This is a genomic window from Lactobacillus helveticus (assembly GCF_046109915.1).
Taxonomy (GTDB): domain Bacteria; phylum Bacillota; class Bacilli; order Lactobacillales; family Lactobacillaceae; genus Lactobacillus; species Lactobacillus helveticus.
In genome coordinates this window covers 402611-517953 of sequence record NZ_CP151471.1, presented here as the reverse complement: position 1 = coordinate 517953, position 115343 = coordinate 402611, and the positions used below count along the sequence as shown (strand labels likewise).

Annotated in this window: 99 protein-coding genes, 1 other RNA gene and 9 pseudogenes (2 of these 109 running past the window's edge); 35 read left to right on the top strand and 74 right to left on the bottom strand. The window is 34.3% G+C overall.

Translation table 11 applies throughout. The features are described from left to right. The 4 genes from AADV52_RS02645 to AADV52_RS02630 all read right to left on the bottom strand — a co-directional run. Positions 1-156, bottom strand: the start of a protein-coding gene (locus tag AADV52_RS02645) for a cupin domain-containing protein (RefSeq protein ID WP_014918731.1). It extends 522 nt beyond the left edge of the window; the window shows 156 of its 678 coding nt (coding positions 1-156); its start codon is at positions 154-156; the stop codon falls past the left edge of the window. Between the two features lie 384 nt (positions 157-540). Further along, positions 541-1770, bottom strand: a complete 1230-nt coding sequence (locus AADV52_RS02640) for an IS110-like element ISLhe4 family transposase (RefSeq protein ID WP_126096183.1) — start codon at positions 1768-1770, stop codon at positions 541-543. A 262-nt stretch (positions 1771-2032) separates the two neighbouring features. Beyond that, positions 2033-3292: an ISL3 family transposase gene (locus AADV52_RS02635; protein WP_126096179.1), complete on the bottom strand. Its 1260-nt coding sequence runs from the start codon at positions 3290-3292 to the stop codon at positions 2033-2035. Between the two features lie 114 nt (positions 3293-3406). After that, positions 3407-4057, bottom strand: a complete 651-nt coding sequence (locus tag AADV52_RS02630; RefSeq protein WP_014918726.1) for a Sir2 silent information regulator family NAD-dependent deacetylase — start codon at positions 4055-4057, stop codon at positions 3407-3409. Between the two features lie 215 nt (positions 4058-4272). Here AADV52_RS02630 and AADV52_RS02625 point away from each other — a divergent pair, with 215 nt between their 5' ends. Next, on the top strand, positions 4273-5130 hold the full coding sequence (locus tag AADV52_RS02625; protein ID WP_014918709.1) for an IS982 family transposase: 858 nt from the start codon (positions 4273-4275) through the stop codon (positions 5128-5130). On the opposite strand, the gene AADV52_RS02620 is transcribed toward AADV52_RS02625, so the two are convergent. Both AADV52_RS02620 and AADV52_RS02615 read right to left on the bottom strand, forming a co-directional pair. Further along, positions 5113-5658, bottom strand: coding sequence for a hypothetical protein (locus tag AADV52_RS02620; protein ID WP_227028474.1), 546 nt, complete (start codon positions 5656-5658; stop codon positions 5113-5115). The genes AADV52_RS02625 and AADV52_RS02620 overlap by 18 nt on opposite strands. Positions 5659-5664: 6 nt before the next feature. Next, a complete protein-coding gene (locus AADV52_RS02615) occupies positions 5665-5880 on the bottom strand; it encodes a hypothetical protein (RefSeq protein ID WP_227028473.1) in 216 nt (71 codons plus the stop codon). Between the two features lie 214 nt (positions 5881-6094). On the opposite strand from AADV52_RS02615, the gene AADV52_RS02610 reads away from it, so the two are divergent. The 3 genes and pseudogenes from AADV52_RS02610 to AADV52_RS02600 form a co-directional block, all read left to right on the top strand. Then, the gene (locus AADV52_RS02610; RefSeq protein WP_003628775.1) at positions 6095-6613 is read left to right on the top strand and encodes an N-acetyltransferase GCN5; all 519 of its coding nucleotides are present in this window, start codon (positions 6095-6097) and stop codon (positions 6611-6613) included. A gap of 88 nt (positions 6614-6701) precedes the next feature. Then, positions 6702-7169, top strand: coding sequence for a Dps family protein (locus AADV52_RS02605; RefSeq protein WP_014563522.1), 468 nt, complete (start codon positions 6702-6704; stop codon positions 7167-7169). Positions 7170-7221: 52 nt separating this feature from the next. Further along, a pseudogene (locus AADV52_RS02600) lies at positions 7222-8723 on the top strand (DEAD/DEAH box helicase); the annotation flags it as partial. A 96-nt stretch (positions 8724-8819) separates the two neighbouring features. Here the strand turns inward: AADV52_RS02600 and plsY are convergent. Then, entirely contained in the window at positions 8820-9449 is a 630-nt protein-coding gene (gene plsY / locus AADV52_RS02595; RefSeq protein ID WP_014918723.1) for a glycerol-3-phosphate 1-O-acyltransferase PlsY, read from the bottom strand. Positions 9450-9545: 96 nt separating this feature from the next. On the opposite strand from plsY, the gene parE reads away from it, so the two are divergent. The 5 genes from parE to AADV52_RS02570 all read left to right on the top strand — a co-directional run bounded on the left by parE (position 9546) and on the right by AADV52_RS02570 (position 16716). Beyond that, the gene (parE, locus tag AADV52_RS02590; RefSeq protein WP_014918722.1) at positions 9546-11492 is read left to right on the top strand and encodes a DNA topoisomerase IV subunit B; all 1947 of its coding nucleotides are present in this window, start codon (positions 9546-9548) and stop codon (positions 11490-11492) included. A 16-nt stretch (positions 11493-11508) separates the two neighbouring features. Further along, positions 11509-13965: a DNA topoisomerase IV subunit A gene (gene parC, locus AADV52_RS02585; RefSeq protein ID WP_014918721.1), complete on the top strand. Its 2457-nt coding sequence runs from the start codon at positions 11509-11511 to the stop codon at positions 13963-13965. A 150-nt stretch (positions 13966-14115) separates the two neighbouring features. Further along, on the top strand, positions 14116-15090 hold the full coding sequence (locus tag AADV52_RS02580; RefSeq protein ID WP_014918720.1) for a LysR family transcriptional regulator: 975 nt from the start codon (positions 14116-14118) through the stop codon (positions 15088-15090). A gap of 20 nt (positions 15091-15110) precedes the next feature. Continuing rightward, positions 15111-16046, top strand: coding sequence for a manganese-dependent inorganic pyrophosphatase (locus AADV52_RS02575; protein ID WP_014918719.1), 936 nt, complete (start codon positions 15111-15113; stop codon positions 16044-16046). A gap of 85 nt (positions 16047-16131) precedes the next feature. Then, positions 16132-16716: a peptidylprolyl isomerase gene (locus tag AADV52_RS02570; protein WP_012211926.1), complete on the top strand. Its 585-nt coding sequence runs from the start codon at positions 16132-16134 to the stop codon at positions 16714-16716. Positions 16717-16746: 30 nt separating this feature from the next. On the opposite strand, the gene AADV52_RS02565 is transcribed toward AADV52_RS02570, so the two are convergent. Then, a complete protein-coding gene (locus AADV52_RS02565; RefSeq protein WP_014918718.1) occupies positions 16747-17100 on the bottom strand; it encodes a helix-turn-helix domain-containing protein in 354 nt (117 codons plus the stop codon). A 315-nt stretch (positions 17101-17415) separates the two neighbouring features. Here AADV52_RS02565 and AADV52_RS02560 point away from each other — a divergent pair. After that, positions 17416-18150, top strand: a pseudogene (locus AADV52_RS02560) (YoaK family protein). Positions 18151-18624: 474 nt separating this feature from the next. On the opposite strand, the gene AADV52_RS02555 reads toward AADV52_RS02560, so the two are convergent. Further along, a complete protein-coding gene (locus tag AADV52_RS02555; RefSeq protein ID WP_126096178.1) occupies positions 18625-19803 on the bottom strand; it encodes an IS256 family transposase in 1179 nt (392 codons plus the stop codon). 1044 nt (positions 19804-20847) lie between these two features. Continuing rightward, the gene (locus tag AADV52_RS02550) at positions 20848-21102 is read right to left on the bottom strand and encodes a GlsB/YeaQ/YmgE family stress response membrane protein (protein ID WP_023061618.1); all 255 of its coding nucleotides are present in this window, start codon (positions 21100-21102) and stop codon (positions 20848-20850) included. A 628-nt stretch (positions 21103-21730) separates the two neighbouring features. On the opposite strand from AADV52_RS02550, the pseudogene AADV52_RS02545 reads away from it, so the two are divergent. The 3 genes and pseudogenes from AADV52_RS02545 to AADV52_RS02535 all read left to right on the top strand — a co-directional run bounded on the left by AADV52_RS02545 (position 21731) and on the right by AADV52_RS02535 (position 24162). Next, positions 21731-22877: pseudogene (locus AADV52_RS02545) on the top strand (GH25 family lysozyme). Between the two features lie 130 nt (positions 22878-23007). After that, positions 23008-23352 (top strand): annotated as a pseudogene (locus tag AADV52_RS02540) (hypothetical protein). A gap of 201 nt (positions 23353-23553) precedes the next feature. Then, on the top strand, positions 23554-24162 hold the full coding sequence (locus AADV52_RS02535) for a DUF5052 family protein (RefSeq protein ID WP_012211932.1): 609 nt from the start codon (positions 23554-23556) through the stop codon (positions 24160-24162). 45 nt (positions 24163-24207) lie between these two features. Here the strand turns inward: AADV52_RS02535 and AADV52_RS02530 are convergent, their stop codons facing one another. From AADV52_RS02530 to AADV52_RS02520, 3 genes are all read right to left on the bottom strand, one after another. Then, the gene (locus AADV52_RS02530; RefSeq protein ID WP_230856759.1) at positions 24208-24402 is read right to left on the bottom strand and encodes a hypothetical protein; all 195 of its coding nucleotides are present in this window, start codon (positions 24400-24402) and stop codon (positions 24208-24210) included. 305 nt (positions 24403-24707) lie between these two features. Continuing rightward, positions 24708-25163 (bottom strand): hypothetical protein, encoded by a 456-nt coding sequence (locus AADV52_RS02525; RefSeq protein WP_014918714.1) that lies wholly within the window; start codon positions 25161-25163, stop codon positions 24708-24710. A gap of 192 nt (positions 25164-25355) precedes the next feature. Continuing rightward, positions 25356-26534, bottom strand: a complete 1179-nt coding sequence (locus AADV52_RS02520) for an IS256 family transposase (RefSeq protein ID WP_126096178.1) — start codon at positions 26532-26534, stop codon at positions 25356-25358. Between the two features lie 520 nt (positions 26535-27054). On the opposite strand from AADV52_RS02520, the gene xerS reads away from it, so the two are divergent. Next, positions 27055-28137 (top strand): tyrosine recombinase XerS, encoded by a 1083-nt coding sequence (xerS, locus tag AADV52_RS02515; protein WP_014563506.1) that lies wholly within the window; start codon positions 27055-27057, stop codon positions 28135-28137. Positions 28138-28339: 202 nt separating this feature from the next. Here xerS and AADV52_RS02510 read toward each other — a convergent pair whose 3' ends face one another. From AADV52_RS02510 to AADV52_RS02500, 3 genes are all read right to left on the bottom strand, one after another. Further along, complete coding sequence (locus AADV52_RS02510; RefSeq protein ID WP_014918711.1) at positions 28340-29221, bottom strand: DegV family protein; 882 nt, start codon at positions 29219-29221, stop codon at positions 28340-28342. 73 nt (positions 29222-29294) lie between these two features. After that, positions 29295-29711 carry a MarR family winged helix-turn-helix transcriptional regulator gene (locus tag AADV52_RS02505; protein ID WP_014918710.1) on the bottom strand — a complete coding sequence of 139 codons (417 nt, stop codon included), beginning with the start codon at positions 29709-29711 and terminating at the stop codon, positions 29295-29297. A gap of 10 nt (positions 29712-29721) precedes the next feature. Beyond that, positions 29722-30579 (bottom strand): IS982 family transposase, encoded by an 858-nt coding sequence (locus tag AADV52_RS02500; RefSeq protein WP_014918709.1) that lies wholly within the window; start codon positions 30577-30579, stop codon positions 29722-29724. A 250-nt stretch (positions 30580-30829) separates the two neighbouring features. Between AADV52_RS02500 and AADV52_RS02495 the strand changes: the two genes are divergently transcribed. Then, entirely contained in the window at positions 30830-32524 is a 1695-nt protein-coding gene (locus AADV52_RS02495; RefSeq protein WP_014918708.1) for an Rqc2 family fibronectin-binding protein, read from the top strand. 67 nt (positions 32525-32591) lie between these two features. On the opposite strand, the gene AADV52_RS02490 is transcribed toward AADV52_RS02495, so the two are convergent. The 12 genes from AADV52_RS02490 to AADV52_RS02435 form a co-directional block, all read right to left on the bottom strand. Beyond that, positions 32592-35783: a carbamoyl phosphate synthase large subunit gene (locus AADV52_RS02490; protein ID WP_107775392.1), complete on the bottom strand. Its 3192-nt coding sequence runs from the start codon at positions 35781-35783 to the stop codon at positions 32592-32594. Between the two features lie 3 nt (positions 35784-35786). Continuing rightward, positions 35787-36842 (bottom strand): carbamoyl phosphate synthase small subunit, encoded by a 1056-nt coding sequence (locus AADV52_RS02485; protein ID WP_014918707.1) that lies wholly within the window; start codon positions 36840-36842, stop codon positions 35787-35789. A gap of 2 nt (positions 36843-36844) precedes the next feature. Beyond that, the gene (locus AADV52_RS02480) at positions 36845-37756 is read right to left on the bottom strand and encodes an RluA family pseudouridine synthase (RefSeq protein ID WP_014918706.1); all 912 of its coding nucleotides are present in this window, start codon (positions 37754-37756) and stop codon (positions 36845-36847) included. Then, positions 37749-38213: a signal peptidase II gene (gene lspA / locus AADV52_RS02475; protein ID WP_014918705.1), complete on the bottom strand. Its 465-nt coding sequence runs from the start codon at positions 38211-38213 to the stop codon at positions 37749-37751. The genes AADV52_RS02480 and lspA overlap by 8 nt, the downstream gene beginning before the upstream one ends. Before the next feature lie 6 nt (positions 38214-38219). Then, a complete protein-coding gene (locus AADV52_RS02470; protein WP_014918704.1) occupies positions 38220-39896 on the bottom strand; it encodes a formate--tetrahydrofolate ligase in 1677 nt (558 codons plus the stop codon). Further along, on the bottom strand, positions 39893-40162 hold the full coding sequence (locus AADV52_RS02465; RefSeq protein WP_014918703.1) for a hypothetical protein: 270 nt from the start codon (positions 40160-40162) through the stop codon (positions 39893-39895). Before AADV52_RS02465 ends, AADV52_RS02470 begins: the two co-directional genes overlap by 4 nt. 230 nt (positions 40163-40392) lie before the next feature. Continuing rightward, on the bottom strand, positions 40393-41799 hold the full coding sequence (locus AADV52_RS02460) for an ISLre2 family transposase (RefSeq protein ID WP_126096177.1): 1407 nt from the start codon (positions 41797-41799) through the stop codon (positions 40393-40395). Positions 41800-41957: 158 nt separating this feature from the next. Further along, the gene (locus AADV52_RS02455) at positions 41958-43220 is read right to left on the bottom strand and encodes a metallophosphoesterase (protein ID WP_014918700.1); all 1263 of its coding nucleotides are present in this window, start codon (positions 43218-43220) and stop codon (positions 41958-41960) included. Then, positions 43202-44326 carry a THUMP domain-containing class I SAM-dependent RNA methyltransferase gene (locus tag AADV52_RS02450; protein ID WP_014918699.1) on the bottom strand — a complete coding sequence of 375 codons (1125 nt, stop codon included), beginning with the start codon at positions 44324-44326 and terminating at the stop codon, positions 43202-43204. Before AADV52_RS02450 ends, AADV52_RS02455 begins: the two co-directional genes overlap by 19 nt. Positions 44327-44392: 66 nt before the next feature. Beyond that, positions 44393-44762, bottom strand: an RNA gene (rnpB, locus tag AADV52_RS02445) — RNase P RNA component class B. A gap of 26 nt (positions 44763-44788) precedes the next feature. Beyond that, complete coding sequence (locus tag AADV52_RS02440) at positions 44789-45205, bottom strand: DivIVA domain-containing protein (protein WP_014918698.1); 417 nt, start codon at positions 45203-45205, stop codon at positions 44789-44791. 90 nt (positions 45206-45295) lie between these two features. Then, on the bottom strand, positions 45296-45865 hold the full coding sequence (locus tag AADV52_RS02435; protein WP_014918697.1) for a DUF1273 domain-containing protein: 570 nt from the start codon (positions 45863-45865) through the stop codon (positions 45296-45298). A gap of 63 nt (positions 45866-45928) precedes the next feature. Here AADV52_RS02435 and recU point away from each other — a divergent pair, with 63 nt between their 5' ends. Both recU and AADV52_RS02425 read left to right on the top strand, forming a co-directional pair. Further along, positions 45929-46561, top strand: a complete 633-nt coding sequence (gene recU / locus AADV52_RS02430; protein WP_014918696.1) for a Holliday junction resolvase RecU — start codon at positions 45929-45931, stop codon at positions 46559-46561. Next, entirely contained in the window at positions 46558-48837 is a 2280-nt protein-coding gene (locus AADV52_RS02425) for a PBP1A family penicillin-binding protein (protein ID WP_014918695.1), read from the top strand. The genes recU and AADV52_RS02425 overlap by 4 nt, the downstream gene beginning before the upstream one ends. Positions 48838-49052: 215 nt before the next feature. On the opposite strand, the gene nth is transcribed toward AADV52_RS02425, so the two are convergent. The 7 genes from nth to AADV52_RS02390 form a co-directional block, all read right to left on the bottom strand. Further along, entirely contained in the window at positions 49053-49673 is a 621-nt protein-coding gene (gene nth / locus AADV52_RS02420; protein ID WP_012211948.1) for an endonuclease III, read from the bottom strand. Position 49674: 1 nt separating this feature from the next. Beyond that, positions 49675-50319 (bottom strand): DnaD domain protein, encoded by a 645-nt coding sequence (locus tag AADV52_RS02415; RefSeq protein ID WP_012211949.1) that lies wholly within the window; start codon positions 50317-50319, stop codon positions 49675-49677. Between the two features lie 85 nt (positions 50320-50404). Further along, positions 50405-51703 (bottom strand): asparagine--tRNA ligase, encoded by a 1299-nt coding sequence (gene asnS / locus AADV52_RS02410; protein WP_014918694.1) that lies wholly within the window; start codon positions 51701-51703, stop codon positions 50405-50407. A gap of 53 nt (positions 51704-51756) precedes the next feature. Further along, the gene (locus AADV52_RS02405; protein WP_012211951.1) at positions 51757-52254 is read right to left on the bottom strand and encodes a hypothetical protein; all 498 of its coding nucleotides are present in this window, start codon (positions 52252-52254) and stop codon (positions 51757-51759) included. After that, entirely contained in the window at positions 52254-55037 is a 2784-nt protein-coding gene (locus AADV52_RS02400) for a helicase C-terminal domain-containing protein (protein ID WP_014918693.1), read from the bottom strand. The genes AADV52_RS02405 and AADV52_RS02400 overlap by 1 nt, the downstream gene beginning before the upstream one ends. Positions 55038-55055: 18 nt before the next feature. After that, positions 55056-58670 (bottom strand): helicase-exonuclease AddAB subunit AddA, encoded by a 3615-nt coding sequence (gene addA / locus AADV52_RS02395; RefSeq protein WP_014918692.1) that lies wholly within the window; start codon positions 58668-58670, stop codon positions 55056-55058. Positions 58671-58672: 2 nt separating this feature from the next. Beyond that, positions 58673-62155, bottom strand: coding sequence for a PD-(D/E)XK nuclease family protein (locus AADV52_RS02390; RefSeq protein ID WP_014918691.1), 3483 nt, complete (start codon positions 62153-62155; stop codon positions 58673-58675). A gap of 81 nt (positions 62156-62236) precedes the next feature. Between AADV52_RS02390 and mvk the strand changes: the two genes are divergently transcribed. The 4 genes from mvk to fni are packed head-to-tail and all read left to right on the top strand — an operon-like array spanning position 62237 to position 66262. Next, positions 62237-63145, top strand: a complete 909-nt coding sequence (mvk, locus tag AADV52_RS02385) for a mevalonate kinase (RefSeq protein WP_014918690.1) — start codon at positions 62237-62239, stop codon at positions 63143-63145. Further along, on the top strand, positions 63145-64107 hold the full coding sequence (mvaD, locus tag AADV52_RS02380) for a diphosphomevalonate decarboxylase (protein WP_014918689.1): 963 nt from the start codon (positions 63145-63147) through the stop codon (positions 64105-64107). Before mvk ends, mvaD begins: the two co-directional genes overlap by 1 nt. A gap of 43 nt (positions 64108-64150) precedes the next feature. After that, positions 64151-65233, top strand: coding sequence for a phosphomevalonate kinase (locus AADV52_RS02375; RefSeq protein ID WP_014918688.1), 1083 nt, complete (start codon positions 64151-64153; stop codon positions 65231-65233). Positions 65234-65245: 12 nt separating this feature from the next. Beyond that, the gene (gene fni / locus AADV52_RS02370; RefSeq protein ID WP_014918687.1) at positions 65246-66262 is read left to right on the top strand and encodes a type 2 isopentenyl-diphosphate Delta-isomerase; all 1017 of its coding nucleotides are present in this window, start codon (positions 65246-65248) and stop codon (positions 66260-66262) included. 51 nt (positions 66263-66313) lie between these two features. Here the strand turns inward: fni and AADV52_RS02365 are convergent, their stop codons facing one another. Genes AADV52_RS02365 through AADV52_RS02355 form a run of 3 tightly spaced genes read right to left on the bottom strand, consistent with a single transcriptional unit; the run spans position 66314 to position 69408 of the window. Then, positions 66314-67696: an RsmB/NOP family class I SAM-dependent RNA methyltransferase gene (locus tag AADV52_RS02365; RefSeq protein WP_014918686.1), complete on the bottom strand. Its 1383-nt coding sequence runs from the start codon at positions 67694-67696 to the stop codon at positions 66314-66316. After that, positions 67671-68654 (bottom strand): ABC transporter permease, encoded by a 984-nt coding sequence (locus AADV52_RS02360; protein ID WP_057729717.1) that lies wholly within the window; start codon positions 68652-68654, stop codon positions 67671-67673. The genes AADV52_RS02365 and AADV52_RS02360 overlap by 26 nt, the downstream gene beginning before the upstream one ends. Continuing rightward, the gene (locus AADV52_RS02355) at positions 68644-69408 is read right to left on the bottom strand and encodes a hypothetical protein (protein WP_014918684.1); all 765 of its coding nucleotides are present in this window, start codon (positions 69406-69408) and stop codon (positions 68644-68646) included. Before AADV52_RS02355 ends, AADV52_RS02360 begins: the two co-directional genes overlap by 11 nt. A gap of 85 nt (positions 69409-69493) precedes the next feature. On the opposite strand from AADV52_RS02355, the gene lepB reads away from it, so the two are divergent. After that, the gene (gene lepB / locus AADV52_RS02350; protein WP_012211962.1) at positions 69494-70063 is read left to right on the top strand and encodes a signal peptidase I; all 570 of its coding nucleotides are present in this window, start codon (positions 69494-69496) and stop codon (positions 70061-70063) included. A 60-nt stretch (positions 70064-70123) separates the two neighbouring features. Further along, entirely contained in the window at positions 70124-70315 is a 192-nt protein-coding gene (locus AADV52_RS02345; protein WP_003627439.1) for an LBP_cg2779 family protein, read from the top strand. Positions 70316-70363: 48 nt separating this feature from the next. Here AADV52_RS02345 and AADV52_RS02340 read toward each other — a convergent pair whose 3' ends face one another. The 9 genes from AADV52_RS02340 to AADV52_RS02300 all read right to left on the bottom strand — a co-directional run bounded on the left by AADV52_RS02340 (position 70364) and on the right by AADV52_RS02300 (position 78321). Further along, complete coding sequence (locus AADV52_RS02340; protein ID WP_012211963.1) at positions 70364-71689, bottom strand: replication-associated recombination protein A; 1326 nt, start codon at positions 71687-71689, stop codon at positions 70364-70366. A gap of 58 nt (positions 71690-71747) precedes the next feature. Continuing rightward, complete coding sequence (locus AADV52_RS02335) at positions 71748-72536, bottom strand: hypothetical protein (RefSeq protein WP_014918683.1); 789 nt, start codon at positions 72534-72536, stop codon at positions 71748-71750. Positions 72537-72549: 13 nt separating this feature from the next. Next, the gene (locus AADV52_RS02330) at positions 72550-73380 is read right to left on the bottom strand and encodes a hypothetical protein (RefSeq protein WP_014918682.1); all 831 of its coding nucleotides are present in this window, start codon (positions 73378-73380) and stop codon (positions 72550-72552) included. A gap of 10 nt (positions 73381-73390) precedes the next feature. After that, complete coding sequence (locus AADV52_RS02325) at positions 73391-74236, bottom strand: ABC transporter permease (protein ID WP_014918681.1); 846 nt, start codon at positions 74234-74236, stop codon at positions 73391-73393. Next, on the bottom strand, positions 74236-74943 hold the full coding sequence (locus AADV52_RS02320) for an ATP-binding cassette domain-containing protein (RefSeq protein WP_014918680.1): 708 nt from the start codon (positions 74941-74943) through the stop codon (positions 74236-74238). The genes AADV52_RS02325 and AADV52_RS02320 overlap by 1 nt, the downstream gene beginning before the upstream one ends. A 1-nt stretch (position 74944) precedes the next feature. After that, entirely contained in the window at positions 74945-75310 is a 366-nt protein-coding gene (locus AADV52_RS02315; RefSeq protein WP_003627446.1) for a GntR family transcriptional regulator, read from the bottom strand. A gap of 273 nt (positions 75311-75583) precedes the next feature. Further along, on the bottom strand, positions 75584-76825 hold the full coding sequence (pepT, locus tag AADV52_RS02310) for a peptidase T (RefSeq protein ID WP_014918679.1): 1242 nt from the start codon (positions 76823-76825) through the stop codon (positions 75584-75586). Between the two features lie 19 nt (positions 76826-76844). Continuing rightward, positions 76845-77642 carry a Nif3-like dinuclear metal center hexameric protein gene (locus tag AADV52_RS02305; RefSeq protein WP_014918678.1) on the bottom strand — a complete coding sequence of 266 codons (798 nt, stop codon included), beginning with the start codon at positions 77640-77642 and terminating at the stop codon, positions 76845-76847. Next, positions 77635-78321 (bottom strand): tRNA (adenine(22)-N(1))-methyltransferase, encoded by a 687-nt coding sequence (locus AADV52_RS02300; RefSeq protein ID WP_014918677.1) that lies wholly within the window; start codon positions 78319-78321, stop codon positions 77635-77637. Before AADV52_RS02300 ends, AADV52_RS02305 begins: the two co-directional genes overlap by 8 nt. 98 nt (positions 78322-78419) lie before the next feature. Here AADV52_RS02300 and AADV52_RS02295 point away from each other — a divergent pair, with 98 nt between their 5' ends. Both AADV52_RS02295 and AADV52_RS02290 read left to right on the top strand, forming a co-directional pair. Continuing rightward, complete coding sequence (locus AADV52_RS02295) at positions 78420-78860, top strand: 8-oxo-dGTP diphosphatase (RefSeq protein WP_014918676.1); 441 nt, start codon at positions 78420-78422, stop codon at positions 78858-78860. Further along, positions 78860-79516: a M23 family metallopeptidase gene (locus tag AADV52_RS02290; protein ID WP_014918675.1), complete on the top strand. Its 657-nt coding sequence runs from the start codon at positions 78860-78862 to the stop codon at positions 79514-79516. Before AADV52_RS02295 ends, AADV52_RS02290 begins: the two co-directional genes overlap by 1 nt. A gap of 49 nt (positions 79517-79565) precedes the next feature. Here AADV52_RS02290 and rpoD read toward each other — a convergent pair whose 3' ends face one another. The 10 genes from rpoD to rpsU all read right to left on the bottom strand — a co-directional run bounded on the left by rpoD (position 79566) and on the right by rpsU (position 89686). Continuing rightward, positions 79566-80678: an RNA polymerase sigma factor RpoD gene (gene rpoD, locus AADV52_RS02285; RefSeq protein ID WP_014918674.1), complete on the bottom strand. Its 1113-nt coding sequence runs from the start codon at positions 80676-80678 to the stop codon at positions 79566-79568. A 16-nt stretch (positions 80679-80694) separates the two neighbouring features. Further along, positions 80695-82530, bottom strand: a complete 1836-nt coding sequence (dnaG, locus tag AADV52_RS02280) for a DNA primase (RefSeq protein ID WP_014918673.1) — start codon at positions 82528-82530, stop codon at positions 80695-80697. Between the two features lie 26 nt (positions 82531-82556). Then, on the bottom strand, positions 82557-84620 hold the full coding sequence (glyS, locus tag AADV52_RS02275; protein WP_014918672.1) for a glycine--tRNA ligase subunit beta: 2064 nt from the start codon (positions 84618-84620) through the stop codon (positions 82557-82559). 3 nt (positions 84621-84623) lie between these two features. Beyond that, positions 84624-85532 (bottom strand): glycine--tRNA ligase subunit alpha, encoded by a 909-nt coding sequence (gene glyQ, locus AADV52_RS02270; RefSeq protein WP_014918671.1) that lies wholly within the window; start codon positions 85530-85532, stop codon positions 84624-84626. A 253-nt stretch (positions 85533-85785) separates the two neighbouring features. Next, on the bottom strand, positions 85786-86538 hold the full coding sequence (gene recO, locus AADV52_RS02265) for a DNA repair protein RecO (RefSeq protein ID WP_014918670.1): 753 nt from the start codon (positions 86536-86538) through the stop codon (positions 85786-85788). Further along, a complete protein-coding gene (era, locus tag AADV52_RS02260) occupies positions 86539-87444 on the bottom strand; it encodes a GTPase Era (RefSeq protein ID WP_014918669.1) in 906 nt (301 codons plus the stop codon). Beyond that, complete coding sequence (ybeY, locus tag AADV52_RS02255) at positions 87444-87968, bottom strand: rRNA maturation RNase YbeY (RefSeq protein WP_014918668.1); 525 nt, start codon at positions 87966-87968, stop codon at positions 87444-87446. The genes era and ybeY overlap by 1 nt, the downstream gene beginning before the upstream one ends. Before the next feature lie 2 nt (positions 87969-87970). After that, complete coding sequence (locus tag AADV52_RS02250) at positions 87971-88930, bottom strand: PhoH family protein (RefSeq protein WP_014918667.1); 960 nt, start codon at positions 88928-88930, stop codon at positions 87971-87973. 25 nt (positions 88931-88955) lie between these two features. Then, positions 88956-89399, bottom strand: a complete 444-nt coding sequence (locus AADV52_RS02245) for a GatB/YqeY domain-containing protein (RefSeq protein ID WP_014918666.1) — start codon at positions 89397-89399, stop codon at positions 88956-88958. 110 nt (positions 89400-89509) lie between these two features. Further along, a complete protein-coding gene (gene rpsU, locus AADV52_RS02240) occupies positions 89510-89686 on the bottom strand; it encodes a 30S ribosomal protein S21 (RefSeq protein WP_002880182.1) in 177 nt (58 codons plus the stop codon). A 257-nt stretch (positions 89687-89943) separates the two neighbouring features. On the opposite strand from rpsU, the gene AADV52_RS02235 reads away from it, so the two are divergent. The 4 genes and pseudogenes from AADV52_RS02235 to AADV52_RS02220 all read left to right on the top strand — a co-directional run bounded on the left by AADV52_RS02235 (position 89944) and on the right by AADV52_RS02220 (position 93429). Then, the gene (locus tag AADV52_RS02235) at positions 89944-90780 is read left to right on the top strand and encodes a pyruvate, water dikinase regulatory protein (protein ID WP_014918665.1); all 837 of its coding nucleotides are present in this window, start codon (positions 89944-89946) and stop codon (positions 90778-90780) included. 173 nt (positions 90781-90953) lie between these two features. Next, a pseudogene (locus tag AADV52_RS02230) lies at positions 90954-91576 on the top strand (M23 family metallopeptidase). 177 nt (positions 91577-91753) lie between these two features. Then, a complete protein-coding gene (locus AADV52_RS02225; RefSeq protein ID WP_014918663.1) occupies positions 91754-92632 on the top strand; it encodes a YitT family protein in 879 nt (292 codons plus the stop codon). A gap of 149 nt (positions 92633-92781) precedes the next feature. Further along, entirely contained in the window at positions 92782-93429 is a 648-nt protein-coding gene (locus AADV52_RS02220) for a temperature-sensitive replication protein (RefSeq protein ID WP_014918662.1), read from the top strand. A gap of 37 nt (positions 93430-93466) precedes the next feature. On the opposite strand, the pseudogene thrB reads toward AADV52_RS02220, so the two are convergent. From thrB to AADV52_RS02205, 3 genes and pseudogenes are all read right to left on the bottom strand, one after another. Next, positions 93467-94336, bottom strand: a pseudogene (gene thrB / locus AADV52_RS02215) (homoserine kinase). Between the two features lie 153 nt (positions 94337-94489). Beyond that, a complete protein-coding gene (locus AADV52_RS02210; RefSeq protein WP_014918660.1) occupies positions 94490-94738 on the bottom strand; it encodes a hypothetical protein in 249 nt (82 codons plus the stop codon). Then, complete coding sequence (locus tag AADV52_RS02205; protein ID WP_230856758.1) at positions 94726-95553, bottom strand: homoserine dehydrogenase; 828 nt, start codon at positions 95551-95553, stop codon at positions 94726-94728. The genes AADV52_RS02210 and AADV52_RS02205 overlap by 13 nt, the downstream gene beginning before the upstream one ends. A 141-nt stretch (positions 95554-95694) precedes the next feature. On the opposite strand from AADV52_RS02205, the gene thrC reads away from it, so the two are divergent. After that, positions 95695-97185 (top strand): threonine synthase, encoded by a 1491-nt coding sequence (thrC, locus tag AADV52_RS02200; RefSeq protein ID WP_014918658.1) that lies wholly within the window; start codon positions 95695-95697, stop codon positions 97183-97185. A 14-nt stretch (positions 97186-97199) separates the two neighbouring features. After that, positions 97200-98562: pseudogene (locus AADV52_RS02195) on the top strand (aspartate kinase). Positions 98563-98959: 397 nt separating this feature from the next. On the opposite strand, the gene AADV52_RS02190 reads toward AADV52_RS02195, so the two are convergent. The 11 genes from AADV52_RS02190 to AADV52_RS02140 all read right to left on the bottom strand — a co-directional run bounded on the left by AADV52_RS02190 (position 98960) and on the right by AADV52_RS02140 (position 107171). Beyond that, the gene (locus AADV52_RS02190; protein WP_014918657.1) at positions 98960-99616 is read right to left on the bottom strand and encodes a putative quinol monooxygenase; all 657 of its coding nucleotides are present in this window, start codon (positions 99614-99616) and stop codon (positions 98960-98962) included. 166 nt (positions 99617-99782) lie between these two features. After that, entirely contained in the window at positions 99783-99923 is a 141-nt protein-coding gene (locus AADV52_RS02185; protein ID WP_227028470.1) for a hypothetical protein, read from the bottom strand. Positions 99924-99951: 28 nt separating this feature from the next. Continuing rightward, a complete protein-coding gene (locus tag AADV52_RS02180; protein WP_227028469.1) occupies positions 99952-100320 on the bottom strand; it encodes a hypothetical protein in 369 nt (122 codons plus the stop codon). Positions 100321-100396: 76 nt separating this feature from the next. Continuing rightward, a complete protein-coding gene (locus AADV52_RS02175) occupies positions 100397-101008 on the bottom strand; it encodes a LysR family transcriptional regulator substrate-binding protein (protein ID WP_014918656.1) in 612 nt (203 codons plus the stop codon). Positions 101009-101010: 2 nt separating this feature from the next. Then, on the bottom strand, positions 101011-101172 hold the full coding sequence (locus AADV52_RS02170; RefSeq protein WP_014918655.1) for a hypothetical protein: 162 nt from the start codon (positions 101170-101172) through the stop codon (positions 101011-101013). A 15-nt stretch (positions 101173-101187) separates the two neighbouring features. Then, the gene (gene eis / locus AADV52_RS02165) at positions 101188-102354 is read right to left on the bottom strand and encodes a GNAT family N-acetyltransferase (RefSeq protein WP_014918654.1); all 1167 of its coding nucleotides are present in this window, start codon (positions 102352-102354) and stop codon (positions 101188-101190) included. Positions 102355-102474: 120 nt separating this feature from the next. After that, positions 102475-103011, bottom strand: coding sequence for a citrate lyase holo-[acyl-carrier protein] synthase (citX, locus tag AADV52_RS02160; RefSeq protein ID WP_014918653.1), 537 nt, complete (start codon positions 103009-103011; stop codon positions 102475-102477). A gap of 16 nt (positions 103012-103027) precedes the next feature. Beyond that, entirely contained in the window at positions 103028-103960 is a 933-nt protein-coding gene (arcC, locus tag AADV52_RS02155) for a carbamate kinase (RefSeq protein ID WP_014918652.1), read from the bottom strand. 2 nt (positions 103961-103962) lie between these two features. Beyond that, positions 103963-105003, bottom strand: coding sequence for an ornithine carbamoyltransferase (gene argF, locus AADV52_RS02150; protein ID WP_014918651.1), 1041 nt, complete (start codon positions 105001-105003; stop codon positions 103963-103965). Between the two features lie 11 nt (positions 105004-105014). Beyond that, the gene (arcA, locus tag AADV52_RS02145) at positions 105015-106244 is read right to left on the bottom strand and encodes an arginine deiminase (RefSeq protein WP_014918650.1); all 1230 of its coding nucleotides are present in this window, start codon (positions 106242-106244) and stop codon (positions 105015-105017) included. A 72-nt stretch (positions 106245-106316) separates the two neighbouring features. Continuing rightward, positions 106317-107171, bottom strand: coding sequence for a LysR family transcriptional regulator (locus AADV52_RS02140; RefSeq protein ID WP_014918649.1), 855 nt, complete (start codon positions 107169-107171; stop codon positions 106317-106319). A gap of 128 nt (positions 107172-107299) precedes the next feature. Between AADV52_RS02140 and AADV52_RS02135 the strand changes: the two genes are divergently transcribed. Continuing rightward, positions 107300-109573, top strand: a complete 2274-nt coding sequence (locus AADV52_RS02135) for an HAD-IC family P-type ATPase (protein ID WP_014918648.1) — start codon at positions 107300-107302, stop codon at positions 109571-109573. A gap of 67 nt (positions 109574-109640) precedes the next feature. On the opposite strand, the gene AADV52_RS02130 is transcribed toward AADV52_RS02135, so the two are convergent. Continuing rightward, entirely contained in the window at positions 109641-110141 is a 501-nt protein-coding gene (locus AADV52_RS02130; protein ID WP_080588352.1) for an SLAP domain-containing protein, read from the bottom strand. Between the two features lie 151 nt (positions 110142-110292). Between AADV52_RS02130 and cls the strand changes: the two are divergent. The 3 genes and pseudogenes from cls to cysK form a co-directional block, all read left to right on the top strand. After that, positions 110293-111779, top strand: a pseudogene (cls, locus tag AADV52_RS02125) (cardiolipin synthase); the annotation flags it as partial. A 136-nt stretch (positions 111780-111915) separates the two neighbouring features. Continuing rightward, on the top strand, positions 111916-112710 hold the full coding sequence (locus tag AADV52_RS02120) for a homoserine O-succinyltransferase (protein WP_014918646.1): 795 nt from the start codon (positions 111916-111918) through the stop codon (positions 112708-112710). A 15-nt stretch (positions 112711-112725) separates the two neighbouring features. Continuing rightward, positions 112726-113630 (top strand): annotated as a pseudogene (cysK, locus tag AADV52_RS02115) (cysteine synthase A). Between the two features lie 143 nt (positions 113631-113773). Here the strand turns inward: cysK and AADV52_RS02110 are convergent. Both AADV52_RS02110 and recJ read right to left on the bottom strand, forming a co-directional pair. Next, positions 113774-114301: an adenine phosphoribosyltransferase gene (locus AADV52_RS02110; protein WP_014918645.1), complete on the bottom strand. Its 528-nt coding sequence runs from the start codon at positions 114299-114301 to the stop codon at positions 113774-113776. 104 nt (positions 114302-114405) lie between these two features. Then, a protein-coding gene (gene recJ, locus AADV52_RS02105) for a single-stranded-DNA-specific exonuclease RecJ (protein WP_014918644.1) crosses the window boundary here: on the bottom strand, positions 114406-115343 show its end. It continues 1336 nt past the right edge of the window; the window shows 938 of its 2274 coding nt (coding positions 1337-2274); its start codon lies off the right edge, out of view; the stop codon is at positions 114406-114408.

The window sequence follows — 115343 nt, the reverse complement described above, 5'->3', positions numbered from 1 at the left end:
AGCTTTTTGCTCATGTGTTAATTGAGGCTTAGCCTCAGGAGCGGCAGGGCCTTGCGTTTCAGCACCATAACTTTTACCCGTTAATAATTCCTTAAAGGCTGCATTAATCGAAGAAGAATATCCAATGGACTTTTCAGCAATTTGACTCAGAATCAATAATTCACCTTTATTGATAGTAATATAGTGAGCATGTGGAGCAGTAGCAACTAGCTACATGCTTGGTGCTTTAATCATTTGATTGCGTGGCCCAATCCCTAATTCAAGGACAACTAATTTTTTAGGCTCTTTGTCAAATCCTGTTGATAATGAGTAAATGAATAGAATCAGGCAACCATTAAAAGGCTGTTTGGTTCTTTTTCTACCTTAAGTCAAGTAATATCAATAATTTAATAGATTATTTTATTAGAATTATTGGTACGAATGAAGCTAATTAAGTTAGAAAACTAAATTTATTAATAATTATATGTAACACAAATAAGCCTATGAGTACTTGTAGTTTTTTCATAGGTTGTTATACTGAAGTTGATCATTTGATTTCAACTAAAGTCTTTGGTTATGTGTGGCTACGTTGTAATCATATAATTGATCATGTTTGATAAGAGCAAACATTGTACGTATCAGTTTATGAACTGATGCAATGGCGATTTTCTTATAGCCCCGGCTATTTGAAGATCGTTTTTTCTTATCATAATAATCAGTGATATGACAAGGCTGAGTAGCTTTGACAGTTTCCATTTGAGTAATTGTTCGATAAAGAATCTTTCTAGCTAAGTGATTGCCATGTTTGGTTATTCCTAAATGACTGTCCTTTTCACCTGATTGATAGCGGCCTGGATCAATGCCAACAAAGGCATCAATTTGGGCTGAAGTATCAAACCGTCTTAAATCACCTAATTCGGCTACCAACCTAACAGCAGTAGTTTTGGCAATGCCAGGAATACTCTCATAGATATTCAAAGACCGTGCATTTGCTTGCATAGCAAGCTTTTCCATATAATTGATCACATTATCTCTTTCGGCACTTAGAGAAAGCAAATTGGCAATATTACGCTGAATTGCTCGAATAGTAATACTGCTTTCATTGTCATATGGATAAGCTTGTCTGGCTAAGGCATAGAGCCTAGTTGTTAAATAATGAGCTCTTTGTCTGCCAATTCCTGAAATGGCCAACAAACTTTGAAAGATCTGGTTTTCATTGTGATTTAAAACATATTGGGCATGCGGGAATAAGCTGACAATCGTCCAATAAACTCTGCCAGATGAAGTTGAAAGGATGCTCTCTATCTGAGGAAAAGTAGACTGCAAATTACGATGGAGCTGATTTTTATTGATTATCAGGGCTTGAGTAAGCTCTTCGTAATAACGACTCGCATTTTGCAGTTCATGATATTCCTTAGGTTGAGGAGCACGCAATTTTTGTGGCGCATTGAATTGAATTAAAGCTAACCGATAAGCATCAACTTTATCGGTTTTATTATGCCTTAGATTATTGTCCATCAGCTTCTTAGCCTTTAAGGGATTAAGCTTTAAATACTTGATATGATAATCTTCTAAAAAAGCCTGTAAACTCAATGAATAAACTCCCGTAGCTTCAAAAACTACTAAAGGCGTGATCAAGTATTGATTTAAACGATCCAATAGATCTTGATAGCCAAAGGAATCATTAGTAATCTTAAAGGTTTCACCTTGCTTAATTCGATCAATTACTACACAAACTGTAGACGATTTACTGCTAACATCAATGCCAAAGATAATATTTTGTTTCATCATTCTAACCTCCAAGTGAAGACAAACAGTTTTATCAACCTATTAATTCTCATTTTCTGAACTCGGCATCAAGTGCCCACAGACTTCGAAGAGACTTATAAATAGGCGGTAAAGCAGTCCGTTTTCTTTGCGACGTTACACGTCCAAAAGAACCAAGACTTTATTTGCTTTATCTTCACTTTCTATTTTAGACAAAATAAAAAGTGCCAGATTTAGACAAAATAAAAAGTGCCAGATCATGAATCCGTCGATTCATAATCCAACACTAGGTTAGTATGTTTTCTTTAAACAAGTTTTCCTCTAAACAAATTCTGGTTAATAAATTGATAAAATTGGAATAGCCGAAAGCTGTTCGTTCGATTTGCTTGATTTTGCGGTTGAAGCCTTCAAGGCAGCCATTGGAGTAAGTCAAAGCTGCTCCGTTGAGTACCGCTTTTAGATTATGCTTAAAGGTTAATAGTGTTTTGTGCATTAAAGTTCCAATTTGATCTTGGCAGTTGATTAACGATTTGAGCTCATGCGTATTGCCAGTTTCAACGGCTTGAATAAAGCTTTGCATCAGGTTATATGAATTCTCTAAAGCAGTGCTGGTGTTAATGCCTTCTGTAACTACTTGTGCTTGAGTTAAGCAGTCTTTGTAATGCCAGTTGTAGCGAGGATGAACTTTTTCAAGCTCATCAAACTTCTTCAAGTATAATTTCCAGGGAGATTTGAGCAGCTGATACTGTCTGGATCTTTTATCAAAGGTCTTCATGACTTGGACTCTTAGTGAGTTGAAAGAACGCGTAAGCATTTGAATCATATGAAAACGATCGATGACAATCTGAGAGTTAGGAAAACAAGCTCTGACGATATCTTGATAGTAAAAATTAAGATCCATCGTGACCGTCTTAACGTTAGCTCTAGCTTGGGGCGAGAAACGACCAAAATACTTAAGCAGCGTCTTCTTGTAGCGAGTTCTAAGAATCTGCACGACTTGATGACTATCGCCGTCTAAGCAGATAAAGTGCAGCTGACGGTCGACTCCTTTAAACTCATCAAAAGCCAAATGAGCTGGCAAATATTCGTAGCTATCAATAAACCGGTGTGAACAGTTGCCCAGTACTCTTTGAACAGTATTAATTGAAATATTGTTTTCGCTGGCAATGCTGGTCATAGATCGATCTTCAGTTAAAGCTGACAATACTTTAAGCTTAGAGGCATTAGAAATAGAACAGTATTTATTTACCAATTCAGACTGAGCCATAGACCAGCGCTCACAAGCGCGACATTTAACTCGTTGCTTAGCCAATCTGATAATGACCGGTAAACTTGCATTAGCTGTCGGATAGTGAATGTTGGTAATCAAATGGCCATTGTGTAAGAGATCTAGGGAGCCGCAGAAAGGACAAGCAGGTTGAAGCAATTCAGCTTCATAGATTTTATGCTTTTGCAGTTTGATCGATTTATAGAAATAATCTTTAAAAACAATATTTTCATCTTTAACATCAAGCTCGAATTTAATACAATGATTAAGAGAGGACATAGAAATCACCTTTATTTATAAGAATTTGTGTGGAAACGATTTTTATTGAAGAGGACTATGTCCTCTTTTTTGCAATAAAAAATCCTGTTAACAGCTTATCATATAGATAAGTCATCAACAGGAAAAATTATAGAGCCATTTTTTATCTTCATATTTTTGAATAAAATCTTGAAAGGCTTGAACTTGTTTTTGATTAATCTGGAAATCTTCACCAGCCATGTTTAAGGCAAGGGGAGCACCACACTCATCACATTTAGGTATATCAGCTTCAGTAAGCGTCCCAGCTTGATCTTTCTCATAAATTTCGTGCAACTTTGAAGCTAAATAATGTACGCCGTGCTCGGCAGGGTGGTTGCTGCATACTCCTTCAAACCAATTGCCTTCAATTTCAAATAAATTAGTCAACCCCGCTAGAGCAAAATGATGGTCAATATTAGATGTCCAGACAAAATAGGATTTATTGCCAATGATTTTCTTTATATCTTGCATATAATTGCTTATTTCATAATTATTGCCATAATACTCGACAACTCGGGCTACCATTCGCCAATAATCTAACTGATTAGGATATTTAAAAACAAAAGCAGTCAAAAAGTTAGGTAAATGATATTTGTCTACTAAGTCTCCGAGTACTTCTTTCAACTTTTTATCATTAGCAAACAAATTCAATCCTTCTGAAATAGAGAGTACATTGCTTGCTGTCACTAAAATAGCATCAGCGTCATCCAACCATTGTTTTGCAATCTTTGCAGCTTTATTAGTCATTGTCTTTCTCCTTAATTTTTGCACTAACTTCTTTAAGAACTTCATTAATATCATCCCCAATTAATAAAGAACGATCATGAATCATTGGATTAGTCATAGCATCTTTAGGATTGATATTAATACGCGTGGTGCTAGTTAAATCGTTTTAGTTAATAAAAAAGTCCAATCGGACTAGACTCAAGTTGTAGTATTCAATAGAAAAGAGTCTGATCTGATTGAACTGCCTTAAGCTTAAGCGTTTTAGCCACCATTTACAAGTTAGTTTTAAAGATTTAGTGATAATTTGTCGGCACTGGTATCGTTTATCTGCTCCGGCTGAATTTAGTCAACGGCGAAACATCAACCGGGTAAAAGCTACGGACAGTCTGATTTTGGCTTTACTTATCTGGCAAGCTAAGACAGGAATTGAATCACAAAGAAGATTCTGTGAATGTTTCAATTGTTTATCACACTCACGTTTTAATCGACGTTCACGTCAGCTATTGCAATTGATTTATCAGATACGGCAAGAAATGAATAAAAAGGTTGACCTGAATGGACAGTTCTTGATCATTGACAGCTTTCCGGTACCTGTTTGCCAACCAATTCGCAACTATCGTGCTAAAATTTTTCGCGGTTATGCCAACATTGGTTATAAGGCCACCAAGAAAATTTACTTTTATGGTTTCAAAGTTCATGCCATTGTTAGCGATGACGGTTACATTCTTGATTATGTAGTAACAAAAGCATCAGTTCATGATGCCAGGGAGACAGTTGAACTGATGGAAAATACCCATCCATCTAATTACTATCTTCTTGGCGACGAAGGCTATTTAGGCAAAGAACTGCATCAACAGCTAAAACAAATGGGTTATGAACTTTGGACACCATATCGTAAAAATATGACAGGAGCTAAAAAGCACAATGATCATCAATTGATGGCTATTCGCAGAACAATAGAAAGCGACTTTTCGCTTCTGACCTATTACAATGCCGAGAACAATCGAGCACGTAGTCTGATAGGCTTTCAAAGCCGGTTAGAAATTGCAATTTTAGCTTATAATTTGGCTTATTGTCTAGAACGATTTAACTAGCACCACGCGTATATTAATATAAAAAGAATGCTTTAAATATTGGGTCATTTCCCAGAATGGCTCCTGAATAAACATCGGTGTCATACGACCAACACCCATTTCAAGAAACAGAATCTTTTCACTGCAGTGATCAGCCATAAATTTATTCCACTTCTGATGTTCTTCAAAATATCTTTTTCCTTCTAAAAATTGCGGACCACGTGCTCCAAGAATAAGTTCAGACCCATTAATATCACTTTTAGGAATTAATTCAGTTGGTAGGCAATGATCTTTAACTTTAGGCAATAACTCTGCAACCATCTTTTTAGTACTATAGAGTTTTTGATCTGTACTAGTATCAGAAGCCTGATAATAATCCCATGATCCCTGAATTTCACTTACTTGATCACTTGGGAAAAACTTCTTAAAAAGAGTATCCTGATTAGTAGTTACAAAATGAACTGGCTTATTGCCGATTAACTTTTTAAGATACTCATAAGTTGGCTTCTGCGGTGGAATATTGAGGATCATTTTTAATGATTCAAGCATAAAAGCCTAGTGTTCCTCTTTAGAATCAAAACGAGTATAAAAGCCATTAAAAATGCCTGCAAAATGATATTTATCATAAAAATACTTCATATGCTTCATAAATAGGGGACTTGCAGAATACCAAAAATCCATTCCTGCCGCATTGGACATTCCGCTTCCTGCTCCTACAATTATGGTATCTGCCTCTTTCACATGTTTTATCAATTCATCAATTTTATTCATACAATGTTTACCTCATTTTTTAATAGATTGATTACTTTCATACATCCTGTATAGGACTTGATGTAAACATCATATGTTAAAGTGAATAGGCAGTTAAGCACATTCATAGCAAAACGTCAGATAATGGACAGATTCAAAATAATGTAGTGAATTTGACCTCTATATCTTAGTTTCGTATAGTTTGATTAAAATATAAAAAAGGGGGATAAAATACATGACACTCATTTACGCTAGAAAAGCAAAAATAAATGATATTAACAAAATTGTGCCAGTAATCGATGATGCTAAAGCATTCTTAAAGAAAGCTGGTAGCACACAATGGCAAAGTGGATATCCCAATGAAGAAACTATTACGCAAGATATAAAGAAGAATGTGGGTTATGTTTTAATCGTTGATCATCATGTAGCAGGATATGCTGCAGTAATCGCAGGAATTGAACCTACTTATCAAGTAATAGATGGACAATGGCAAAATGAACAAGATAAGTATGCAACTATTCACCGTATGGCTATTAGCAATCAATACCGCGGGATGCATCTAGGAAATTACTTTTTCTCCAATTTAATTTCACTGCAAGTAGCAAATAATATATTTAACTTCAGAATTGATACCTTTAAAAAGAATGCAATTATGCAACATCTTGCTAAAAGCCACGGATTTATTGAAAGAGGGACAATAAAGGTAGAAGACCCAATTGACCCCGAAAGAGTAGCATTTGAATTAAATTTATAACCATATTAGTTTACTAATCACTTTGTATTTGCTACCATAGTGATGAACGCTATTATTAATAGTTTTCAGGTCAAAGGAGATTAGTTTTATGCAATATCAAAAGACCAAAGAAATTTTAAATCAAGCAGTTGCTGATCTTAGTCAATTACAAATGGTAGTACGTCAACAACACTGGTACATGCGTGGACCAGAATTTTTAAACTTACACCCATACTTAGATGATGTAATGTCTGAATTAGACGATCAACGTGATTTGATCGCTGAAAGATTAATTACTATTGATGGCTCTCCATACTCTAGCTTGGCAGAAATGGTAGATCATTCAACCATTGAAGCTCATCCTGGCAAGTGGGGTACACCTACTACTGAGCGTTTTGCTACTATCGTTGATGGTTATCATCACTTGGCACACCTTTACGAAAAAGGTATCAAAGCTGCAGATGAAGAAGGAGACTACAGTTCAAGTGATATCTTAACTACTTGTCACAATGATCTTGAAAAGAGAATTTGGATGATGGCAGCTGAGATTAATCAAGCACCTAACATTGACGAATAATTAAATCTAAAATAAAAAGGCAGTAAGCGATAATTTTTGCTTACTGTCTTTTTTTATCATCGGTAAATTGCAATTGCCCGCTTACCGCTCCTTTTACTTTGCTAAAGAAATGCGGAAGGCTAATTCTTTGCATTTTTCAAGCAATGAATCTTTTAATCAGTTAATTAAAGATCTAAATAAAAATGAACTAAAACAAAATAAATTGCCAGATAAACTTAAAAATGTATTACGTCCATATCAAAAAGAGGGTTTCAATTGGCTTAATACACTAGTTAATTACAATTTTGGCGGCATTCTAGCTGATGAAATGGGATTAGGTAAGACAATACAAGTAATATCCTTATTGTTAGCTCACCAAAAGAAAGACAGTACCAATTTAGTAGTAGCTCCAGCATCAGTTATCTATAACTGGCAGAATGAGGCACAAAAATTTGTGCCCGAACTTAAAACCGCTGTGCTTGGTGGAACTAAAAAAGAACGAACACAAATTTTAGCCAATGCATCCAAATATGATCTATTGATTACTTCATACCAATCTTTAAACCGTGACTTAGAAGCTTATCAAAAACTTGTTTTTAATATACAGATCCTTGATGAAGCCCAAAATATTAAGAATCATCAATCGATTACAGCTCAATCCGTTAAAGTAATTAAAGCTCATCATAAACTCGCTTTAACCGGAACACCGATAGAAAACAAATTAAGTGAATTATGGAGTGTTTTTGATTATTTAATGCCCAACTTTTTAGGATCATACTTAGATTTTAAGAAAAAGTTTGAACTACCAATAATTAAGGATGAGGATGAAGAAGCCGAAAAACAATTGGTTGAAATGGTTACTCCATTCATTTTGCATCGACTAAAGAAAGACGTTCTGAATGATTTGCCCGCAAAGGAAGAAGAGATTGTTTATGTTAATATGGGATCTAAACAATCCGAATTATATAAACTGCAAACGCAGAAATTAATTGCTGAATTGTCTTGCCAAGGGGATGCAGAGTTTAAACGCGCTCATTTTGAAATTTTTGCTCAGATTACTAAGTTGCGCGAGATATGCTGTGATCCTCACTTGTTATATGAGAATTATCACGGCAATTCAGGTAAATTAATTGCGACTATTGATTTGATTAAAGCTAATTTGGAAAATGGACATAAAATTTTACTATTTTCTCAATTCACTTCAATGCTAGAGATTATCTAAAACAAACTCCGTAAATTAAAAGTTCCTATTTTTGTCATTACCGGAGCAACGGCTAAAAAGGAACGACAGGATAAAATTCATCAGTTCAATTCATTAGATAAACCTGCCATTTTCTTGATCTCACTTAAAGCAGGTGGAACTTAGCTGCCGAAAATCAAGCAAGCGATTGTGCTCATCGAATGGGACAAAAGCACACTGTCAAGATTTATAAAATGGTTACCCGGAATAGTATTGAAGAGAAGATTATTTCTTTGCAACACAAAAAAGCAGACCTAGCAAAAATAATCTTAGATAACGATGGCATGGCGCAAGCCACGATGAACAGAGAAAGTTTGTTAAAAATCTTAAAATGATTTCGCACTTGCGAACTATTGTTTGCATAGGTATAATAAAAAAGTAACAAAAAACCAACAAGATATACACTTGCTGGTTTTATATTTAGTTTAATTTTAGTGATGCTTTTTATAATACCAATAATACAATCCGAATGGCACCATATTTTCTTGATGATGTTTAAGACGGACGATATTGCTTCGATGACTCCAGTAGATTAAGATTATGAGTAATCCACTGATAATGCTCAAGGCAAGGTCGTGGAAGAAGAACGAAGCTATAAAAATCAAAACTACTGAGATTAGGCTAGTTAATGAGACCATACTTGTAATAAACAAGATTGGGAAAAAGATGACTGCACAAATTAAAAAGAAATGGACATTATATCCTAATAAGAAACCGGCTGAGGTAGCAACAGCTTTGCCTCCCTTAAAATTTAAAAAGATAGGGAAGGCATGACCTAAAATAGCAGCTAAACCAAAAATCAAACAGAGATAATGAGGTCCTAGATGAAACAAGACTGGTAGTAACGTAGTAGCTATTGTTCCTTTGAAAAAATCAACTAAGAAGACGATAATTCCAGCTACAGGACCCAATACTCTGAAGGTATTGGTAGTACCTATGTTGCCAGAGCCATACTTTCTTATATCTTTGTGAAAGAAGATCTTTCCTACCAATGCACCCGTCGGAAAAGATCCGATCAAGTATGCTAAAATAAACAACGATGCAAATTTTAATGCAAACATATTCAACAACTCCTATTAATCTATCGCTATTTTAGCAAAGATTATTCTTTAAATATACGGTGTTGGTGAATTATTAATTAAATGGGGGATTTTTTAGTGGCAAAAGCTAATAATTATGATGATTCTTCAATTCAAATATTACATGGACTGGAAGCCGTTCGTAAACGACCAGGTATGTATATAGGTTCAACCGATATACATGGACTTAATCAATTGGTTTATGAAATAGTCGATAACTCAGTTGATGAGGCTATGGCCGGCTTTGGTAAAGAAATTGATGTAACTATTCATAAAGATAATAGTGTAACTATAAGAGACTTTGGACGTGGAATGCCTACAGGGATGCATAAGTCAGGAAAACCAACTATTGAAGTTATTCTGACCGTGCTCCATGCCGGTGGTAAGTTTACCGAGCAAAATTATAAAACTTCTGGTGGACTTCACGGTGTAGGTTCTTCCGTAGTAAATGCACTTTCAAGCTATATGAAAGTACGTGTTGTTCGAGATGGTAAAGCATATGAAGAAGAGTTTGAAAAGGGTGGACATCCCATTGGAACTCTTAAGTGCTTAGGAAAAACTAAAGATCCTACTGGTACGACAATTACTTTTAAACCAGATGCCATGATTTTTTCAACAACTAAGTATAAGTATGGGACTATTCAGGAACGTATTCGAGAATCTGCCTTTTTGCTTAAAGGAGTTAAATTTGTTTTAACTGATGAACGTGATCCTGAACATCATGATGTATTTCAGTATGATGATGGAATCAAATCTTTTGTTTCTTACCTAAATGAGGGTAAAGGAACTATTAGTGATGTTTTCTATTTTGAGGGAAAACAAGACGGCATGGAGATTGAATTTTCCGGTCAATACAGTGATGGATATTCAGAAAATCTAGTATCTTTTGTTAACAACGTTCGTACTGGTGATGGTGGAACGCATGAATCTGGTGCACGTAGTGGATTTACTCGTGCTTTCAATGATTATGCCAAAAAGCAAGGGTTGCTTGGTAAAAAAGATAAAAATATTGATGGATCAGATTATCGTGAAGGTTTAAGCGCTGTTTTATCAGTAAAAATTCCAGAAGAATTGCTTGAATTTGAAGGTCAAACCAAAGGTAAATTAGGTACTCCTCAAGCACGTTCTGCAGTTGATTTACTCGTTTATAAGAAGATGTCTTACTATTTAATGGAGAATGGTGAATTAGCTCAGGAATTGGTTAAAAAGGCACAACGAGCTAGGGATGCACGTGAAGCTGCCAAAAAAGCTAGAGATGAAAGCCATAATGGTAAAAAGAGACGCAAAAAAGAAGTTCTTTCTGGTAAGTTAACTCCTGCCCAATCACGCAATCCTAAAAAGAATGAATTATTCCTAGTTGAGGGTGATTCTGCCGGTGGTTCAGCAAAGCAAGGCCGTGATCGACGCTTCCAAGCAATCTTGCCTTTACGTGGTAAAGTCTTAAATACTCAAAAGGCTAAATTGCAAGATATCTTTAAAAACGAAGAAATCAACACTATGATTTATACTATCGGCGCTGGCGTAGGCGCTGAATTTAATGTTGATGATTCAAACTACGACAAAGTTATCATCATGACTGACGCCGATGACGATGGTGCTCACATTCAGATCCTGCTTTTAACCTTTTTCTATCGCTATATGCGCCCAATGATCGAAAAAGGAAAGATATATATTGCTCTTCCACCTCTTTATCGCTTGCAAAAGGGCCGTGGTAAGAAGGCACAAATTCAATATGCTTGGACAGATGAAGAACTTGCAGAAGATGAAAAAGCAATGAAACGCGGTTATTCATTACAACGTTTCAAAGGATTGGGTGAAATGAATGCTGAACAACTTTGGCAAACAACTATGAATCCTGAATCCAGAATGTTAATCCGAGTAAAAATTGACGATGCTGCCCTTGCTGAAAGACGAGTAACTACCTTAATGGGTGATAAAGTTGCTGCCAGAAGAAAATGGATTGAAGAAAACGTTAAATTTAGAATGGGCGAAGATAGCTCAATCTTAGAATCAGAAGATGATTAAAGAAGGTTTTTAATTAATGGCCACAAAAGAACGAATTCGTGAAATGCCGCTTGAACAAGTTATGGGCGAGCGTTTTGGACGATATTCCAAGTATATTATTCAAGAACGGGCTTTACCCGATATTCGTGATGGATTAAAGCCTGTTCAACGACGCATTCTTTATGCAATGTATCAAGATGGGAACACTTATGACAAACCGTTTAAAAAGGCTGCTAAAGCCGTTGGTAATATCATGGGTAATTTCCACCCACATGGTGATAGTTCCATTTATGGAGCCTTAGTTCACTTATCACAGGATTGGAAAATGCGCGAACCATTAGTCGAAATGCACGGAAATAATGGTTCAATGGATGGCGATGGCCCTGCAGCCATGCGTTATACTGAATCTCGCTTAAACAAAATATCCAATATGCTTTTGCAAGATATTGATAAGCAAACTGTCAAAATGGTTCTTAATTTTGATGACAGTGAATATGAACCAACAGTTTTACCAGCACGTTTTCCCAATTTATTAGTTAATGGCTCAACAGGAATTTCCGCAGGTTATGCTACTGAAATCCCACCACATAATCTAGGCGAAGTAATTGATGCTACTATTTATCTGTTAAAACATCCTGATGCTTCATTAGCAGATCTAATGCAATTTGTAAAAGGTCCAGATTTCCCTACTGGTGCTATTGTGATGGGGACCCAAGGTATTAAAGAAGCTTATGAAACTGGTAGAGGCCGTATTCAAGTTAGAGCGAAAACCAGCATTCAAGAAATTCGTGGACATCGTCAGGAAATCGTTGCAACTGAAATTCCATTTGATGTTAATAAAGCCCTTTTAGTCAAAAAAATAGATGAAATTCGATTAAATAAAGAAATTGATGGTATTGCAGAAGTACGTGATGAAACTGATCGTCACGGTTTATCAATCGTTATCGAACTGAAAAAAGATGCCGATGCGCAAAACATTCTAAATTATTTATTTAAAAATACTGATTTACAAGTTTCATACAACTTCAATATGGTCGCAATTGATCATATGACTCCTGTTCAAGTAGGATTAAAGCGAATCTTATCATCTTACTTAGAACATGAAGAAGATGTTGTAACTAAACGAACTAAATTTGACTTAAACAAGGCTGAAGCACGTTTAGAAATCATTCAAGGATTAATCCATGCAATGGATATTCTTGACCAAGTTATTAAGACTATTCGTGCTTCTAAAAATAAAGCTGATGCTAAAAAGAACTTAATTGCTAAATATAAATTTACTGCAAATCAAGCTGAGGCAATTGTTTCTTTACAGCTTTACAGATTAACAAATACCGATGTAAATGAGTTAATTGCTGAACAAAGTAAGCTCAATAAGCTTGCTGAAAAATATCGCAAGCTTTTATCAGATCGAAAGACATTAGAAAAAAAAATTATCAAAGAATTATCAGCAGTAAAAAAGGAATTTGCTAGTCCTCGTCGTACTGAAATTTCAGAAGAGAGTGCTAAAGTTAAGATTGATGAAAAAGCATTAGTTGCTGATGAGCAAGTACGCGTATTAATTAGTCGTGATGGTTACTTAAAGCGTTCTTCCTTGAGATCATACCAATCTACTGATGATGCTGATAACGGTTTGCCAGATGGGGATAAAGTAATTTATGAAAACACCTTATCTACTTTATCCAACCTCTATCTGTTTACCAACCATGGTAATGTTATCTACCGACCAGTTCATGAATTGGTAGAAACTAAATGGAAAGAGACTGGACAACACCTTTCTCAAGAAATTGGGTTAGACAGCGATGAGCAAATTATCCGTGTATTTGTATTTGATAGTCTAGATATAAATAAAAACTTTATTCTTGCTACTAACGATGGTTATATTAAGCAACTCGAATTAACTAATTTACAACCAACTAGAACTTACAAATCTCGTGCAATGACAGCTATTAAATTAAAGAATAAAGATAGCATGTTGATCGGCGTAAATTTAATCAATCCTACTGATAAGAAGGAGATTACTTTATTTACCCATCGTGCATATGCAGTTAGATATAATATTAGTGAAATTCCAACATCAGGTTCTAAAGCTGTTGGGGTTAAATCTGTAAATCTTAAAGATGACGACTATATAGTTGGTTACGTTTTAGTTGATAGCAAATATCTTGATTTGATGCATGTTGGTTTGATTACTCAACGTGGTGCCTTTAAACAGTTTAAACTTTCTTTAGTCAATAAAGTTTCTCGTGCCAAACGTGGTGTATTAGTCTTACGCGAATTAAAGACAAAACCACATAGAATTGTGGCTTTAATGCCATATGCTCAAGATCATATCCTACATGTTACTACTTCTAGTGATCGCAATATCGAAATTAAAACTACTGAATATCCTTTAGGCGACCGTTATTCAAATGGCTCATTTGTTATTGATACGACAGTAGATGGTACACCAAAGAATATCGAATTAGGGCGACCAATTAGCAGCCAAAATTAATATTTTGTTTATTATTTAATAACATTTTATAAAAAGAAAAATAGTGCTGAGACATTTGTTTTGACACTATTTCTTTTTGGATAGATAATAAATTATGTTATGGGACATGACTTATCATAAAATAAAATTTTGAGAAAGAAGATAATTGTTATGCCTAAAACTGATACAATATTGTCGGCCAAATCATTACATTATTTTTTACAACTGATTGATACAATGAACTATACCCAAGCAGCTCAAATTTTGGGTATTACTCAACCTGCATTAACTCAGCAAGTAAAGAAGCTCGAGCACGCTATTGGTGCTCCACTATTTGGTCAGATGGGAAAGAAATTATATTTGACTGAAGCAGGGAAAGAAATGGAAACTGCTGCGGTTGAATTGCTTAATACTATCAATGGAGTTGTAAGTGATATTCAAGAATATACTCAAGCAGATAAAGGCCATATTTCTGTAGGGATTTTGAATTCACTTCAATCAAATATTTTTTACCAATTTTTAGGTGAATTTAACAAGAAATACCCAGATGTAACCTTTACTATTAACTATTTTGATCGTAAGGAATTGTGGCGTAGACTAGATACTAATCAAGTCGATATAGCTATTATGTATTTGCCTGACAGCACTAAGAAAGAAGACACTAATTTACGTCATCAATATAACTACGAGAGTTTTTATGACGATAAATTAGTAATTTTAACTCATAAAACAACTTTTGAAGCTGGAGAATCTTACCCAGTTTCACGTTTTGTAAATAGAAAATGGGTTGCATATCCTGATAATTTCTATTTAACTCCTTTGATGCATGGTTACTTCGGAAAGAAGAACAAACCGATTATTCCTATCAAAATTGGATCTACTAAGGAATTAATCAAAATGGCTGAGAATTCAGATTACGATACTTTTATTACACAATCCTATTATGACGCCCATCGTTATGAAATTGATTCAACCAATTTAACTCCAATTTATCTAAAAGAAGAACATGGATTTACCATCTCTTATGTTTACCGTAAAGGTAAACTTGAAATTCCTAGAATGCAAAATCTCTTAAAAGAATGGGAAAAGTTCTTGGACAAGCACCAGAATTTTAGTAAACTATTAGTAGATCAAATAAAAAGTTAGAAAAAGAGGCAATTTATTCAATGGAAAAAGAATTTGTTTTCGGACACCAAAATCCAGATACTGATGCTATTGGTACTGCCATTGCATTTTCATACTTACAAAATAAATTAGGTTACAATACTGAAGCAGTCGCTTTAGGTGAACCTAATGACGAAACTGCATATGCCCTTAAGAAATTTGGTTTTGAAGCTCCTCGTGTTATTAAGGAAGCTGCTCCAGAAGTTAACGCTGTTATGTTGGTTGACCACAACGAACCTCAACAAAGTGTCTCAGACATTGATAAGGTTAAAGTTACTCATGTTGTTGATCACCACAGAATTATGAACTTTAACACTGCAGATCCTTTGTACTACCGTGCTGAACCAATGGGTTGTACTTCAACTATTGTTTGGAAGATGTTTAACGAAAACGGTATTGAAATTCCTGAAAAGCTTGCTGGATTAATGCTTTCAGCTATCATTTCAGATACTTTACTTCTTAAGTCACCAACTACTACTGATGATGATAAAAAGGCTGTTGAAGCATTAGCTAAAATTGCAAACGTTGATTACAAAGAATATGGTTTAGCAATGCTTAAGGCAGGTACTAACATCAGTGATAAATCAGAAGAGGAATTGATTGATTTAGATGCTAAGAGCTTCGCTTTAAACGGTCACAATGTACGTGTAGCACAAATCAATGTAGTTGACCTACCAGAAGCTTTAGAACGCAAGGATGCCTTTTTAAAGGCTATGGAAGCATCATCAAACTATAACGGTTATGATATGTTCATGCTTTTAATCACTAATATTCTTGATTCTGACTCTGAAGCTTTAGTAGTCGGTTCTGATGAAACTAAAGAATTATTTGAAAAAGCTTTTGATAAGAAGCTTAATGATTCAGAAGTTAAGTTACCTGGTGTTGTATCACGTAAAAAGCAAGTAGTTCCACCATTGACAGAAGCTTTTGAAGGTTAATTCTTTAGATACTGCTTAATAAAAAATGACTAGGGACATATCCTAGTCATTTTTTTATCTTAAATTATTAAAAAGGAGATATATTATGTCATACCCACAGTTAGATTTAGAAAACGTCAAAGGTCCTCGTGCAGTTCTTAAAACCAATCATGGTAACATCACAATTCAATTATTTCCAGATCAAGCACCAATGACTGTCGAAAACTTTGTTCGATTAGCAAAAAAAGGTTACTACAATGTTACTATTTTTCACCGAGTAATCAGTGATTTTATGATTCAAGGTGGTGATCCCGAAGGAAACGGTACAGGTGGTACTAGTATTTGGGGACATCCTTTTGAAGATGAATTTTCACGTGATTTATTTAATCTTCGTGGTGCTTTATCAATGGCTAATTCAGGTCCTAATACTAATGGTAGTCAATTCTTTATTGTGCAAAATAAAAATATGCCTAAACGTTACATCAAACAAATGGAGCCAGCTGGTTATCCTAAAGAAATTATTCATGCCTATAAGCAGGGGGGAACTCCTTGGTTAGATGGTCGTCATACTGTTTTCGGTCAAGTGATCGATGGCATGGATGTAGTTGATGAAATTGCTAAAGTAAAGAAAAATAAAATGGATAAGCCATTAGAAGACGTAACTATTGATGAAGTAGAGATTCAAGACTAAAAAAGAGTTGCATTTTTGCAACTCCTTTTTTTACTTCATTTCTTTTAAAAGCACGATGAGAGATTTGCATACTCGTTCAGCTTGATCATCTGGTAATTTTCTTAGCTCATTAGTAACTTTTTGAATGAAAATAGGTGTATTGTTAACATGACTCTCTGGCTTAACATTTGCAACAGAGTAGGCATTGTTAATAATATCTGGTGTATTAGTGTTCAAAGCCCGAGCTATTGAATCAAGCTTTTGAATACTAATATTTTGATCCTTAGTTCTTTCTAAACGTGAAATAAAATTAACTGAAAGATCGCTAAGTTCAGCTAAATCCTCCTGTGTAAGTTTTTGTTCACGTCTTCTACGAGAAATTTCTTCTCCTAAATTAATATTCACAAAGCATTCGATCCTTTCAAGTTACTTGTACCTTTATAGGTATAGACTATAAAAGTTTTAGGATAAAATGAATAAACTATTTTAATAGTATTAACTTACACTATATTAAATATTAAAATGTTAGATATTAAAACAAACACTTTATTGACCCTTATCCCGTGATTCCATGTAGGCAATTTTAACTCAAAAACTCTATAAAATTAAATATTTTGATTCTTTATTTTAAGATATTCTAAAAAAACTTTACATTTTTGTTCTATGCAAAGTTTATAATGTACTTTGGCTATAAAAATCAAAGAGGGGAATTATTACAAAATGAGGTTAAAAGAGATTTTTAATTATCAGCGTCCAGCAGAATTACGACAATTAGCATGCGCTCTTACTTTTTGTGGTGGTTTTGTCGATGCGTATACATATATTTATTCAAAGGGGGACATACGCTTTCTGCAGGACAAACTGGAAACATCATATTCTTTAGTTCTGCTTTAGCAAATCATAATATACCTGGATATACCTGGTATGATCAACCGAGCAAGTACATTTATCGCATTTTCATTGGGATTACTTGGTAGTAGGATTATTCCATAAATATGTTAAAGGCTATTAAAAGGCTATTATTGGAGAGTATTTTGTTTATTTCCAATTTTAGCTATTTGCTTGATTGTAGTTTTTTTGCCACGTAGCGTTCCCAATTATTACATTGTGCCAGCGATTGCATTTGGATTAGCAATTCAAAATGCATCATTCAGCAAAATTGAAGGAATGGGATATAATAATGCATTTACAACTGGAAATCTAAAAAAAACCGTTGTTGCTTGGAGCGCATTTTTCTTTGGTAAGGATAAAAGTCAGCATACGGCAGCTATCAATTACATGTTATTAGTTATTTCATTTGGAATTGGTGCAATTGTTTCAGCATTCCTACAAAAGTTTCTAATCTTAAAAACAATATGGATAGCTGTAATATTGCTGGCTATTATAAATATAATTTATCTTAATGCATTGAAAAATAATAAGAAAATAGAATTATTAAAATATAGAAGAGCATAAAAGAGATTGAAATATTTCTAAAGTACATCTGCGCATAATTCATATTATGTAAAGCAAGCTATAGAAATTATCTTAATACCTGGACAGAAGTCATTTTTTAGTATTTAGATTAGCAAATCTTTTTTATGCTTTTTCTTTTTGCGATTTTGATTAACTATTGATTAACTAGATTAACTATTGATTAACTAAATGATCTTTTTCATTTTTATGAATGCTGAGATTGCAATTCTACGGTCCAGTTCATTATTTTTAATTGATAATTAATTATTGATGAATTGATGAACTCGCCTGTTAATTTTATAAGATGAACAATTTAAATTTTGAAAACCAGTTTTATTTATTACTTAAATAAAACTATGCAGCAGCATAATATATCATTAGCTAAATCATGCTGCTAAAAATAGAATTGTCTAGAAACTGTCAAATTTTTTGTGTAAATAGATCTTTCTCATAGATTGATTTTTTATTCTTTATTTAATCAAAGTAAGATTCTAAGGTGTCCTGAACCTGACCAAAGCCTTTGTGAATTCGGTTGAAGTAGCGGTCATTGTAACTCATTGCTTGAATGCCAATAAAAGTATCAAGCGACTGTTCAGTCGGAAACTCTGCTTTAGGCTTAGCCTTGCGCTTAATGACGCTGTTAAAAGATTCAATCATGTTGGTAGAGTAAATTGAAGCTCTGATCTGCTTAGGATAATTATAGAAGACCAGCAGGTCCGGCTCGATGTCTTTCAGGTTTCTTATGACATGATTATAACTCTTGTCCCATTTGGCATAGAAGGCATGCAATACATCAACAGCAGCTGCTTTATTGGCTTGCTGGTGAATCTGCTTGAATTCGTTCATAATTGCCTCGCGATCCTCCACGCGTACTTTAGCGCAGATATTACGCATGACATGAACCAAGCAACGCTGGAAATGAGCTTTAGGATAAGTTTGCATTAGTGCAGTTTTCATACCCACAACACCATCTGATAAAAATAATTCAACTTGTTTAAGGCCTCTGCTTTTCATATTTTGAAGCAACTCCGTCCAGACTTCAATGTTTTCATTGGGCGCAATGCAGTAGTCGATAACTTCCTTTTGGCCATTAGGTTTGATGCCAATGGCAATATAGACAGCTTCACGTTCAAAAGTTTCTCGGCGCAGAGGAACGTAGGTAGCGTCTAGATAAACGCAGAAGAACTTATCGCTAAGCTTACGCTTGTGATAGGCCTCTACCTTGGGGATCATCTGCTTAGAAATATTGGATACTTGAGCGGGGCTGTAATGGCTGCCATACATTTTTTCAATCAAATCAGCTATCTCTCTGGTAGTTACACCTTTAGAGTAAAGCTTGATGATCATGTTTTCCAAGACATCGGAGTGCTGCTTGTAGTCAGGCAGCGTGTGCTGATGAAACAGGCCGTTGCGGTCTCGTGGCACCTGGATTTCAATTTTGCCAAACTGCGTATCCACCTTGCGAAAGTAGGCACCGTTCCTAGAATTGCCGGTATTCCAGCCGTCTCTTGCATAAGGATTATAACCTAAAAAGGCAGTTAATTCAGCTTCTAACAAGTCATTAACTGCTTGTTGTAATTCTTTACGCAATAAATCATTAATTTTGTCTTGATTGAATAGAGCTTGAGCCATATTTTTGGTAAAATCATTCATGAAGGAGTTCTTCTTTCTGTATGTGTTTTTTGTTCAAACCAATCATACGAGAAAGGAACTCCTTTTTCTAATATTTTAAGAAATTAATTTAAGGAATCATTCATCCTTACACAAACTATTTTACAGTCTCAATTGTCTATTAAACTAGTAATTGAATTGTATTTAATAATACATTCTTTGTATCAACTAAGATTGGTTTAATAATGCAGATTTATAATTAATTAGCATATGTGTCACTATAACTAATAAAGATTCATATCGAATCACCAATCATCAGCTAATCCTTAAGTTCTAATATGAATAAAAAAGATGGTAGCTTGAAATAAAACTATAAAAAATTGCTGAATTAGTGAAGACAACGTCATAAATAGTATTTAATAGGAATTCTCTGTTTTACTGCCAAATCTGGCAATAAATCAATAAATAGTAGGAAATTTTATCGGTTATGCTTTATTTAAAACAATAATTTTAATGATAGATAGATGCTACTTCCCTAAAAAACGCTGATATATCAACATTTTTAAACATTTATAATTTGTTTTTATTTAAAATCTTTCACATCTGTGTGTAATTGTGTAATTTTTACATTTTCGCTCCATAAACGGTCAACATACGCCAAATTTAGCATAAATTTATCTTTTTTTCTCCTCTCCTCATCTCATATTATTTTATCAAGTTAAAATAATATGTACTTTCTCGGCAAGCAGCTTAAAAAACTAAATTAGTTGTATACAGTTAATCATTAATCTGATTATTAAATATCTTTTTATACTTCAAATTTACTACTTAGATTTAAACAGCATTAGATACTTTATAACAAGTGAATTTTTGATCATCAACGGCATCTGCATTAACTCATTCTAGGAATTTATGTATTTTTACTATTTAAATCTTGGGCTTTTATCACCAAAACGCTTCTTTCACTCCCCTCTTTCTAAGAGAATAGGGCAACAAAAAAGGCTAAACCAAGTAATTTTTTATCCTTGATTTAGTCTTTTCGTTTATAGTACGTACTATAAATTTTTATTTTTATTTGAATAAATATCATGCAGTTCTAAACTTGCTGACAACGAAGGCAACAATGATTACCAAAATTACTGCACCTAAAATTGACGGTACAATTGCCATGCCAGCAACTTGAGGTCCCCAGGCACCTAATAAAGCTTGACCTAATGAGGAACCAATTAATCCAGCTAAAATATTAGCAATCCAGTTCATTGACTTGCCATGCCCTGTAAGAGCTCCAGCAATCAAACCAATAACTCCTCCAACAATTAATACCCAAATCCAATGTAGCATTTTAATCGCCTTTACTTTCATTAAAGAAACATCTATATAATCTATTCAGTTAATTAAGCGCTTTTCTTAACTATCTATATTTTATATAATCACAATATTTTTGTCTATATTTTATATAATCACAATATTTTTGTCATTAAAGTAATATACGAAATAGGCTTCTTTATACTTTTCTTTAGGTTTTAAGTATTCTTCTTGCTATTTAAAAATTAAAAGTTTCTAAAAAGCAAGCTATTCTAATTATAATATCAGTGCTGATTTATATTTTCCTGATAGTCTTCCTTTTTTTATTTTGCAAGCTAGTATTTACCTCACATATATACTCCTCTATCTCCGATCTTATATATTATCTATTTTGTCTACCAACCCCCCAATAAGCCTACTGCATGCATCCCTTTAAAGAAGCGCACAGTAAATAAAAAGAATGATTATCTCAATTTTATTGCAAATATTTATATATGTATAAAATATTTATATATGTATATATGATTACTACAGTATTAATATTTAATCTCAGCTATTGTGCTTTGGTACCTACCAATGTAATCTATGATATATAAGTTTTAAGTATATTAAATGTGAGAAATATAGATCATTAACTTTCTCCACCAATTATGGAGGAATTAATTTGTTAAAAAAGAAAACATTTGTAAAATTAGCTTGTGCAACTATGTTAGTAAATGCTGGGATTAGCATCTTACCTGCACCCCTCTCCACTACTTATCCTTCTCAAGTTCAAGCTTCAGCAACTTCTGTAGCTGCTAGAGAATTAGGTATTGATGTTGCGAGTTATCAAAGTGCCGATTTAATAGCTCATGCAAAAGCTGGATCCCAATTTGCAATAGTTAAAGTTAGCGAAGGTACTAGCTACAGAAATCCTAAAGCCGCTACTCAAATAAAATCGGCTATTGCTATTGATATGATGCCTATAGGCTATCATTTTGCTACTTTTAGTTCAAACGCTTCCTTGGCTAAAAGCGAAGCTAAATATGCTGTCTCATCTGCTAAAGCTTTAGGTCTACCTAAGGGATCATATCTAGCATGTGATTATGAAACTGGCAGCGGTAATATATTACTAATGGTAAGAATGTTACTGCTAAAGCCATTCTGGCTTTTATGGATGAAATTAAGACAGCTGGATATCAACCTCTTCTTTATGCTAGTTCTTCTGTATTACAAAATAATATTAATACACCTTCTATTGTCAAAAAATATCCTAATTCTTTATGGGTAGCAGCATATGCTATATCTGGACGAGTAGATAAACCTAATTTTAAATACTTCCCTTCAATGGACGGCCAATGGACGGCGTAGCTATATGGCAATATACTGATAATTGGAAAGGTACGTCCACTGATGGCAATGTAACTATACTCCCATTATCTATTTCAGGCTCTGCAGTCTCACAAGCACCATCTAATTCTAAATACTAAGCACACTGGTACAATAATGTACAAGTCTTATGTATATGATGGTAACGGCAAACGTACAGGAGAAGTTTATAAAGCTTATGTATCAATTACCTGCTATGGTGGCAAAACTAAATTAAGCAACGGTAAATCAGCCGTTAAAATTGGCGACAATAAATACATCATGGCAAGTAATATCTTAGGCAGCTCACGCACATTTAAAGCTGATGCTGATGTTTACCAAAGTAATGGATCACTTAGCAAGGATCGCCTATTAAGACATATGGGCCAAAGCATTACATTAACAATGAAGCTTACTATAGAGTCGGTAAAAATGCATATGTAAAGGCTAATACTTTTAAATAATCCTAAGAAGACTAGGCAAGAATTGCTTAGTCTTTTTTATTAGATAGCAATTGGCATTAATTTAGTATATTATTTTTGAAATTTTGAGCTTCTTGCTTAGATAATATATACAGACATGGAGGTAAAAAAGATGAGAGTCACTAAATTAGTTATTGGAATTTTAATGATTGTTTTATCAATATGACTATTTTTAGATGGTCTATTAGGTCAATTACTAGGTATATACGCAACTAAAAGTATTTTTGGTGGTATTTCAGAAATAGTCATAGCTGGTTTATTTATCGGTGCCGGAATTGTCTATATTTGTTTAGAGAAAAGCCCGTATTTAGGTGATGATATAACTGGTCTGATTTTGATGATTATCGCAGGAATCTTAGGAATATTCGGTGGATTTATATATGCTTGGATGTTTTTATATGTGGCCATTGCATTAATTATCGGATTTGGATTTTATATTTGGCATCGTATAAATTAAATATAGACATTTTATATGTAAGATAATGAATTGATTGTCAAAAGTGATGATCAATTCATTTTTTGTTTTTAATAAAAAATAGCTATATTCACGAATACCCTACTTAATGATAACTTAATCCCTCTTGCATCCCTCAAGCACAAATGTGATAAAATTAAATTCATCAATATTAAGTAATAAATTGAGGGGTTAATAAAACACATGCATAAAAAGAAGCTTGTTTCATTGCTAAGCTTAGGTGCTTTAGCAATAACTTTACTTTCTGGTTGTAGTAATATTGAAAATTGGGAATTATCAATGCGTTCTAAGATTGGCGCTTTACCATTAACGGTCTCTACTTACGATTCTAATGGACAAAAGATCGATCAAATCAAGGCTAAATCCGTTGATATTCATACAGATAAAAAGATGTCTCAAAAAGATAGTAGCGGCAATGAAAAATCTAGCGTAATTGATGTCGATTATGGCCACAACAGAATGATTCACGTAGGCTCTACTCTTATTGCATATGAAGGGTTAAAGAACTACGAAGATGAGTTTAATAAGCACGTAAACATTAATGATCAAAATAAAGCTGTTCCTTTACTAAATACTATGTATCAAAACTTTAAAAATGACTGGAATGGGGATGCTAAAGTAGTTATGATTAGAAGTCAGCTAGGGATGCCTATTGCAGTTTTCACTGGTAAAAACGTTTCTATTCATAAAAGTGACATGAAAAATGCTACCCAGTTCGTAATCGATGGTCATCGTTTAGTAGCTTACAGAGCAGACTATACTATTTATCCGATAGCCAGTTTAAAGAAGTAATCCAGTATTCAAAAAGACGCCTCACTACACTGAGACGTCTTTTATTTAGCCTAATTTATCTAAGAAATCTAAAGCTTCTTGTCTATTTTTGAAACGATAAACCGTTATATTAGGACGATCTTTCAAGATCCTAACAATATTAGGCTTTTGTATTTTAGGAAAAAGCCTAATATAATTCATAAACTCTTTATCTTCTTGCTCTTCAATCCAGGGCATATCAGGTCGTTTCTCTTTCCCCATCTTTGACGAACACCACTTAAACAAGTATCTACACTATAATCTAAAAAGAATACAGTATCACATGCATTAAGTCGCTCATTAAATAAAGAATCACTGTAGTTACCATCCATTATCCAAGCATCAGCTTGCCTCTTTAACTTAACTTGGCTTAAAAATTCTTCTTTGGATACTGTAGTTTTATCAGATCTCCAAGAAAGTTAATCTAGATATATAATTGGCAAATTGATCTTCTTTTGAAGTCTTCTAGAAAATGTGCTCTTCCCAGCTCCAGGCGAACCAATAACCAGTATCTTTTTCATTATGCTTTATTCCTTAATTAAGGTATTAAATTTTTCATTAGTGGCTACAATATCACCCATAACTTGGTTAACCCAATCATTGAGCTTATCGTTATCATAATTTTCAAGGCCGCCTTCAGTATCTCCAATGTCCGCAATACCATTATTAAAATCTGCCATTTCGGTGATTAATCTTTCTGCAAAGTCCTTAGTGGTCCCTGCAAAATTATCCGCAAAAGTATCTACATTGCCATAAGCATTAGTAATATCACCAAAAGTCTGTACCATTTTGCCAAAGGTATCATCTAAGTTGTTAACATCTTCTTGAGTTGGCACTGTTAACTCTTCATTTTCATTATTAAGCTGTTCATCTAAGCGAACACCAATATCGTTTAAAACTAAATGTCCATCATACAAGCGATTTAATAATTTAATACCACTTGGATTTTTAGCTTGTAAATTTACATCAATTTCTTCTGTCATAATTTTCCCTCGTCTTATATAATTCTATTGTTTTTATTGTACAATTTTTATACGTGAAATTACAAAAAAATATTTCAATCTAAGTTAATGTTAAATAAAAATATTTTTTAATAATTTGCCATTAAGACTTGGAAACTGTCAAATTTTTTGTGTAAATAGATCTTTCTCATAGATTGATTTTTTATTCTTTATTTAATCAAAGTAAGATTCTAAGGTGTCCTGAACCTGACCAAAGCCTTTGTGAATTCGGTTGAAGTAGCGGTCATTGTAACTCATTGCTTGAATGCCAATAAAAGTATCAAGCGACTGTTCAGTCGGAAACTCTGCTTTAGGCTTAGCCTTGCGCTTAATGACGCTGTTAAAAGATTCAATCATGTTGGTAGAGTAAATTGAAGCTCTGATCTGCTTAGGATAATTATAGAAGACCAGCAGGTCCGGCTCGATGTCTTTCAGGTTTCTTATGACATGATTATAACTCTTGTCCCATTTGGCATAGAAGGCATGCAATACATCAACAGCAGCTGCTTTATTGGCTTGCTGGTGAATCTGCTTGAATTCGTTCATAATTGCCTCGCGATCCTCCACGCGTACTTTAGCGCAGATATTACGCATGACATGAACCAAGCAACGCTGGAAATGAGCTTTAGGATAAGTTTGCATTAGTGCAGTTTTCATACCCACAACACCATCTGATAAAAATAATTCAACTTGTTTAAGGCCTCTGCTTTTCATATTTTGAAGCAACTCCGTCCAGACTTCAATGTTTTCATTGGGCGCAATGCAGTAGTCGATAACTTCCTTTTGGCCATTAGGTTTGATGCCAATGGCAATATAGACAGCTTCACGTTCAAAAGTTTCTCGGCGCAGAGGAACGTAGGTAGCGTCTAGATAAACGCAGAAGAACTTATCGCTAAGCTTACGCTTGTGATAGGCCTCTACCTTGGGGATCATCTGCTTAGAAATATTGGATACTTGAGCGGGGCTGTAATGGCTGCCATACATTTTTTCAATCAAATCAGCTATCTCTCTGGTAGTTACACCTTTAGAGTAAAGCTTGATGATCATGTTTTCCAAGACATCGGAGTGCTGCTTGTAGTCAGGCAGCGTGTGCTGATGAAACAGGCCGTTGCGGTCTCGTGGCACCTGGATTTCAATTTTGCCAAACTGCGTATCCACCTTGCGAAAGTAGGCACCGTTCCTAGAATTGCCGGTATTCCAGCCGTCTCTTGCATAAGGATTATAACCTAAAAAGGCAGTTAATTCAGCTTCTAACAAGTCATTAACTGCTTGTTGTAATTCTTTACGCAATAAATCATTAATTTTGTCTTGATTGAATAGAGCTTGAGCCATATTTTTGGTAAAATCATTCATGAAGGAGTTCTTCTTTCTGTATGTGTTTTTTGTTCAAACCAATCATACGAGAAAGGAACTCCTTTTTCTAATATTTTAAGAAATTAATTTAAGGAATCATTCATCCTTACACAAACTATTTTACAGTCTCAAGACTTGATCATTAGATATAATCATCTTAAAATAAATACTTGAAAGGTAAGTTGTACCATACAAACAACATTGTCTAATAATATAGATCATTTTGCTTGATGTTAAATGCCTACGTTATATAGATATTAAAATCAAAGTTACTATAACTGGAATGCTCAGGTGTTGCTACCGGCATTGCTAGTATTCCAGTTATAGTGACGTGATTCTTCTATTCTTTAATTATCTACAAACAGTTTTTACATTAATACTATAGATATTAGTGTTGAATTGGGAGTAATAATTAAAGATAGAAGCTTTTTGTTCACCTATCTTGTAAAAGATAGGTGTTTTTTATTGCTCTTTTTCTATGATATAATTATTTAAACGTTTGTTCGAATAAGGAGAAACTATGGAATCTACTAAGTATCTTAGTTTAATCAAAACTGAATTAGATAATATGCCGGACTTTGTTAAACAATATAATTTGGGCACTAATCATTCCTTGACAACTACTTATCAATACTTAACTGAAATACGCAGATTTTTTGATTGGTTGCGTCAAGAAGGTATTTCTTCTGCTCAAGATAATCAACATATTTTGCCAGATACTTTAGCCAATTTGCGTCGAAATGATATCATGCTTTATATTGATAACTTAGGGCATACTAAGAATAAACAGGGTCATTTAAACTCCCCCACTACTATCAATCGTTCAATCAATGCCTTACGCTCTTTATTTAAATTTTTAACTATTACAGCAGACAATAATAATGGAAAGTCCTATTTTGAACGAAATGTGATGCTTAAAATTGAATCTTTAAATGACACAAAGACATTAAATTATCGAGCTCACGTTTTAGAATCACATATGTACACCGGAAATCTTAAATTCGAATTTCTTAAATTTATTGCTCATGATTATGAGAATAAATGCAATAAACAGGCTAAACCAGGTTTTAAAAAGAATAAAGAACGTGATATGGCCATTATCGCTCTAATCTTAGGAACAGGAATTAGAGTCTCAGAATGTGCCGGCGTGGATATGCAGGATTTGAATATTAAAGATGCTATATTAGACGTTACCCGTAAAGGTGGCCAAAAAGATAGTGTCCCTATTGCAGAATGGACATTAGATTATATAAAAAAGTATAAAAAAATTCGAGCTGAGCGCTATATGGCCGATCCTAAGCAGACCGCTTTCTTTTTAACTAGATGGCATAACCAAACCAAACGAATGACTACTAATGCAATTGAAAAAATGGTTAACAAATATTCGGCAAGTTTTGGTCATCCTCTTACACCTCATAAATTGCGCCATACACTAGCATCTGAACTTTATGCCGTCACTAAAGATCAGGTTTTAGTAGCACAGCAATTAGGTCAAAAAGGAACTACTGCCACAGATTTATACACTCACGTAGATCAAAAAAAGCAACGAGCAGCATTAAATGTCATTTCTAATGAACAACAAAATGCAAATGAATCTAAATAATAACTAAAAGCACCAATTTTTATACGAACTGGTGCTTTTTATTTTATGACATTGTTAATAATAAAATGGTTATTGCTATTTGAAACGGCTTTAATAGTATTTTTATTATTAAGCTTATTTTATTATCTATAATATTTTTTGCTATTGCAAGTACATAATAAAAAAGCCACTGTTTGCTTTTTAACTTAACAGTGCCTTTTTCTTATTTAGTTAAATCTAATTTATCAATGTCTATCATCCATGCAATTGCAATAGATTTTTCACCTAAGTGTGTAGCAATCACTGGACTAAACTCAGCTACATCAACAGGCTTATCTGGGAAGTTAGTATTAATGAACTGTTTTATATCCTCTGCTTGTTTAAGATCATTAGAATGAAATACAAATAATCGTAATTTATCTTTATAAGGCAATTCTGCAGTTTTTTCCAAAGTAAGTTTCTTAACTTTAGCAACAGCACGTTTCAAAGATCTGATTTTCTCAAAAGCAACGATTTTACCATCACTATTAAATGTTAATAATGGCTTTATTTGCAACATTGTACCAATAAATGCACCTGCATTGCTTAAACGTCCACCCCTGCTTAGATTCTTAAGATCATCAACTACAAAATATTCATCAATTGTCTTACGAACCTCATCTAATTTCTTTAAAACAGCTTCTGGTTCCATGCCATTTTTTATCATTCTAGCAGCAGCTAACACCAAATAACCTTGTAATCTAACGGTCATTTTAGAATCATAGGGATACAAATTATATTCCGGATTATTATGTGCCATATTTACCATGTTTTGATAAAATCCAGAAATACCACTTGATAAAGTAATAGCAATAATGGCTTCATATCCTTCTCCATGAAGCTTATTGCATAATTCAATCATTTGACCCATGCTTGGTTGCGAAGTCTTAGGAAAAGCTGCGCCTTGCTTTTGTTTTTCAAAAAGCTCCGCAGAGGTAATGTTAACTCCTTCTAAGTATTCCTTGTCGCCAACGATGACGGGAATCGGAACCACATTAATATTATTGTCCTTAACTTCTTGGTCAGTTAAGACACTAGTACTGTCAGTAACTAATGCGATTTTCAATTTATTTCCCCTTCCCAATTTCTTTAATTATATAATACAGAAGAATTATAGCATAAAACCAGTAAATACACACCTATTCCAAGCCTTCTAATGATGTAGACGCTTGTGCAACTTGATTAAGTTGCTTGATAAATAAACTTGATGCATCAGAATCTAGATATACAAATAAAAGTTCTTCAATTTTGTTAAGTGTATTTTTAAGTTCTTTGGCTTTCTTTATACCTTCTGCGCTTAAATTTACAATTTTGCTAGAGTCTTTTTCAGAACGTGTAATTTCTATAAGACTTTTAGTCTTCTTTTGCTGAAGCTGACGACTTAAGGTAGATAAAGAAATATTAAGTGCTTTAGCTAATTTCCCCATTACTAAAGCTTTATTATTTGTATCATCAAAAAAAAGCAAAATTCTAGTTTGTGAAATATTTAAACCACATTTGTGATTTATTTCCTTTTTAATTTGATCAGCAATTGTACTAAAAAATAATACATCCATACGCGTGGTGCTAGTTAAATCGTTCTAGACAATAAGCCAAATTATAAGCTAAAATTGCAATTTCTAACCGGCTTTGAAAGCCTATCAGACTACGTGCTCGATTGTTCTCGGCATTGTAATAGGTCAGAAGCGAAAAGTCGCTTTCTATTGTTCTGCGAATAGCCATCAATTGATGATCATTGTGCTTTTTAGCTCCTGTCATATTTTTACGATATGGTGTCCAAAGTTCATAACCCATTTGTTTTAGCTGTTGATGCAGTTCTTTGCCTAAATAGCCTTCGTCGCCAAGAAGATAGTAATTAGATGGATGGGTATTTTCCATCAGTTCAACTGTCTCCCTGGCATCATGAACTGATGCTTTTGTTACTACATAATCAAGAATGTAACCGTCATCGCTAACAATGGCATGAACTTTGAAACCATAAAAGTAAATTTTCTTGGTGGCCTTATAACCAATGTTGGCATAACCGCGAAAAATTTTAGCACGATAGTTGCGAATTGGTTGGCAAACAGGTACCGGAAAGCTGTCAATGATCAAGAACTGTCCATTCAGGTCAACCTTTTTATTCATTTCTTGCCGTATCTGATAAATCAATTGCAATAGCTGACGTGAACGTCGATTAAAACGTGAGTGTGATAAACAATTGAAACATTCACAGAATCTTCTTTGTGATTCAATTCCTGTCTTAGCTTGCCAGATAAGTAAAGCCAAAATCAGACTGTCCGTAGCTTTTACCCGGTTGATGTTTCGCCGTTGACTAAATTCAGCCGGAGCAGATAAACGATACCAGTGCCGACAAATTATCACTAAATCTTTAAAACTAACTTGTAAATGGTGGCTAAAACGCTTAAGCTTAAGGCAGTTCAATCAGATCAGACTCTTTTCTATTGAATACTACAACTTGAGTCTAGTCCGATTGGACTTTTTTATTAACTAAAACGATTTAACTAGCACCACGCGTACATCCATATACAAGGTCCTTTTTCTCCAAATTAGATTACTATAACTGTATTTTATCATTTAATAATCTATTTGATAATATGGTAAAGAACACTAATAATTTTAGAATCTTTGCTTTTACTGTTATAATATTAGACGTATTTTGAGGTGATTTATTATGGCATTTGATGGATTATTTATCCATAGTTTATTACAAGATTTAACCCCTACCCTAGTAGGAAGTCGTTTATCAAAAATTTATCAGCCCTTTGATCAAGACTTGGTTTTAATCTTTAGAAAAAATCGAAAGAATTATCAGTTTTTAATCTCAGCGAATGCTCAATATCCACGAATGTATTTAACTGAGCAAACAATTAATAACCCTGATAAGGCACCTATTTTTGTAATGGTGTTAAGAAAGTACTTAGAAGGTTCCGTTTTACAATCTATTGAACAAGTAGGCTTAGATAGAATTACTAACTTCCATTTCAGCAATCGAAACGAATTAGGCGATGAAGTAGAATTAGTTCTTTCTGTAGAATTAATGGGGCGTCATAGTAATGTTATTCTTTACAATCAAAAAGATAATCATATTATTGACTTGTTAAAGAGAATTAATCCTGATGAAAACAGAGCTCGTATTTTACTCCCCAAAGCAAAATATGAATTACCACCATTAAAGCCAGGTCTAAACGGATTAACTTTATCTGAAGATAAGTTTAAGCAATTGAGCAATGAAAATGATCCAAATGAATTATCTAAACAGATGGATGGTTTGGATAAGGACGATAGAAATGAATTGCTAGGATATTTAGAGGATGATTACAGCTATTCGTCTTTTAAAACATTCTTTAATCAATTTAAAAATCCTCGCGCATTTGTTTTAAAAACTCCTAATAATAAAAGAAAGATTTTTTGTTATTTGCCTTATCATCTGGAACTTGAAAAAGAAAGTTCAAATCCAGATCTTAATAAAGGATTAGATGAATTTTATGAATATCAAGCTAATCGTGATTGGGTAAAGCAACGTGCTAGTCAGGTAGAACGTGTTGTCAAAAATGAACAAAAGAAATTAAGCAAGAAAATCAAAAAACTAAAAAAGCAACTAGATCTTGCCGAAAATTCTGAAGGATATCGTATTAAGGGTGAAATTTTAAACGCTAATTTAAATCAAGTGAAACCGGGTATGACTACCGTTTCATTACCTAATTATTACGAAAACAATGCACCCATTGAAATTAAATTAGACCCTGCCCTTTCACCTGCACGTAATGCTCAAAAATATTTTACTCGATATAAAAAACTACGTGATTCAATTAAGCACATTAATGAACAAATTAAAATAGCTGAAGAAAATTTGCGTTACTTTGATTCTATTCAAACAGCTATTGATAATGCAGATCCACAAGATATCGATCAAATTACTGATGAGTTGATTAATCAAGGATATATTCGGAAACAAAAGAAAAATAAACGAAGAAAGAAAATTACAGAGCGTAATTTGAATGAATTTAAGCTTTCTTCTGGCAAGCATGTTTTAGTTGGTAAAAATAATTATCAAAATGACTGGTTAACTTTAAAAAAGGCCAATAAGTCTGATTACTGGTTCCATGTCAAAAACATGCCCGGTTCTCATGTGATTTTACGAGATGATCAGCCATCTGATGACGACATTAAAGAAGCAGCTGAAATTGCCGCATTCTTTTCCAAGGCTAAGAATTCTGCCCACGTTCAAGTCGATTATGTACAAGACAAACGTGTTAAAAAGCCTAATGGTGCTAAACCTGGTTTCGTCATCTATACTGGTCAAAATTCTATCGAAGTTACTCCGGAAGAAAAAGAAATCATGGCAATGAAAGTTAATAAAAAATAAGCATGTTTTACTTAACATGCTTATTTGGTAGAAACCAAGTTATTTACATAGTAACTTGGTTTTTATTTTAAATTGGTTGCGTCGTCAATGCCAACGATTCTAATACATCTAGAATTAATTCTGCAGTTTCAATACTTGAAAAGACAGGAATATGAGTATACAATGCCTCATCTCTTATTCTTAACGCATCTTCACTAGCTGCATCAGAAAGATTAGTAATATTTACTACCATTACAATTTTATGTTGCCGAATTTTTTCTAATAAATTTCGCGGATTATTATGAACTTTCTCTACAACTCCGGTAGTAATCCCTGCTTCCGCAAACATATTTGCAGTTCCTTCTGTAGCAATTAATTTAAAGCCTAATCTGTCAAATCTACGAGCTAATTCTGTTACCCGATTTTTATCTTCATCTCTAACTGAAATGAAAATCGTTCCATAACTAGGGATGTGCAAATCACTAGCTTCATACCCTTTATACAAAGCTTTAGCTAAATGAGTATCTCGTCCCATTACTGAGCCAGATGATTTCATATTAGAATCAAATGTGTTGCCACTACTGTAATTGAGGAAAGAAAATACTGGCATTTTAATATGAATAAAATTACTAGTATGCCACAGTCCATTAGGATATCCTAATTCTTGCAGATTATGACCAATTAATGCCTCTGTAGCACAAGCAGTAATATCTTTATTTAAAGATTTAGATAGAAACGCTACATTATGGCCTGCATAAGGCTTGATTTGCAATAAGTACAACTCATCATTTACCCGCAAATAATGCAAGTTGAAGATACCTCTTGTCTGTAACACTTTAATCAATTTAATCGATTGTTGTTCAATCTTTTTTTGTTGTTCCAGAGACAAATTCTGAGGTTTAATAACCGCTATTGAATCGGAGGCATGTGAGCCTGTTTGTTCTAAGTGTTCAATAATACCAGGCAAAGTAACATTTTCACCATCTGAAATGGCCGTTACTTCATACTTATTTCCCTCAATAAATTGAGACACAGTGATCTGATCCACTTGATTTTCAGCTAAATATCTCTTAATTGCTGGCACATCATAAACCACAGCAGATTTTAACTTATTTTCCTTATTCATACCTCCAATTAAAATCGGAAAGTCATATTGATCAACAAACTTAAATACTGCTTCAGGATTTGTCGTCTTCAAAGATGGAACTCGTTTTAAATTCGTTAATGGGTGATCTAGTAAGTCTGTAATAGTATCCCGTGGATCCTTAGTTTTTGATTGACCAATAATATGCAGCCCATTTTCTTCTAGCTGTTTGCTTAAAGCACTTACTCTTTTGCCTGAGAACTGTAAAAGTACATCTTTAATATTTTCTCTCTTAACAATAGTTAAAATATTTTCTAACGTAATTGATTCAAAATATACTCGATCAATATCTTTATATCTAGATGATACAGATTCATCATTATTTGATAGTAAAACTGTAACATAGCCATTCTTATGTAAAGTTTTAGCTGCGTGAGCAATCATGTAATCAAATTCACTAGTTACCGAAACTTGTAATGGCAACATGCCTAAAATCAGGATCTTCTTATCTGCTACCAGATCTTTAGCTTCATTTTGAACATCATATGCGCCATAATAGGCACACCCGTTAGGACGATAAACTCCAGCTGAACCATCTATCTTTAAAAACGATGGTTCCAAATTATATTTACTAATTAATGATCGTACTTCCTCTACAGAAATATTTAACACTTTAGCAAGCAAAGGATTAAAGAATCCATAGTCCTTTGCTTCTTTAATTAATTCTAAAGTTAAATGTTCTTTATTTTGTACCAACTTATTAATAATGGCAACAATATGAAGTAATTTTTGATAATAAATAGGATGTAATCCTGTAAGCTGTTGCAATTCACTAAAAGGAATATCTTCTTTAATAGCTGCTAACAATTTAATTAGATGTAATTCATCGGGATGCTTAAGATCTGCAATTATCTCTTCATTTGTTTTGCGACTTTCTTCTACAAAAGCGTTCCAACCTAAATCAAGGTTAGTAGTTGCATCCAGTCCTTTCAGAAATGCAGTTTCGAAATTGCGCCCCACACCCATCGCTTCACCACTGGCTTGCATTCGATTACTTAATTGATAATGGTTGTAGCCTGAGCCGGTAAATGACCAATATGGTATTTTAATTGCTATCGCATCTAAAGTTGGTTCAATAGAAGCATTTAATCCTGATAATGGATCAGTTATTTCATTTAATCGATAGCCAATAGCTACTTTGCTTACCACATAACCTACATCGTACATGCCAATTCGTTGAGCCCAAACAGAACTACGAGTTAATCGAGGACGAATCGTCAATAACTTAGATTTAATTTGAGTTCCATGGTGTTTAATAGCAAAATGAAAACTTGTAAAACCAACAATTCCTAAATTATCTACAATTCGTCTAACTGATTCTCTTAACTCCTGAATATGATCATTATTCAAAGTTAGAGATGGCATAACAACAGCAGAATCTCCATAATTTATTGCGACTGGTTCAATAGAACCCGCAAAATTAGTAAATACTAAATTTCCATCTTTATCACGTATTACGTCAACAATGACTTCTTCCCAAGCTGAAAGATCTTCTGTCAATCGATAATTCTTCCATGTAAAGTTATCAGTTTGACTCTCTTCCTTAAAGTAGACAATTAAGTCTTCTTTGTTTTTAAAACGTAAATGTTCATTATGAACATATCGATTATATTTAGTAACTAAAACTGGAAATGTAACTTTAGCAAGCAAACTATCCATAGCAACAATTAAATTATCTTGAGCAGTTTGGCTTAGTTCCCAGGATTCACTAGTATCAATTCCTAGTTTATTTAAAAACTCGGTTCTTTTTTTCTGATTCCCCATCTGCAAGATACGTGAATTCAAAGTTAATAATTGGATTCCCATTTGCTCTAAAATTCCATCTTGCAACAGTTTATGAGCAACTTTTAATCCGTTAGTAGAACCATATGCTGTAATAATTGCATCGGGTTCTTCCATGCGCAAAATTCGTTTAAGAAAGTCTAACGTCATCGGTTCCAAATATACAGTGACATTAGGTTTCTTATCCGTAGAAATGGTTGCAGGATTAGGATTAACCAGTATAACTTGGATTCCTTCTTCAGTTAAAGCATCAATAGCTTCTGTAGCCATTAAATCCATCTCAGCTACACTGCCAATTAATGTAGGTCCTGATCCGATAATTAATACTTTATCTAAATCATTTTCTAGAGGCATAATTTACTCCATCATTTGTAAAAAATAATCGAAAATTTCATCTGCATCATGTGAGCCAGGAGCTCCTTCTGGATTAAAAGCAGTTGCTACTATTTTATCTTTTATATTCCAAAATCCTGCATTCAATTCACTGTGAAGATCAAAATACTCACGATTCATATTCATCTTTATACTATCAGGCAATACTAATTGGTCAATATTCATTGACGTTTGCCAAATTGCATTAGTATTCTGCTCAATTACTGGATAATTAATCCCATTAAATTCTTGCGGTAACTTAACCAATTCAAAATCTAAATAGTCACTCAACACTAAAAAGCCTAATCCAATTCCCCAAATTGGATACTTACCATAAAATTGATCTAAAACTGGAGTAATTTTATCAATGATTTCTTCTGGTTTACCTGGACCATTTGAAATAATGATCCCTTCAGGGCGCAAATTTTCTACATCTACCGGGCTAGCATTATAAGGTAAAACAGTTGCATTTACTTTTCTCAAAGATAAAGCTCTTAACATAGAATGCTTTAATCCTAAATCTAAAACTGCCACTGTTTTTCCCACATTGGGGGATGCATAAGCATTTTTAGTTGAGACCATTGCTGATTTATTTTTAGGAAGAACTAAAGCTTTGATTTGATCAAAAGCATGCTCATCATTGGTATCCATAATTGAAGCTTTAATTGTTCCCTCTTCCATTAGACGATGAACAAGTGCACGCGTATCTACCTTAAAAATAGCTGGTATCTTTTTTTCTTTCAGAAAAGAACTAAGATCTTCAAAATTTTCACTGTCTGAAATATTCAAAGCAATATCATTGGCAATGATTCCCTTGACAGTTGGATCAATACTTTCATAGTCAATAGCATTAATACCATTATTACCAATCATCGGTGAGGTGAAAACCAAAATTTTCCCAGCATTAGTAGGATCGGTTAAGGCCTCCTGATAACCAAAATTAGTAGTTTGAATTGCTAATTCACCTGTAGAAATTATGCTTGCTCCTATGCCTTCACCAGCAAAAGAACTTCCATCTTCTAATATCAAATAACGTTTCATTTTTATTCACTTGCTTTTTCTAATTGAGCTAACGTATCTTGAAAAATCTTAGGTGGTTCAACCGTAAATTCTAACCATTTGCCTGTTCTGGGATGTTTAAAGCCTAAAACTTTAGCATGTAAAAATTGGCCATTTCCTTTTAAAGTTTTACGCGGACCATACAAAGGATCTCCTGCAACTGCATGTCCAATATAGTCTAAGTGCACTCTGATTTGATGAGTCCGTCCTGTTTCAAGCTGACACTCAATTAAACTATAACCTTTAAATTGCTTGAGAACCTTAAAATGAGTGACGGCCTTTTTACCATTTTCTACAACCGCCATTTTTTTACGATCATATGGATTACGACCAATTGGTGCATCAATTACACCATTTTCTTCACCAAAATTACCATGGACAATAGCCCAATATATTCTCTTATTCGTCTTATGTGCCAATTGATCTTCAAGAGATTCCCTTGCCTTAGCATTTTTCGCAATCATCAATAAGCCCGAAGTATCTTTGTCAATTCGATGCACAATACCTGGTCTAAAACCTTCAGACGATTGTGCTAGATCTTGAGTATGATAAAGAAGTGTATTCACCAACGTATGGTCGGGATGGCCCGGTGCGGGATGCACTACCATGCCTTGTGGCTTATTTACCACAATCACATCTTCATCTTCATACACAATATCAAGGGGAATATTTTCTGGAACAACATCCAAAGGTTTTACCGCTGGAACATTAATTTCAATTTTATCTCCTGCTTGAATCTTGTAAGAAACTTTTTCTACCTTATGATTAACTAAAATCTCTTTTTCTTTAACTAATTCTTTTACTCTAGTTCTAGACAAATCAGGTATTTGTTCTGAAACAAATTTATCTAAGCGTCCGTGCTCATTTTCAACCTGTAATTCATATTTTTTAGGCATTTTGATCATCCTTATCTGCAAAGAAAATTAAGTAAATAAATATAATGAGCACACCGATTGTAATAGCAGTATCAGCAATATTAAAAATATTAAAGTTAATAAAATCAAGTTGAAGCATATCAACCACATACTTTAAGTGAAGTCGATCAATAAAATTACCAATAATGCCACCTAATACTAAGGCTAAGCCAACGTCAAACAAAGCATTTTTATACTTTTTGTTAAATAAAAAATATAAACAAACGCCGATAGCGATCACACTAATACCGTAAAATAGCCACATTTGACCCGTTAAAATATTCCAAGCTGCACCATCATTCTGCAAATAATTAAACGATAGGATTCCTGGAATAATTTGATGAACTTCACCTACACTATAATGGCTTACAATATAACTTTTTAAGCCTTGATCTGCTAAAACTACAAATAATGAAATAAATAAATATAAAAACTGCATCTTTTATTAAAATAACCCACTAATTTTACCATTATTATCAACATCAATATCCAAGGCTGCGGGATGCTTAGGCAAACCTGGCATATCTAATACGTGCCCTGTAGTTACAACAATAAAACGCGCACCATTTTTCAAACTAACACCCTTTACATGTAACTTAAAGTCGGTTGGAGCACCTAATTGTTTTTTGTCATCACTAAATGAATATTGGGTTTTGGCAATGATTACAGGCAGCTTTTCTTTTCCTAATTTAATTAATTCATCAATTTGTTTATTAGCTTTTTCTGTATATTTTACTCCGCTAGCATGATAAATTTTAGTAGCTACTTTTTCAATCTTGTTTTTTACATCATCATCTTCATCATATGTTGATACTATGTTGGCTTTATTTGAATTTGCTAAATCAATAACTGTTTGTGCAGCCTCGATTCCACCTTTGGAACCTTCATCATGATAAGCAACAACTTCAGCTGGAATATTTTGTTCTTCAATTAACTTTTTAAGCAAGTCAAGTTCTGTTTCAGTATCTGATGCAAATTGGTTAATTAACACAACTACTGGTACATTGTATGAACGCATATTATTCATATGACGTTCTAGATTCTTAAAACCAGCTTTTAAAGCAGTAAGATTTTCTTCATCTAAGTGTTTGGTATCTCCTAAAGCCTGATATTTAAGAGCACGAACAGTAGCTACAACAACAGCTGCATCTGGTTGTTTATCCAAATGTTTAGATACAAAGTCCATAAACTTTTGTCCGCCAAGATCACTACCAAAACCAGCTTCAGTTAAAACATAATCACTTAAATGCAATGCTAAATTAGTAGCCATAACTGAGTTGGCGCCGTGAGCAATATTTGCAAATGGACCACCATGAACTAAAGCTGGCGTATGCTCAAGTGTTTGAACCAAATTTGGTTTCAATGCATTAGAAAGTAGTGCCGCAATTGCTCCTTGGAAGCCTAATTGCTTAACATATACTGGTTGATCATCCTTGGTATAACCTACAAGCATATCCCCAATCCGAGCTTTTAAGTCATCGATATCTGTTGCTAAACATAAAATTGCCATTAATTCATTGGCTACAGTTATAGCAAAACTCGACTTGTGTTCAATACCATTAAATTTAGAACCTTGACCAACTGTAATATTTCTCAAGGCACGATCATTAACGTCTAAACCACGCTTTAAGAGGATTCGTTCTGGATCAATGTTTAAGCTATTATCTTGATAAATATAGTTATCAACTAAAGCAGCTAACGTATCAATTGCAGCAGTTAGAGCATGCATATCACCGGTAAAGTGCAAATTAATATCTTCCATTGGGATGATTTGTGCCATACCACCACCAGTAGCACCACCTTTAAGTCCAAAGACAGGGCCCATTGATGGTTCACGCAAGGCAATCATCGTATTTTTGTGCAATTGATTATTAATAGCATCACCTAAGCCAATAGTAATAGTAGACTTACCTTCACCAGCAGGTGTTGGTGAAATAGAAGTTACTAAAATTAATTTTCCTAATTTTTTACTTTTGGAAATACGATTGATAGCCTGCCAATTAATTTTAGCTTTATCATATCCATATGGTTCTAAATCCTCTTCTTTAAGATTAACCTTTGCGGCAATTTCTTTAATTGGTAATTCTTTAGTCTCTTGTGCAATTTCAATATCTGATTTCATCTATATTCATTCTTCTTTCTTGAAAAAACTAAAACAGAATAGCTTTGAAACTCACTCTTTAATTGATAAATTTCAAACATATGCCATTTTGCAATTAAAATTGGTTTGTTTACCTCCATTTGAGTTCGATATGGTAATTTAAGCAAGTATTTATTTTGGCTTTTTTCAAAAAATGAATACAGTAATGTATATGCTAATAAAACAATAAAAATGCATCCAACTACTATACCAGGAATACTAATTGCTTTATTTCCTTCATAACCCAAAATGAAAGCTATCAAAAGAACGATTAAAAGCCATGAGTAATAAATTACTCCAATCGTTCCTAAAAATATAAAATGCCGTTTAGATTTTAGAATTTAGATCACACCCTACATATCAATTATTCCTTTTCTTATTGTATCAAAAACCACCAAAATAAGAGAGTATGAAATGGCTCATGTAAGTGTCAATATTTTTGCGGTAGGCTATTAGCCATTAGTCTGACCTTAATTTCTTAAATATTTATTTGATTTATTTTTCTGCTAAAATCGTTTAAATAGCTATGTCCTGCTGTTAAGCTTTCAATGGCGCCGTGATGAATGCCCAGATGAGCTTCATGCGTCTTTCTTAGGCTGGCACGAACTGCACCTTTCAATTCTTCCTGATCACCAATATCGAGCTGCCCACCTGCAAATTCACTGCTAAGCCAGTATTCCAGCTCTTTGTTTTTAATGCAAGTCAGCACACGCAGAATTCCTTCGGCACCATCTTCTGACCAGTATTTTCCTTGCCCTTTGACGCGATAAGTATACTTGCGGTGATTGCTCTCACAGCAGCCAATTGCCTTAATTACTGACAAATGACGCATTTTGAATGGCTTAATATCCACCCAGCGACGATGAAGATAGCTGCGCAGGCGCCTTAAATTCTCATGATTTTCTGGCGTATTCAGCTCATCAATCAGATTGCTTTCAATCGTGTCTAAAATCACGTCAGTCAAGTGACGGTCATATTTAAACTCAACTGCACTGATCAATTTGCCTTGCATGGCCGGCATGAAGCTTAGACGATCTTTAATCTTTTTGTTCAAGTGAAAGACATCCAAGAAGTGTTCGTGCTGCCGGCAATAGCCAACTATTTCATCAAAGTCTTTCTTGGCATAGCCAGCACCGCCATCGGCATTACTGATGATTAAAGTATCGCTTAAGTCATAGGTATTGGCTAAATAAGCTTTAATTTCTTGCAAAGCATCCAAGCGGCTTAAAGAAACAAACTCTTTGGCCTGTACTCTCTTTCTGCGTGTCTTGCTTAAATTAATAATATCCTCGCAGACTTGATAGCGATGAAATTCCAGTCGCTTCTTGGTGCCCTTGATCACAACGCCATCGCCTTCAAGATAAAGCACTGGCACCTTTTTCTTTTGAGCAATACCATCGTATCTTTCCTCAGACTGCTGCTGTGCTTTAATCTGTTTGCCTGCTTGCACAATCAGCTTGCCAACTTGACTATGGCTAATATTGAAACAGGAGAGAGTATTAACAGCTAAAGCAGTATTGCGGTAAGTTGCCACGGCGCTAACCTGCAAAATATCCTTCACTGCCAAAACACTGTAACGCTTATATTTGTCATAGCCCATCAGCTTATCCAGTGGATATTTAGCCTTTTTGCCAGGACAAGCATATCTTCTGCGCCAATAGCTGATTTCACCAAAGGCAGTCACAACTGAACGCTTATTTTTCTTCTCGATCTGATAGCCTTGCTTTTTAGTCTCTTCAACTAGACCAGCATCAACTTCTTCTAGTGCTGCTGTCATCAATTCTCTAATCAGATCAAAGAAATAGCACATTAATGCCTTTTCACGGGCAATAACATTATTTTCAGACTTAATAATTTTTACGATATCAGCTATAATAGATTCCATAAAAGACCAGCTTCTAATGTGTTTTTTTCGTTAACATCAGACTACTGGTCTTTTTGCTTGAGCTCAAGTCCAATTTCAAAGGATTTGAGCTTTTTTAATTAATTATTCAACTTACCGCAAAAAATTATACACTTAGATGGCTCATACTCTCTTATTTATCAGTATCTTATCTTTACTTGTAAATTACTATGTGAAGTGGTGTCATACAAAGTCTCTAAATACAATCTATATTCAGGATGATGCTTGATTAACACTTGGTAGGCCTGAGAAGAATGAATTTTATTCAATTCACTAACCTTAATATGATTATGCCCAGTGAAAAAATGATAATTCATCCAGCCAAACAATTTTCCCATTGCTCGAACCAAATCTATATCATCATGATACTTATTCAATTCACTTTGCATCATATCTGCAGAGATACTCCCTAATTGTAAATCCTTTAAATACTTATGGAAGTGTTCTAAAGTATAATTTTCTTTTTCTTGATCAGTCAAGTATCTTGTCATATCAAAATTGCGTCTTACATATGTAATATGTCGTGAATGAACACGGACAACCCCATATCCTTGATCATTTGAACAAAAACTTGAAGTAACAACTTCAGTAGTAGGAGTTGTTTCTTGTGGGCCCATAATGTTTTGCGCATGGATATGACCAGTAAAAGCTAATTTAACATTATATCTGCTACAAAGTCGTCGCAACTCAACTGCATCATCAACTACATACCCTTTATTCACAGCAGGATTATGAGCATACAAATTATGATGCATAAATAAAATCGGGCGAAGTTGATTTTTTTCAGCATACTGCAATTGTTTTTCAATCCATTTAAGTTGAGATTTACCAATCATACCTCGCGTATGTGGGGCTGCAGTTGTTTCTTCTGTGCCATATATGTTGGAATCTGCCAATATTAAAAAATATTGCGGATTTAATTGCACACTATATGCTAATGAACTGTCATCCGTATTAAAAGCCTGACGATAGGATTTAGCAAAAATTGAGCGCCAAAACATTGGACTAATTTCACCAGCATAGAACTGCTTTTTACCGCGAAATTCTCTAGCCCAGCCATCAAAAATATCATGATTTCCCGGTAAGACTAAGACTTGAGTATGCTTCAAAGGCTTGAAAATTTCCGCAAACTTTTCAGCTGAAACTCTTTCTCCATTAAAAGTAATATCTCCCGTAACAATAATTGCTGCAGGCTTTTTTCTTTGTGCCATTCGCATAAACGCTGTCAAAGCAGTCTCTTGATAATACAGATCTTTACCCTGACTAGTTTTTTGCATTTGCGAAAAAGCTTGCCCTTCATCGTGCAGGCTTTTAGCAATTAAATGTGTATCAGAAATCACCCAAAATTCAGTATTTAGATCTTTAGATCTTCTGTAATCATTTTTTATCTTATATTTGCCCAATATTGATAGAAATCTACTCTCAAATTACCATTAAATAATTTACGCTTTTTAGTTGCTTTAGCCCCGAAACATTTTTCAAAATTAGGATCAGCTGTTAAATAATATTGACTAAATGAATCTAATGGACGCAAAACTTCGCCCATTTGCTTATATAATTCTTCAGCGGATTCACGATCTTTGAGTCGTTTACCGTAAGGTGGATTGGCAATAATGATGCCGTTTTCCAAATCAGTGGTAAAGTCTTTAACAGCAACTTGTTTAAAGCAAATATCTTGTAAAACACCAGCATTATGAGCGTTTAATTTAGCAATTTCAAGTACCGATTGATCAATATCACTAGCCCAAATAGGTGCATCCAATGGTTTAACTTCTGCTTTTGCTTTTTCTAATGCAATTTTATGCAAGTCGTGATTAAACCAATCAAAATTGTCAAAAGCAAATTCTCTCCATGTCCCTGGCGCAATATTTTTAGCAATCAAAGCCGCTTCAATTGCTAAAGTCCCAGAACCTGTCATTGGATCAATTAAGGGATGCGTACCATTATATGGAGTTAATTTTAATAATCCTGCCGCAAAGTTTTCCTTAAGTGGGGCGCCACCATGTTCTACTCTATAGCCTCGTTTAAAAAGACTAGCTCCAGTAGTATCCAATGAAATTCGAGCCACATTTTTATAAATATGAACATCTAATGGATATTCACTACCAGTTTCTGGTAAGAAGCCTCGTCTATGGTATTGATCAATCATCTTATTGACAATGGCCTTTTTCACAATTGATTGAACATCGGGCTCAGAATGAAGCTTTGATTTAACTGCACGACCTTGAACGGGAAATTTAGCATCTACTGGTAATAAATCCGCCCAATTATAGTCGTAAACTTCATTAAATAGAGTGTCAAAATCAGTTGCTCTAAATTCCTTCAATAAAATTTTGATTCTATCTGCGGTTCTTAACCATAAATTAGTTTTTACAATATCTTCTTGGGTACCCTTGAAAAATACACGTCCATTTTCGACTTTAGTCTGGTAACCCATGCCCTGTAATTCTTTGTTTACGACGCTTTCAAATCCAGCGCCCATAGTTGTATAAAGTTGATATTCTTTCATTATTTCTCTTTCGTTAATAAAAATAAAAAAAGAGCTGGACTTAAGCCCAACTCTGCCAATGTGAATCTCTATAAGCCACGTTTTGTTCCAGTAATCCTGGCAAAAATTACCTTTAGTAGTCATCTATCTTTATTGTCAAAGACAATAACCTGGTCTTTAGTTCATTTTCTTAGACCAAGACTCCCCCACCAAATTTGGGTTTCACGCTCGCAGGGTTTACCTCGTTCCACCAAAATCATTTCTAATTTTGCTTCGTCACTGTGGCACTTTTCAGGATAGTAATGCATGTCAAAAGATTTAGCACTTTTTCCGCCGTAAAAGTTTCAAAACTCTTCTCCAGCTTATTGAGCTGAATACGATCACTACAAGCATCGCAGCTTGTGCGTGCGTGGACTTTCCTCAGTTAGCATATAGCTAACCGCGACTACTCAAGATTCACACCATTAACCATTATAGCAAAAATTAATGCTTTACACCATAAACATGTTGTTCAAGATTATAAACTTTTCTTTCTAAAGTTGAAATTCGTTGAATAATGGCCATGTTAGTTGAGATTTCGCCATGATTATCATCATCTTCATTGGCAAAATTAGGAACTGAAGCAGTTCTTCTATGAGTTGGAGTATAAGTCTTTACTTTATCTTCCTTCTCTGTTTCGACTGTTTTCTTTTCTTTTTGTTTTTCATCCATTAATTGACGTTGAAGCGTGCCAATTTGACCATATAAGTCTTCAATAATTTGTTGAAAATTCTCATAATCTGAGATAACTTCATCCAAATACGCATCAACTTCGTCTGGATCATAGCCTTTTACTTTACTTCTAAATTGTTTTTTCAATATGTCTTGTGCAGACAGTTTAATATCGTTTAAACTTGCCATCTTACTGACAACTCCTTTACATTCAATTTTATTTTAGCAAAAAGATGGCTCAGTTAAAACCAAGATTTTCATTTTTATAAAACTTTAAAATTATTCAGAGAAATAATTTCTCTGATGAGCCTCTTGATATTCCTCTGCTGCATCTTGCAAATCATAAAAATCGATTAAATCCAAGGGATATTCTTCAGCTTTTTGATACTTTTGAATTAAATTATAATCATATTTTGGCTTGCCTGGATGTTCAGTGTCATATACCATTAATGCTCGATCAGTATGCTGAAGCATAAAATTTTGATAGTTGCGCAATTGAACTGGATTTTGATAAGGCAGATTAGAAGTTGAAGCAAAGAAATCGACTCGTTCTTTTAAAATAAGGAACTTAGTTTGATTGTTTTCATTCCAGCGATCAGCAAATTTCTCATACGGAATCATAATGGAAGTTCGCAGCGGATACTTTTGCCCCAATTCCAATCCTACTTCTGCTGTCCATTGTTCCACTCCTAAATTGGCTCCAGTAATAATCCAGTCTAACTGATCATTTTCAAGCAAGCCTTTAAAATAATTCTTTAAAGCATATTTAATGATAGTAATTTTGGGGTCCTTGTCACCAAACACATTTAATTCGTAGCTACGATAGCCAGTTACCCATAAACGTTGCATTAGAAGCCCCCTATATTCAAAAATTCAGTCTTTATTGCTATAATGCTAACAGGAGTGAAATCAATGGTCAAATATCCAAGCGGCAGTTTAGCTGCATTTAGAAAACCTATTAATAAAAAAGAAAATAAAATTCGTCATCCATATACACATAGAAAAGGCGTGAACTTTTCTGATCGTGGGATGACACTGGAACAACAAATTAACGAATCAAATAAATATTATTTAAATGAAGAAATTGCAGTAGTTCATAAAAAGCCTACCCCTATTCAAATCGTTAAAGTTGATTATCCTAAACGTTCTAAAGCTGTTATTCGTGAAGCTTATTTTAGACAGGCTTCCACAACTGATTATAATGGCGTTTATAAAGGATATTATCTTGATTTCGAAGCTAAGGAAACTAGAAATAAAACTAACTTTCCTTTTAAAAATTTCCATGAACACCAAATTTTTCATTTAAGTGCGTGTTTGAAGCAAAAAGGAATTTGCTTTACAATTATTAGATTCGCTAGTTTAGAACGATACTTTGTTACTCCGGCCAGCTTTGTAATTAATGCTTGGAGAGAAAAAGACAAAAGTTCTATGACTTTAAAAGAAATTGAGGACAATTCCTACGAAATTAAAAGTGGATTTCGTCCTACATTACCTTACTTAAAAGCAGTTGATAATTTTATTGCAGATAGGGAAAGAGAATTATGATAGAAGATAAAAATACTATGAGACGTGAATCACGTAGAAATTATCAAAAACGAAGGTCGACTAAGAGTCATCTAGGTATCAAAATTGTTAAATGGATCTTTCTGATAGTTTTGCTATTAGTTGTTTCGGGAATTGGATTATTTGCTTTTTATGCCAAAGATGCTCCTAATATTAACCAAGACCAATTACAAAGTGGTGGCACATCTAGTCTATATAATAATGATGGTAAATTTTTATTATCACTTGGTTCTGAAAAACGAATTTATGTCAAAAATAAAGATATACCTCAGCTATTAAAAGACGCTGTAGTTTCTGTTGAAGATAAACGTTTTTATAAAGACAAACTTGGCGTAGATCCAATCAGAATTGTCGGTTCTATGCTTACTAATGCAAAAAGTAACAGTATTGCTGCAGGTGGATCAACCATTACTCAGCAACTGGTTAAGTTAACAGTATTTTCTACAGCAGCTTCACAGCGTACTTTAAAAAGAAAGGCCCAAGAAGCTTGGTTAGCTGTTAAGGTACAACATGAATTTAGCAAAGACCAAATTTTAGAGTTCTATATCAATAAAGTTTTCATGAATTACGGAAATTATGGTATGGGAACAGCTGCTAACTATTATTATGGCAAATCATTAAAGAAGTTGGATTTAGCTCAAATCGCTTTAATTGCAGGGATGCCTAATGCTCCTGTTGCTTATGATCCTTATCTTTATCCTCAAAAGGCTAAATATCGTCGTAACATTGTTTTAAAGACTATGCTGCAGAATGAAAAAATCACTAAGGATGAATATAATCAGGCAGTTAATGAGCCAATTACTCATGGTTTAAAAAAACGTAGAGCAGATAACGAATCAAAGATTCGCAAGATTGATGATCCATACATTAAGGAAGTCACTTCTGAGGTTAAGAGTAAGGGTTTTGATCCGTATAATGATAATCTAAAAATTACTATTAATATTGATCAAAAAGCTCAAAACAAGCTCTATGAATTGGCTAATAATGGCTCTGTACCATTTACAAATAATAAAATGCAAATTGGTGCTACAGTAATCGATCCAAATAATGGTCACGTTGTAGCCATTCTAGGTGGTCGTCACTTACCTTCAGTTCAACTTGGACTTGACCGTGCCGTTCAAACTGGACGTTCTACTGGTTCATCAATCAAGCCAGTACTTGATTACGGCCCTGCTATCCAATATTTGAATTGGTCAACTGCCAAGATGTTAGATGATAGTAAGTATGTTTACCCTGGTACTAATATTCAGCTTTATGACTGGGATAATAAATACGATGGTATGATGACTATGCGTAAAGCACTAGAGCAATCACGTAATGTTCCTGCTGTTAAAACATTAGCAGATGTTGGAGTTAAGCGTGCTTCCGCTTTTGCTCGTCGCTTAGGCGTAAATGTCCCTTCAAATTCTGGATTGTCTGTTGCTATTGGTGCAAATGCTTCTAGTTTACAAATGACTGGTGCCTACAGTGCATTTGCTACAATGGGTATCTATCACAAGCCACAATTTGTTTCTAAAATCGAAACTCCCGATGGTTTGACCAGAAATTATGATTCCAATGGCGTTCGCGTTATGAAGAAGTCAACGGCATATATGATTACTGATATGCTTAAGGGCGTTATCAAACATGGTTCAGGTACTAATGCTAAAATTCCTGATCTTTATCAGGCAGGTAAAACTGGTACTGTTAAATATTCTGATGAAGATTTGGCAAAATATCCTGGCTATAATTCAACTCCTAAAGATTCTTGGTTTGTTGGTTACACTAGATCTTATGCAATTGGTATATGGACAGGTTATGACAATTTAAAGGATGGTACTATTTCAGGTATTGGACAACAATCAGCTCAATTAATGTATAAGAGCATGATGACTTACTTAATGAGAAATAAGCCTAACCTGAATTGGCAACAACCTAAGTCAGTAATTCGTGCAAAAACTGGTGGCACTTGGCAATTATACGTTAGAGGTCATGCTCCTGCTGGTGTTAGCGACAGCGCTGCTAGCTACGATGAAGATGATGAAGAAACTGATACCAATAATGATACAAACAATTCAGTTAACACAAACAACATTCAATCTTCTTCAAGTGAAACTGGCACTCCTCGTCAATCAAGTAGAGTTGAAAGATCTCAATCTAGTCAAAGTCATGAACAATCATCATCTTCAACCACCTCACATACTCAAAGTAGTAGACCAACGAGAAATGAAGATAATGAAGAACATGAACAAAGTCATGCTGATTCAGATAAAAATTAAGTTTTAAGAGCAGACTAGTTTGTCAATGTCTTAACTTAATGACATTGGTTTGCTATTTTTGTTTGTCTTTTGTCTGCCGGAACGTAGTGAAGGCAGACTTATTTTTATATGCTTTAGATTTAGTAACAACTCACTATAATTATATAGTTAATAAAAAAAGTTTATTTCTCCAAACGCTTTTGTAAGTAGAAATAAACTTTTTCGGCTCTTAATTATTAATTCAAATATGAATAAGGATCTCCCTTGGCCCTTGCTGGCATTGTATATCTTCCAAAAAGAATCATAGCATGATGAGTTTTTATCCATTCATTCTTAGGCAAAATTGATTCCAATCTTTGTTCAACTTCATGTGGAGCAGCTTTTTGATTAACAATATGAAACGCCTTGGATATTCGTGATACATGCGTATCTACTGCAATTGCTGGAACTCCATAACCTTCAGCTAAAACTACATTAGCAGTTTTCTCCCCTACTCCAGGAAACGTCATCAAGGTCTTCTTATCTTCAGGAATTTTACTATCATATTTTTCAACCAAGATTTTTGCAGTAGCTTTTAAATGCTTAGCTTTTGAACGATATAATCCAATAGTTTTAATCGTACTTTCAATCTCTTCAATAGAAGCATTAGCTAAGACTTCAGGAGTAGGAAACTTTTTAATAAAATCAGGCATAACTCGATTAACCATTTTATCAGTTGTCTGTGCACTCATCATTACTGCACATAACAAATGAAAAGTATTATCCCAGTGCAATTCACCTTTGGCATTAGGATACATTGCTAAAATCCTTTTTAAAACAGTACGTGCTTCGTCATCACTTAATAAATCTTCTACCATCCTATCTGTTCCTCTTTAAAAATCTCTCAATTTCATCAACAGTTTTTAAATTATGCCGTTGCCAATTAAGCAAAACCCGATCAATATATTTCAACGAATAAGCCTGAGACAACACAGCTTCTCTCAGAGCCAATTCTATCACTTCAGGAGTATAATGATCCACACTTAGCCATTGAGCGACTTCTTCCCTTTCAATTGGGCTCAGATAGCGTCCAAATTCCACTTCAACTTTACGAGCTAGATAATTCAATGGATTATTATCCAAATCATCTGAAACGGATATCGTCTTTTCCCTCTTTTTATCCTTAATCAATACATTTTGATCTATATATTGGTCTATAGCATCATATAATTTATTCAAACTATACCTATTTCCAATTTTATCTTGACTATCCTTTACTTGCTCAATAGTTAAATAATCTCGATCAATTAATCTTTGGATAATATTACCAACATCTGCTACTGTCAAATTAGTATTAGCTGCTATTTTTTCATTTGATGGAAAGTTTTCTCCTCGTTGATTAAAAGCTTCTAATTGAATAACTAATAATAATTCTGCATCACTAATATTAAGCTTAGAATAATAAGCAATCAATCCGTTTTGTAATGTAGTAAAGCCTAAGGCGCGATAATCATTAAATTGCAAGGCAGATTTCCTTTCAAAATCAAAAGTTGAACTATTAAATAGTCCAACTTTTGATTTACATATTCATAATTGTTAACACAAATTATTAAGGTTGCATTCTGTTAATCAATCTTGGGAATGGAATTGCTTCACGAATATGGTCAAGGTGACATACCCAAGCAATAGTACGTTCAAAGCCCATACCAAAGCCTGAGTGAGGAACACCACCAAATTTACGTAAGTCAAGATACCATTGATAATCTTCAAGATTAAGGCCAGCATCAATAATTTGTTGCTTCAATACTTCGTAATTGCCTTCACGTTCTGATCCACCAAAGATTTCACCATAGCCTTCTGGTGCAATAACATCAGCACATAAGTATTCCTTTGGATTATCAGGATTCTTCTTCATGTAGAAAGGCTTAATTGAAGTTGGATAGTTAACGATAAATACTGGACGATCATATTGTTCAGAAATATAACCTTCATCAGGTGCACCAAAGTCATCGCCCCACTTAAAGTCACGACCTGCATCTTGAAGCATCTTAACAGCATCATCGTATGGAAGACGAACAAAGTTACCTTCAGTGGTTGGACGAAGTTTTTCAGGATCTCTACCCAAAATCTTCAATTCGTATTCGTTCTTGTCTAATACTTGCTTAACCATGTAAGCTAAGTATCTTTCTTGAAGATCTAATGATTCATCTTGGTGCACCCAAGCCATTTCTGGTTCCATCATCCAGAATTCAGTCATATGGCGACGACCCTTTGATTCTTCAGCTCTGAAAGTTGGCCCAAAAGTAAAGATCTTACCAAATGCCATTGCTCCAGCTTCACCATATAATTGACCTGATTGTGATAAGTAAGCATCATGGTCAAAGTAATCAACATGGAATAATTGGGTAGTACCTTCTGGTGCTGAATGCATGAAAATTGGGGCATCAAACTTAATGAAGTCTTCTTTTTCAAAGAAATCTACAGTTGCTTTAAACATGGTATTTCTAATTTGCATAATAGCAAATGGCTTCTTTGATCTTAACCACAAATGACGATGATCAAGCAAGAAATCAACACCGTGTTCCTTGTTACCAATAGGGTAACCTTCATTGTTTGAAACAACCTTTAAATCAGTAATTTGAATCTCATAGCCAAAGTGAGAACGTGCATCTTCATGCACAGTACCAGTAATATAAAAACTAGATTCTTGTCTAAGTGATTTAGCAACTTCAAATACTTCATCTGTTACATCATTTTTACGAACTACACCTTGGAAGAATGCAGTACCATCACGCAATTGCAAGAAAATAATTTTTCCACTTGATCTTTTATCTGTTAACCAAACATGCATCTTAACTTCTTGATCAACATGTTTAGAAGAATCTTTAATTGAAATCAATTCTGTCATAAAATTCCTGTCCACCTTTTTATCAATTATACAGTTCCATGATACCAAAGTTTCTATAAATTATCGACTTCTGAAATATCATTTCCATCTTTAAATTCATATATTGTATAGCCCAAATTACCATTGTGCTTTTTATAGGCTACTTCCCAAACTGCTTGGCCCTTGTACCAACCAAGATTAATATGATTAATTGTAGCATCAGAATGAGAGGATTTAAACTTATTTTTAATATATGCCTCAGAAACCCCTTTATTTGCTGGATATAAGTATGCTTTTTTAGAATTAGGCAAATAAACGAAATAATAACGTTTGCCTTTTTTACCAGTTCCAGTAATGGCGTAGCTACTAGTGCCCCTATCTAAATGATAGTAGCTTTGAATGTTCTTAATTGGTGTTTTAGTCCGAGCTATTTCCGCAATTTTTTGATTATTACCACGACTTCGAGAACCCGCATAATAGAAAATCAAAATACTAGCCACAAAAGCAATTACAATAATTCCGATTACCCATGATATAAATTTTAGTGTTTGTCTTGTATCATCTTGTATCATCATTTTTTCTTATTTTCTAATTCTTTTAACTCTTCTTTTGTAACCTTTTTCACCTTTACAGGGATCACCTGTAAAAATGCCTTGCCATATTCTTTAGACCATAATCTAGGATCTAGAATAATATATTGTCCATGATCTTTTTCACCACGAATCAAGCGTCCCATTCCCTGTCTAAACCTAATAACAGCTCGAGGAAGACTATCTTTTTCAAAGACATTAATACCTTGATCTTCTAATTTCTTCTGTCTTAAGCGAACCTCTGGCTGATCTGGAGACTCAAAAGGCAAACGAGCAGCAAATACAGTATCAATGCCACAATCATGAAAATCGATGCCCTCCCAAAAACTATCAGCACCAATAATAATCGCTTTTTTAGCAATTACAAACCTCTTTGCAATTCGATTATTAGAACCCGATATTCCTTGAGCTAAGATCTCAAAGTCTTTTAATTCCGGAGAATTCATAATTGCCATAAATACCGTTCGAATCTTCTCCAGATTAGTCATCAATACTAAGACATGATTTTTATTTGTTAAGTCATTAATTAAAATTTGCTCAATATCTTCTTCATATGCCTCGCTGTCTGGATTAGGCATATTATTCACTGCAATTACTTGCAAATGCTTTTTAATATTAAATGTACTCTTACCTATATATTCCACTAAAGACATATTACTTAGAGCTAATTGATTAATAGCATAATCAAAATTATGGTTACTGGTTAACGTAGCACTGATAAAAGCAATATGATCAAAACGGCTATATATCTGATTAAGCACATCTTCTGCATCTAACATCAACCAATCCAAATTGGTACTTAGAGGATCATCTGGATTAGTAACCATCAATATGAATCCATCCTGATCTAAATTTTGTGAATCCGACAATATATCTGCTAACTGATAACTCTTTTCAGAGTAATAATCTAAACGATCGATTTGTTCACTAATTTCGCTTAGTAATGTTTCAGTATTAGTCAAAACTTGCTCTTGCTCATGATAGAGTTCAAACAAAACTTGATTAGTCAACTCTCTAACTTCTTCAAGTTTTTGTTGGAATTTGCCTAGTGATTGCTTAAACTGACTATTTTTATTAAATAGACCCTTGCCTTGAAAACTTAATTCTAAAGTTCCGTTAGCCAAAATTGTCTTATTAACAGCATTTTTATTTTGAGCATATAAATTTTTTTGCAAATCGTTAATGCATTGAATCAATTCTAAAATCTGTGGATCAAGCTTCTTTAATAAAAAGTTAAGCTGCACATTATCATTAAATTGATTCTCCACACCGTCGTTAGAAAAATACAGCAAATTCCGCAAATAATTCAATACGCCCCATAATGCCTCAAAACGCAACGAATCATTTCGTGAGCTAATAACATTTTCAGTAAAACGATGTGCTTCATCGATTACTAAATATGGATTTTGTCCCCAAATAGTATCCATATAGTGATTAGCTAAATAGGCATGGTTGGTAACTAATATATCTGCTTCTTCTTGCCGTTTACGAGCCAAATTCCAGAAATCAACGCTTGCAAAACGACTACCTACTCTTGCATCCCCCGGATGCTGAATCTGTGCAAACAACGGAGCATTATAATTGGTCAAATTCAGCTCGTCCAAATCACCGGTTTTAGTTTCTGTTAACCAAACTAAAATCTGCATCTGTAATACAAGAGTATTTTTATTTGGCGTACCTTGAAAAATTGTTTGCACAAATCCATCTAAATCCAAATAATGACTGCTTGATTTAACCACTTCTGCTGTTAAATCTAATTTAATAACTTTTAAAAGCTGAGGTATTTCATGATCAATTATTTGCTCTTGTAATACCTTAGTAGGAGTAGCAACTACTAATTTTCTCCCCGAATAAAGCTGATACGCATATGCAAATAAATACGAAAATGTTTTACCAGTACCATTAGGTGCTTCAATTACCATAGCTCTTTTATCAGGATTATTAACAAATTTATGCAGATGATTAATTAAATCTACTTGAGCACGACGAAAATGTAGTTTTCCCTTAAACAATTTCTTCTTTTCATCATCGTTTATTGGAAAGTGAGCATTCTCTCCATGACGATCTAATTGGTCATTTTGTTTTTGCAAAATAATATTGCGGACCTGCATGTAATCTGATCCCAATGGTCTTTTTTGCTTACGCAAATTATCAGCAATTGTAGTAATTAACCACGAAGTATCTCGAATTAAACTTGATGATAGAGAACTTAACGTATTCAAAGTTGCCTGAGGCAAACTTTCTAACTTATGAATAATTTTAATCAGTAAAACAGCAGTTCCATATGCATCTGAATCAGCCTTATGAGGATTGAGATGCTTAATTTTAAGCTGAGCAGTTAAATCACTTAACTTATATGATGGCAAGGTAGGAAAAGCAATTTTTGCTAATTCTACCGTATCAATAGCCTTATTAGTCAGTGCTTCATAACCATGCTGCACTAATTCATAATTTAAAAAAGGCAAATCAAAATCAACATTATGTGCTACAAACACTGTGCCTTTTAGTATCTCTATTATTTTTGGAGCATAAACAGAAAAATCATCTTTTCCTTGTACATCTTCATTATGAATGCCAGTTAGATTAACCACAGACTGGGGAATTTCACGATGTGGGTTAATCATAAATGAATATGTCTTAACCACTTTCATATTTTTAATAATGGCACATCCAAACTGAATAATATGATGACCCTTTTCTCGCTGCGTCCCTGTAGTTTCTAAGTCAACAACAGCAAAGGTATCTTTTGCAAAAATCTTTGCCATCTTTTTCCTTCTTTCTAACTACTTAACTTCAACTACTTGTTTGGCATCAAGCAGAATTAAATATTTACCAATAACTTTCTTTTCACTAAATTCATTTAATGCTTGTTCATACAAGCGAAGCTGACCAGTATATTTTTCTTTAATCAATTCAATAGATTTATCTATATTTGTTTTATTTACATGATCAGTTTTGTAATCAAACAAAATGATACCATTCTTTGCTACAAAATAACCATCAATCGTACCGTGAACCAAAATTTTTGCATCAGGATCGCTGAAACCTTTAAATAAAGTTCTAGCTGATAACAAACTAGAGAAATCTACTTCTCGTTTTAAATTAGTTGGCTCTTTCCAAAAATCTTTTGCAAAATCACTATGAACAAACCAGTCAATTTGATCTTTATTCAGACTTGAAACAATATCTGGATTTAATTTCTTTTGTTCAATCAACGTTGCTATCTCTTGATCTAAATTATCTGCACTACCATTAGTGTAATCATAATATTGCAGGATCAGGTGAGTAGCTGTACCAATCTCTGCTCCCGTAAATTTAGTTTGATACAAGAAATTAGGCTTAGTATCAATAGGCTGCAAATAACGATTAGTAGAAGTTAATAAATGAGAGTTCTCTAATTCTGCATCTATTGGATCATTAAACGCTTTTTTTATTTCAGAAACCGCCTGATAAGCCGTGGTTTCACTTGCATCCCTAAAAGGATAATTAAATTGATATAGCTTATTAACCGTTTGCGTTAACAAAGCTGATTTGCTTGTATTTTCATTTTGATTATCAGTATCTTCGTCTTTTTTGATAAATTTAGTATCTTCATCTTGATAATCAATAAACAAAATCTTTTGGCTTTGGTCAATTGATTTAGTAATATCGTTTAACTTAATCGCTACATGACGATCAAATCTTAATGAAGGTCCGATAAAACTCAAAGGACTAGTAGCTGACAATTTATTGATCAAAGGCAGTTGTCCAGCATGATTTAATTCTGTCGACCATTCTTTAACTTTTTTATTAAAGCTAGGGACATCCCCTACCAGAATCAGCTTTTGCTTTGCTCTAGTTAAGGCAACATACAGAATACGTGCTTCTTCTTCAAGCAATTGTTGTTTTTTAGTAATATTGCCCATTGCTTTAACTAGTGAGTCAACACGATAATTTTGTTCTCTTAAGGTGATCCCCATACTATCAGAATTAATAATATAGTTTCCATTTAGATCACGCATCTGATAATGATGCTGCATCCCGACATAGAAGACAATTGGAAATTCCAGTCCTTTAGAACCATGAATAGTCATCAATCTAACAGCATTACCAGCTTCTTTAGTTAACAGCGGTTGTGCTAAATCCTTTTGACTACGTCTCATTCGATCAATAAAGTTAATGAATTGATATAGCCCTTTAAAGCCAGCACTTTCATATGAAGTGGCTCTTTCATACAATGCTTCGAGATTGACTCGCCGCTGCTCACCATTAGGTAAAGCCGTCATTATCTCTAATAAATTAGTCCGTTCATATATACTCCAAATCAATTCAGAAATTCTATGAGTTGTAGCAAAACTACGCAATTCTGCTAATTGATTCAAAAAGTTTTTGCACTTTTTGCTTAATTCATCATTTGTACCTACATATGAAGTAAGTGCACTATAAAAATTGCTATTTTTGCTTTTAATTCTAATTTTAGCTAATTCTTTTTCATCAAAATTAAATAGTGGTGACCGCAATACCGTTACTAATGGAATATCCTGATCGGGATTATCGATAATCTTTAAATAGTTCATCATGACGGTTAATTCAAAAGTTTGAAAGTAATTTTCTGCATCGGTAACAAACAATGGAATATCTTGTTTAGCAAATTCTTGCATAATTTCCAAGTTATCACTGCGACTTCTGGTCAAAATAGCAATATCACTGTATTCCATATCACGCATTTTTCCAGTATTACTATCAAAAATTTGAACATGCTCGTCTTCTAACTGCTTAATGCGAGCGAGTACCATTTGAATTTCAGAGAAGTCTATTTCATTCTCGCTTTTTTCATTGTTATTCTTCTTTTCATGAACAATAACTTCACTTGCTTGAGGCAATGATTTAGGATAATATTTTGCTCCAAAAATTAGCTGCCCTTCTTTTTGATAATCAATCCCACCAAAATCAGTACTTAAAATACTTTTAAACACAGCGTTAACTGTTTGGGTCACCGGCTCTGTAGAACGGAAATTATCTGACAACAAAATCCGTTCTTCATGCTCATTCTCATCTTCCGCAAATTGATGATACTTTTGCAAAAATAAACTAGGCTCAGCTTGCCTAAAACCATAAATTGACTGCTTTACATCCCCCACCATAAAAAGAGTATTCTTCTTTTCACTCTTAATTTGCTGGATAATTCTTTCCTGCAAAGCATTAATATCCTGATACTCATCAATCAAAATTTCTTTAAATTTATTTTGATAAAAATCACGTGCCATTTGAGAACTGGATGTATCTTGACTTAAAATCTGATAAGCTAATTGCTCCATATCGCTATAATCAAGCAAATTTTCATTACGCTTCAATTGATTAAAACGTTCAATCAGTTTTATTTCTGCAGTTAAAATAGCAGTTACTATCTTTTGGCTTTCCTGCATGATTTTTATCTGCTCTTTTTCAGTTACAGCATAAAATGAAGTGAATGTATCAAATACTTGACTCTTAGCCTCATCTTTTAAAGACTGGATTTCATTATAAAACTCTAGAAGATCTTCATCCCATTTTTTAGATTTACGAAAATTAATCGTAAAAACGCAGCTTCTCAATAGCTCTCGTTGTTTATCATAATCATCATCTTCCTTAACCGCCTGTACAAAATTATTTAGGTTTTGTGCAAACAAAGTAAATGATTCTTTTACTTTAGCTAATTCCTTAGTTTCCATTATAGCTTGCGTTAAATACGAAGCTATCTTCTCCTGCAATTCTGAAAACTTAGTTGCTATATATGGCTTAATTTGCTTTTGCCAGATCTTCGATCCTATTACGCTATCCTCAATTTCATAAATCTGTGGAAGCTGTGCAAGCCATTTTTTATATTCTGGCTTCGCCATAGCAAAATTATATAAATCCAGTAATAAATCACGTGGACTATCTGCATCCCGATCACCAGCAAAATTATCATAGAAATGTCTAAAAGCCTTATCCTTGCTCGTTAACATTTCTCCTTCAATTTCTCGTAAAGCTCGCTCTTTTAATAAAGCTGCCTGCGTATCATCAGTTAAGATAGTGAAACTAGGATCCAATTCGATTGAATAATAAAACCGATGAATCACATCCAAACAAAACGCATCAATAGTGGAAATATTAGCAGTATCTATTTGATTTAACTGTTCACGTAAATATCTATAATCAACACCAGGTTTAGCCATTTCTTTAGTCAACGCTGCTTTAATTCTGGTCTTCATTTCTTCAGCAGCTGCCTTAGTAAAAGTTACAACCAACAACTCATCTACTTGAGTACCTGCTAAAATTTCCTTTAAAACGCGTTCAACTAAGACGGTTGTTTTACCACTACCTGCTGATGCGGAAACTAAAATATCATGACCTCGATCATTAATTGCTTTTTCTTGTTCTTTTGTAAATTGTGGCAAAACTAATCCTTCTTTCCTAGCTTTTCCTTAATTTTAACTAACAAATCTTTTTTACTCATATTACTAATCTCATGATACTGATTATGTCTAAGCATGGCATCAAAGAAGAAAATATCTTTAAAATCTGAATACGTTAAAGCATTCTTGTTTCTGCCATAGCGGTATGGATTCAACTTAATTTGACCCGATAAAATTTGTCTAGATGCTTCCTTGATAAGATATTCATCATACTCTAGCAATAATTGAAGCTCTTCTTCACTAAAGTTGCGATCTGCTGGCAGTTTAAAGCCGCCTCTGGCCTTGGTTCCTACTCCAGTGTAAAGCTGAGAAGCTTGACTAGACTTGCCGTCTAATAGTGGTTCAGCTTCTAGTAAAATTTCTGGATTATTACTAATTAGACCTGTATACATCAGCTTAGGTTTACTATCTATCGCGTTTTCACGTAAGTTTAAACTACTATCAATTAACTTATTGCTATTCAATCTTTCCAATTGTCTAGTAACTGTTTGATAAAATGCTCCTAAAAGTGAAAGCTTATCTTCTTCAGCAAAGAAACGATTATTATTAGTTAAAACGTCTAGATATGAAACCATCTGCAAAGCGATACCATTATAAAACATCCCCAAATCAAATTTCTTGGCTGAAGATTTATAATCGATTACTTGAGCTAAAACTTGATCTTTTTCAGCAAAATTAGCTAAATCTACTCGGTCTATTTTCCCACGCAAGTTAACCTGGTGATTGCCAGCCAAATCTGGAATATCCAAACTAATGCCTTTGATCTTTTGATCTAAGCCAAAGCTCAATTCAGAATATTTAGCTCGCAGCGGCGTCTCGGCTAATGATTTGCGCCAATTTCGGGCCACCTTAGAAGTTGTGTGATCTAAACAATGGAATAAATACTGGTTAAACGGATCATTCATCAACTGAGCATATTTACTCTCATCCTTGATAACATCCCTAACTTGATTAAGCTGTTGTTCAAGTTCTACGCTGCTTAAATCAGCTAAATCAATATGCTGTTCATTTAACCGTTTAACTAAGCGATCAAATGTCTCATGGAAATAATTTCCTGCTTGAATAACATCAAATTCATTTTCAAGACGACGACGTAATTTCAACCCATAGGTCAAGAAATATTCATAAGAATTTTCATAAAAAGTTTCCAACTGCGAAACAGATGAATATAGATTTTTACCATATAATTCCGCTGCCAAATCTTCTCCAATATCTTCGGGCTGATTATCAAAATCACTCGCATCGAGTACGGCCTTTACTTTTTGTGGCAAATATTTCTGTGTGATTTTCAGTAGCTCGTCAATTGCTTCATCTGAAGTATTAGAATTTATATACGCTAAATAGCCTAAACTAGCATCAGGATTAGTGATGAAAGATAAAAGCTCCTGCATTTTTCCTGGTAAATCATGTTGGCTAAATTCAGGTGCGCCATAATCTTGCAAACGTTGATAATAAATTGACGGATCTAATTTTTCATTCGATGCATTTAAGACCGGATAAGAAATATACACTCTGTCCTGTGCTAAAGCTAAAGATAATCCAAATTGATAATTTTGATCTAAATTATTTAACCGCTGATTATCTTCCAAATATGCATCCGATTCAAAACTACTTTGCAATTGATTCAAGTTTTCCGTCGTCAAAAAGCCCGGCTTTTTTTCAATTGAGGGTAAATTACCACTTGTTGCTCCAATAATGAAAACTTGTTTATAACCACTAGTTTGAACCATTCCCATTTCTGATAAGTTGACAGCATCAAGCGTTGAAGGAATCTGTGAAAAAGTAGCTTCCTTAAAGGCACTAATCAACATGTTGAAAAATTCATCTAAATCAAACTTTTCTGGGTTAATCGCAAGATAATCTTTTAACAGCTGGATCAACAAATCCCATAATTGTTCAGGTTGTTGCGCTTGCTGCAGATCACCAGCATTATTTGCAACATCCCGCCACTGTTCTAATCGTTCCGCGATTCCATTTTTAGTTAAAAAGTCAAAGAATATGGTTAAAGCCTTTTGACTATCTTTTTCCTGCTCTAATTTGGTAAATAAATTGTTAACTTTATCTACTAAGTAACCACGTAATCGATCAATTTTTGCAACTTCTTCATCAATCTTATCTAGTCTGATGACTTCTGCACTCACAAAATCCGCAAAATGCTTTTTCCATAAATTATGGTTAATTCCGTGAGCTAAAACGAAGTTCTCTAATTCATCTACATCATGGATATACTCAGCTTCTTCTTTATACCAAGATGGAATAAGCAAATGCGTCTTTAATATAGCAAGCATGCTCTGCGTCTGAAATGGATTCTCTTTTAAATCACGCAAGTTGAATAAATTTTCAATTAACACAACTAGAGGGTGATATTTCATCTCTTGTTGCAAATCATTAAAGAAAGGAATATTATTCTGACGCAAAATAGGCGTTAAATAGGTTTCATATTCTTTCAAATCTGGCGCCAAGATCAAGAAATCCCGGTACCGATAATTATTCAAGGCAACTTGTTGATAAATCGTCCGTGCAACAAAATATGCTTCCGCATAACGAGAATCAGCTTTAACCAGTTGTACCTGCTTTAATTCATCTACTTTAGAAACAGTTTCTGTCCAAAGGCTATTTAAAATTTCGCGGGGAGTAGGTTCAGAAGGAATTGGAAATTCACTTGCTACATAATCCATGTCTCTTTCTTGTAAAAATGAGACGAATCGGCGAATTGTTTGTTGAATTACATAATCATAGTCCCCTGCTTCTGCTTTAGGATTGATGTTTCCTAATCTAGTTTTAAAAGCCAACATTACATTTTTAGCTTTTCTCATCAGAATTTGAATGGTTAACATTTCCTGCAAAGAAAAATGAGAAAAATCACAGAAATAAAAGCTAGCATTTTTTAATTCAAAATTTTTAGCTAAAATATCGTTCAATTGTACCTGAACTTCATTTTTGGTTGAAAATTTGCCCGCTATTTCTTCAATAAAGGCATCATAAATAATCCGCAAATCATGAATTTTGCTTTTAGTTTCTTGATCCAGATTTGTTTCGTCTATATTATCCAAGTCTAAGTTGCCATCATATACTTGCAAAATCGTATTATAAAGCTGGCGCACCATACCTGAATTGCTTTGCTCAAAGATAATCAGGTCATCTTGCTTTTGCTCAATAATATGAGTTAGCAACATTGCGCTGGCCGCATCGTCTAACTGCGTAGGCAACCCTTGTTCCGCATCTTTTAAGAAAAACCATGCAAGACGGGAAAAAGATAATACATGCAGATTTTTTACTGCTGTTTCAGTTTGCTTTTTGCTAGACGCAAGTTTATTAATCGCCCTAACTTCTGTGGTAAACTTAATATGATTAGGAACGATGATAAAAGTTTCATTTTCTGGATGCCGTTGATAATTTTCAATTGCTGTGGCCAGAATTTTTTCTTGTAATGGGTCAGTTTGTCGTCCTGTTAGAATTTTGATCATTTGTTCGCACTTCCTTGTTTATTATTTTATCATAGCAAGGTCAATATCTTTTATTAAATCTATTTTAAGGATGATTAAAAAATGAAAACTAGTTTTTTAACTCATGGAAAAGTAATTATTATTGGTGAACATTCCGTTGTCTACGGCTATGATGCTTTAGCAATGCCTATTAAAGCTTTGCATATTAAAACTACCGTGGAAAACAATCCCGAGATGTGGATTAACACTGCACGCTACCATGGCTCTTTTTTTGACACTCCGAGCGAATACGACGGGCTTAAGTACGTTGTTAAAACTATGCAGAAAAAAGCAAACAATAACGAGCCATTGAAGATTACATATACAGGAGAAATTCCTATGGAACGAGGATTTGGCTCTAGTGCCACAGTCGCATTAGGTACCACAAAGGCATTAAATCAATTCTTTTCCTTAAATATGTCTGAATCTGAAATCATGGCAGTTACCAATCATGCAGAAATGATTAATCATGGCAAAGCTTCAGGTTTAGATGCTGCTACTGTTAATTCCGACTACTTGGTATTTTTCAATAAAAAAATGGGGCCTAAAGTTCTACAAGCTAAATTAGGAGCTACTCTGTTAATTATGGATACTGGAGAATTAGGCAATACTAAAAAAGCCGTTGCTCAGGTAAGTCAGCTCTTAAGTGAATCAGAACAAGCAAAAGCTAATATGAAACGACTAGGAGAATTAGCTTACCTAACAAAGAAGGCTTGGATCAATCATGATGTTAAAACTGTAGGCAATATTTTTAATGAAGCACAAAAGATTTTACATTCATTCAATATTTCAACCACTAAGATTGACCAATTACAAAAAATCGCCCTAGATAATGGTGCCTTAGGTTTTAAACTGTCTGGTGGTGGTTTAGGCGGAATTACAATCGCTCTATGCGAAAGTCAAGAAATCGCCGAAAATATTGCGGATAAATGTCAAGATCTAATTAGTAACTACTGGGTGGAGAAGATTTAATGTCAAAAATTGTACGTGCACATACAAATATCGCTTTAATTAAATATTGGGGTAAGGCAAATGCTGAATTAAGACTTCCTTTAATGTCAAGTCTATCAATGACGCTAGATGCTTTTTATACTGATACTTCAGTTGAGAAAACAAACGATGAGAATGCTTTTTATTTAAATGGACAAAAGCAAGATTCTAAACAAAGCCAGCGAGTTTTTTCATATTTAACTAAATTGCAAAATAAATTTGGTTATCATGACAACTTAATCGTTAAATCTGTTAATCATGTTCCAACCTCGGCTGGGCTCGCCTCATCTAGCTCAGCTTTTGCAGCATTGGCAGCCGCTTTTTTCCAATGCTATAATATCCAAGTTGACAAAAAAGAATTGTCACGTTTAGCACGAATCGGTTCTGGTTCAGCATGTCGCTCTATTTTTGGTGGATTCTCGGTTTGGCAAAAAGGAGATTCTGATGCAAGTTCTTACGCATATGCTTTAGATGAACATCCTCAAATGGATTTACATCTTTTGGCTGTAGAACTAAACACTAATCAAAAGAAAATCTCTTCTACAAGCGGGATGAAAGAGGCACAATCTTCTCCTTTCTTTAACCCTTGGCTTGAGCGCAATGAAACAGAACTTAATCAAATGATAGCAGCCATTAAAAACGATGACTTTACAGCATTAGGTGAATTAGCAGAATTAAATGCCAATGAAATGCATGCCATCAACTTAACTGCTCAACCAGAGTTTACATATTTTGAACCCAACACGATTCGTGCCATTAAATTAGTTGAAGACCTTCGCAAAGAAGGAATTGAATGCTACTATACTATAGATGCTGGTCCAAATATTAAAATTCTTTGTCGGTTAAGAAATAGCAAAGAAATCATTGAACGCTTTAAGTCAGTATTTAATAATGTTAATATAGTGATTGCAAATTTTGGTCCTGGTATTACCTACTTGGATTAATCATTGTAATAGAAAGTTAATTAGATTCGAGGATTTAATTCTTTTGATAACAGAAAAAGCACCCGGAAAATTATACATCGCTGGAGAATATGCCGTTTTAGAACAAAATTGTCCTGCTGTTTTAGTTGCCGTAAACCAATTTGTACATGTTTCAATTACTAAGAGCAAGACTTCTACTGGTTTGATTCACTCCAAACAATATTCACAAGATTCTATTCATTGGGTCCGTCAAGGCTCTAAAATGGTAATTGATAACCGTGATAACCCATTTGAATATATTTTATCTGCAATTTCTTATACAGAACAATACTGCATTGAACAAAATATCAAGATGAAAGTCTATGATCTGCATGTTAACTCAGATCTAGATTCTGCTGATGGTAAAAAATATGGTTTAGGTTCAAGCGCAGCTGTTACTGTAGCCACAGTTAAGGCTATTTTGCACTTCTACGGTGTAAAAATGAGCAATGAATTAGTATATAAATTATCTGCAATTTCCCACTATTCAGTCCAAGGCAATGGTTCCGCTGGTGATATTGCAGCTAGCGTTTATGGAGGCTGGTTAGCTTACCAAACCTTTGATAAGAAATGGCTACAATATGAATTAGCTAATAAAACCTTATCAGACGTAGTAAATGAAGCTTGGCCAGGACTTAAGATCGAATTGTTAACTCCACCTCATGACATGAAATTAATGATCGGTTGGAGTCAAAAGCCAGCATCAACCTCACGTTTAGTTGATGAAACAAACGCTAATAAAGCAGCTTTAAATACCGAATACAAAAACTTTTTAGCTGCCTCTAGCGAATGTGTCTTAAAGATGATTGTCGGTTTTGAAGCAAAAAATATTGCTCTTATAAAAAATCAAATTCGCGTTAATCGTCATTTATTACAACATTTTGCTAAAATTAATCAAATTGCCATTGAAATTCCACGTCTAACTCAACTAATCAAAATCGCTGAAGACTTTGGTGGTGCTGCTAAAACCTCTGGCGCTGGTAATGGCGATTGCGGAATTGTAATCACTGACGCAGATACCGATGTTGATGCCTTAGAAAATGAATGGCGTCGAAATGGCATTTTGCCTTTGAACTTTAGAGTTCACCAAATTAGCCTTGCTCACTAATTGGAGAAAAATATGTCAATTAGATCTGAAAGAAAAGAAGAACATCTGAAATTAGCTCATATGTTTTTTAATGAAGAAAAATATAATAGTTTTGATCAAATGCACCTGTTGCGCCCCGCTCTACCAGAAAGTAAGGTTGATCAATCTGTTTTGGCAACAGAAATGTTTAATAAAAGCGTTTCTGCTCCTTTTTTTATCAATGCAATGACAGGCGGATCAAAACAGTCTTTAATAGTTAATCAGGCTCTAGGAAAGATCGCGCAACAAGAAAAAATTGCTCTAGCACTTGGTTCTGCTAGCATTTTAGCTAAGGAAAAGGACCAGTTAGAAAGCTTTTATGTAGCTCGCAGTGAAGATCCAAATGGTGTCTTAATTGTCAATGTTAATCCAGAAACGCCTATTAATACGATTAAACAAACGATAAAAGAACTACAAGCTGATGCATTACAAATTCACCTTAATACGGTGCAAGAAATCGCAATGCCTGAAGGTGATCGAAACTTTATTTGGCTCGATCAAATCAAGAATATTCTCGATCTAATTACTATTCCTGTAATCATTAAGGAAGTAGGATTTGGACTTGATCAAAATAGTATTCATCTGCTTAAAGAAAATGGCATTAAATACTTTGATGTTGCAGGTAGTGGCGGCACAAACTTTGCTCAAATCGAAAATGCACGGAATGATCACGATGTCTCGTATCTTGAAGATATTGGGTTGCCCACTGTTATTTCGGCTTTGATGGCACAAAAAGAAAGTGTCAATTTCATTGTTTCAGGTGGCGTACGCAATCCGTTAGACATTTTAAAAGGATTATCTTTAGGTGGACAATTTGTTGGTATTTCTAATGTATTCTTGCAGGAATTCAACAAGAATAGTTTTGAGGGGCTTCAAACCTTAATCAGCAATTGGAAAAATGAATTAGCTGCTTTGATTGCGATATATGGTAAACACGACTTAGCATCCCTACCTAAAATAAAAAAATACTACGACCTGCCACTAAAAAATCAAATAGATCAATTAATTTAATATCAGAAATAGCACTAGACGATCTAGTGCTATTTCTTTACATAATTTTTATTATTTTCTAAGTCCCTTAGGATAGAAATTCTTCAAAATTCCATTACCTGTGATTTTACCAAAACTAAATATCAAATTCTGGTAACTAACTAGTAAAAAACCACGCAAATCACTTTGAACCTTAATCGTTTCTCCGTGTAAGTACTTTTGATAGTCATCCAAAGTTGCCAAATCTACTACACGTGTCTGCTTCAATTGACCCAATACTTCTGCTAATTGGTGTCCTGGTTCAAATCTCTTTTTCTTTAAAATTCCTAACTCTATCCCATTATTAACAATATGCAGTTTAGTTTTTTCAGACAAAACAATTGCAGGAATAAAGACATGATCATTTCTAACCATTGCTTTCTTAGACCAGTCGCTCAAACTATCAGGCAAATTGAATTGATTAATTACATTGCCTACTAGTTCCTGCTGACTTTTAGTTAAACGCAATGAGTTCTTTTTTTGCTTTTTCTTTTTACTCTTCTTGGTTACAGTTTCCACATTGCCACCATTTTTCTGTAATACTGCTGCGAACTGACCTTCACCAACTCCATCTTGTGGCCAAAATCTAATAGTTTTGGTTACTTCTGGATTATTATCACTCCATTCAGGATGACCTAAACTGATTTTCTCGTCCTTAATTTTGGTATCTAAAATACTAAAATCATGTTCATTAACTAACCAGCTAACAATTTGTTCATCTTCTTCAGGAGCGAATGTGCAAGTCGAATAGATTAATCTCCCATTTGGCTTGAGCATCTTAACTGCTTCATTCAAGATATCTTTTTGTCTTCTTTGGCATGTCAAAACATAATCTTGTGACCAGTAGTCAATTGCTTCTGGGTTCTTTCTGAACATTCCTTCCCCGCTGCATGGGGCATCAACTAAAATTACGTCAAAGAAATCAGAAAATACTGGTGAAAGTTTTTCTGGACTTTCATTAGTAATCAAAACATTACCTATTCCCCAACGTTCAACATTTTCTCGTAATGATTTGGCTCTAGTGCCAGAGATTTCATTTGCAACTAAAAGGCCTTCATTTTCTAACTGTTCTCCTAATTTAGTCGTTTTCCCACCAGGAGCAGCACACAAGTCTAACACTTTATCTCCAGGCTTTACACCACTCAACGCAGCAGGAAACATTGCAGCAGGATCTTGTGAATAAACATAACCACTTACCCATTCAGGATCTTCCCCGCTAATTTCACCATAATATGCATCCCTAAGATCAGGAATTGCTTCATTTAAACTATAAGCTATCTTCACTGGATTTTTTAATGTATTAATTCTAAAGGCTTTTTTATTCTCTTCATTCATTGCGGCGAAAAATTCCGTTGCCTCTTCATCGCCTAATAATTTTTGATATTTTTCTTTAAATTCTACGGGTAGTTTTAACAACTTTTTTGTCCTTTCTCATCAAGTGATACAACATAATACAAAATGCTATTACATTCATTAACCACGCAATAAGCAAAGCAATACTCAAACTACTATATGCTGAATAAAATGCATGCCATCTTAAAAAGATATATGCTAAAAACGCACAGACGCCCTCTACCATCAAAGTACGCACACTACGGTTAATTACCCAATTGCGTAACAAATCGCCACGAAGATGGGTTAATCTAGCTTGTCGCTTCATTAAAATTGCAAGTACCACGTTGCTTAAAATTCCAATTATCACACATGCCACTAGCATTAATATATTAGGCAATACTGATAAGCGATCACGATGATGTTCTTGTACAAATGAAGGAATGTGAAGTTTGGCATGATAATGCTTAGCTATTTTATTAATTACATATGGAGTACTATCAATTACAATTCTATAATTTCTTAATTGATCTTGTGCTGTAGGCTGGTCTACTCCCGTACTTAAATAATATTTATCCATCTCAACCTGCGGATAATTTTTGAATGTACCAATTACAGAATAATAGTTTCGACCTAAAACCACATATTTATTATTTTGCACTTCTAAAACATTGATTTTAGCAGTAGGTCCCAATACCGCAAACGAAACTTTGCCTTTAAAATCATCGGGTGAAAAATAGCGCCCAGTTTCAGTTGGTAAACTTTTGACCATATGGTTAGTCCAAACTAGGACCTGCTTTTTTTCATAATTACTATCAAAATGCAGCTGAATCTGATGATGCGCATAATTCTTATTCAAATACCGCAAAAATGAACTAATACTCTCGTCACTATCCGTTCTAAAGTAACGAGTATTATTAGTTAATCCATGGGCTTCCAACACTTCATCTGCATAATCGGACTGAATGTTGGAAATCATAGTACCTATTCCTAAAAACATGATTAGGGGTACTAAAAGTAAAAAAATTCTTTTAAAATTCATTATCTATCTCAAATATCCGTTCATCAATAAAATCAAAGCTTTGAAAAGAATCATTAATTGCTTTCAAAGCGGCTGTTTGTTTAAACCAATTATTTTGCCAAAATTCTGGTGAATTGGTTGCTCCATCTTCTTCACCAATAAAAATAAAATGTTTTGCATTACTGCATTTATGCCAGGTATCAATTGCTGCAATATCACTTTTGCCAAAATTCGGCGACCAAGAACAAATAATCAAATCTACATCGGAATAATGCTTAATTGCCTCAGTTGCCTCTAAATTGATAACTGGATGAAATGGCTCAGCTCCTGTCGATGAAGTTTTAGCCCACTCCAAAGAATCTGTACTTATCGTCTGAATTTCAACATTTTCCAGAGCTTTTGACCAATAAGCATTACCAGCCATAATTTCCAAAGCAGTATCAATATGCAGTCTATTCTTTATCAAATGTGCAGTTTTCAAATTGGGTACTGACCAAACACCATATTTTAAAGATAAGTATTGCCGAAAATTATTAAATAAATTATTAATATCGGTTAATTTTCTTTTTTGATTATTACCAATCTCTTCTAAAATCTCTTCTAAAATATCTTCAAATTGGTCTGGCAAAAGTCCTAATTTGGCCGGTGCTTCTATTAAAGGTTCACCTTTAGCAACCTGATGATCAATTTGTTTTATTTCTTCTACTTGCCTATGCACTGTCGAATGATTAATTTCATCATCTAACATAGTTAATTTATGTAAAAAATTCGTCATATCTTCCTACCTTACCTAACGATTTTACCATTCAAAGCCTTAGAAATCAGTTATAATAAAAATAGCAAATAAAAGGAGATTGTTTATGGGAGAAAAAACTAAGAAGAAAAATGAAGACGAAGAAAGCATAGGTCATTTTGTTCTCGACATAATCATTATGTTTGCGATTTTGATGGGGATTTACTATTTTGTATTTAGCTTTTTCCTTTCAAATGAAACGGTTTCTGGCCCCTCAATGCAGCCAACATTTGAAAACGGTGACCGTTTAATTGCTGTTCGTCATTTTACGCCGAAGCGCAATGATATTGTTATTTTAAAAGCCCCTGATCAAAAAGGTGCTTTATATATTAAACGTATAATTGGTACACCTGGTGATATGGTTACCTCAAAAAATGATAAGCTTTATATAAATGGCAAGCAAGTTGCAGAACCATATTTAAACAATAAATATGAAAGACAGGCTCATCGTTTAGGAGAACTATATACTAACAATTTTACGTTAAAAGAAAAAGTGCCTAAAAATCACTATTTCGTAATGGGTGACCACAGAGATGTTTCTAAGGATTCACGCTACTTTGGCTTTGTAAAACGAAGTGCATTGATTGGAAGAGTTGTCTTCCGCTATTGGCCATTTACTCAATGGAAAACATTTTAATTATTTAAACGTTTTTTTATATATAATTTGATTAGAATTAAAGTGTAAAGAGAGATTATTATGAATGAGCAACAAGAAGAATTATCTAACGCAATTATCGATTTTCAAGTTAAACATCATGTCAATGATACTGATTTAGCATTTGCTAGTCACCTATCTGTAGAAAAGGTGCACGCAATGAAAACTGGTGACGGGGAATTCACTAACGAAGAAATTAATCAACTTTATGACTACATGTCTGCTAATGCTTAATTAGTTAATCATAAAAAGACTTCACTCTTAATTTGAGTGAAGTCTTTTTTATCCATTCTTTTCATGCCAAGCTTTAATTTGAGCTAATCGTTTTTGAAAACGAATCTCATTGCCTTGATTGCTAGGATGATAGAACGTTTTTCCTTCTAATTCTGGTGGCATAGTTTTCATATTAGTTAATTTATCAGGACTATCTTGAGCATATTGATAATCTTTACCATAATGCAAATCCTTCATCAATTTAGTCGGCGCATTTCTAATCTGCAATGGAACAGGAAGATTACCTGTCTTCTTAATCAATTTCTTTGCCTTTTCTTGTGCTACATAAACTGAATTAGATTTTGGCGTACAAGCTAGGTAAATCACACATTCAGTCAAATGAACACCGCACTCTGGCAAACCAATGTATTTGCATGCCTGAAAAGTATTGATTGCGACATTCAAGCTATTGGTATCAGCTAAACCTACATCTTCACTAGCAAAGCGAATTAATCTTCTTGCAATATATAATGGGTCTTCGCCGCCTTCGATCATGCGGTTAACCCAATAAACTGCAGCATCTACATCGCTATTACGCATCGATTTATGCAGGGCTGAAATCAAATTATAGTGTTCTTCACCGTGTTTATCATAGCGCAGAGATTTAACGTTAATTAATTGCTTTAATACAGCATCGTCAATAACAACGTCTTTACCTGATTTTTTACCATTTAAAACCGCAATCTCAAGAGTATTCAGACTGCTGCGTGCATCCCCATTGCCAAAGATAGCAATCTGCTTTAAGGCTTCATCAGATACTTTAACGTTTAAATCAGGAAAGCCATTAGGATTCTTTAATGCTCTTTTTAGTAATAAAACAATATCATCCACTTTTAGAGAATGAAGCACAAATACCTTAGCCCTGCTCAAAAGAGCTGAATTCACTTCAAAATATGGATTCTCAGTAGTAGCTCCAATCAAGGTAATGCTACCCTGCTCTACAAATGGTAAAAAGGCATCTTGTTGTGCCTTATTAAAACGGTGAATTTCATCAATAAAGACAATGTTTCTTTCACCAAACTGACGATTCTGCTCTGCTTCTTCCATAATCTTACGAATATCTTTGATTGAAGAAGTAACTGCACTAAAAGTAATGAAATGTGCCTTAGTTCGTTTAGCGATAATTTCTGCCAAAGTAGTTTTGCCTGTTCCAGGTGGTCCCCATAGAATCAGTGATGGTACACGATCCTTTTCAATTAGATCGCGCAAAATCTTGCCATGACCAATTAAATTTTCTTGTCCTACAAAATCATCTAAATTTTGCGGACGAACACGGTCTGCTAATGGGGTATTTTCATTTTGATTTGCTAGAGAAAACAATGATTCTTCTTTCATAACTTTACCTCAAAATCATTATAACAAGAAAAACAGCCATCTTAATGATGACTGCTTTTTAATAATTTGCGATTTTAGGTTCAACAAAACTGTGAACAAACCAGAGATCAATGCTTCCAAATACGAGATTAACCACTAACAATAATATATCATCTAACCAGATCGGATCTACCGATCCCTTTTTAGCATCAATAAAGGATTGCAAGTGAGACATTATAATCAAGCCAAAATAGACAGCAACAATGACTAACACTACAATTACTAATAATCTAATCCATAAAGTACTCTTAAATGGCAAATAATTCGTAATCAATTTTGAAGTAAAATTAGTAAAACTAACAAAGAAATAAATGAACAAAATAATCATTACAATAAAGAACCAATGGAATAAAACATTATCCCAAGGATCGTATTGTGCACTCCAAAGTTGAAAATCTCTATAGATATGAACTAAGCTTTCTGCACCATATGAAGGTAGCAACAAAAATGCATTGATAATTTGTTGTAAAAAGAAAAATACACCGCATGCGACTAAACTACTAAAAATATTAGCTAAGTAAATTTTTCTTTCATCTGCTGCAATTAAATGCCAAGTTTGACTCGTATTAATCTTTTCATTTTGCCAACAAGCAATCGCACAAAAAGCAATATCAATATAAATAGTTAGCCACATATAACTATCTTGCCAATATTTTACTATACCAACATGAGCATAATAATCATCTGGCATAATTATTTTAAAAAAAGTCATAAAGACGATTGTAAAAATGTTAATCACTAATATTAAAGAAATATATCGTTGTTTTTGTGACCACATTTGTTTAAACAAACTCCAAAAATTGGTCAAATTTCTCACTTCCCTATCTTATCTTGGGTTCAATAAATTTCTCAATCAAGAATGAATTAATAGCACCCAAGATTATTGATCCAGCGAAGAATTCAATAATTGCCATTGGTAAAGTATCAACACTATACCCATTGGAATTCTTCATCAAATGACGCATATAAGCAGCAGTCAACTGATCATTAATCTTAAAAGCAATAGTTACTCCGATAATTACTAAGATGGCCATCACGAATATTTTTATAGCAGTAGAATTCTTACCTGGTAGTTGGTCAGTAATAGTTCTAGTTAAAAGATCAGCAAAACTGACGAAACAAAAGATAATTAAGACCAATCCAATTAGATAAAGTAGCATCTCAATTACTCCTATAACATCAGGCCAAGACCACGAGAAACCAACATTTTTACTTAACTTAAAGAAATTAGAACCATAACTCATACAATCAAAAGTAAGTACAATAATGCCAAGTACTACTTGGATCACAAAAATGTAAGCACATTGAACCATACTAGTAAGAATATTGATCCACCATAATTTGATATCGGAAACTGGTATTAAATGCCAAGTCTGACTTAAATTGATTTTTTCGTTTTGCCAGCAAAGTAATCCAAGAAAAACTAGATCACCAATTGCAGTAGTTATAATTCCTAAAGCAAAAATCATGTCCCAAAACTTGGGATGCGAATTTTGGGCAAACACCAGAAAACCTTTGGCAAAATTGTTGCTAGTGATTAGATCCATCAAAAACATAAAAATCACTGCAAAAGTTTGCACCAATAATACTAAATGAGCATAGCGACGCTTTTGGACAAACATCTGCTTAAATAAAGCTGAAAAACTAGTCATAAGCGCCTCCTTAATTTTGCTTTGCTTCGACAAACTTGTTTAAGAGCAAAATATCAAGCAAAGTAATTACGACATCAAAGACTAAAAATGATACCAAGGTTCCGCCTATTTGCAAGTTATCATTACCATCAGCTAAGAACGGAAGAAAGTTGCCAATTGCTCCAAAGACAACCGTAGCTGCATTGCTTAACAACCAAATCACCGCAATAATGATTACTACTCTAACGACAAACATTAAGAACTTGTTAGATCCATTAGGCAAGAAATCCATGATACTGCGGCTACTTAAGTTAATTAGACTAACAATTGCATACCAGGCATAACCAAGCAATATTACTAAAACTAATGCTCCAAGAAGTCCCCACCAATCTTGAGTACCAAGTTGCTGACTACGACTAAAGAAATCTGCTAAATTTTTCCTAACTTCATTAACCGTTAAGACTGGCAAACAAGTAACTGCCACTGTGATACCTTCTAAAATCATTAACCATAGGTAAGAAATAAATGCTGTACCAAAGTTGCTAAGCAGAAATTTAGTATCGCTAATTGGAATTAGTCGCCAAGTTTGACTACGGTTAATCTTTTCATTTTTGATGGATGAAATGATCCAGTAGACAAAATTAGCAAAAAACGAGGTAATAAACATCATGACGCCAAAAATAAGTAAGTAAGAAATCAAATGATTAGTTACTCCATGGTGTCCATTAATTACCATCACATTTGGATCGCCCTTCATGGAGATAATCATCCAAACTGAAAAACATAAGCTAGCAAATGCTTGAATCAGGTAAATTAAATAAACTGTCCTACTTTTTTCTTGAAACATTCTATTGAACAAAGTATTGAAACTAGTCATTATTCATCATCCTCATCTGCATAAAAACTTTCATAATACTCTTCAATAGTCTCATGATTTTGACGAATATCATCAGCAGATTTATGTTCTAGAATTGTATGATCTTTCACAATTACTACTTCATCAAGTAGCGACGAAATTTCATTAACAAAGTGATCAGAAATTAAAATTGTAGCTTTCTCATCTTTCCACAGAATGATTGAATTAATAATCTTTTTACGGGCCATAGCATCAATTCCGCCAAATGGCTCATCAAGCAAATACAAATCAGCTTTACGAGCAAAGGTTAACGCAATGATTAATTTTTCTCTCATTCCTCGTGACAATTGACTGAGCTTCATATCATTATCTAATTTCATAAATTTGCGCAATTCATCAAATTCGTTCTCATCAAAGTCTTGAAAAATAGTTGCGTAGAATTTAACTACATCTTTAATTTTGGTGGAGTCACTAAATCCTGTTAGGCCATCTGTAAAGGACAATTTAGCCTTTCTGGCAGCTTCTTTAGTTGCCCCCTCAAGATTGACTTCACCTTTATAATTCTTGGCTACACCGGCTATAATACGCATTAAAGTCGTCTTACCAGCCCCATTTTCTCCTAATAAGGCAACTATCTTACCCGACGATAAATTTAAATTAGCATCTTTTAAAATAGTCTTTTGATTTTTTCTGTAAGTTAAATCCTTAACCGTTAACAAATCGTTCATCTTACCCCTCGCATTTCTTTAGGTATTTTTCCAAAATCGTAATTAAATTTTCTTTTTTAACACCTAATTTCTCCATATTCTGGACAAATTCATCTAATTCATTATCGATCAGCGTTTGCTTAGTTTTAGCTAATAATTCCGTATCTTCAGTAACAAAATTACCCTCGCCTCGCTTAGTATAAAGAATGCCTTGATCATTCATCTGCTGCAAAGCGCGTTGAACTGTATTAACATTAACGGTCAATTCAAGTGCTAATTTTCTAACAGATGGGATCTTTTCCCCTGCTTTCATCTTCCCCAAAGCTATTTGACGATATAAATATTGTTCAATCTGAAGATAAATAGGAATATTATCTTTAAATTCCATTTACTCACCTTCTGTTTTTAGCCGTATTACATATCTATTACACTAATAATATAACGATATTTTAATTCTTTTGCAAGCATTAAATTTGTTTCACACTTTTTTAAATAAACAAAAAATAGCTTATACTTCTTAATATTTAAGAACTTATAAGCTATTAATATTAGCAGTGAATTATTTTCATAAGATAAATTTGAAAATAAATTATTGCTTTATCAACTAATTCACCTTAATTAAAAATATATATTTTTAACACAAAAGGTCAAAAAAGTTTCACTACTTAGCTCTTTCAGCATTTAATTCTGCCATTTTAATCATGACATCTACTGTCTTATACATTGATTCAAGCACAGTATATTCGTAGCGACCATGCATGTTTTCTTCACCGGCAAAGATATTAGGACATGGCAAGCCCATATAAGTTAATTGTGAACCATCTGTACCACCACGAACTGGATCTTCATTAACTTCTAAGCCTTCAGCCTTATATGCATCCCTAGCCAAATCAACGATATCCATGTGTTTCTTCAATTCATCAGCCATATTGTAATATTGATCGTTCATTTGAAGCTTGATGCGTTCGGTACCAAATTCATCGTTCATCTTTTTAATGATTGACTTAACCAAGTTCTTGCGTTCTTCAAGTCCATCACGTTCAAAGTCACGAATAATATAAGCCAAATGTGCGTGATCGACAGTACCATCAAAACTCAATAAGTGGAAAAAGCCTTCACGACCATCAGTATGTTCTGGACGATCATGTTCTGGCAATTGATTATGAAAATCAATCCCAACTTGGACAGCATTAATCATTTGACCTTTAGCAACAGCTGGGTGGACATTAACGCCTTGAATATCAAGAGTGAATTGCGCAGCTGAGAAAGTACCCCAGTCGAGCTTACCAGGTGCTTCGCCATCGACAGTAAAGGCAAAATCAGCACCAAAGTCCTTAACATCAAATTGTTCTGCACCGGTACCAATTTCTTCATCAGGAGTAAATGCTAAACGAATCTTGCCATGCTTAACTTCTGGATGATTCATCAAATATTCCGCAAAAGTCATCAATTCAGAAATACCGCACTTGTCATCCCCACCAAGCAAAGTATCACCAGATGCGGTAATAATAGTTTGGCCTTTATATTTTCTTAAATTAGGGAAAACTTCTGGATCAAGATAAAATTCAGAATCACCTAATTGAATCTTGCTTTCACCATCATAATTCTCATGAATTTGTGGCTTAACATTTTCTGAATTAAAATCGGCTGTATCACTATGTGCTAAAAAGCCCATTACTGGTACATCATAATCAACGTTAGAAGGAATTTCAGCAATTACACTACCAGCCTTTTGGTTGTAATGAATGTCACTTAAACCTAATTCCTCTAGATCCTTCATAATGACATTCTTTTGGAAATTTTCTTCTCTTTCAGTTGAAGGAAAACGATCTGAATTTTCATCTGAACGTGAGTTAACTTTAACGTATTTTAAAAATCTTGGTAATAAATTTGGGTATTCCATTATTAACAACCTCCTAGTATTAGAACAAATCTTGGAATGGATTGGTTGATACTTCAGATAGTTCTACGCCAACATTCCAATTATTCTCTTGGTTCCATTTCTTCAAACGATCATATACCTTATACTTAAACAATTTTTCAGTATAATGACCTGGATCAACTACAGTTAAACCTGAAGAAATCATATCATGACCAACATGATAATAAACATCCCCTGTGATAAAGGCATCTAGATGATTATCTAAAGCTCTGGTCCAATACTTGCCACCATCACCACAAATAAAGCCAACAGTAGAAATCTTTTTATTATTATCAGCTGTAATCAGTCTTGCCATCTTAATGCCCATCTTTTCTTTGACATAATAGGCAAAATCATAAGCTGTCATGGTTTCAGGTAATCTACCTTTTCTTCCCATAGCAATGCCATCATCGTCTAGACAAAATGGTTCAACATCTTTTAGACCTAATTCTTCGGCTTGCCAATCAGCAGACCCATCTTGAGCTTTATCAGAATTAGTATGAATTGAATATACCGTAATCCCATTTTTAATGATATTGCCATACATCGCATTTTGAGCATCTGCAAAATCAAGATTACGAGCAGGTCTAAACATTACTGGGTGATGACTAACAATGAAGTTTACGCCCTTTTCTACAGCTTCTTCTACAACTTGAGGACGAACATCTAAGGTCGTCATAACCTTAGTTACATCTGCTTCCATTGACCCAATTTGCATCCCTACAGGATCACCCTTGGAAGCTATATCTTCAGGGAAATCTTCTCTTAAACGATTCACAATGTCTTTTACTTTAGTCATGATTAATCTCCTCTTCTATCAATTTAATATGATGATTAACCTCATTAATACGATCTTCGTCTTTCTTTTTAGCCTTATTTAAGTTTTGCAATAATTTTTGGTTATATGCCAATTGTCCTTCCCATTTTTGATAAAAAACAGGATTTTTTTCTTGCAAAATAAATGGGCCAAAAAAGATTTCTTTTTCAGTTAAATCATGTTTAGTATCCGTCAGCTTAGCCTTAATCAATTCGTAAGTATGTCCAGCTTCTGCGATAAGCCTTTCGTCCATAATTTGATAATTATGCATCATTAACCAATTACGAACACCGGCTTCACCAATATTAGGTTCTAACACTAAAGTATCAAATTGATATTCTTTGCTCCAAGCAGCATCAAGAATATCAACCATCAATTTACCACCCATACCAGCTATTACCACTGTATCAATTTGATCCTGATGAGTAACAGTCTCTAGCCCATTACCCAATCTAGTTTCAATCTGTGCACTCAATCCGGCTTCTGCAATATCAGTCTTGGCATTTTCTAACGGACCAGCTGCAACATCACTGGCTATTGCAAAATCAATTTTGCCATTTTTCACTAATTCAATTGCCAAATAAGCATGATCAGTTCCAATATCAGCAACACGGCTACCGGAATCTACCATTTTTGCCAAAGTATTTAATCTTAAGTTCATTTTATCCTCCATCAGAGCATGTTTAATCAAATTTTAGCATATTTAGTAGTTCAATTTAGCTACTATTTGCTATAATTGTCAAAAGAAAGTGGGGTTTTATGAGTAAAACTGAAACCGTAACATTGACTAATATGTGTATGATTAAGAATAAAAATAAAATTCTAGTTCTTAATCGAACAGATCCCATTTGGCCGGGACTGACATTTCCTGGAGGTCACGTCGAAGCACATGAATCTTTTAATGACTCAGTTATCCGTGAAGTCAAAGAAGAAACAGGATTAGATATTGTGCATCCAAAGCTAGTCGGAGTTAAGCAATTTTATGACCATAACCAACAACGCTATTTGGTATTCTTTTATGTAGCAAATGAATTTTCAGGCACATTAAAGGAATCCGACGAAGGGACACTACAATGGATGAGCAAAGAAGAATTAAGCCAAAATAAACTAGCTTATAATTTTGATCATGATTTGCCTGTCTTTTTTGATTCAAGTATTAGTGAACATATGCTTGATGGAAAGCGAGATGAGCTCTTTTAATGAAAAAGATAGAAAGTAAATTGTCGCTTTGGATTGTCCTAATTGCAATTCTGATCTTTGCTTCTGTACCACTATGGCACATCAATTTGAATACTGCTCGGCCACAAACACATGTGGTCAAAAAGAAGCATAAAAAAGTAGTTCATAAAGTTACTTGGGGTTATCCTTTTAAAAAGCTATACGAAAAAAAGATCAAATTTAAATCAGGCCAAAAATTCGGTGAGACTGATGTCATTCGTCGTTATTACCCAACTAAAAGTTACTTTCACGACGGATATGACTTTGGATTCAGTGAAGTTGGGCATTCAACGGTATATGCGGTTCATGCCGGAACGGTCCATAAAATAAAATATGCCCCAGGACTTGGATTATATGTTTGGGTTATTTCCAAAGATGGATATGTAGAGATCTATCAGGAAGGATTTTTAAGTATTACGGATATTTATGTTAAAAAAGGCCAAAAAATTAAACTTGGGCAAAAGATTGGTCGTTTAACAGGATCGCATATCCACTTAGGTATTACCAAAACCGATAAAGATTACATCGATAAACATGGTGTTCCTTGCCACTATTACTGGAAAGATAACGGCACATGGCTCAATCCTATGAAAATCATTGAGGATGATATCGCTAAAGGAAAAGCCAGTAAATCCTAAAAAAAGGACGTTAAGCTTCTGCTTAACGTCCTTTTTAAATACTATAATGTTAATCCATGAAATCACGCAATTGATTAGAGCGACTTGGATGACGCAATTTGCGTAAAGCCTTAGCTTCGATCTGACGAATACGTTCACGAGTAACGCCAAATACCTTACCAACTTCTTCCAATGTACGTGTACGTCCATCATCAAGACCAAAACGTAAACGCAAAACATTTTCTTCACGATCAGTTAAAGTCTCAAGTACTTGCTCAAGCTGTTCCTTAAGCATTTCATAAGAAGCATGTTGTTCTGGACTAGTTGCATCCTTATCTTCAATGAAATCACCTAAGTGTGAATCATCCTCTTCACCAATAGGCGTTTCAAGAGAAACTGGCTCTTGTGCAATTTTAAGAATATCACGAACCTTATTAGTAGGCATATTCATTTCAGCACCAATTTCTTCAGGAGTTGGTTCACGTCCCAAATCTTGGAGTAATTGACGTTGGATTCTGATCAACTTGTTAATTGTTTCAACCATGTGAACTGGAATTCTGATTGTACGAGCTTGATCAGCGATCGCACGCGTAATAGCCTGTCTAATCCACCAAGTAGCGTAAGTAGAAAACTTAAATCCAAGACGATAATCAAACTTATCTACGGCCTTCATCAGACCCATATTACCTTCTTGAATTAAATCAAGAAATGACATTCCACGACCTACATAACGCTTAGCAATAGAAACTACCAAACGAAGGTTAGCTTCAGCCAACTCTTGCTTTGCTTCCTCGTCGCCTTCTTCAATTCTTTTGGCAAGTGCAATTTCTTGATCAGCAGTAAGAAGAGGCACACGTCCGATTTCCTTTAAGTACATCCGCACTGGATCATTCATACGAACGCTGGATGGTGCAGACATATCCTTCAATTCGGCCTTTTCAACGTCTTTTTGCTTCTTTAAGGCTAATTTTGATGGATCCCCATTCTCATCTACGATATTAATACCATTATCTTCAAATTCTTGTACTAGTTGATCAACAGCCTTACCCTGCAAATTATATGGCTTAATCAGACGAGCAGTGAAATCTTTTTCTGTAATTGTCTTGTCTTTTTTAACGTCCTTAACGACTTTCTTAACCATCTTGTCTAAAGATAGTTTTTGTGTAGTTTCTTTTTCTGCCACTAAAAAGCCTCCTTAATTAACCTAAGATTCTCTTCAACTCAATAATTTTTTGAGTAACTTCTATTGTTTTCTTAACATCTTCTCTCTGCTTAGCATCCTGCAATTGATTCTGAAGCTCATTCAGCTGGGAATAAATGCTGCGCTTTTGAAGTGCAAATACGTGCTCATTAATTTCTTGAATTGTAAAATCCTTCGGCATATGTGCTAGTTCAGCATCTACTATTATACCTTGAAGTTGCTCAGGAATAAAATCTAAAAAACTATCAATTTGTGGATTATCATGCGTTGCGGCAAACTTTAACCATAACTGAGATAAAGTTTCATAATCTTGATCAGGAAAATGAAACTTCCCTTCTTGTAAATACTGCTGGGCGTTAGCCGAATGAATAAATAAATATAGTAAGCGTGATTGACTAGGGTGTTTTTGAACCTCAGTTTGCTGAACAGGCAATGTCTCAACAGATGAAGTAGGCTCACCCAAATTTAAACTGTTTGATTGATCAGTATAATAATCACGATTACGGGTTCGAGTATGACTGCGAGCACGATTATTTTTTCGACGTTCACGAGCTAAATTAGCTTTTAAAGAGTTAAGTGATACACCAGCTGATCTAGATAATTTTTCCAGATACATATCTTGTTCAACTGGATTTTTAACATGACTAATCTCTTTAACTGCTTCATCTAAATACGTGATTTTTTCACGGTCATTATCTAAATTATATTTCTGAGCTAATCTTTTAAGGAAAAAGTCTGTAGGTGTCAATGCACCTTTTACTTCTCCTTGATATTTCTCAGCACCGTATTTTCTTACATATTCATCAGGATCTAATTTTTCTGGTAAGACAACAATCCCTAAATTAAAATTGCCATCTTTACTAAACATTCGAGCAGCACGTTCTTCAGCATGAACTCCCGGATCATCCCCATCATAGTTGACAATAATATTAGGAGTTACTCGACGCAGCATATAAACTTGATCATCGGTTAAACTAGTTCCCATAGAAGCAACACCGGACTTGATTCCTGCTTTATAAGCAGCAATTACATCCATGTAACCTTCATACAAAACTAGATGTCCTTCACTACGCGCCGCTTTTTTAGCTTCCGCAAAATGAAATAAAACTTTGGATTTAGTAAAAACTGCGGTTTCTGGACTATTCATATATTTTGCTTCAGTCTTATCATTTGAAATCCTACGTCCAGAAAATCCAATGGAATGACCATTTTCATCTTCTAATGGAAACATGAGTCGATCACGAAAACGATCAAATAGTCGTCCATCTTGGCTTTGTACAAACAATCCACTTTGTGCTAAATCATCATCTTTATACCCTTTGCTTCTTAAATAAGTTATTAAGACATTATCCTCTTTAGGGGCATAACCTATTTTAAAATGTTCAAGAGTATTAGAGTCCAATTGGCGTTTTTTAGCATATTGCATCCCTCGCTCACCTGCTTTAGTGGTTAACAGTACGCGATGATAGAAGTCTTCTGCATCTTTATTAATACGCATAATTGGACTTAGTTTTGTTCCACCACTCGTATTATAACCAGCTGGCATTGCAATATGGGCGAATTCAGCAACTCGTTGAACACTTTCAGGAAAAGTCAGGTTGTCTTTATACATTAAAAATTTAAAAACATTACCACCCTTCCCACAGCCAAAACACTTAAAAAATTGTTTTTCTTCATTTACTGTGAAAGATGGCGTTTTTTCCTGATGAAAAGGGCAAAGACCAATATAGTCTTTGCCTTTCTTTTCAAGTGAGACGTATTGGCTGATCACATCCACAATATTAACGTTACTGCGAACTTCCGCAATAAAATCTTCTGGAATTCGTCCAGCCATATGAATCACCTTTTCTATCTTATTTTTTATTTAATAACCAACTTGCTCAAATCACCTAAGCGATCAGCTAATTCGCTAACAGCATATAATTGTGCTAAACGATTATTCTTAACATTTTCATCTTTATCCATAATCATGTTAGCTTCGAAGTATTGATCGATTACTGGTTGTAAGTGAACAAAGCCTTGGTACAAGTCAGCTAAGCTTTCAATATTTTGTAAGTTTTGAACACCAGCATAAAGTTCTGTTTCACTATTGTCAACAAATAAACTTTTATCAACATCAACTTTACCGTTGAACTTAGCTTTCTTCAAAATATTGTTAATTCTAGTTAAACTTTCTACTACTGGCTTAAATTCTTCATCATCATGGTGAAGTTGCAATACATTAGCAGCAGCTAAAATTTGACTTGGATCTTGTTGACTTGAAGCAAGAACTGCATCAACAAGATCGTACTTAAACTTATTCTTTTGTAAGTATTGCTTTACACGATCACGAATAAAGTCTGCAATTTCTTGTTCAGAATCACCCTTAGGAAGTTTAGCTGGAGTTACGCCGCCAAGCATATTAATGATTTCTGGTAATACTTCATTAAATGGAAGTGACCATTTTTCATTAAGCAAAATTCTAACAATACCATAAGCATAACGACGAAGAGCATATGGGTCATTAGATGAAGTAGGAATCATGCCAGCACCAAAGAATGTAATAATAGTATCGATCTTATCGGCAACTGACAATAATGAACCTACTGTAGTTTCTGGTAATGGACCTTCCGCTGTGGCAGGCATGTAGTGTTCCTTAATAGCAACTGAAACTTCTTCATCTTCACCAGCAAGACGAGCATAATGCATCCCCATCACACCTTGAAGTTCCGCAAATTCACCTACCATTTTCGTTACTAAGTCAAACTTGTAAAGTTCGCTGGCACGATCAAAATCAGTAACTACATTTTCAGGTAAGTTCCAACGCTTTGCAAGGTAATCACCAATCATGCGAACACGTTGCATCTTTTCAGCCATAGAACCAATCTTATCATGAAATGAAACATTCTTAAGACGATCAACAAAGTGGCTAAGTGGATACTTACGGTCTTCATCATAGAAGAATTGAGCATCGTCTAGACGAGCAACCAATACCTTTTCGTTACCAGAGATAATATTGTCGAGGTAATCCTTGTTACCGTTACGAACAGCGATAAAGTGGTTAATCAACTTGCCATTTTCATCGTAAACTTCAAAGTATCTTTGATTATCCTTCATTGAAGTAATCAAAACTTCATCAGGAATGTTTAAGTACTTTTCATCGAATGAACCAGCAAAAACTGTTGGATATTCAACAAGGTAAGTAACTTCTTCAAGCAAGTCACGATCAGGTTTAATTTGCCAATGATTCTTCTTAACCAATTCGTTCATTTGGTTAACAATCATATCTTTACGTTCTTCGGCGTTAGCAATTACGTATTGATCCTTCAATGCGTCTTCATAGTCATCTGCGTTAGCTAAAACAACTGAATCACCTAAGAAACGGTGGCCTTGAGTTTTGCGTCCTGCAGTAATATCTAAAATTTTAACAGGAATTACATCGCTACCAAATAATGATACAAGCCAGTGAATTGGACGTACAAACTCAAAATCATTTGAATCCCAGCGCATCTTAGTTGGGAAAGTCATGGCTTTGATAATATCGCTCATGCCAAGCAAAATGTCGCTAGCTTTTTTACCTTCTTTTTGGACATGAACATAAGCATATTCAGTACCCTTAAGTTCTTCAAAGTAAATATCATCAGTAGTCATACCTTGACCGCGAGCAAATCCTTGCGCAGCCTTAGTCCAATTACCATCAGCATCTTGAGCAATCTTCTTTGCAGGTCCTTTTTTAATCTCATCAATATCATCTTGCTTTTCAGCTAAGTCTTCAACAAGAATGGTCAAACGACGAGGAGTTGAAAAAGTCTTGATATCTTTGAACTTTAAGCCATTTTCTTTCAAAAATTTTCTTGTTCTGTCAGCTAATTGCTTAACGCTGCGTGGTACAACGTGAGCTGGCATTTCTTCAGTACCAATTTCAAATAAATAATCTTTAGCCATTTTCTATACCCCCGCTTTCTTATCTTCTGCACTCTTAAGCAATGGGAAGCCACGTTTTTCACGTTCTTCAACAAACTTAACAGCAACTTCATGAGCTAAGTTTCTAATTCTTGATAAGTAACCAGCACGTTCAGTTACTGAAACAGCACCACGTGCATCAAGCAAGTTGAAAGTATGTGAACACTTCAAAATGTAATCATATGCTGGGTGTACAAGGTTTTGACTAAGTAAACGCTTAGCAGTTGATTCATAAATATCAAAGAATTTAAGAAGTTGTTTTTGATCTGATTCTTCAAAAGCATATTTAGAATGTTCATATTCTGGTTGCTTAAAGATATCACGATAAAGTACGCCATCGCCCCATTCAAGGTCAAAGACATTATTAACATCTTGAATGTATGATGCAAGTCTTTCAACACCATAAGTAATTTCACTCATAGTTGGCTTAACATCTAATTCACCAACAACTTGGAAGTAAGTAAATTGGCTGACTTCCATACCGTCAAGCCATACTTCCCAACCAACACCGGCACAACCCATGGATGGGTTAGCCCAGTTATCTTCAACGAAACGAATATCGTGTTCTAAAGGATCAATACCTAAAACCTTCAAACTATCTAAGTAGTATTGTTGAATATCCTTAGGAGCTGGCTTAATAACAACTTGGAATTGGTGGTGTTGGAATAACCGGTTAGGGTTTTCACCATAACGACCATCTGCAGGTCTTCTAGAAGGCTCTACATAACAAGCTGCCCATGGTTCTGGACCAACTGCACGAAGAAAAGTGTAAGGACTCATTGTACCTGCACCCTTTTCAACATCATATGAAGGCATAATCATACAACCTTTGGAGGACCAGAATTGTTCCAGCTTAAAGATCATATTTTGAATGTTTAATTTCTTATCTGCCATTTTCCTTAATTCTCCTCCTGCGCTAGGCCATAAAAAAAGCCTATGCAAAATTTTGCATAGGGACGAAATATTATCGCGGTTCCACCCTAATTCAGGAAGTATTCTTCCTGCACTTAATTGAATATGACTAGAGGTACCTTTTCCTAATGTGTCCTTTCACCTACCGACACTCGCTAAATTAGTACTTTTTTAAATCCTCATCATTGTCAAATACGTGTTTATTCTAACACATGAATTAGGTTAAAACCAGACTTTAAAACAGCTTTATTTCATCTAAAAACTTTTTGGTTTTTAGATTTAAATCGATTATTTCTCTATAAATACGATCAATTGCTTTGCGAGTTGCTTTTTTAGTTTCAGTATTTAATTCAATATTTCCTAAGCGCTCAATAGGTAAAAGACCAATTGTACGTAATACTGCAGTCTGTTTAGAAGTTAAATGCAACCGATTATTTACCTTTGCAAAATGATCGCTGCAAACAATGCCACCTAATTTAATTGAGTAGTCGAATACTCCTCTTTCTTTACCGCAAATAACGCAATGTCGTAATTCAGGTTCAACCCCAAACGCACTCAACATTTTCATCTGTACGATTTGGGTGATCATTTCATTATCTATACCAGCATCAATCTTTTTCAGAGCAAAAACCGCTAAGTCATAATATTTACCAAGAGGTTGATATTCAACAAAAGCGTGATCAATTAAGTCAAAAATAAAAGAAGTGTAAGCATTCTTCGTCAAGTCACGGTATAAACCGTCAAATTGCTTCACTTCTTTATAAGTACGCAGATTGCTTAAACCATGACCGCTAGTATAAATGACATAAGTACCCATTGAGAAATTCAATGTTGCTGCACTCAATTGTGATTTAGGTCTTAATGCCCCTTTCACAATCAAAGTGATAATACCATCTTGTTTAGTCATAATCTTAGCTAACAAATCTGCTTCTTTATATTTTTGCCTTTTGAAAATGATGCCCTGAACTTCTTTCAGTTCACGTGCCATCTAACTGAGCTCCTTCTTATCATACCCAATTTGTTTCAAAAAGCTTGGATCTGAGCGCCAATTGTGTTGAACTTTAACCCAAAGGCGCAAGTTTACTTTTTCGCCAAGTAAATGCTCTATTTCTTTACGTGAGTTAATACCGATCTGTTTCAGCATTTTACCACCTTTACCGATAATAATGCCTTTTTGACCATCTTTCTCCACATAAATAGTAGCTTCTATTAATAACTTGCCATTTTGATGCTTATTCATTTGGTCAACTGCAACTGCGGTAGCGTGTGGCACTTCTTGAGAAGTGAGTCGCAGAATTTGTTCACGAATAAGCTCAGCCACAACAAAATATTCTGGGCGATCTGTGATCTGATCAGCACCATAATATTGTGGACCTTCTGGCAAATATTTATTAATTGTATTAAGCAAATCTTCAATACCAATACCTTGAGTAGCAGAAATCGGTAGTATTTCTTTAAAGCCTTCAAGTTTATGGTATGAATCCATAATTGGCAAAAGTTTATTGGGATGAATTTGATCAACCTTATTAATTACTAAAAATACGGGTATTTTAACTTCTTTTAACAAGTTAGCAATATATTGATCACCTTTACCAATTTCCTCAGGTTCAACCATGAATAAAACTAAGTCAACATCATTTAAACTAGACAAACTAGCTTTATCCATGTAATCGTCAAGCTTTGAATGAGGCTTAAAAATACCTGGCGTATCAACAAATACAACTTGCATTTTATCTGAAGTATAAATACCTGAGATACGATTACGCGTTGTTTGTGGCTTGTTTGATGTGATCGCTACTTTTTGACCTACCAAATAGTTCATTAAAGTTGATTTACCTACATTTGGTCGACCAACTAAAGCAACAAAGCCAGATTTAAATCTTTTTTCTTCCATTATTTACCTCTGCCTTCATCTAATTGATCAGAACATAATGGCAAGCCATATTCTTCTAATACCTTGCCTTGAATGCCAAACATTTCTTTAGCTTCATCAGGTTTAATATGGTCATAGCCATTTAAATGTAAAAATCCATGAACTACAGTATAACCAAATTCTCGATCAAATCCTGTTCCATATTCCTTACTGTGACGCTTTATCACGCTAGGACACATAAATAAGTCCCCAATATCTTCTTGAAAATCTGGATCATCTTCAAATGCTGATAAATCAATTGCATCCTCACCATCTTCTATTGCAAAAGAAATAACATCAGTTGGACGATCTTTAGCACGATATTTCAAATTAATCTCATGACTACGGTCTTCATCGACAAAGTTAATACTCATTTCTAAGTTATTATCTTTACCAATCTCTTTTTTAGCTAAAAGCAATAACTTTATAATCCAGTCTTGCCAGTTGCGATTCTTATCGTCTAAAAATCCGACTTCATCATGATATGTAACATCAATTGGATCCATTTTTAATTTTTAATGTCCTCTTTTTCATAAGCAGTAATAATTTTGGCAACTACAGGATGTCGAACGACATCATTTGCAGAGAAATTAATGAACTTAATTTGGTCGATATTCTTTAAAATATGCTTAGCATCAATTAAACCGCTATGCTGTCGTCCCGGTAAATCGACCTGAGTCATATCTCCATTTACGACCATCTTAGAGTTAAATCCAAGACGAGTTAAGAACATTTTCATCTGGGCATCTGTAGTATTTTGGGCTTCATCAAGAATTACAAAAGCATCGTCAAGAGTACGTCCACGCATATAAGCAAGTGGAGCAACCTCAATTACGCCACGTTCCATCAAACGGTCAGTCGTATTAGTTCCAAGAATAGCGTACAAAGAATCATAAATTGGTCTCAAGTAGGGATCAACTTTTTCTTTTAAATCTCCTGGCAAAAAACCTAACGATTCACCAGCTTCTACAGCTGGTCTAGTCAAAATTATGCGGGAAACTTCACCCTTTTTAAAGGCAGCAATTGCACAGACAACAGCCAAAAATGTCTTACCTGTTCCGGCTGGTCCTATTCCAAAAACAACATCAGATTTATTAATGGCCTCTACATAACGCTTTTGACCCATATTCTTGACTCTAATCGGTCTGCCTTTAGCCTCCCGAATTAAAACCTTTTTATACAGATCTGCAAAGTACTCAGTTGTACCCTTATCGGCCATCTTCATCGCACTCACAGTGTCGGGCGCACCAACGTTAACGCCGGTATTCACAACATTGTCTAATGCTTTCAAAACAGCAATAGCTTTTTTAACATTTGCCTCATCGTCTCCAGTAATAATAATCTCATTACCAGTATCTGAAATAGACAAATTATAACCTTCTGAAAGAAGCTTTAGATTTCCATCATTAACTCCAACTAATTTTTGAATGTCTTCTACCCTTTGGGGTATAAAAGTTGTTTGAGCCAAAAAGACCCGCTCCTTCTTGTTACTACTAATTCAGCTGATCACGAACTGTTTGTGAAGCAGCCTTACCATCAGCGCGTCCCTTAATTTTTGGCATTAAAGCCTTCATGACTTTGCCAAAATCAGACTTGCCTTTAGCACCAACTTCATCAATCGTTTCCTTAACAGCGAATTCAAGTTCTTCCCTGCTGATTTGCTTAGGCATGTACTTTTCAACTACGGCTAATTCTTTCTTAGTTTCTTCAACTAATTCAGCACGTTTAGCCTTAGTGAATTCTTCGATTGATTCTTCTCTTTGCTTTTTCTCACGATTAAGAACCGTTAATTCTTCATCTGGAGTTAAATCATGTCCCAACTTGATTTTTTCATTCATCAAAGCAGATTTAATCATCCGGACAGTATTAAGCGTAGTCTTATCATGATTTTTCATAGCTGTTTTCATATCAGCCATGATCTTATCTGATAAACTCAATATGCATCCTTCTTTCTATTAAAAACCCAATAGTATTATAACAAACTATGCGCATAACTAAAATGAAAGTATAAAAAAACTCACCCATTCCCGGGTGAGTTTTCAGTATATTAATAATGTCTGCGCTTGCGTGCAGCTTCAGACTTTAACTTTCTACGAACACTTGGTTTTTCGTAGAATTCGCGTTTACGGTATTCTTGTAAGGTACCACTTCTTGAAACGGAACGCTTGAAACGACGAAGAGCATCATCAATAGACTCGTTTTCGTGAACTATTGTCTTAGCCATGTGTGATCCCTCCTTCCATTTCTTGGCGTTACGCCATACATTTACTTAAATTATACCAAACTAATTTTGCGGGTCAATACATTCTTATAATATTTTTTATAAAATCCATATTATTTTTAAGTCCTTACATTTTGTTAGCATTGTTTTACTAAGTTTAAATATACTTTTTCTCCAATTATCCAATATCAACTTAACGAATTTTCTTGTTAATTCGCTTTCATTAATAGTATAATTTTTGCAGAAAGAGGTGCTATTATATGGCAGAAACAAAAGACCAAAATGAAGTAAACATCATCATTATTTCAGATGCAGCTGGTGACACTGCCTTTAGTAATGCTACAGCCGCTGCTGCTGAATTTCCAAAGGCCCAAATTAATTATCGTCGTTATCCATTTATTACTAATAAGGATAAACTTGATGAAGTCTTGGAGGAGATTGAAAAATATCCTAATTTAGTGATTATTTATAGTTTGGTAAAAGATGAGATGCAAATGCCTGTAATTAAATTTGCACGGGAGCACAATATCCAATGCGTTGATATCTTTTCACCGGTAGTAGAAGCAATCCAACAAGCTACTCATATGACTCCTGATCAAAAGATCGGTGCTCAACACAGCTTAAATCAAAAATACTTTGATAGAATTTCTGCAATGGAATTTGCTGTTATGTATGATGATGGTAAGGATCCAAAAGGTTTCTTGGAAGCTGACGTAGTTTTACTTGGTGTATCACGTACTTCAAAGACTCCACTCTCCTTATTCTTAGCTAACAAGAATTTAAAAGTTGCTAACTTGCCTTTGGTTCCAGAAACTCATATTCCAAAGGAAATCTACGAAATTGATCCTAAGAAGATTATCGGTTTAACTAATGACCCATCAGTTTTAAACGAAATTAGACGTCAAAGAATGATTGCCTATGGTTTAAACCCTGATACTACTTACTCCAACATGGATTCAATTAACAAAGAATTGGAATCAGCTCAAGCACTTTACAAGAAGCTTGGTTGCTATGTAATCAATGTTGCCCACCGTTCAATTGAAGAAACAGCTGCCCTTATTTTGGAGCACTTGGGCATTGACGACTATGCAAAGTAACAAATTAACTAAATAATTAAAAATCACTCTTGAATTTATTTTTCAGAGTGATTTTTAATTATTTAGTTTTAGAAAGAAATTTGTAACTATCTCATAAAACAAATGCGCTACATATAGATAAGATTATTATAGAGAGGAGGAAGAAATCAGGCACAACCTGAAATACGCTATAGATGAGATTTCGTAAAACAATTATTACTTTATTGGGGACAGTTTTAGTAAGTTCCAGTTTTAATATTGCAAATGTTCAGCAGACACAATGGAGGATTCTTCTCTTGCTGTCACTACAGAAAATGTTAAAAAAAAGAAGATATATAAATGGTGCTATCCATTTAAAGCTTGTGAAAAACACGGCGTGCGTCCAATGTTCAAGGCCCAAACTTTTGGTATGACAAATTATTTGCGTTCTTCTAATCCGCCTTCTTATTTCCACGACGGCTGGGACTTTGGTTATTCTGAAGTTGGTCGTTCTACTGTTTATGCCATTCATGCAGGTACAGTTAAAAAAGTCGCTTACGGCAGCGGTTTAGGATGGTTTATTTGGTTTGTCAGTCCTGATAAATATGTTGAAGTTTATCAAGAAGGATTTACCAAGAAGAAAGATATTTACGTAAAAACTGGTCAAAAGATCGGTAAAATGACCAGCTCTCATTTACATTTAGGATTAACTAAGACGACCAAAGATTATATTAATAAACATGGTTTCCCATGCAAAAACTGGAATGTTGATAACCGCACTTGGCTTAATTCGATTAATGTAATTAAAAAATATTATAATAGCAAAAAAGTTACTTAACATAATTTAAGATATCGAAAGTAAAATTTCTAGTATAGGAATTTTTTATTGGTCATTAATACAAGTTTTGTTAAACTTAGTATGTTATTCATTAATAAATAATTTCGTTGCTCAAGCGTTGCACATTTTTTACAAAATTTCTGCATTAACTTTTGTAGCAACTAAAAAGGACAATAAATGGATCAATTAGATAAATTTAACCGACGCTATAATTTTCTTTCAAAATTATCTGCCGCCTTCTTTTATTCAATTGCTGTTGCTATCGCGTTAAATTTTTTCTGGACACCCGGACATATGTACTCATCCGGTATCACAGGATTCGCCCAGTTAATTAACACCGTTAGTGAACGTTATCTTCCCTTTACGCTAACGACATCGTTTATGTACTTTATATTGAACTTCCCTTTGTTTATTCTGGCTTGGTTCAAAATCGGTCATAAATTCACATTTTTCACTATCGTTGCTGTTGTTCTGGGTTCGTTCATGATGCATTGGATTCAACCATGGCAAATGCGTCTAGACCCACTTGTTTGTGCCATCTTTGGTGCTTCAATTAATGGTATCGGCACAGGTTTGGCGTTAAAAAATGGTATTTCAACTGGCGGTTTAGATATTATCGGCATTGTTATTAGACAAAAAACCGGTATCAGCTACGGTAAATTTAATATTTTTATTAATCTGATTATTATTGCCGCTGCTGGTTGCATGTTTGGTTGGACACGTGCTTTATATTCTGCATTAACTATCTTTATCAATGGTCGAGTAATTGACGCAGTTTATACACAACACCAAAAGATGCAGGTAATGATTGTTACTCAGCATCCCCAGCACATTATTGATGGCATTCAAAACCGAATGCACCGCGGTATTACTATTTTGCATGATGCCGAAGGTGCTTACAGCCATATTGAAAAGACTGTTTTGATCACTATCATCGATCGTTACGATATGTATGACATTCATCAGATCGTTCAAAAAGCAGATCCCTATGCATTCATGAGTGTAAGCGAAGTTGAGAAGGTCTATGGCCGTTTCAAGGAACAGGAAATTGTTTAGGTATAAATTTGTTAATAAGCTTCTATTGGTTATATTTCACCAATAGAAGCTTATTTTTATTTGTTCAATTTTTTCAAAATTTTGCTCCTTTTCTGCTCCTCCATTTAATTAAAGTTTATAATCTAACTTAGATAGAAAGGCGGGTTTTGATGAGCTCATATTATCAATTAGTTTGGCTAGAAAATGAATTAGACTCATATTCTACTGATAAACTTAACTTCATTTTCAATATTATTAATCGTCCCTTCCCTGTTAGTTACAGGCAGTTATATCCTAGTCGAATTGAGTGGCAAAAAGCTGTTAAAAAACACGAAGATTTAATTAAAAGAGTTAAAAATATTATTCTGAAACGCAGCGATGCTCATACTGTTCGGGCAGCTTGGCTCAATCAGCATAATAAACAAGCAGAGGTGGCAACAAATGGCTATACAATTGAACAGTTAGCTAATAAGTTGCCACACATGGCAAATCAACTAGGTGCTTTTATGGAAATTGAAAACATTGAAATAAAATATTTCGATGAAGATTTTAAACCTCGGTATGATTTATCTGATTTTCAAGATATTGCAATAGATAATTATCCAAATAGCGGCTTCAAGAAAAATGGCATGACAAAAGAAGCTTTTCTTAAACTTTATCCTCAAGTTCCAAAAAACAAATTAGAAGAAGTGCTAGATATAGCTGACTGCGAATTGGAAGAGGAAGATAATACTGAAATTATTCCTTACTGGTACGCTGTTAATGCAAAAAGAGTACTGGTTGATGGTGATTCATTTACTGAAACTTTCGATAATTAAAAAATGACCTTGATTGACTAAAATCAAGGTCATTTTATTAATCTTCAATTATTTGCACTCCATTATTATCAGGCTTAAGTATTAAGGTTTGATCCTTTAATCCATGTTTTCTTAAACCAGATAAGAAGCCATTTACGTGCTCGCCTTCAATCCAAGTCACAATTGTTGAACCTGCACCACTTAAATACGTTGCTAAAGCATGTTTTTGATGTGCTACTTCACGTACAAGCAAAAGCTCTGGAACTAATTGTTCTCGATACTTTTCATGAAAAGCATCTTTCTCAACAAGTTCACCTGCCATCTGATAATTTTTAGCAAATAAACTAGCTACTAAAGTGTTGGCAATAGCTGAACCATGGGTTGCAGTTTTTTAAATCCAGTTGTGCAGGCAACACATTGCGAGATTTCTTCGTAGGCAAATTATATTCCGGTGCATAAGCTACCTAAAGAAAAATCGGGCAATGGCGCTTTAATGGTATCAAAATGATTGTCAATCTCGGTACCAACAATTAAACCACCTAAAATTGTTGGTGCAATATTATTGGAATGTCCTTCAATTTTAGTTCCAATTTTTACCTTTTCTTTATCTGATAAATTTAATTTACCAAAATGATTAGCTAACTCAATCCCTGCAGCAATCGCACTAGAACTACTTCCTAAGCCATGTGCTAACGGAATATTGCTTTTTACTTGTAAATGCAGAGGTGGCAACCCTGGATAAACTGTTAACGCTGTTTTTACAATTAAATTATTTTCATCATGTGGAATATCGGGCATAACATGATCTACTTGAAAACGATCAGAAATATTTAATACTTCAACTTCCAAATAAAGCGATACAGCCCATACCTAAAGAATCAAAACCTGGTCCTAGATTAGCAGTTGAAGCTGGTACCTTAATAATCATTGTTAACTCCTCCATTATAAAATCTTATAGCTGGCCAGTATTTTTACACCGGTAGTTGTCATTTTTTCTAATTGTCAACGAGTAATTGCCTTAGTTATTACGATCGTTCTATCCTCTATTTGTTTTAATTCTTGAATTTCTATCCCTAATTCATCAAAAATTTGACTCAAATGAGCTATTTTTTTCTTGAGCAAATGACAAGTAATATGGATATTTAACGTCTTTTGTAATGTCTAAAGAATCTTCATTAGAAAAGCGATTAAATAATTGACCAGTATTTTTATGAGCGAAATTTCTTACCTTACTAACAATATCATTCATAACTGAGTTAGCAGTTGCTAAACTACCAGCTCCCGGTCCAGTTAGAAGTGCTGTCCCTAAATTTTCACTTACAATTTGCAAAGCATAATTTCATTTTTTATATTGGCCATTAATGCATCATTAGATAAAAGACAAGGAGCAACTTCTATAAACAATTGATCTGCTATCTTTTTAGCAATACCGATTAATTTAATCGTATAACTTAATTTCTTAGCTTGCTGTAAGTCGAAGCCTTGCAAATGATTGATCCCTTGAACAGAAAAATCACTAAGCTTAATATGCACGCCAAAAGCAAATTGACACAATAAGATCATTTTATAGGCAGCATCTTTGCCAGTCACATCATTAGTAGGATCTGCCTCCGCAAAGCCTAATTCTTGGGCACGCTTTAAAGCCGCAGCATAGCTTAAACCTTTTTCATCCATTTGCGATAAAATATAATTAGTTGTACCATTCACAATGCCTTGAATTTCTAAAATATGATCTCCTACATAAGAATCGCTTAATGTGCGTAAAATTGGTATGCCTCCGGCAACACTGGCATTATACATTAAATCGCAATGATTATCTTGAGCTAATTTAATCAATTCTGATCCAAAAACAGTCATTAAATCCTTATTAGCAGTTATTACATTTTTACCAGCACTTAATGCCTCACTAATGTATTCTTTTGCGGGATGAAGGCCGCCCATCACTTCCGTCACAATTTTAATCTCAGGATCACTTAAAATCTCATTAAAATCAGTAGTCAAACTTACCTTTTCTGCAAGTTCTTGATACTTTTGCAGATTTCGCACGAGGGCTTTTTTAACGACAATCGTTTGCCCATTTGTTTGTTCAATTTTTCCATTATTCTTTTTTATAATGTTTAAAACACCAGAACCTACAGTTCCCAATCCAAGTAATGCTATTTTAACTGTTATCTTTATCTATCCCTCTTTTTAATTATTTTCTTATTTTTATGATTGTAACATATGGTAAAAACAAGTTACAATGTTTTATATATTAATTAAGACTTAAGAATAGGAAGATGCTTTATGAAATATCGTAGTACTCGAGGTTCAAAAGAAAATACTTTAAATTCAGCTGCTGCTATTATTCAGGGATTAGCTCCTGATGGTGGATTATATGTTCCACTGGATTTTCCTAAGGCTAATTTTAAATTAGAAGATTTACCAAAATTATCTTATAAACAGATAGCCGCAATGGTAATTAGCTTATTTTTTAATGATTATTCTAAAGAACAAATACAAAGCGCTGTACTTAACGCATATAGTGAACAATGGGACTACCGCAGCATTGTCCCTATTGAAAAGCATGATCATAATTTCTACATGGAATTATTCCACGGACCAACTCTTGCTTTTAAAGATATTGCTTTACAAATCTTGCCCCAATTAATGACTCGAGCTGTACAAATTGAAAAAATTGATCGCAATATTATCATCTTGACTGCTACTTCTGGAGATACAGGTACAGCTTCCATGCGCGGATTTGCTAATCAAAAATGCACTAGCGTGATTGTCTTCTATCCAGAAGGCGATGTTAGTCCAGTACAGCTTCGTCAAATGCTCAGTCAGCATGGCGACAATTTACAAGCAATTGCTATTAAAGGGAACTTTGACGATGCCCAAACCGAAGTAAAGAAAATTTTCAACGATGAGAAATTTAAAACTTTATTAAATAAAAACGGCTATCAATTCTCCTCTGCTAATTCAATGAACATTGGTCGACTTGTCCCTCAAATTTCTTATTATCTTTACACATACGGTCAATTAGTGCGAAGACAAGAAATCAAATTAGGCAATGAAATTAACTTTTCTGTACCTACAGGTAATTTTGGGGATATTTTAGCTGGCTACTATGCCAAAAAGTTAGGATTACCAATTAAAAAATTAATTTGTGCTTCAAATGAAAACAATGTTCTTACCGATTTCTTTAAAAATGGTGAATATGACCGTCGTCGCAAATTCCATTTAACCAACGCACCTGCAATGGATATCTTGGTTTCTAACAATCTTGAACGGCTCTTGTTTGATCTTTACGATAATGACTACAAACAAATTAGCAGCTTGATGAATCAACTGACTCAACGGGGCCACTATCAAATCAGTGATGAAGTTCACGCCAAACTTCAAGAAATCTTTGCCGCTGATTTTGCAACAGAAAGACAAGTTATTAAAGAAATCAATCGCATCTATAATTATGACCGTTACTTAATTGATCCCCATACTGCGGTTGGTTCTTATGTTGCTCACCAATATCAAGAAAAGACCGGTGATACAACGCCTATGGTAATTGTATCAACTGCTAGTCCATATAAATTCCCAGAAACAGTATATGAAGCAGTAACTGGTCGCGTGTGCCCTCAAACAGGAGTTGCAGCTATCAAGAAGCTCCATGAGGAATTAGGTGGTCAATTATCAATTGGAGTGCGGACCTTATTTGATCGTAAACCCGGCTTGGAAAAAGTAATCGATCCACAAAATATGGAAATAGTAATTAGCTCAATTTTAGACTTAAAATAATTCGAGGGAAAAATATGAAAGTTTTAAAATTTGGTGGTTCATCACTTGCTACAGGAAACAACGTTGATAAAGCGTTAAAGATCATTAAAGCTGATGCATAACGTCAAGTAATTGTAGTTTCTGCGCCTGGTAAACGAACCGATGATGATATCAAAGTAACTGATTTACTGATTACATACGCATATGCTAGTTTAAGAAGTAACAATTACGATGATATTGTTAATAAAATTTTCAAACGCTATGAACTAGTTACTCAATATTTCAATTTACATGAAAAAGAACTAAGCGAAATTAAACGCCTATTATTAACTTTACCTAAACTTGATTATCCGAATGCTGATTATAGAATGGCTACCTTTAAGGCACATGGTGAACGCTTAAACGCCATGCTAATTACTAAAATTCTTAATCATCAAGGCATCAAAACGCGTTTTTTGGAGCCTAAAGATGTGGGCTTAATAGTTACTGGAACCCCTAATAATGCTGAAGTCAATCCTGAGACATACGTTAATTTAAAACGTATCAAACTAAATAAAGATGAGCGCATTATCTTTCCAGGTTTTTACGGTATTACTCCATCAGCACATATTGCTACATTTTCACGAGGTGGTTCTGATATTACTGGTGCTATTCTAGCTCGCGGATTTAACGCTAACTTATATGAAAACTTTACTGATGTTGACGCTATTTTTTTCTGCCAATCCCCACATCATCGATCATCCCAAGCCTATTAAGAAAATGACCTACCAAGAAATGCGAGAACTATCATATGCTGGCTTTTCCGTTTTTCATGATGAAGCGCTAATTCCCGCCATCCAAGGTGAAATTCCAGTTAACGTTAAAAACACGAATGCTCCGGAAAAACCTGGCACTTTAATTGTGCCAGAGGAAGGTTTTACGGCTAAGAAAACAATAACTGGTATTGCTGGAGGCAAGAACTTTGCAGCACTTTATTTGAGAAAATATATGTTGAACAAAGGTGCTGGTTTCACACTAAAGCTAATGGAAATTTTCAATCGTCATCATGTATCTTATGAGCACATGCCGTCTGGTATTGATGATCTAACTGTAATTTTTAAGAAAGATGCATTAAATGACCAATTAATTGACGTTATCTGTAATGAAATCCAAACTAGTTTAAATCCAGATCAAATGCAATGGATAGATGATTACGCTATTACAATGGTCGTGCGTGAAGGGATGAAGGACAAATTGACCCTTTGTGCCAGTCTTCTCTACCCTCTTGGTAAAAAAGACATCTCTATTCAGATGATCAACCAAGGTGCCTCACAGATATCAATTATGATTGGGACTAGACGTAAAGATGAAGAAACAGTGATTAAGACTATTTATGACAACTTCATCGCTGAAGATTAGTTTACATAATCATAATTACGTAATTGCTTTATATTTTCATACAAAAAAAGCCAATTAACTTACTTTAATAAATTAATTGGCTCAGGGATTACATTAGACTTGACTCTAATATAATTTTACTTGGTAAATTTAATCTTGCATAGCTTTATTCTTAATCATTCTATTAATTTTTCAATACAAATTCTTAAGATTTAATTGTTAGATTATATATAACTTATCGAAAGGAAAATGAATTTGATTAAATTAATACTCATTACAGTTGCCTTAGCAACTGCAGGAATCATGGCTATCAGCTCTACGTTAGTTAATAAGCCTCTCCCTATTAAAGTAAAGAATCGAAACAATTGCAAATAATTCAAAAAGCAAGTTATTTTTCAACTAAATAACTTGCTTTTTCTTATGGTCGATAGAAAATTTCTCCTTGATCCATTATACAATCAGGTTTAAGTAGGTGAAGACCTTTACTTTCTACCACATACTTGGTAGCTTCTAGATATTTTTTGAAGTGTTTAGTCTTATGATATTCCTCGTATGTTTCTTCAGTTTTGTATACTTCTAATGAAAACCATTCATTCGGTTGATTCATAATAGTACCAGCAATCATTGCCAAGATGCCGTCTTCTTTTTCAACCGCAGTTTTCATTTCTTTCATTACGGCATTGGCGAATTCATCGCCCTTACCCAACTGCACACCAATTTCAATTAAATAAACCACATATTGATTATCGTGCGTAATAGCTAACTTTTCTGGCTTAGTTGAAATAAATTCAGGATATAATTTTACTTTAACTTGACTATTTACAATATCTTTCAGATCACGTTCAAATTGCTGGACTTGACTTAAAGACTCATGTTTTTGATAAGCATCGTCATTTTGATAACTTTCTATCAAGTAGTTTTTATATTCCCTTTGATCTTCATGACCGCTCTGCATAAATAATGCATTCTTTGCATTTAACATATACTTTTCCACTTTTTGAGTATATATTTCTTGCTTTTCAGGATTTATTTCTAATCTAAATAAATTTAAAACAGGTGCATTCTCTAATCTCATTTTTTATTCCTACCAAATTAATTTTTATTGATATTATAAACTATTTTTTCAAAAAAGTTACTGCCAAAATCAACTTAACATAATTTCTATAATTTGAAGTTTTTTTAACAAAAAACTTCAATCAATTCTTTAAAGATTGATTGAAGCTTTTCTTCTATATTAGATTTTACAAATGATAGTCTACCTTTTTAAACTTATAATTTTTCATTTGTTTAGCCAATTTCTTGCTTCTATAGTAATTGCCGCCATCGTATCTACTTGAATACAGTAAAACATTATGCTTTTTACCATTAATCTTTTGAGGCATTACTCTATATAGACTCCAATTTTCAAAACTAATCCATGGATTTAATCTCATAAAATAGATTATTTTTCATCTTAGTTGTTTGACCTGACATCCAATTTTTGGTAGCTCGATCAAAACCAGCCTGATCTTGAATATTGCCATTAAAGTAATCGCTAATAATTGATTTGTCTTGAGTGTAAATGATTTTTCCATTAACCGTATGCGCAGTAAAAGTAATTTTTCTACCACTATGTGCATTACTATCATATGAGTACCATGTACCCTGCATCTTCTTAGGCACAGTCACAACCGCTCCGTTACCATAAGTGGTGTCAGCCGCCTTTACATGCGTTGTTAATCCGCTCAAGCCTAAAGCCAGTACCATGGCTGACAAAGGCAATAATTTTCTCTCTAGCATAAAATCATCTCCAGTTGTAAAATTATGGATTCGCTTTCATTATTAATTTTACAGTATTTTGCTGTTCCAAGATAGATTAATATACTTTTTTAGCTAACAAAATAAAATCTTTAATTACTGCATCTTCATTGGTATAAAAAGCTGCAATCTTTTGCCACATTTGTTGTCCATTAGACAATAAAAACAATCGTTGTAAAGTATCATTACTAATTAAACTGGCGGTTGCTTCATTCATTAAAAAATATCCTGATCCAGAAGCTACTAACAATGCTGCCTCTTCTACGGAATTTGAAGCAATGAATGGGCTTCTAATCTGATAAATATCTTTAAATAAATGGAGTTCTGCAGCCTCTTCTTCAGGCTTAGCTATAGCTACAATAAAACAGGTTAAATCAGCTAGATCATCTTTATTGATCATCTGAACACCGCTAGGATAACTACCCTTTTGCAAAATAGCCATTACTGCTTCCTGACCTAAGATTTCCTTCTTAAAATCGAGCTGATCATCGCGCAAATCACTAATCGCTAAATCAACTTCATTTTTGGCTAATTTATCAAAAGCTTCATCGTGTCCCATTCCAATTAATTCAATTTCTACATCAGAATGTTTTTGCTTAAATTGGTCTACAATTCGATCTAATTGTCTTCTACCAAGTTGGTTAAAGTATGCTATTCTCAATTTTTTCATAGTTAATTTTCATCCAATGGGGCATGACCTTCATCTGCTATTTGTTTTTTATCTTTTCTAATTTGATATTTGTTGAGCATAATCAATAGCGAAATAACCACATTTATTCCACTAACTACCACGCTTAAAAATTTTAGTAATCTAACTTTCTTTTGCTTACTCATTTTAGATACCTTCTTCTAAAAATAATCATAAAATGAGACTTTACCTTTTATAAAGTCCAACTTTTTAATTCGATAATCTGTGATCAAACCAAGTTTAATTGCGGATTCCATAGTTAAACGTCCTAATAAGATTTGAGTCCATGTTGTAATTGGACCAGAGAAATCAACTAGTTCATCTTCTTTTCGTTCACACTTAACTTGGTGATCATAATTAGTTAATTGCCAAACGCCAATATTCCATGGACACTGATCATCATAATTAACTTCGATGTTAAAAGTACCCTCTTGCAATGGGCGCATGCATGACAAGATTTTTTGGAAATCAATAATTCTACTCATCATATATGGATGAAGTTGAATATCCAATTCATTTTGCTCTGGAAAAAGTTCAGCCAATAAAGACTTCTCAGGCAATGTCATACAAAACTCTTTAATTGACCCTATATGAGCTGCCATAAAGCCTAATATGCTTAATAATCCTTGAGGCGTAATTGAATATAATTCATCAGCCATAAAACAGTTATCAATTATGCGATAAATCAAGTAGCTCATCGGCCGACCAGCTTCATCGAAGTAAACAGCAATCTCTCGATGATGATAATAATCATCTAATCTATTCCACCACCAAGCTTCTCTGATGATCGTATTTCTTTCATCATCAGTATGCAACTGACGTTCATATAATTGAATCACACCATTTTGAACAATCAAATCATTCCATTTTCCACGAATTATCTTACCTTTGCGTGGTAATCTGAAAGAAGCAAGTGCAGCCCCCGAAAAGCTATATTCTTTTTGGTAAATACTATTGCTAAAACCATAATGACGATAAAAATTTTCTGAAAATGGAGCTAGATTTGCAACTAGGATTTTTTGATCATGCAAATCAAAAAGAATTTCTTTCATTAATTTAGATATATGTCCACGTCCTCTGTATTCAGGATATGATGCCACATAACCAATACCTGCCAATGGAACATGATGACCAAATATCTCAGCTTTAAACTTATTGACCATCATATAGCTGGTCAATTTTTCTTGATCAAAATATCCATATCCATCACTATGATCATATCGGGTCATAAAGTTACTATCTGTAGTCAAATCAAAATCTTTTAAAAAAGCATATTCAATCAATGAAGCAATTTGTTTTAAATTGTCTTGGTTTTTCTTTAATTTCATAGTTTTCCTTACAATATATATTCATAACTTTACTTATATTTTAGAACATTTTATGTATTTTTCGTTAGCTTTTTTTAAGATTTAAATGAAAAAACGGAATGATTAGCCTCCCATCCCGTTTTAATTATTTACATACTTCGCATATAAACTAGAAATGTATCTTTGCATCTCTTCTACTGAGTGTCGCCGTGATCGAGCACACTCTTTAGCAGGGCGATTGCATAAATAGCAGCGGCGACTAGAGTATTCAAGCTCTTGGCGTGAAAGTGCAGTTTTCCCTTTAATTAATACATCGGCATCAAATAATCGTCCTATTTTATTATTTTCTTCAAATAAAATTGTAGATAATTTAACTACTTTGCTAGATTCTCGCAAAACATAGAAATTTTCACATCCAGCATCATTATTTAATGCTTTTACTAATTTATAGTCATATCCCTTATTCTGCCATATTTCTTCTAATTGTTTAATTCCGTAATCAAATAATTTGATTAAATATCGATTATTTTTAATTGGCCCCGGGATATTTAAGTTTATATCAACCAAAGTCGCATCAGGATACTTTTTAAAAATAGCTTGCTGCAAAGCTACACGATAATCTTTTCCAGCTAATACCTGAGCAATATTTTGCGGATTTCCTTCTTGAAAAATGTTCATTTATATCTCACCGCAGTTAATTATAAACGATTGTACCTACTCCATCATCAAGTTTACTTGCATTTCTTAAAGAAGTAATAATTGCAGTCTTTCCTTTTTTCTCTACGAAATCAATGACAGCTTCAATTTTTGGCTTCATGCTGCCTGCGGCAAATTGGCCAGCTTCTAGATAATTCTTTAATTGATCAATCTTTATTTTTCCAATAGGAGCTTGATCAGGTTGATTATAGTTCACGTAGGCATTGTCAACAGTAGTTAGAATAACTAGTTCATCTGCTTGAATATCTTCAGCTAGTTTTGCGGCACTGAAGTCTTTATCAATTACTCCTGCTACGCCTTGCAAACTATCGTCTTTCACTACAACAGGAATTCCACCACCTCCGGCAGCAATAGGAACAAACTTGCTCTTTAGTAAAGTGTCAATGACTGGTGCATTAATAATTTTAACGGGCTTTGGAGAAGAAACTACTTGACGATAGCCTCGACCTGCATCTTGCTTATAAGTATATTCAGGATGATAGATTTTTTGCTTCTGCATTTCGTTAAATGTATAAAATGGGCCAATTGGTTTAGTTGGATTCTTAAAAGCTGGATCATTCGCATTAACTATTATCTGAGTAATTAAAGCAACAGCTTGATATGGATAATTTGTATGTTTAAATTGATCGTCTAAGGCCTTTTGCATCCAATAGCCGATACTGCCTTGAGTCATTGCTACTACTGTATCAAGCGGCATAGCGGGATTATCTTTACTTGAACCTTTGTATTGTTGCAAAAGCAAATTACCAACCTGCGGGCCATTACCATGAACAATCGCTACCTGATCACCATTTTCAATCATTTTAGCAACAACCTTCATTGTCTTTCCAACATGCTTTTCTTGGGCAGCTGCACTATTATCACCCGCTTCAATAGCATTGCCACCCAAAGCTACAACTATTCTTTTCATCTTTATTTACTTCCTTCATCAACTGACGGAATAAACAAATTGCCCAAAGTAGCGGCCATTATTGCTTTGATAGAATGCAATCTATTTTCCGCTTCAGTAAATTGCCAAGCGTATTGAGAGTTAAAGACTTCATCTGTAACTTCCATTTCACTTAGACCATATTTTTCATAAATTTCTTCGCCAACTTTAGTAGTGCGATCATGAAACGCAGGCAAACAGTGCATAAAGATTAGTTGATCATCCGGGGTGCCTGTCATATACATCATCTTCATTGTAACCGTGTAAGGCTTTAACAATTTGATTCTCTCACTCCAGTCATTTTCACCCATTGATACCCAGACATCAGTATAAATAATATTTGCACCTTTAACGCCTTGTTCAATGTCATCAGTAATCAAATTTCTTGATCCAGAATCTTTGGCAAAACCTTCTGCAATTTTTTGTACATCAGGGTGAGTGAATAAAGGCTTTGGCGTAACTATGTGTACATTAACTCCAAGCATGCTGCCAGCCACTAAAAGACTGTTGGCAACATTATCACGTCCATCGCCTACATAAGCTAAAGTAAGTCCCTTTAAATGTCCAAACTTTTCTTTAATAGTCATAAAGTCAGCCAACATTTGGGTCGGATGCCATTTATCTGTTAAACCATTCCAAACAGGGACACCAGAATATTTAGCCAAATCTTCTACATCTTTTTGAGCAAAACCGCGATATTCAATGCCGTCAAACATACTGCCCAAAACCTTTGCAGTATCTTCAATACTTTCCTTTTTACCTAAATGAATTTCACCAGCACCCATATATTCAGGATTTGCGCCTAAATCATTGCATGCAACTACAAAGGCTGAACGTGTTCTTGTTGAAGATTTTTCAAATAAAAGAGCTATATTCTTTCCTTTTAAATATTCATGCGGAATATTTTCTTTCTTTAGTTCCTTCAAATGAAGTGCGAAATCAATTAGATAGTTAAGCTCCGCTGGAGTATAGTCTTTGCATTTTAATAAACTTCTGCCTTGAAACACATTTTGTAAATATTTCATTTTAACGCCTCTTACAAATCTTCACGAACAAGTGGACATGACATACATCTTGGACCTCCACGGCCACGAGAAAGCTCACTTGAATGAATTTCATGAACTAAAATGCCATGCTTTCTTAACAAATCATTTGATACATAATTACGATCATATGTAACGACTTCACCTGGCGCAATAGCCAAAGTATTCGAGCCATCATTCCACTGCTCTCTTGGGGCTGCAATTGCATCCCCACCTCCGGTTGGAATTAGGTCAATCTCCGATAAGTGCAAATAATTCTTTAACACTTTGATCAAATCAGTTTCTGGGGTAATTTTAATCTCATCATGATCATCTTGCTCTAAAACATAAATATCAATCTTTCCTGATTTGTCTAAAATAAAAGGATGAACGGTAAACTGATCATAATTAATCATTGTAAAGACTGTATCCAGATGCATCATGGCATGATTATGTGGTATTTTAATTGCTAAAATTGTGTCATAACTAGAATGACCAAACAGGCTATGAGCAAGGTCAGTGATTGCGGCAGCGGAAGTTCTTTGAGAAATACCGATTGCTAAAACATGATTGTTTAAAATCAGCTCATCGCCACCTTCTAAACGTCCATGAGTGTAACGATCACGCCAAATAGGAATATTGGCATTTTTAAAGTCGGGATGATGCTTTAAAACGGTTTCCATAAATAATGACTCACGTCTTCTAGCTCTAAACGTCATTCTATTAATAGTCATGCCATTACCAATAGCTGCTTGTTGATCACGAGTAAAATATACATTTGGCATTGGATCCAAATAAAATGGATAATCTGGATCTTCAGCTAGATCGGCTAATGAAGGAGTTGCATTTTGTATTTCATTTTTTCTAATACCAGCAATTATTTGCTTAACCATTTCATTTACTGGCATTGCTATTAAATAGTCCATCAGTAATTGATGCAATGGATCTTCTTTTTTTATATTGGATTCTTCTAATAATTGATCTACAAATTTTGTACGGACATCTTCATTAGTCAAAGACTGAGCTAATAAATCTTCTAAATAAACGACATGAACTCCCTGTTTTTCCAAAGTGTGGGCAAAATAGTCATGCTCTTTTTGAGCTATTTTTAAATATGGAATATCGTCAATTAACATTCGATTTAAGATATCCGGTGAAAGATTTTCTAATTCTCTTCCTGGTCGATGCAGCATAACTGTTTCTAATTTGCCAATTTCGGAATAAACATGAATTAAGTCAGTCATTATAGCGCCTCCTAATTCAAATTATGTATCCGTTTACAATAATTATGGATCAATTAGGTAGAAGTTACAATCTTAACGGCTTAGTGAATCTATTATTCTTTTCATTAAAGGCGTCACCTTTTGATCCTTGCGCCACACTAATTGCAAATGCGTAATCCAATTACTATGTTTAATAGGAATAAGATCATCAGGTGCATACGTAGAAGCAATAGATTCAGGAACAAGAGCAATCCCCATTTTTCTCTTCGCCCAAGTAATCGCTGTTCTAGAATCATCACATTTAACAGCATAAAACGGCTTAATCCCATGATGAGCAAAAGTCTGGTTAAAAATTTCTTCAAATCTTCGATAAATAATGAGGGGCTGCTCATTTAGATCTTTAATCCTTAATTCCGTCTTATCCTTAAATTTGGGATCAACAGTAACTGCCATCATTCTTTCAGTAGTTAAAGTTTTTGCATTTAAGCCATTACGATTATAAGGCGTACGCACAGTTCCTAGATCGATTGTCTTCTTTTCCAATTTATCGATAATGCCAAAGGTATTATCTTCATAAATATCAAAGTTGATTTCCGGATAAAACTTAGTTAAATCTTGAAAACTTTTCATAGGAATTAGTCCAGTTGATGATGAAGCCATGCCTATTGCAATCGTGCCTAGTTCACCTGAAACAGTTTTATGAACCTGATTTTTCACGCTTTCTGATAAAGAGAGAATTTCACTAGCATAGCTCTGCAAAATTTGTCCAGCATCTGTTAATTCAATTCCATGAGCAGTACGCTTAAATAATTGTGCTTCTAGTTCTTTTTCTAGTTGCTTTAATTGATAACTCAGCGGTGGTTGTGCAATGTATAGTCTTTTAGCTGCTGAAGTGATTTGCTTTTCTTCGGCTACTACTAAAAAGTAGCGTAATTGTTTAATATTCATTAATAATCTATCCTTTTTATTTTAGTTGTATCTCTTATTAAAAATTTCTATATCTTATATTTTAATTTAGTATTTTCATTCAAACAACATATGTGCTACTTTATTAAGGTAGATTTGGAGGGAATAAAATGTCTGAAAAATTTCATGGCTTAACTCAAGCCGAAGCAGATAAGAGACTTAAAGAAGATGGGTTAAACGAAGTACCTGAACCCGAATACAACTTTTTTAAGGAATTTCTATCAAAATTATGGAATCTTTCTGCCTGGATTCTAGAAGGTGCCTTAATCCTCGAATGTATCTTAGGCAAATGGATTCAATCTTTGTTCGTCTTGTTGATGCTTCTTTTTGCGGCTTTTAACGGTGCATCCAAGAAGAAACAGTCACGGCGGGTATTAAATACCATTTCACATAAGCTAACCCCTAAGGTGGCTGTAGAACGCGATGGTAAGTGGATCAAAATTGACTCTAAGCAATTAGTTAGAGGCGACTTAATCTCACTTCAACGTGGGGATGTACTTGCAGCCGATGTAAAAATGGTTAGCGGTAAGATCGCCTGTGATGAAAGCTCAATTACCGGTGAATCCAAGCCCGTTAAAAAGAACATTGATGACACAGCTTATGCTGGTACTACTGTTGTTGAAGGCGATGGATTAGCAATTGTTACTGCAACTGGTAAAGATTCAAGAAGTGGTAAGACCATTAACTTGATCAACAATTCAGCTGCACCTGGTCACTTGCAACAACTTTTAACTAAGATTATTTACTACCTTTGCCTACTTGACGGTGTACTTACCTTAGTTATTATCATTGCTTCATTCTTTAAGGGTGGTAATTTTGATACGTTTATCAACATGTTGCCATTCTTAGCCATGATGTTCATCGCTTCAATTCCGGTTGCGATGCCGTCAACCTTTGCATTGTCCAATTCATTTGAAGCAACCCGTTTAAGTAAAGAAGGCGTCTTAACAGCTGATTTAACTGGTATCCAAGATGCAGCTAACTTAAACTTGCTTTTACTTGATAAGACGGGAACAATCACTGAAAACAAAACTGCAGTTGCTAGTTGGAGCGATTTAAGCGATTTGCCAGATAAAGATGTACTTCCTTTAGCCGGTAGTGCAACTGATAAGCGTAATGCAGGTATCATTGATATCGCCATTGATGAATACTTAAAAGAAAACAATATCCCTGTCATGGACGTTGAACACTTTACCCCATTTACTTCTGACACTGGGTATTCTATGGCTGAAGTAGATGGTCACAATGTTAAGTTAGGTTCATTTAAGCAACTTTCATTAATCGATAAGAATGCAAATGAAGCAGTTGAAGGCATCAATTTTAAAGCTGGACGCTCAGTTGCCGTGTTAATTGATGACAAACTTGCGGGAGTATTTATTTTACAAGATAAAGTAAGAAAGGACTCTAGGGCTGCTTTAGCAGAACTTAAAAAACGGGGCGTACGTCCAATCATGTTAACTGGTGATAATCAAAGAACTGCCGCAGCAGTCGCTGAACAAGTTGATTTAACTGGTAACGTTATCTCTATTCATGACTTTGATGAAAGCACCGATATTGATGAATTAGCAGGGATTGCCGATGTTTTACCTGAAGATAAACTTAAGATGGTTAAATTCTTCCAAGAAAAAGGTTATATCGTTGGTATGACTGGTGATGGTGTTAACGACTCTCCTGCTTTAAAGCAAGCTGAAGTTGGTATTGCTGTTTCTAACGCTGCCGATGTTGCCAAGCGTTCAAGTAAGATGGTGCTTCTAGATGATGGCTTAAGCTCTATTGTTAAAATTCTTGATGCTGGTCACCGTGTATATCAACGAATGACTACTTGGTCACTTACTAAGCTCGCCAGAACCGCCGAATTAACTATGCTTTTAACCTTCGGCTATCTCTTCTTCAACTATATTCCAATGGCATTAAATGCTATGGTTATTTACACAATCATGAATAACATGGTTACCATGATGATTGGTACGGACCGTACCCATATTACTTACAAACCAGAAAATTGGAATATGGCAAGGTTAGCCAAAATCGCATTCTCTCTTGCTGCAGGTTGGACAGTTATCGGTATCGCTTTTGTCAGCTTCCTCACCATGCATGGCTGGAGTCACAATTCTATCTCTACCATGGTCTATGTTTACTTAGTTCTAAGTGCAATGTTAATTGTATTAATTACTAGAACTCGTAAATACTTCTGGCAAGATTACCCATCTAAACTTGTAGGTATTGTTCAAATTGCCGATGTCGCATTAACCTTTATTTTAGCTTTATGCGGTTTAGCAATGGCTCAAATTAGTTGGCAAAACTTATTAATTACCGTTGTGGTTGCATTAATTGCAGCAATTATTATTGATTTGATTTATCAACCAGTAATGAAAAACAGATAATTAACTTAAAACAAAAACACTCTGAAAACTACATTGTAGTAATGTAGTTTTCAGAGTGTTTTTTTGATTAATGATTAGTAACTGTAGTCAAGACATTCAAAGCCTTAACATATTCACCATCAGCAATTTTGATAAATGGTTTTTTATTAATTTCTTTATGGCCTAAATAGTTAACCTCAGCACCACGCTTTAAAAATTTGCCTGGGATTTTTTCACCATTCTCATCATAAACAAAGGAATGCTTTTTGATTCTATTAACTACTTTTACAGTAGACTTCATATATGGCAAGAAGGCTTCTTCCTTAACAAATCTATTTTTACGAATCTTTACATAAGTATTACCATTAATTACTTTTATGGCACGTACTTTGTAAAGCTTTCCCTTTCTTAAATGTCCAACTTTAACACCATGTCTATTATAAACAGTAGCATTTCTAGTTAGATTTAATCTCTTACCTTGTCTAACTGGATTAGTAACAGCTGCATCAACGCTTTGTGTAGTTGCTGCGCCTAATCCAATAACTGCTAACATTATACCTGCAGCAGAAATAATTTGTTTTCTCATCATAATCCACCCCCGTAGTGTTTATACCATTCTTCATCTCTTATTTTATCAAAAATTATCGAATTGGAAGCATTTTTTACTCATCTGTTTTATAACTATTTGCTTAATTCTGCTAAAATTATTTATAACACTACTTACAAGGGAGTAATTATTCATGATTTTAACTTGGGATATAATCCGTAGGACTATCGAAGTCTTATGGATTATCAATATTGCGTTTGCTGTATGGACGGTCTTTAGAAGTCGCCGCAGCGTTGTTGCAACTTGGGCATGGATGGCTTGTATTAACCGTTCTGCCCGGTATTGGTTTTATCCTATATCTTTTCTTTGGTCGTCAGCTTTCACCTGATGAAATCTTTGCTATTCAAGAAGAGCAAAAAAAGGTACAAAGACATTATTTAGCTGAGCAACGCGACATGCTTAAAGAGCACGATCTTCTACCTGAAAAAGAGTGTCTTCCACGAGTAAGAATGCTTTCGGAACTAAATCTTAACAACGATGATGCGATTTTAACTTTTGATAATCAGGTCAAAGTTTTTATTTCTGGACCAGAACTTTTTGACCAAATGATTACTGATATCAAAAATGCCAAAAAATCTGTCAGCTTAGAATTTTATACTTTTTATTCTGACCAATTAGGACATCGTGTTTTAAAACCCTTGGAAGAGGCTGCAGTTAATGGTGCTAAGGTAGAGTAATTTATGATACCTCTGGATCAAGAGGCACTAAGCCAAGCTTTTTTGACCATTTAAGAGAATTGGGCGGCGAAGCTCAACCATTTATTTCCACTTCAAAAAAGCACTGGTTTACTACCCCACGACTCAATTACCACTTACATAGAAAATTAGTTATTATTGACCACCATATTAGCTATATTGGCGGATTTAATATTGGAGATCAATATGTCAATAAATCACCAAAATTCGGTCATTGGCAGGATACCCATTTACGTGTAATTGGGCAATCACCAATTCTAATGGCGGTCCGGTTTGCAATGGACTGGAACACGTCAATCAGAAGAACAAATTTACCTAAATTTGAATTAAAGGAACTTAAACCATTTACTGTCAATCGAAAAGATATCAATGATAATAAAAATGTCGCTATGCAAATTGTTTACTCAGGACCTGATAATCAACATTACGGCATCAGACGAGGCTATGAAGGAATTATTGCAGGAGCTAAAAAATACATTTATATTCAAATGCCTTATTTAATTCCCGAAGAATCAATTCTTGAAGCCTTAATTATCGCTGCTAACAGCGGTATTGATGTTCGAATTATGGTTCTCCTTGCATGCCCGATCATCCATTTGTTTATCGTGCTACAGAATACTATGCTAAGTATTTAGTAGCCCATGGCGTTAAAGTATACAAATATAATGATGGTTTTATTCATGCAAAAACTATGGTTAGCGGTTCTAATATTTCTTCAGTTGGTTCCGCCAATCAAGATTTCCGAAGCTATACATTAAACTTTGAGATAAACTCATTCAACTACACCCCTGCTTTAACTCAAGAATTAAAGAAAATTTTTGAGAAGGACTTAGATAAATGTACCCTTTTAATTAATGACTACTTTGCTCAACAATCATCATGGTTAAAATTTAAGCAATACTTCTCAAGATTATTATCACTTATTTTTAATGAAAAGCCCTCTATCGGTCTATCCGATGGGGGTTTTACTTTGTATTTTAAAAATGCAGTTTTATTTCTTTACTTATTTTTTTATAAGTTATATAGCAATGATAACTATTAAAAAGTAAGGAGGATAAAACTTGGCTAATAGAGTAAAAATAGGCGTTTTGAATTTAATGCACGATAAGTTAGATACTCAACAAAGATTTGCACGCGTTTTGCCAGATGCAGACCTGACTTTCTTTTATCCACATATGCATTATCAAAATCGTCCTGTCCCACCTGAAGTTGCAAAAATTTCCCAGCCATTAGATCTTAATCGAATCAAAGAGTTTGATGGCTTTATCATTACGGGCGCACCTTTAGATCATCTTGATTTTGATCAAGTTACCTACATCGAGGAAGTCCGATGTTTGCTCCAACTATTAGATAAATACAAGTTGCAGCAATTATATTTTTGCTGGGGTGCAATAGCCGCTTTAGATTATTTTTACAATATTCAAAAAAGAATTTTATCGAAAAAAATCTTTGGTGTTTTTCCTCATTTAATTATCGAACCACATCCTTTATTAAATGGTATCAGCCAAAGATTTATCGCTCCACATGCTCGTTACGCTGAAATGGATAAAACACAGATTATGCAAGATCCACGATTAACCATTAATTCAGTTGACGATAATGGGCATCTATTTATGGTCTCTTCTTTAGAAAAGCTTGAGCAAAATTTTATTTTCTCTCATATCGAATACGGCCGAAAAGGCCTTAAAAAAGAATATGAAAGAGAGATTGCTGCACATCCAGAGCGACATTATAAGAAGCCAGAAAATTATTCATTATCAAATCCATTGTTTCAATGGAAAGATACTCAGAAAACATTTTTCAATAACTGGCTAACTCAAGTTAAAAAAAGCAAATTAGTATTATTAGATAAATAAAACGAGGTATACATTATGTCTACAATTTATAATTCAGTTACAGAACTTATCGGCAACACTACATTACTTAAGTTGAATCGCGTTGTACCTGACGACGCGGCAGATGTCTATGTAAAGTTGAAATTTGAAAACCCAGCTGGTTCAATTAAAGACAGAATTGCTTTAGCTATGATCGAAAAAGCTGAACGTGAAGGCAACTTAAAGCCAGGTGGCACAATTGTAGAACCTACTTCAGGCATTTAGCCATGGTTGCTGCAGCCATTATTATTGTTATGCCAGAAACTATGAGCGTTGAGCGTCGTAAATTAATGAAGGGCTATGGTGCTGAACTCATTTTGACACCAGGTGCAGACGGTATGAAAGGTTCAATTGCTAAGGCCGAAGAATTAGTTAAAGAAAAAGGCTACTTCATGCCAATGCAATTTGAAAATACAGAAAATCCTAATATTCATGAATTAACTACTGGTCCAGAAATTATTGCCGCAATGAATGGTATCAGCAAATCCGTTGATGCCTTTGTTGCTGGTGTTGGTACTGGTGGTACTTTATCAGGAATTGGACATGCACTTAGGCGTGAAAATCCATCCACTAAGATATTTGCACTTGAGCCAACTGAATCTCCACTCTTAAAAGATGGAAAAACAAGTAAACATGGTATCCAAGGTATTGCCGCAGGTTTCATCCCTAAGAATTTAGATAAGGATATCTACGATGATATAATTACAGTTTCTACTGATGAAGCAATGGCTACAGCTCGTGAAGTAGCTAAAAACGAAGGCTTCTTACCTGGTATTTCAGCTGGTGCAAACATCCATGGTGCAATCGAAATTGCTAAAAAGTTAGGCAAGGGACATGCTGTGGTTACTGTAGTTCCAGACGGCGGTGATCGTTACCTTTCAACTGCATTATTTAATGCTTAAAACTTAATTTCTGTAAACAAATACTCCTAAGGAAATTTTCCTTAGGAGTATTATTTTTATTTCTGTTGATTGTGCACCAGTCAATGCTAGTACAACACTTTTAGTATAATAACCTTTACTAATTAGATCAATATTGAATTTATTTAAGCACCATGATATTGCACTAAGCTGTAAATATCAACATCAGGCAACTTTTCTCTACCCTTTAAATCAGGCAATTCAACGTAAAATGCAGCACCTACAAGCTTACCACCAAGATTTTCAATTAATTCCTTAGAAGCTCTTAAAGTACCTGCAGTAGCCATTAAATCGTCACAGAGAACAACTCTTTGGCCAGGCTTAATTGCATCTTTATGCATTTCAAGGCTATTTGAACCGTATTCCAAGTCATATGAAGCACGTTCAACTTCTCTTGGCAACTTATGTGGCTTTCTTGCTGGAACAAAACCTAAGCCTAACTCAGTTGCAACAGGACAGCCTACAATAAAGCCACGTGCTTCAGGACCTACGATTACATCTGCCTTTCTACTCTTTGCATATTTTGCCAATTCATGAGTAGCAGCACGATACAATTCACCATCTTGCAAAATAGGTGTAATATCGCGAAAGACAATTCCCTTATTAGGAAAGTCCTTAACACTTGCAATATATTTACTAAAATCAATCGCCATAAGAAGAAAAACCTCCATAATTCTGTGCGTTTGTATTCAAACACTTTTGACTTGTATATTTTACCAAAGATTTGTTATAAAAGCACTGAAATCTTGATATTTATCTATCTTTTTACCAAATTATTAACATATGTAATTAATTTTTGAGTAGGCATCGTTCTTAGTTGATTAATAAATTTAATTTGTGAACTCGTTGCCATTAAATATTTAGAAGCTGTCAATGGTTGCTTCTTTGGATTAGACTCACCAACTAATTTTTGATCGTCTAATTTAACAAAACCTAATTCAAAGAATACTCGCAAAATAAACAATACACTATCATAATCCAAACCTAGATATGGTGCTACAGTGCGATAGTCTTCAGGCTTTAATGCTGGATGGGCATAAATATACTTTAACACTTTTCCGAAATAACTCTTTGCTGGAATTTGTTCAACAGGTAACTGATCTAATAAAAAGCGTAAATAAATTTGTTGATAATCTTTTTCTAAAGCTGCATTTAATTCCACTTGATTGCGAGGCACATCAAGCAAAGCTACTGTTTCACCCGATTGATCATAATCTTTAACCAAGCTAATTTTATCATCATCAATTTGAAGGCGATTCTTAACAATTGGAATATTCTTTTTGTCAAAAAGCAAATAACGATCTGCAAAGCCCATGACAAATTTCTCTTGTCTTAAATCAATTACTGATGTTGGCACAGCTAATTTTGGGGATGCAAAAGCTATTCCTTCCATGATGCCTTGCAAAGATACTTGTTTGCGATAAGTATTCAAAGAGAGAGTAACAAAGATTTTTGAAATAAATGGTAACAAATTATTATTCAAATAATCCTTATTAAATCCCACAATTGCCAAATTGCCGTCTTTTTTATTAGCTGTTAATTTAACATGATTCTTATCTTTTCCTATTTTGAAAAAGTGTGTAATAGTTGGATCCGAAATACTAAAAATTGGCTGCGGATCACCAGTACCAAATGGTCCCACTTGATTAATTTGAGCCAAAGTTTGAGGTGATAAGTCATGCATAGGCAATTCCA

Excerpts from the sequence above, each read along its gene's own strand:
- AADV52_RS02640 (WP_126096183.1), bottom strand. The coding sequence starts at position 1,770 with ATGATGAAACAAAATATTATCTTTGGCATTGATGTTAGCAGTAAATCG.
- AADV52_RS02635 (WP_126096179.1), bottom strand. The coding sequence starts at position 3,292 with ATGTCCTCTCTTAATCATTGTATTAAATTCGAGCTTGATGTTAAAGAT.
- AADV52_RS02630 (WP_014918726.1), bottom strand. The coding sequence starts at position 4,057 with ATGACTAATAAAGCTGCAAAGATTGCAAAACAATGGTTGGATGACGCT.
- AADV52_RS02620 (WP_227028474.1), bottom strand. The coding sequence starts at position 5,658 with ATGCTTGAATCATTAAAAATGATCCTCAATATTCCACCGCAGAAGCCA.
- AADV52_RS02615 (WP_227028473.1), bottom strand. The coding sequence starts at position 5,880 with ATGAATAAAATTGATGAATTGATAAAACATGTGAAAGAGGCAGATACC.
- AADV52_RS02610 (WP_003628775.1), top strand. The coding sequence starts at position 6,095 with ATGACACTCATTTACGCTAGAAAAGCAAAAATAAATGATATTAACAAA.
- AADV52_RS02605 (WP_014563522.1), top strand. The coding sequence starts at position 6,702 with ATGCAATATCAAAAGACCAAAGAAATTTTAAATCAAGCAGTTGCTGAT.
- plsY (WP_014918723.1), bottom strand. The coding sequence starts at position 9,449 with ATGTTTGCATTAAAATTTGCATCGTTGTTTATTTTAGCATACTTGATC.
- parC (WP_014918721.1), top strand. The coding sequence starts at position 11,509 with ATGGCCACAAAAGAACGAATTCGTGAAATGCCGCTTGAACAAGTTATG.
- AADV52_RS02580 (WP_014918720.1), top strand. The coding sequence starts at position 14,116 with ATGCCTAAAACTGATACAATATTGTCGGCCAAATCATTACATTATTTT.
- AADV52_RS02575 (WP_014918719.1), top strand. The coding sequence starts at position 15,111 with ATGGAAAAAGAATTTGTTTTCGGACACCAAAATCCAGATACTGATGCT.
- AADV52_RS02570 (WP_012211926.1), top strand. The coding sequence starts at position 16,132 with ATGTCATACCCACAGTTAGATTTAGAAAACGTCAAAGGTCCTCGTGCA.
- AADV52_RS02555 (WP_126096178.1), bottom strand. The coding sequence starts at position 19,803 with ATGAATGATTTTACCAAAAATATGGCTCAAGCTCTATTCAATCAAGAC.
- AADV52_RS02550 (WP_023061618.1), bottom strand. The coding sequence starts at position 21,102 with ATGCTACATTGGATTTGGGTATTAATTGTTGGAGGAGTTATTGGTTTG.
- AADV52_RS02535 (WP_012211932.1), top strand. The coding sequence starts at position 23,554 with ATGCATAAAAAGAAGCTTGTTTCATTGCTAAGCTTAGGTGCTTTAGCA.
- AADV52_RS02530 (WP_230856759.1), bottom strand. The coding sequence starts at position 24,402 with ATGGGGAAAGAGAAACGACCTGATATGCCCTGGATTGAAGAGCAAGAA.
- AADV52_RS02525 (WP_014918714.1), bottom strand. The coding sequence starts at position 25,163 with ATGACAGAAGAAATTGATGTAAATTTACAAGCTAAAAATCCAAGTGGT.
- AADV52_RS02520 (WP_126096178.1), bottom strand. The coding sequence starts at position 26,534 with ATGAATGATTTTACCAAAAATATGGCTCAAGCTCTATTCAATCAAGAC.
- xerS (WP_014563506.1), top strand. The coding sequence starts at position 27,055 with ATGGAATCTACTAAGTATCTTAGTTTAATCAAAACTGAATTAGATAAT.
- AADV52_RS02505 (WP_014918710.1), bottom strand. The coding sequence starts at position 29,711 with ATGGATGTATTATTTTTTAGTACAATTGCTGATCAAATTAAAAAGGAA.
- AADV52_RS02495 (WP_014918708.1), top strand. The coding sequence starts at position 30,830 with ATGGCATTTGATGGATTATTTATCCATAGTTTATTACAAGATTTAACC.
- AADV52_RS02490 (WP_107775392.1), bottom strand. The coding sequence starts at position 35,783 with ATGCCTCTAGAAAATGATTTAGATAAAGTATTAATTATCGGATCAGGA.
- AADV52_RS02485 (WP_014918707.1), bottom strand. The coding sequence starts at position 36,842 with ATGAAACGTTATTTGATATTAGAAGATGGAAGTTCTTTTGCTGGTGAA.
- AADV52_RS02480 (WP_014918706.1), bottom strand. The coding sequence starts at position 37,756 with ATGCCTAAAAAATATGAATTACAGGTTGAAAATGAGCACGGACGCTTA.
- lspA (WP_014918705.1), bottom strand. The coding sequence starts at position 38,213 with ATGCAGTTTTTATATTTATTTATTTCATTATTTGTAGTTTTAGCAGAT.
- AADV52_RS02470 (WP_014918704.1), bottom strand. The coding sequence starts at position 39,896 with ATGAAATCAGATATTGAAATTGCACAAGAGACTAAAGAATTACCAATT.
- AADV52_RS02460 (WP_126096177.1), bottom strand. The coding sequence starts at position 41,799 with ATGGAATCTATTATAGCTGATATCGTAAAAATTATTAAGTCTGAAAAT.
- AADV52_RS02450 (WP_014918699.1), bottom strand. The coding sequence starts at position 44,326 with ATGAAAGAATATCAACTTTATACAACTATGGGCGCTGGATTTGAAAGC.
- AADV52_RS02440 (WP_014918698.1), bottom strand. The coding sequence starts at position 45,205 with ATGGCAAGTTTAAACGATATTAAACTGTCTGCACAAGACATATTGAAA.
- AADV52_RS02435 (WP_014918697.1), bottom strand. The coding sequence starts at position 45,865 with ATGCAACGTTTATGGGTAACTGGCTATCGTAGCTACGAATTAAATGTG.
- recU (WP_014918696.1), top strand. The coding sequence starts at position 45,929 with ATGGTCAAATATCCAAGCGGCAGTTTAGCTGCATTTAGAAAACCTATT.
- AADV52_RS02425 (WP_014918695.1), top strand. The coding sequence starts at position 46,558 with ATGATAGAAGATAAAAATACTATGAGACGTGAATCACGTAGAAATTAT.
- nth (WP_012211948.1), bottom strand. The coding sequence starts at position 49,673 with ATGGTAGAAGATTTATTAAGTGATGACGAAGCACGTACTGTTTTAAAA.
- asnS (WP_014918694.1), bottom strand. The coding sequence starts at position 51,703 with ATGACAGAATTGATTTCAATTAAAGATTCTTCTAAACATGTTGATCAA.
- AADV52_RS02405 (WP_012211951.1), bottom strand. The coding sequence starts at position 52,254 with ATGATACAAGATGATACAAGACAAACACTAAAATTTATATCATGGGTA.
- AADV52_RS02400 (WP_014918693.1), bottom strand. The coding sequence starts at position 55,037 with ATGGCAAAGATTTTTGCAAAAGATACCTTTGCTGTTGTTGACTTAGAA.
- AADV52_RS02390 (WP_014918691.1), bottom strand. The coding sequence starts at position 62,155 with ATGATCAAAATTCTAACAGGACGACAAACTGACCCATTACAAGAAAAA.
- mvk (WP_014918690.1), top strand. The coding sequence starts at position 62,237 with ATGAAAACTAGTTTTTTAACTCATGGAAAAGTAATTATTATTGGTGAA.
- mvaD (WP_014918689.1), top strand. The coding sequence starts at position 63,145 with ATGTCAAAAATTGTACGTGCACATACAAATATCGCTTTAATTAAATAT.
- fni (WP_014918687.1), top strand. The coding sequence starts at position 65,246 with ATGTCAATTAGATCTGAAAGAAAAGAAGAACATCTGAAATTAGCTCAT.
- AADV52_RS02360 (WP_057729717.1), bottom strand. The coding sequence starts at position 68,654 with ATGAATTTTAAAAGAATTTTTTTACTTTTAGTACCCCTAATCATGTTT.
- AADV52_RS02355 (WP_014918684.1), bottom strand. The coding sequence starts at position 69,408 with ATGACGAATTTTTTACATAAATTAACTATGTTAGATGATGAAATTAAT.
- lepB (WP_012211962.1), top strand. The coding sequence starts at position 69,494 with ATGGGAGAAAAAACTAAGAAGAAAAATGAAGACGAAGAAAGCATAGGT.
- AADV52_RS02345 (WP_003627439.1), top strand. The coding sequence starts at position 70,124 with ATGAATGAGCAACAAGAAGAATTATCTAACGCAATTATCGATTTTCAA.
- AADV52_RS02340 (WP_012211963.1), bottom strand. The coding sequence starts at position 71,689 with ATGAAAGAAGAATCATTGTTTTCTCTAGCAAATCAAAATGAAAATACC.
- AADV52_RS02330 (WP_014918682.1), bottom strand. The coding sequence starts at position 73,380 with ATGACTAGTTTTTCAGCTTTATTTAAGCAGATGTTTGTCCAAAAGCGT.
- AADV52_RS02325 (WP_014918681.1), bottom strand. The coding sequence starts at position 74,236 with ATGACTAGTTTCAATACTTTGTTCAATAGAATGTTTCAAGAAAAAAGT.
- AADV52_RS02320 (WP_014918680.1), bottom strand. The coding sequence starts at position 74,943 with ATGAACGATTTGTTAACGGTTAAGGATTTAACTTACAGAAAAAATCAA.
- AADV52_RS02315 (WP_003627446.1), bottom strand. The coding sequence starts at position 75,310 with ATGGAATTTAAAGATAATATTCCTATTTATCTTCAGATTGAACAATAT.
- pepT (WP_014918679.1), bottom strand. The coding sequence starts at position 76,825 with ATGGAATACCCAAATTTATTACCAAGATTTTTAAAATACGTTAAAGTT.
- AADV52_RS02305 (WP_014918678.1), bottom strand. The coding sequence starts at position 77,642 with ATGACTAAAGTAAAAGACATTGTGAATCGTTTAAGAGAAGATTTCCCT.
- AADV52_RS02300 (WP_014918677.1), bottom strand. The coding sequence starts at position 78,321 with ATGAACTTAAGATTAAATACTTTGGCAAAAATGGTAGATTCCGGTAGC.
- AADV52_RS02295 (WP_014918676.1), top strand. The coding sequence starts at position 78,420 with ATGAGTAAAACTGAAACCGTAACATTGACTAATATGTGTATGATTAAG.
- AADV52_RS02290 (WP_014918675.1), top strand. The coding sequence starts at position 78,860 with ATGAAAAAGATAGAAAGTAAATTGTCGCTTTGGATTGTCCTAATTGCA.
- dnaG (WP_014918673.1), bottom strand. The coding sequence starts at position 82,530 with ATGGCTGGACGAATTCCAGAAGATTTTATTGCGGAAGTTCGCAGTAAC.
- glyS (WP_014918672.1), bottom strand. The coding sequence starts at position 84,620 with ATGGCTAAAGATTATTTATTTGAAATTGGTACTGAAGAAATGCCAGCT.
- glyQ (WP_014918671.1), bottom strand. The coding sequence starts at position 85,532 with ATGGCAGATAAGAAATTAAACATTCAAAATATGATCTTTAAGCTGGAA.
- recO (WP_014918670.1), bottom strand. The coding sequence starts at position 86,538 with ATGGCACGTGAACTGAAAGAAGTTCAGGGCATCATTTTCAAAAGGCAA.
- era (WP_014918669.1), bottom strand. The coding sequence starts at position 87,444 with ATGGAAGAAAAAAGATTTAAATCTGGCTTTGTTGCTTTAGTTGGTCGA.
- ybeY (WP_014918668.1), bottom strand. The coding sequence starts at position 87,968 with ATGGATCCAATTGATGTTACATATCATGATGAAGTCGGATTTTTAGAC.
- rpsU (WP_002880182.1), bottom strand. The coding sequence starts at position 89,686 with ATGGCTAAGACAATAGTTCACGAAAACGAGTCTATTGATGATGCTCTT.
- AADV52_RS02235 (WP_014918665.1), top strand. The coding sequence starts at position 89,944 with ATGGCAGAAACAAAAGACCAAAATGAAGTAAACATCATCATTATTTCA.
- AADV52_RS02225 (WP_014918663.1), top strand. The coding sequence starts at position 91,754 with ATGGATCAATTAGATAAATTTAACCGACGCTATAATTTTCTTTCAAAA.
- AADV52_RS02220 (WP_014918662.1), top strand. The coding sequence starts at position 92,782 with ATGAGCTCATATTATCAATTAGTTTGGCTAGAAAATGAATTAGACTCA.
- thrC (WP_014918658.1), top strand. The coding sequence starts at position 95,695 with ATGAAATATCGTAGTACTCGAGGTTCAAAAGAAAATACTTTAAATTCA.
- AADV52_RS02190 (WP_014918657.1), bottom strand. The coding sequence starts at position 99,616 with ATGAGATTAGAGAATGCACCTGTTTTAAATTTATTTAGATTAGAAATA.
- AADV52_RS02185 (WP_227028470.1), bottom strand. The coding sequence starts at position 99,923 with ATGCCTCAAAAGATTAATGGTAAAAAGCATAATGTTTTACTGTATTCA.
- AADV52_RS02180 (WP_227028469.1), bottom strand. The coding sequence starts at position 100,320 with ATGCTAGAGAGAAAATTATTGCCTTTGTCAGCCATGGTACTGGCTTTA.
- AADV52_RS02175 (WP_014918656.1), bottom strand. The coding sequence starts at position 101,008 with ATGAAAAAATTGAGAATAGCATACTTTAACCAACTTGGTAGAAGACAA.
- AADV52_RS02170 (WP_014918655.1), bottom strand. The coding sequence starts at position 101,172 with ATGAGTAAGCAAAAGAAAGTTAGATTACTAAAATTTTTAAGCGTGGTA.
- eis (WP_014918654.1), bottom strand. The coding sequence starts at position 102,354 with ATGAAATTAAAGAAAAACCAAGACAATTTAAAACAAATTGCTTCATTG.
- citX (WP_014918653.1), bottom strand. The coding sequence starts at position 103,011 with ATGAACATTTTTCAAGAAGGAAATCCGCAAAATATTGCTCAGGTATTA.
- arcC (WP_014918652.1), bottom strand. The coding sequence starts at position 103,960 with ATGAAAAGAATAGTTGTAGCTTTGGGTGGCAATGCTATTGAAGCGGGT.
- argF (WP_014918651.1), bottom strand. The coding sequence starts at position 105,003 with ATGAAATATTTACAAAATGTGTTTCAAGGCAGAAGTTTATTAAAATGC.
- arcA (WP_014918650.1), bottom strand. The coding sequence starts at position 106,244 with ATGACTGACTTAATTCATGTTTATTCCGAAATTGGCAAATTAGAAACA.
- AADV52_RS02140 (WP_014918649.1), bottom strand. The coding sequence starts at position 107,171 with ATGAATATTAAACAATTACGCTACTTTTTAGTAGTAGCCGAAGAAAAG.
- AADV52_RS02135 (WP_014918648.1), top strand. The coding sequence starts at position 107,300 with ATGTCTGAAAAATTTCATGGCTTAACTCAAGCCGAAGCAGATAAGAGA.
- AADV52_RS02130 (WP_080588352.1), bottom strand. The coding sequence starts at position 110,141 with ATGATGAGAAAACAAATTATTTCTGCTGCAGGTATAATGTTAGCAGTT.
- AADV52_RS02110 (WP_014918645.1), bottom strand. The coding sequence starts at position 114,301 with ATGGCGATTGATTTTAGTAAATATATTGCAAGTGTTAAGGACTTTCCT.